Below are 115343 nucleotides of genomic sequence, written 5' to 3'. Positions count from 1 at the left end.
CTGAAAAAGTCGGAGTAAATAAGCTCCAATTTTATAAAGAAATAAGTATCCCCTATTCCGTATCAAAATTTGCGGAGAATATCCTGAGGAGTAAGAACAGTAATCCTAACTATGATCTTGATGATACTATTGATATTTACTCCACTTCGTTCACCACTAATTATGGTGAATACGGTATTGATATTAAATTTTGTAATGGGACACCCTCGTATGTAGAGCCTATTCTTATTGATATTACTCCTACTCGTGCATCAACTCTAAAGCAATCATTAGATGTTCGCGCAACTCTTCTAGGTGAATACCAATTTGAGATCGAAGAAAATGAAATGATCCTGTGTTTTAAAGTTATAATCGTTACGGAAGACCCCGAGTTTAATGAGGTCACTCAATGAATCTCTACTAATTCGTCAGGATGAATTCGTTACCCGGAACTTTGCTCACAGTGTGTCTATTAGCAGGTGACCCTTTTCCGGGTCTTCCTGCCGATATAATAACCTTCCATAAAAGTAGAAAGACAAAACAGATTAGCTATACTGTTCCTGCGTTCATTGTTATGAAATAGAAAACAAACCGATAACCGCTTCATTTTTATTAGAGTTAGATTATTAGAGTATAGATTCTATGAAGATATTTGGATCCATGAGGACGTGAATGAGTTTCCTGCCATGTTTGCATATATTTTCTTATCAGTAAGCTGTTAGATTCATGTTCACCTTTGAGTGACCTTTGGTTCACCTATAGGTGACCTAAAGGTGATCTTTCGGTAAACTTCTTAACTTAGTGGTTATCCTGGATATCGAAAGACTCTGTTGCAGTAAACGCACGATAGAAAGGAGAAGTAATTTGACTTACATCATTATTGGATATGACCCTGGAGGGAATCATGCGAATGGTGTCTCATATTTAAAGGTAACCTCTGATCTTAGAATAGAGGATTTTGATTCTACAATCGTTAGCACTTGTGACGAAGCGTTATCCTGGCTCTTTGATGATCAAATGATTAACCCAGATGAAGTTATTGCAGCGGGAATTGATTCTTTTTTATCTTGGCCGACTATAGGTGTATTCCGGCCAATGGACGATTTCCTTAAAAGGGAGTATCCAGAAGTAAAGTCCAGTATCTTTTCAGTTAATTCTGCTTTTGGGGCTATGGCAATCCAAGGGGTTATCTTTGCACAGATCCTTGCAAGTGTTTCTCCTAACCTGCAACTTTTAAATGAAACTCATCCAAAGGTTGCCTACCATGCTCAGACGGCCCGTAGACATGACTACTTTGCCAAGAGGGATAATGCTGTCGATGATATAAAAAATGAGCAGGTAGATCACTTTAAGTCAGTTAGAAAGGTATATAACGAATTAAATGCTACCCGCATGTGGAAAGAACTTTTGGATTGGATTGGTCTTTCTGCCAGTTCAAAGTATTCAAAGAGTCTAAACATGTCACCACAAGCAATGGATCATGAGTGGGACGCAATATATTCCGCATGGTTCACGTATCAATTTGGTATAATGACACCTGGTCGGAATTTGATGCAACCTAACAGTGATGAATTTCTTTCAGCATACCTCAATGATGAACAAGCAGCTCAGATCAGTTCTCTGCGCAACAGTAAAATTTCTGGTAATGGCGCGATAAAAATTGCTGAGATCTTTAAGGAACGAATTATGATTCCTAAAGGTATCGAGGGAAAGGTCACCTATTATTGGCTTCCTGCTAGCCACCAATAGACAGTCTGTTTCAAAAAAAGTTCTAACACAATATTGCTTCAACGATGACTATTATCGCTCATTGTATGAGTAGACTGCTAACAATCTATATGTTATTGCTTACTCTAATAGGAGTTCTAGTAATGTTACTACTATTATGGGCGAAAATAAGTACATGTATACTATCCTAAAAAGATGAGTGATAAATTATTTCGTTAATTGAAAGACATTGAAATCTTCACCGGACACGAGATACTGCATAAAAATCGAATGCTGTGGATGAATTTGAAGTTTAGTTTAAGTGGTTAGAATATGAGGGGCACACGTTAAACTGCACCTACTGCGGAAACTTTAGTAACGATAACAATCGAATATTCTAGTCTCCTGGTCAACTAGAATATTCGATGTTATTTTTTTATATAGATGAACTCGTATAATATTCAGCATATTACCTCTTACAATGATTTTGATATGTTTAAACGTTTTTATTGATTCGCAAACATATCTTAAGGTTTCTTAAGCTAAAATTCCTCTTTCCCCCTCACCTGAAGGATGAAGCTGAAATCCTTGATAAATCAGGGTTTTTCTTCATAACTGAGTTTTAAGGAGTGATTTTGATAAAACAATTAGAACAGCTAATACAAGTTTAGAACCTATGAATGTAACATGTGTTATTGATGAAAAGAATTCGGATTAAATATGGTATGTATTCGGTTATTCATTCAATCTCAAACGTATCGACTAGTGATATATAACCTTTTTTAACTTCCTCTTTTAGAAGTGAAGGAAGCTAAAACCCTTGATATATCAGGCTTTTTCTGAATTTTGATCTTGAATGACGGTAAATAAGGCGAAGATTTGGGGAGGGGTGCAACACATGCTTAACATTATATGACCTTAATTAGCAGTCATATATTTACACTATTAATGTTCTACGTAATAAAAATTTAAGCGAGAGTGAAATTTCGAAACCTATTTCGGTTAATTCATAAGAAAGCGTGAAGATTTATCTTAATAAAGAGATGACTGATTTTTTGATTTGTTTATGCTGGATCAAGAAGGAGTTCAGCATATATGTTAGAATGCGGTTGTGAAGAACGGCTAGTTCGGACGATGAACTAGCCGTCAAATAATTTTTTGAAATATGATACTCGTAGTGAACAGTGAACATTGTTTCTCTTTAGGTTTAGATTAAAAGCTAGCAATACAAATGTTCTTTTTGAATTTAGTGAATTCTCGCCAGCTTGGTTAGCTATTCTTCTTGACAATTATTAAGCTAAATTCACTTGTTCGATCAATTCATTCAATATTTATTTTGAGTCATCGGAGTGTTCCTATCCTGCCGCGAAGATTTACCTCGTATTTCACCAATAACTCGAACCTCTAGCTCTTTGTATATTCTTTCCTCTCGTTGATTGAAGAGAGATTGATAGGACAAAGCATATTTCTCAGCATATTTTTTTACATACCATAAGAGTATATTCATATTACTGTTCAGTTTTATATTCAATCTTTTAATAAGTTAACTATAAGATCATATATAGTGCAATCGATAAAATTGCTGATCCAAATAAGGTGAATAGTATTTTGAGATTCTTGCCTAAATAATCCTTGGAATCACTTACATCATTATCAAGCAAGTATTCAAAGAAGTTGTTTTTAATCCATTCAGGGTCATAATTCATCGGCTTTTGCTCTAAGGAGCTATATAAAGGTATTAGATCATTTTTCTTAAGTGATACTTCCTTAACACGATAGCCTATATTAACAGTGTAAAGTACGAATAGACTGATGATCCTTTGAAAGCGCAAATAATCATCAAGAAGATATATCCTATAATAGTGAAGGTTTATACCATCCGTAACTACCTTTTCCCCTTGTGCTATCTGTTTGCCAGTTACGTCTACAAAGAGGAGCTGCATTGTCTTGTTTTTTAACAAGCAGTAGACCCTAACAATATCTTTCCCAAGAGTTATGGTGTAGTAATTGTTTGTGGATTCCTTACAGTCTTGATTTATCAAACCTAAAAGATTGGCATGATTGTCGTATATCCCGCAGCACTCAGTTATCTCTTCCTTTGAGATCCATTTATTAGAGAGTATATTCCTGGACTCTTCCAACGAACTAGACTGGGTTTCGTAAATTAACTTTAAATTCGGATAGAATAATTGAGTAGTGAAAGATTCTTTTGAGTAAGACGTGCGTCCAAAATAACTTAAATTCCCATTTGTAAGTATTTCAAAGACCTGCTCCAGATTTGATTTTGTTTGTCTAATTTCAATGATCAAGAGTGATTCCCCCTTCATAGAACTTATCAAAAATAATAATTTCAACTCGATATAGTGGTATCATCGTTTCGAAAATAAATGATTAAACTTACTTGTCTCTAGAAAATCTCTTTAGAGTTTTCCTTCAACAAATCTCCTCCCCTGAAAGCAGAAAGTTTACAAAAAAAAAGCACCACAAAGGAAATTGTTCCTTCGCGGTGCTTCCACGCTATAATATTCACTTACTACTATTGTAACAATATATTTATTGAGAATCTATAGAGGGGAAAATCAAACAAACGCTGTTTACCGAGTGGCTAAAGATGGCATACTCATACTTCGACACAAATTTATATTCATGTTCATATGCAATTAACTATTCAGTTTATTAAACACGATTTATGACAGGTGGATCCTCAGAAAGTTCGGTGAAAAATCTACCAATGTATCTAAATTCTATTGTCGGATTGTATGATTGAATGAATGAAGCCGTATGTTAACCATCATAATGTATATACTCAATGTGCGAACCATCATAATCATCGAGATAGCCAACAGCGAACATAGTCCGGGTAGAAGCTATTTATCAACCTCTTGAATGATCTCCATGTGACTACTTATCTAACTCTGCAATTACGATACCCTAGAGATGCTTGTGTGCTAATTACGATCCACTGGATTACGTTTGTTATATTCCGTCTAAGGACAAAATCTCTTTTCTAATTTATGAAAATGTTCATATAAGTGTTCAGTTTTTTATGCATATTCAAGAATACTTCAATATTTTTGTGAATATAATATGCAATGCTAAATTCCGGATCCACCATGGGTGATTAGATTTGTCGTTGTTCATCACTGCAATTTACTTAATCCTACAACTATCTATCTTTAAATACTGCGGAAAATATTTGTTGAGGCGAATATGAATATATATAACAAGAAATAAACATTTAAATATAAAACTGAATACATTAATAAATAGTAATATGAATATGAATATATGATGTTACATAAGAGTTTTCTGATAAAAGTTTTCATTTCTGTACTGTACAGCATCAAGAATCTGTAATATGATTTTCCATATACCTTGATCTTAACCATAATTAATTATTACTCTCCCGCAGACGCAGGAGAGCATTCTAAGCATCTTTGTGAAACATTGGGGACGTATGTTTTGTCCATCAATGGTTCATTAAAGATGCTTTTTTATTTTTGCAAAACTCAAAAAAGAAGGAGAAATAATCTTGATTACAAAAACTAAACAAAGCACATCAAAAGAAATTAGAGGTAGTCAATGGGAAGTAAAATACGTTACAGATCTCAGCATTCAATTTAATTCTAAAAATGTGGATTATGAGTACTGGTATCGTATATGCACGGATTCCTTTCAAAGTTCCATTCTGGATGGGGAACTGCAGGACATTGAAATGTTCGATAGGATACTTTTAGGACTAGAATCTTGCGAGCATACTTCTCTAAATATGCAGCAATTGCAACGATTACTGATATCACTAGGGACATCCAAACATCAGTATCGAAATGCAGAAAACTTTGAACTATACCGAGCAACGGAAACCTGTGAAAATGAATTGAAAGCCATCATTTACAAAACAATGCTCAATAATAATTGATGGTATTTCCAACGAAGTCCTTTCCTGATAAAATAGCATCATACCTTACTATTTAAACAAAACTTACTTTCCCGCACGCGCGAGAAAGCATTCTCACGAAACAATGCACCTGGCAAAGGTGAACTGAGGCTTAATTACACACTATAAGTGTGTCTTAAACTTTGGACCTTTGCCAGGTGCTATTTGTTTTGCGCCTATATACCAAAGAAATCTTGATGGGATCAAAATAAAAAAAGGGAGGTGCTCTCTTGTAATAACTTCACTCTATTCAGTAGCGGGTCATATCCTGCAATCTTTATTAAACGGAGGCCAAGTATATATGATAGAACATGTAAAATACACACATTGCGATAAATTGTTGCATACAGCTGAGGAAATTGAAAAAAATGAAAGTATCCTTTGCCACCAAACAGGAATCAAAAAGAAGGGAAGTTATGACTGTTTCTATGCACTTGCTTATAAGCTTCGTAATCAATCACAGATCCCTCACAAATACTTCGAAATAGAGTCCTTACTTCTTTACAACGTCTCACTGAGTTCGGATCCCAATAGATATCAGGAATATGCTGTCTATAAAAGAGCAGAAGATGACAGTTACACAAAAGTAGAATCTATAACTGTGAACGGTCCTTCGAGTGTTTCCAATTTGGCGAGGATCTTGATGAGTATCAATAAACAGCCAATATCTAATTTTGTAGATCAAATCAAAGCTTATGATGATATGCTAACAGGACATGAATTCGAGATCTTCAAACAACGTTTTGCAGATTTCGAAGCTGCATACTAAAGAAGAAATTTTGAATGACATTAGAGAAGGAGGCATATCACCACAAAGCAGGGGGTTAGTAAATTGAGCATGATAAATTTTAAATTTAACGAATGGTTTTGTAGAAATTAATATTTGGTGGTTCATTAAAAGGAGTTATGTACTCATTCGATTACCGACCACCAAAGTTCATTTTATTATTTAATAGGGGATGATTACGTTGTCAATGTATCAAAGAAGATTAGACGCAATTATGGAGAATCATGACTGCAATACGTCAGAAGCTATTGAAATAATGAAGTTTGAATTTGCTCACGATGAATTGCCACTTGAAGACGAGATTGATCTAATCATGCGTGGCCCTGAAGAAGATGACTAAACACAATTATTATTTTGTGCGGCAGATCATCGAAGTTAAATGTGTAGTAGCTAACTAACAAAACAGATGGGAATGCATTATATAAGACTAACTTAATAAATTTATCAAACGCAATATCTAATTTAATCAAATAAACACTTCATCATGAAAATTATTAACTTGTAGATTTAGATTCTTAATATACTAAACGATCGGGTAAAATACAAACATATGATAGCCATATGATTTGATACTCAAAATCTCAATAGAATTGGATAAGGATTTTTCATATATGTGAGTTAATGAGAAGAGGCCGAGTCAACGAAAGTGACTCGACCTCCTCTATCCGTTAATGCGCATTTTTCGTCCTACAACCCAATAGGAGAAAAGAAAAGGATAACCCTTAACTAAATTATATAAGGGACAATAATAACCCGCAAATTTTTGAGCAATATATTTTATGCCTGTTCAAACAGCTGTTTAGGGATATCAATAATTTTGGACTATCTTCAAAATAATCACTTGCACCTTGCGAAGATAAAAATAAAGACAAAGATATTCATCCACTACTTTAAGAATTGATTAGTGGTATGGCAAGTGTCTTAGTTCTCATAAAAATATGGAAATATATGATTCTCCTTATTCTCTCTCCAGCAAGTGCATAGGAGAGCGTTCTATTCATTAGAAACACCTGACAAGGTCCTAAAGAAAATCAACACTATCAGTGTGTCTTTCTTTGGAAACTTGTCAGGTGTTTTTGTTTACACCTGAAACACAGATTATAAAAAAGGAGGCGATTTGTGTGATGCCTAATTAAGATCCAATGGAAATTATAATGATATGATTTAAGTAATGTGAAGCAGCTGATAACTGCTGTTACCGTAACCTATAGGTGAGGAGTCAATAAGAGAAAAACTCTACTTTATGGACTGAGACAACAATGAACAAATCGTGTGTTAGATATACGAGCAAGATTAATTAACCGCATATTGGTTAAGAGGGGCACCAGACAATGAATGCTGGCAGTCTCTCTTTTTATTTTCTTTCAACGAGGAGTGGTAAAGTGTTAGGAGCAAAGATTAATTACAAAAAAGCGATATCATATTTAACGAAGGATCTTCATGTTGAGTGGGTTCATAATCCTTTCTTAGATCGAATGTCCTTGACTCACTACACATCGGCAGCAATAAAAAATGAAGGGAAGATTGAAATCTATGGCGAGATGTATACCATAGATGAAATGGAGAAACTTTCAACTGAGACCGAGGGGAGAATATCAGAATTTACTTTTGGACCAGGAGGTAGCGAAGGGTACATTCTATTGTTAAAAATGGAATCCTGCCAAATATTGAAGGCAAAGACATTTGACCGTAACACATTTGAATTGTTCATGAATTGGGTGAATGCGTTGGAATCTTCTAATTACGAGGAAAATTACAGAAAGCTTTACGAAGCGGTTCCGGTAGGAAGTATTTTATATGTTGTGGATCTCAAGGCATCTGAGAAAAGAATATTACCCTACCGTCTAGAAAGATACGATCCACCCACTTCAGATGAATATCCCTTCCGTCTGGTAGATGTGAGTCCCGGAAGTTCTGGCACATACCTCTTATCCAAAGGGTGGGAGTCGTGGTCTAATATCTTTTATCGTATTGAAGATGCAATAGCATTTTTGAATAATAACAATTAGACGTAAATGAAGGCAGCCGTTAGTACGATGTAAAGCTCATAAATCAATTGTAATCGACAGATGAGTAATTAAGACGATGAGTAATTAACATGGATGATTAAAATCCTTTAGATTTGCTTTCAATCACAATACTGAATCACATATCTCCAATTACTAGATGAATTTTCACCCTACATGGTAATATACAGTAATCACCGAAAGGAGATATGATACAAATGTTTAAATTTGAAAATATATCTAGAGTTCTTCAATTAACAGACAACAATCAAGCGACATTAAAGATTGAACATTTAAATGAATTAGTAAAAGAAATAGATCCTGACGGCTTTCCAAATTCTGCGTATGATAAAAGTTGGAGGACTTGGTGGAGCAACAATAAATCGTCCCCCAAAAGACAATGTCACGCCTGGTTAAGTGTTGGATGGCAGACAGACGTATCAAAGAGTAAGCAAGGAGAATATATTACGTTCATAAGAGAATAGACGCTTAACAATAATCTAATTAAACTATATGTTTATAGAAAACCGGAAGGGAAAGCAGTTAGATGATTTATTGGAGTATGCAAACAATAGAAGCCTGGGAAGCAGCTCAATCTATAGGCTATTTAGAAGGTGAACCAGAGCGAGCGATGTTTCCTGATCCTTATGTATGGATGATACAACAAATGCATAAGAGATTGCCCAACTATAAAGGTGAGTATCCCATATGGCTATGGCCGAAGAAGCCCGACATGAGGAGTACTGGTCACTTCATCGGTGGAACGAAATGTGTAAGATTAACTTTGGATATTGATGAGAAAGATGTTCTTATTTCTGACTTCGATGGATGGCATATGGTGTTAAATAATTTTTTTAACTCAGATAATGAAAAAGAAGCTGAAGATTTTGATAATGGAAAACTAAGTACTACATTAGAAGAAAGCTGGGAACGAATTTTTGAGTTTGATAGGAATGTTGATACTAAATGGGCTGGAAATGGTGAATGGAGACAAGGAACAACAGGACGTATTTACTTGGATAAAGTGAAAAAGGTAGAACACTTTGTAACTCGAAAATCTGCAGATGAAAGTCGCATGAAATGAATGTAAGCAGGAGTTGAAAACAGCTGAGGGCAAAAGAGCCGATATCTTGTTAATAGGGGATATATAATCAAGGTCATTCAATCTAAATCAATGTAAATCAGATGAGAGGCGGGCACGCAATTTGCCCGCTTATTTTCACTTTCATCTAAGTTTCTGTCAGATATTTGATTGCCTCAGAAATATTTCGTACACCAATTAGTTCTATGTCACCAATTGAGAAAGCCTTTCGTACTTCTTCTATTTGCGCCTCTTGAAATTTCGGATAAAAGAAAACATCAGCATTCTCATTTACTGCCGTAAGGACTTTTAAATCAAGGTTCCCGATAGGCTTTATATCTCCGCCTCGTGTAATCCCGCCAGTGCCTGCGATTATCCTACCCTTAGACAAGTCAACGCTAGGCTCGAGCTTCTGGATAAGACCGAGTGTAAGAATAAATCCTCCAGATTCTCCTATATAAGTTCGATCAAGTTGTATCACATCATCATCATTCAGACCATCAAATGTGAATTGATGTTTCAAATATACTCCTAATGTTGCACGGCCACTACTGTCCATTTCTTTTATCTCAATAGGGATTCTAATAATATTGCCTTTCCGCTGCACCTTAACGGTTACGGTATCACCGATATGAAATGATTTAAGAAAAAAGTATATATCATCTGTAGATTCGATAGGCTCACCGTTCAATTCTATAATTTCGTCTCCAACTTGTAGCGGAACTCCAGTTTGAAACTTTTCGGGATGATGAATTACGATAGGTCGCGATATTTTTTCTTCCCATTCTATTTTATGATAGACCATAGCAGCCTTAATAATATCGTGTTTCATAAAGGGAACTAACTTCTTTCCAAGAATATTGAGATCGTTTTTAGTAAAATCAGTCACTGTATCTGATGAAGAAAAATGACTATTAGTATTTCTCAATTCATACCCATTGAGATTCAGTGCAAAACGGTTCCATCGTGTTGTTACCTCCACCTCTCTTACGTAGGTCATATGCAAGTTAGTTTTCAAGGAGATATTTTTTACCTTGGAGATCGGCTCTGCATTTATGAAGTCATCAATTTTAACAATATGACCTGGAGCGATCCAAGTCTCTGGTGAGGGGAGTGGTCGTTGAAGATACCACATAAAACCCACGGCAATCAATAGACACACGTTTATTATAGTCATTATTCTCACCATTCGTTTTCTTCGATTATATCGTTCCATCGTTCACCCCGTATTTAAGCGCCTGCTCCGATTATATATATAAACAGTTATGTAACCGATCAAAGAATCTACTAGTGTTGTAATTTTTTATCCAGTTAAATGGTACAATAATTCCACATATTGTGCATTAACCTAATTACCTAGCTCCGACCCCAGGATACGGACAATTCCAAACCCTGCATTTACTCGAAACTATGAATAAAGAAAATGATAGCCCATTATGAAAGGAATAGAAATGGTAATATACCTATCGATGTTTTTCTTGATACTTTGGATATAATGATTGAGTCAGGGGTTGACCTAACAAAAAAGAATAATCATGGTGAGACTTTGATTTCAAAGATTGAATCAATGGTTGATTCAGAGGATATCCTCCACCAGATTGAGGAACACATAGCTAAATACCAATATTAGCGAAATGCTTCGTGTCGCTCTTTCATGAAGATAATTGATATCATGTCTAGTCTTCATTAAGCTAGAAGGAAAGGTTAGTAAACAGCAAGAAGTAGTCTGCCGGTAGGCAGCTGCTTCTTTTTAATTTGGGTCGGGAACTTTGTTTCAACACGATCGTAAGTCACAGTCAAAAGTTCTTGTCCTGAGCCAGGTTACATACAGTTGAGATCGTGTCTTTATGATCTGATAACGGTTCTTGTTTTTTAAATTACGGTTCGTTTAAGATATAATAAATTCCATATCATATCAAATGAGAAAAGAGGCTTTCTTATGACCTCGATTATTGGTGATTATAATAATCGTCAAGAGGAGCTTAAAAAAACGCTCGAATTGATGTTAGAACATTTTGAAATGCTACCAGATGCCCCATACCAAGTTTTCAGGATAGAGGCTGAAATTCGCGATTACGAGTTACGGAAAGAACGCTTAAACCGTAAGTTCTCTTATCTATCTTGTAATCTTTGTAAGCAACCGATTTATGACGAAGACACCCCTGTAACTCTCGGCAGCAATGGTCACTTTCAAATATGTCCGCGTTGCATTAAAACAATTAATCAGGTGAAGGGGACTACAGAACTTGAGGAACAGTTTGGAATTACAAGCCCGGGAACTCTTAAACAAGATTGTAATGGTCCACTCCAACCACTGCAGGAAGTAGGGCTTGTGAGGAAATCAGAGAAATGCTGGCTGGTACATGAGATTGTTGGTGTCATCTTTTACCGTGTTGGACGAAAAAAACATAACGTAATGAATTCGTGGATCGATGAATTAATTAATCAGCTAGAGGTGCTGAGGAAACAGAAAAAGCTGCTGGAAGATCTACGACCATTTCCTGAATCCCATTCTCAGTTGTTTAGTCTCGAAGCACAAATCCAAGATCTACAAACAAAGGTGGATCGAGTTCAAGGGGGGAGACTGCCGTATCGTTGTTCCCAATGTGGAGTGTGGTTAAAAGAACTAGGTAAGCCCACATTCTTTGGTACGTATACGATATGCTCTAAATGTAAGGAAATCGTTACTAATGTAATGACAACCTCTGAGGCTGAGAAGAAGCATGGCCTCCCACTAGGTACAATTCGACGAGATAATGCCAGGGGACTTTTTGACCGTTATAAAGAAAGTGGTTTATTTCGACTATCAGGTAATATTTGGCTACTACATGACGTGGTAGTGCTGGATAAGTACAAAGAACTGAAAAGTGCGGAGTCTAGCCATAGCCCCAAAAATGATATTTCAGCTGATCTATTACAGAGGTCTGCTTCAATATTTAATAGATTGAATAAATGAGATAATTAAGAGAATATCAGTCTTCACTCGTTAGTTATCGCCATTGTCTGGTCTATAATAAGAACGAACTTATTCATCTTATAGAGGGAGTGATGGGGATGAACTACCGCCCGTTATCAATGCAGTCTTGCTGGAGGAGATTGCTGCTCGCTTAGATGATTCTAATCCAAATATGGAGAATCCTATAAGTGACTTACGTTTAGCTTTTAAACCTGGTGAATCTACCGGTGATCAGTTTATTGCACTACTGCATAGAGCGGCCAAACTCGGATTAATTTCAGGGGTTAGCTTTGTGTACCGGTACGATGGGGTTCCAGACGATGCAGTATGGACAGGAGCGAGGCTCCTGCTTGCAGGTGAAAACCTTCTAAGGAGATCAAGTTGAAAACGGTGCCTCTACTCGATATGTAGAGGCACCGTTTTCATTTGATTAATTACAGATACACAGTAAACTGAATACTAAATTGAATATTTGATTAATCATTAATTTGATCATTAAAATGATCATTGAATTGATCATATTTCAACACAATTACTTTCCATGAACTGGCTTTGATGATAGAATAAAAACATACCTTTTCTTATTAATTTTTGTTCTCGCTTGGGCATGAGGACCATTCTAACCAAAATACACTTCAACAAGTGATCAAACATGTTTTTTGCATGCTTCCCCCAGTTGGGTTTGATCATTGGTTGAGGTGTATTTTTTATTGCCTCTATAACCAAAATTCATTGAAGGAGTGGAATTAACTATGGAAGCTATTACTTATGATTTTCAAGGTTTAACCATCATCAAAATCGGAAATTCTTTAGAACATCCTAGATCACAATGTAGTTTGGAAATACCTAAGGAATATTCATTTGCTAAGGAGAGAGGCATGTTCTCAGTTGCTGGTCAGGAAGGAGTTTTCTTTATCAACAATGGTTTTATTTATGATGGGTTTCATATTCAGTCTGACTTGAAACCGAACTCACAAGTTTATCAGATTTTATATAAAGAAGCGTATGATCGAAAATTGAATCAACTGAATTCTCTTCGCTATTCTAATGGTTTCGGGCCTGTACATAATTTGGTAGGCTTTAATGTTCGCAAGGTGTCAGACGAAAAACCTTATATCGGTCATCTTCTAACTCATGTAATCACTGAAGACCTTTTTGAGTTTCATGAATGGTTATGTGATCCTAAACTTGTTACCGGTATATATCAGATTACAAACACTTCAGAGATTTTCTTTATTGGATCCACAAGCATCAATTTCCTTGGAGATGAAAACCAACATCCGCTTCTCGATAGGTTAGAGAAGATGTTTCCGCAAAGAAGAACCTCATTTGATGATTTAGATGAAGGCCCATTTAGTGGAGCTTTCCGAAGTGATGAAGATTACATATCTTACCTCGATGCCAGTCTGTTGAGATGAAAAGAGAAAATAGAATTTACGAAATGAAAGAATTTAATGTAACTAATAGGGCAAGAACAAGGGAAATGCGGTGCCCTAATGATTGTAATATCGATCATTTGATTATTGTGGAGAAACACATCTTTGTATAGAGCAGGATGCACTGAATTTATATGTTCGAATGGATCTAGATGGGACTTATACAAACTTGCATGCAGATGGAGCACCTGGTGTAACTAATTCAGCACATGATCACGCTGATGGCGGATGTTGCAATGAACCATATTGCCCTGAATGCAGCGTTGAATGTAAGGAAATAAATGTAGAGGAGGGCCTCTAACTGGGCTGTCTATGCCACTATATGTGAATGGGGTCATGTTTTTCCGGCATCAGGAATGATCACTTACGTTGATGCCAAAAAAGTTTCTAGTGAAGTGCCGGGATATTGCTTCATTCGAGCTGGATTTAAGAAAAAAGGCATCATTAAGCGTAGAAAACTTCTGTTATTTCAACTACCCATTGCAAAGAATTATCTAGCTAAGAGAAAAGTTGAGACAATCAATTACTGCCAGCAGCAACTTCAAATAGCTTTGGATTCAGGAGAATTTTATGAAGCATTATGGTTCCAACAGCTCGCACAAAAACAATTTGAATGGCTCGAACATTTACAATCTATGATAAAAGTTGGCAGATTAACGGCATGGAAGGACTACTATCAGCATATGGAACTCTGGGAACTGGAAGAAATGATTAGCCACTATGAAGGACTTGGAGAGTTTGTAGAAGACTGGGATTGACTCTGATTAATTACGACCAGAGTCATTGCCCTGACTTTTTTATCAATACTTCTTTCTAGAGTGCTTTCATTTACAGAAAATAATCATCTGATATAATAAAGAAAATTGAATACATGAACGGGGAAGCACCTCGATATTGGCATATGCCAATGTTGGGTGCTTTTTTTGTTTCTACCGTACACATTATTAATTAGAAAGAGATCAGGGAATTTCACTGAATTAGGAATTATAGTAATGGTAAACAGTCGATGCTCCCGACCGTATATTCACTATGACATAGGAGTAAAAAAAGAGCATTATAAATCATAAGATAATTTTTTGGTACCCTACTGACTCAACAGGGTATATATATTTCTTAGAAGAAGGAGGGCGATTCTAATAGTCGTATCTATATCCGATGTGAAATCTCGATTCACATACCTTCGTAGTGGTAGTAATGAAATCGATTTTCTCAAAATCTATCTACAGTTACTTCAAAACGAGCTGAAATATTTGGTTGACTTCTATAATGAGATTAACAAAAACGATTATCTTAAACAGTATCATCATCTTGAGTCGTTAATAGATAAAGTGATTGAACCTGATGAAGTTAAGATGTTCCAACAACAAAGCGACATTCTTTTAAGACGTATATCAAACTGTTCTTCTGACGCGAAAGAAGATATTATAGTTGAAATTCGTTTAATTAAGAGGAGAATTAAAGAGCTCTCCAACAGAGTGACCGATAGTTGATTTTTAGGTCACCTTTGGGTCACCTCTTCTCTTCTGGCCGGAATTAGAAAAAGAATAATCCACTATAGATAGGTGAAATAATGATAAACTAAGAAGACTAGAAGATTTTATTAGGCATAGAAAAGCCGATTAGAATAGCGAATCAGTTTTTTTAATAATTCTTGGAGAGTCCTGCCTAATTAGAATCAAATATACATCGACCTGAAGAAGAAAGAAAATCTATCCTGCATAATTTGAAAAAAGTGATTCTAAGTAACTTTGGAAAATACAAGAAGCACCAAATCACTGCATGCGCAATGATATGGTGCTTCCAGTACATAATTAATGAAGTTATAGTAAGGATTAGTATCGAAGTGTATTAGTTATAGTAAAATGGGTAATTCGAATTCTGAGTATTTTCTTTCGAAGGTAGGGATGGTTAATCCCCAGTATTCTGGTGATTCACCATCATCAAGAATACAAACGATCGCATCCCAGAGAATACAAAACAACTCATTTATAGAAGAAGCCTTATTCACCAGCTTCGTATAGAGTGTGTATCCGCCATAATCCTCAATAATATTCATCATTTGATGTATGCTAAACAATGGATATGAATTGTTTTGGTTTTCAGCAAACTGAATACGGTTCCCGATTACGAATGTCATCACAGGACTCGGTTCGTTTAATGAATTGAGAAAGAAATAAGAATCGCCTTCCTCGGGATGCCAAATTGTTCTCAGAATGAATTTATATTCTTCAGGCAGCTGCATGATAGTTTGAATGGATACCTGCATTAGGCTTCACGCTCCTTTTATGTTGAGAAGTCTGTATGTGATCATTCTATTAGGTTATTCGAAGGTTTTCATCTTTCGAGAGGGTTAAAAGGATAGTCTCAATGAAGAGGCTGGAGCTATAAATGATTACTGTGCAGAGCTATATTATAAAATGCAACTAGACAGTTCCAATAAACTATTGGTAACATATCTTCCTCCGCGGATGCTATGAAAAATTCGAATCTCACTTCGGAGAAATTGTTGCTACATCCAGAACTATTGTTGGTAAGGTTCAGAAAGAGTACTGCATATTCAAAATCTTCATTTTTATTGAAAGTGCAATTATATCTATGAAGTGTGGATGTGTGATATTTCCTCCACCATGTATCTATTCAGAATAATTAAAATAATTAATTTTTATTCTCTCTTTCCTAGAAACTATCTTATACACACTTCAGTAGCTTCAGGGTATATTATCTATGAATAAAAGTCTGAGTGAAGGGGAATATATATATTTTGACATAATAGATTATAGTTTTTAATGTAGAGGGTATAATTATATTTTGACATTTGCTGTCTTTACTAATTTTTGGGGTGGAATGATGATATGTTCGAATACGATACAATCTTAGATCCAGAGATAATTGGTAAGAATATCAGAAGGATTCGAAAAAGCAAAAAAATCACCATTATTCAACTTTCTCAAGTCCTAGGTTATGCAACAGGAAAATTAAGTAACATCGAGAAGGGGAAAAGAGCGAAGTTCCCTTATGAGGAATTAGTGCAGATTGCAAATGCATTAAATGAACCCGTAGAAGTATTCTTAGCTGACGAATCAGATTCTTTTTCTGATGAGCTTGAAAGTTTGAAACAAGCAATAAGTTTTGCAAAACATAAACTAAGTGCAGGACTTCTTCATGGTTTAAATGAAACGCTGGATGAGTTGCAACAACGAGCTGAAAAAATACCTAATAATAAGATGCTTATTCACCTACATTTTGTATGGGCTGAATACTATCGCGACGTTTCTGACCTAGATTTAGCTCAGGATTACTATAGGGAAACGATCTCTGCAGCAGAAAGTTCGGACTGTGACATCGTCGAACTGAAAATGCGATCCTTTAATGGGTTAGCGTCTCTACTAGTAAAAGAACAGAAACTATTTGAGGCCATTGAAGTATTAAGGGAAGCCCTGAATTATGCAGACAAAAATACCGAAGTGTTAAGTCTTGATTATTCAAATGTGCATTTTAATCTAACGATTATCTATTTACACATAGGATACTTAGATCTTGCTCAGTACCACGTGCACTCATGCATGGAGATCACAAAAGGAAAAAACGAGCAGGCTTATTATCATGCATCGTATTTGCTGTCCATTACTTACTGGATTCGAGGTAGATATCAGAAAGCCAAAACACTTTTGCTTGATTCAATGAATTGGTTTCAACGACAAAAAGATCTAAGCAGTCTGTTTAATTCCTTGGAACTCATTTTTATTCTACACAAGGTTCGCCCAGGGATTTTATTCCAATATATGTTTTCAGACCTTAAAGAATTTTTTCAGTTGAATGTACCATCTAATATCATTCCGCAAAAACTAAAATGTTTATATCGTTTGATTGAAATAGAGATTAAGAACGATAATTATGAAGATGCTAGAGAAATGATTGAGACCTGCAAAAAATATATTGATATACATGGTATTCAGAATGGATTTAGAGCCTATGAATTGGACGCACTTCTTATATCAAAAACTACGCAGGACATATTTCAAGAGCAAGTGGCACTTGAGAAGGCGTTAGATTTCTTTAGCATAGAAGATAAATCACCGGAGAAAGCTGTTTTACTTTATAGGCTGGGAAGATTGAATTCTGTGAGAATGAATCCTCTTATTGATGAAGCATTAACCATCTTCGAGGAAACACATTCTGAAAAGAACTACCTTGAATGCTCGCTATTAACTATTTTACCTCAGCCGAGGTACTAAAATGCTTGCATAGTTATCTACTTTAAACCATCATATAAATTTTTGTTAAAATGGTTTAAGTAGATGAGGAAGGCGTGGGGAAAATGAAGTCTGTCATATCTAAATTTGTTAAAACAATTACTATACAAGAATATTTCTGCACTCTAAGTCCATTTCATAATAACGATAATTTTGAATCCATTGAGGGCTATTTCCAAAGTAGATCCATGAAGTCCCTTATCTTATCTAGATTAGACAAAAGGGCATCAGATAATAAACAGATCATTATTACTGATCATGCTTTACAAAGATGGAATGAGCGAGTAAGTAGTAGCCGGATGAATTTTTTTTGCTTGCAAGGAAAACTAAACTTACTTTTTAACCAATTCGGCCGAGTAGAACTTCAACCTAATGGTGTTGGCATTATTGATCGGGAGATCATTTTTACATATGAAAATGATGATGAGAACATTATAATCACAACATTTTACGGTCGGTTATCTCAAATCCATTCATTACATCATTTTGAGGCGTTGCGAAATTATAACGCATATTCATCTGAATTTCTTGATCTGGACCTAAGTCCTGAAAGCCTCAATACATTACCTGTTCCTCCAATTCCGTTTCAACGGATGATTTTTCGAGGTAATACATCGACATATCTTATAGAGAAATATACCGATGGATCAGTGGACTTTTTCGTACTAATTGTATTGGAAGGCGCGGATAGTGGATCGGTAAGAGAGTTTTACTCAAATCAACCCGGAGGGGTGAAACTTGAAAAGAGCGTACGTCGGGCTCTCCTTCTACTTGGGAATGAGGAGTTTGTATATCGATATGTGGAAATCCATCACCCACACGAGCTGCGCAAGCAATTGGATAGGCTAAATAACAGATTTTAAAAGAAAAAACACCTTGAGTTTTTTGGTCAAGACCCCATTTAGTGGACATTGAAAAAACACCTATCCAAACTGACGTCGATATTCTATCGGCGTCAGTTTGTTTAATTTACGCTGCGGCCGTCTTCGATTGTAAAAACGGATATATTTCTCGATTCGGCTTTGTGCCTCTAGCAGATTTCGTATATCATAAGGATAGAGTCCTTCCGTTTTGAGATGCGAGAAGAAACTCTCCATAGAGGCATTGTCTAGACAATTGCCCCGGCGAGACATGCTGATTTGGGCGCCAACCTTCGGCAGCATGTCGTGGTAGGCATGAGACGTGTACTGGAATCCTTGGTCGCTGTGAACGATCAATTCAGTCACGTTTTTTTGCTTGGAGAACGCTTTGGCAAATGTTTGAAGCACCAACTCATTGTCATTCCGCTGACTAAGTTCGTAAGCCACAATTTCGTTGTTGAATAGGTCTTTCACGGCTGAAAGATAGAGCCAGCGCTCGCCAACCCGATATTGAGTCACATCTGTCACCCACTTCTGGTTTGGTTTTTCGGCAGTGAACTTCCGCTGAAGCAGATTCTCAGCTACACGTTCGGCAGCCTTATAAGTCATGTTAAATCGACGTTTCTGGCGAATGCTCGCTCGAAGGCCAAGGTTTTGCATCAGGCGTAGCACCTTCTTGTGGTTCATCCAAACCCCTTCATCTTGCCACAAGAACAGTTGAACCTGTCGATATCCATACTTTCCTTCGTATCGTTGGTACACTTTGCGAATGAGTTGTTTAGCCTCGGCATCTCGATCTTCCCTTTTCCGCTTCAAATAGGCGTAGTAACCACTTTTAGAGACACCAAGAAGCTGACATTGTTCGACTACTTGGCCGATGTCCGCCGTTTGTTCGATGAGCTTGAATCGTTGTTCTTTTCCTCCCGCATCCAGATTTTCAAACACTTTTTTAGCATCGCATTTTCCCGTTTCAATTGTTGAACATATCGCTCCTGATCTATGTATTCCTTCCGCCTTCCACGTTGATCCAACAGACCAAATTCACCCTTTTCACGATATTTACGCATCCACCGCTTCATTCGACCCTCATCTTGAATTCCGAAATGGTCGTTGATTTGTCGATAGGTCCATTTCTCTTCTATGTGCAAACGAATGGCCTCCAACTTGAGTTCCTCAGAATATGTCCTAAACTTTTGACCTTTGATCGCCATACAAAAATGCACCCCCTAGAATTTCATCGGTTAAACCCAGGGGTTTTTCCAATGTCCATTCTAAGGGGTGCAGTTCATTTCCTCAATGGTGTTTTTTCTTTTAGTCGGCACGCCATACTTGTCTATTGCGCCCGCGACTTTGCTTCTTCTGTTTCTCTTCCTTTTTCTTGTAACCCAGGAAAGTGGCTAATTGATTCTTCTCCTGCAGCGTGATTTGAAGATCGTTAAAAAGAAGGCCTTCTAATTCCTCCCAAGCGCTTTGCAACGCTTTTACTTCTTTGTCTTTTTCCTCATTAAGTAATACTAGTTCCTCAATGGTGACTTTATTTTTATTTTTGGGGTTGAATTTAGAATAATCAATCGGATCTCGAGTCGAAACAATTTCTATGAGGTCGCGAAGAAGTTCTAACTTTCTTTTGTTATTTGAGTGCGCCTTTGTCTCAAGTTCATTCATTCTCAAGGAACACCCTCCCTTCTTAATGTCAAACAATGCGTTATTCTTGGAATGATTAATGCCTAGTTTTTATTCTGATTCATTAATCTTAATCTATGTAGCAGCTGACTCCTATACCTGCTTTACTTTATTGTACCTTGATTTTGTTACAACACTCAAATTTAAAACTATAGAACCCCTGCATCTTCACTCAACATTATAATGGGATGACAAATTCTAAATATAACTAGTAGAGACGGTAAACAAAGTGTTATAATTATTGTATACCTTTAACTTTCCTTTTAAATTACTTCCTGCATGCGCGAGGAAGCATTCTATTGTTAAATTCCCGATTAACCGATGAATAGGCTATTTCTATAGCATTACAAAAATTTGACCAAATGCATCTTTCTAGATGAAGAAGACACTTTTTTCGTGTCATATTCTCTGGGAAGGTGCTTTTTTTATTATAGATATTTAATGAGCGAAGGAGGTTTTAATTGATTTAACCAATGCAAAATAATTAATAGCTATGTACCGATATCATACTTAAGAGGTGGTTTATATGTTGAATAAAAGTAAACTTTATTCCCGAAGAAAGATGATTTTTAATGTTACTATTCCAGTACTTTTCTCTTTCGAGATGTTATTATCTTTTAGCGTAGTATTCTTCCTACTAAATACGAGCACAGCAAACCCTTTGTATAATAATTTTGTCTACTCTCTATTTAGTGCTGTTTTATGCCCGATAATATTACATGCTGCATATACTGTTCTATATATAATGTGTGGCAGATATTTTACCCGTAGTGTTAAAGACAATGAATGGAATTACATTAAAAGCAAAAATCTAATACATTATACTAATCATTTGTCTGGAGATGTTGTTAAGGAAAATAAGGTTACAGGAATTATTCAACTTCACGGCAATTCAAGTTTTCGCTCGAACTATTCGATGAAGCGAGGAGAAAGTGGAGATAAGTTTGTTTGGTTTCACCTCTGTGATGAAAGGAACGAAAACGAGCCTTATTTTCCTTCTTTTAAGAATGCACATTTGTTAGAGAATGGGCCTAGAACTTATAAAGTTATCATACCAGCATCCGAACTTCAAAGAGAAAATGTTTATATTCGTCCATGGGATAAAGCAATTGTTGTAAAAGGTAATTATGAAGGACGCGCATCGATTGAAACCTCTTTTAATTGGTTTGATGATCGCAAGTACTACAGGCATTGTATAGTACCGATTAATGCTTTCTTTTTAATGTTTTACGTAAGTTACAGACAGCTCACTGGCGCTGCTAAAGATAAGAAATTAAAATTAAATGCTGCAGTTGATTAAGTTCACAAACAGTAAGGGAATAGATTTTATTCTCTTACTGTTTTTTATTTGTTCCGAAGCAACGATGGTAAGAAGCAGACTACAAGTTATATTATTGGTGGTCTTGCGGGATTATCGTTAATTATCTTTTTAGGATCATTCTCAACCACTGAACATTCCCCAACCGCATCAACAGTACCTAATGTTGAGACTAATACAGTTGAACAAGTGAACAAAAATTCGGATCAAGCAACGACGGAAGTTGTTAGAACTTCTGAGGATGTAAGTGAAGAAGCTAAACCAAAAGAAACAACAGAAGTGAATACAAATGACAATTCTGAACCTATTGGCAGTGGAAGGCTTCCTGCTACTCTTATAGAAGTGATTGATGGAGATACACTTCATGTAGAGGTAGAAGGAAGAGAAGAGAAAGTACGATTGCTGCTTATCGACACACCAGAAACTGTACATCCACAAAAAGAAGTTCAGCCTTTCGGGAAAGACGCATCTAATTTCGTGAAGAAACAAACTAATAAAGGGGACATCGAACTAGAGCTCGATGTATCTGAACGTGATAAATACGGGAGACTACTGGCCTATGTATGGGTAAATGATAAGATGCTAAATGAACAGTTGTTAGAGTATGGTTTAGCACGTGTGGCATACATATATCCACCGAATACAAAGTATGTTGATCAGTTTGAGGAGATCCAAAAAACAGCGCAGAAAGCATCTAAAGGAATATGGAGTATAGAAAATTATGTCCAGGAGGAAGGGTTTGTTGAGCCAGAGCCTGAGATAAAAGCACCTGTCATCGTTAAGGAAGAACCTATAATCGAAGAAGAACCACAAGTAGAGGTTGTCGAAGAAGAGGTAGTTTCAAACGTTTACTATAAGAATTGTTCAGCAGTTAGGGCGGCTGGAGCTGATCCCATTTATGCAGGGGATCCAGGATATAGCACTCACTTAGATCGAGACGGGGACGGCGTCGGATGTGAGAAATAGAGACACATAATTTTGTTAATAGTAGTACAGCTCAGGTTTAGGAGAGCGGAACGACAGAGTAAAATGTAAAGCATAAGCCCAATGTTAATGTACTTATGATTCTGAGAATCTACAGAAACCTGTGCTTGTCTAGCCAACAAACTGTGAAGTATAATTAGTAAAAGTAAACTGAATACTCGAAACTGGAAGCACCAGTTACAGCGCAACAGCTGTATCTGGTGCTTCTTTTTTTGTTTTTAGGAGGGGGATAAATAAGATTTTCATTTATATTCAAGAAATATACAAAAAGGATGGTGACACATGGAAGAAACATCTTTCACCGACTCTAAAACCGCAGAGACCATGCCTCCGAGCTTGCGTTCGTTTACGAGAAAATGGTGGGTAGACAATCGTGAACGACTGGCTGAATGGTACCGTATTTATTTCCACACAATAGCGGTTACTATTCTCATCTTTGTTAACCTTTGGTTAGGATACTCGTCATTCTTAATATTTTTCGCTCAGTGGTTTAATGTTGATTCAGGTCCGATTGGATTCTTTAATCTATTTTTAGAAAATCCTAATGGACCTTATGTTTCCCTGCTAGAATTCTTTTATGTTCCGTTGCATCACAATCTCGCACTTTGGATTATCGTTGTGCTCAATCTTCCATTATTGACTTGGTTGTACTCGACGACTACGCAGCCAATTATGAAGGGCTATGACACATGGATTAGCTGGACATCGAGGCGTGGGCGCAAAGGAGCTGCTATTTTATCGGGGATACCTTTTATACTTACATTTTGTTCTATTTTTGCGTGGTACGTCAGACAATATTTGTTTGATTTCTTTACAACAGTTCAGTCCGATAAGGACTACCTAGTCGTGAGATCAATGGAAAGCTTCGGCTATGTTCTTATGTGTGTACCGGTTTTCATATCATTATTCTCGGTGTATCTAATTGCGAAAGAATTTTATCGTAATGAAGACGTGCAAGACATGTTTTATAAGTGGGAGTTCGGATTACTCGCAAGCCAATCGTTTACTCTTCGTGGTAAAACATGTGACGTCATTGTCGGTTGGGAAAAAGATACGAACAAACCCATTGTTCTAAGTGAAAACTCCCGGTATCTTCACGAATTGATTGTAGGTGCTACAGGCACAGGTAAAACATCCACGTCTATTCTCATTCGTATTACTCAGGATTTGATCAGGATAGCACGCGGAAGACGTATGGGTATTGTCGTATTAGAACCAAAGGGTGATTTGATCAGAGATGTTCAGAAACTCTGTAAGCAGCTTGGAATTCCTGCCCATAAAATCAAAATTGTTGACCCGACAGACCTTGTTCGCTCCATCAAATTTAATCCGTTCGTTGGTCCACTAGAGGCAGCTGCTGAAACATTCCGAGGTGTGCTTGATGCACTTGCCGGAGATCAGGATGAGTTTTTTAAAGGACAACAAAATGAGACAGCAAGCTTATACACTATGCTGGGTAAAATCCGTTATGGAAATTTGTTTTCCATTGTTCAGATGCAGCAGATGTATAGCGACCCTAGATATCTTGCGAATATGACGGAACAGGTTAGAGCAGCAATTGATAAAGAATTAATGACAGCAGATTTAGATCCTGATAAGAAATCTGATCTTGAACGTTATGATCGTATAGTTTCTTATTTTGAGAATGACATATTGGATTACAAGACTTATCGCGAGAAAGACGGTTCAGTTCATCCAGTCGTTTATCAATCTGGGCATAAGTATGAAGGATACCAAGTCGTTGAGAACAAGAAGGATAAGTTCGTAACCGGAGCTAAAAAATACCTAAACGACATTGTCATGAATACAATGCTTTCACAGTTAATGGTAGCCAACGAAGGAGAGCAAGCGCTTGATATCGATAAGTTTCTGGAAGAAGGCGGTGTTCTCCTTGTAAACACAGCTCTAGGCGAATTGGAAGAATTGAGTTTATCGTTCGGTCAATTTTTTATCCGACAATTTCAGTCCAGCGTCTTCCGTCGACCACCAGATGAGAGTGGTATTAAAAGATGTCCTATTTTCTTCAACATTGACGAATTCCCGCTCTATATAAACGAGGCATTTGTCCGCTTACTTACACTTGGACGTTCATTTAAGGTCGGGACACTAATTGCTATCCAGTCTCTGGGCCAGTTGAAGGTAGTTAAGCAAGGTTTTGACAACACAGTCATGAACTCTGCTCGTAATAAAACGGTGTTTGGTGGTGGAGAATTCGAAGATAACGAAAGATTTTCAAAACATTTCGGAGAAGAACCACAGGTAGAAGAGTCTATGAATGAATCGACCACACCGGTAAGTATGCCTAACCAATCCTGGGGCATGCGTTACAATACACAACGTAAACTTGCTGCTCGCTTCTCTCCGACAGATATCAAAGAGCAGGAGTTCAAACATTTCATTGTCGATTTAGTTGATGGAGATGGTAGTGTCCGCTCTCCGATTATGTCTTATGGTAAGTTTATTAATGAAACGAAATTCATAAAAAAGTTTGTTAATATAGGTCAAATCGAATTTGAAACGAAGAATCACAAACCGATTGCCGTAACGGCTCACATGCTTTCACACATGAATTTACTTAGACCTTTATTCAATGATACGAATGCTGGTGAGCAGGGACCAAGGCAAATGGTGCAAGAATCGGCAAGTGAGACAATAGAGAAAACGGATGTTGAAATGCTTCCAACCTCTCCTGCCGAGCAGCAGCAGATTGTAGCTGCGCCTTTAAATCCAGCTCCTGTACCTGTCAGCACTACAACTTCGGCAGGGCTTCAAAATGTCGAAAGGAATGAATCCTTGCCTTTGACTGGAACTGAACATCATAGTGTGTCAAACTATGTGTCTAAGTCTAATTATGAGGAATCTCCCATCGAAGTTGAGCTTCATCCTATTGAGGATGATGAAGAACATTCCAGCACAAAAGTATCACTTACTCCTGAAGAGGAGGCTGAATACAGCTTTTTTACAGATAATACGATGGAAAGAGAGAGAGAATCCTTTGAACAAGATGTCGTGGCAGATGTGAGTAAGGAGGACGGAAGCGAAAGTAATAATTCTGATGGCACCGGATTGCCTGCAGAAATGGAAAAATCCTTAAACACTCTCTTTGATCAACTTGATGTGAATCAGACTGTTACAGAAGAGCATAATTCTCTTCTCCCAGCTGATGAAACATCAACAGATGGATGGACTCTAGAAGATATTGAAATAGATAGCTCTAAACAGGTGGCGGTATTGCTGCCAACTTCCCCTGGTGAAGTAGCCGCTCCTTCTGATCAGATTGAGGAATCTTCTGATGAGCCACAAAAAGTTCCGCCAGTAGATCCTGAGATTTTCGACCTTGTTGCCCCTGATAAAAGAGGAAACCGGCAAACTCAACAGGAAATAGCACTCACAAAATTTGCTCAACTGGCGGATACTGAGGTCGATGATGATTAATAGTTGACAAGTTTCCCCATGAGAACTATCATTAAAGTAATCAAATAGACCGGAACGGGGAAGCACCTCGCACACTAGGCATTTTGCCTGTGTCGAGGTGCTTTTTCTATTTTCCGGCAACCTTTTATATTCTAAAATTTTATAAAGAAAGAGTTGATTAATTAATGCGTACAACAGAACAACGTTTCGAAAACGTAAACGAAGAGCAACTTGCGTGGGCGGATCTTCGAGAGTCCCATCGTGTAAATCAAGTGCTCTACGCTGAAGCAGTTGGATTAGAAACTTTGGTATTTGGTGAAAAGCGTGAAGAAATGCTTAAGCTTTGCTACAAAGGTGTATATGGCTATCTACCTAAGACACGAATTGATAACTACGAATTCAAGGGTCTACACCACTTTTTGGGTAAGGAATTCGAATTCGTTGTCGAGAGTATCGATCGCGAAGATGGTGAGAGCCACTGGTTTCTCGCGAACCGTATTGTCGCCCTGGATGTTTCTGCAAAGCGTTTCTGGCGTGTAGCTAAGGAAGGTTTTGTGGCTGTTGGTTTCATTCGTGGTATGGACGTTTCAAATTTGTACCTACTGGTTGAAGGTGTTCCTGTCGTACTGAACAAGAAAGAAATAAGCTGGTCGTTTATTGAGGACTGCCGGTTGGAATTTGAAATTGGAGACACTATCGATGTAAAAGTTCTAAAGGCTGAGGCTCCTACTGCTGAAAATCCAAACGGACTGCTGGAAGTAAGCGCAAAGGCTCTTCTTCCAGATCCTTGGCACAAGATTGCCCATTTCAAAGAAGGAAGTTCCTACTCCGGAACGATTACTAAAATACACTCTGAACATGGTGTATTTATAGAGCTGGTACCGGGATTGACTGTCCGGACGAACTTTCCACCGAACGCATCACCTGATGTCCTGCAAAAAGGAAAGAAAGTCTCAATCAAGGTGTTAGAAATCAACCATCAGCAAAAGCGAATGAAGGCCATTACAATCATTCCTAATAAAGCAATTAGTGCCGGCAGACGAGGCAGAAGACTCGTCTGATGAAGAATAGCGCATTGGGACTTAGTTTTGAAGGCTCTGAGCATCCTGAGCGTGTGGCGAGAGGGACATCTGCTCCCTCTCATTCACCACACGTACTTACATTAGTTCCTCCGGAGCACAATCCTTATGGCCAGGATTCACCGAATGACATTGGTGAAATGTTGTTACCGGACGGCTCGAAATTCGGTTTGTTCAGTGATCCATATGCCTCTCAGGTATTTGTTAAAGCGAACGAGGGGATTCGTAATGGACAGTACTGGTTAGCAGAGAAGTTGAATGATGGGCATTTTCGTGATAGAGAAATCAAGCTACTCGACCTACTTTCTACCATTCGAGTCGCAACACGGAGCCAAATCCACCGAGTATTAAGAGATGACCCAACAAAAGAAAATGATAATAGCACTTTTGAGTTCATCAAAAAGTGCCGTAAAAGCGGGATTATTTGTGCTTTCTCATGGGTATCTCCTCTGCAGGATGAGCGTAAAAAGCCAACTGTATATGCCTTGACTCGCACAGGTGCTCAAGCAGCAGAAACCTTGTTTCAAAGAAGGTTGCCGGATAAATTTTGGCTTCAGCCTATCGCTTTTCCACCAGGACGATCCCCCTCTATGGATGTGTTCTTTCTGGATTTGATTGCAAACGAGCTCTACAGTGAGCTTGTTAGCATTGATCGCTTGACGGAATGGACTCGTAGACCACCGATAAAAATTCCGGGCACAAACTCAAATCATTATCCTTACGCCTCATTTAAGGTCATTAAGAATAGAAACGATTTTAAAGAGTTCTGGATTGAAGTTTTCAGACCGACTCGAGATTGGGTAAATAAGACGATTGTTAGGTTCGAAAGGACAGAACTCGCTTATAAATCCTTGCCGGAGCATCATAGACCCAACCGTTTAATTTTAATTGCAGACGGAGACAGCCGCATTAAAACTCTTGCAGAGCTGGCTCAAATATATATGCCGAGTGTGGAAGTTCGCTTCAGCACCGACGAACGTATTCTTTCCGGAATTGGTCCCGACACTTTTATATCCTATAATTTCGAAAAAAATGTTCTTGTACGAAAGTCTATTCCGTACTTGCAGCCAAACTACTCAGGGATGACTGCTTCACAGTATTATGAGTCGCTGCAGCCGAATATAGAAGATGATGACATCTAGAATCAAGAAGATTTATTGGGAAGGGGGGAAACCCCTTTCTCAATACGTTCTTGGTCTAAATTATTGACAGTTTCTCACTTTATAACTTAAAGTGGATAGATAATATTAACTTTTGACAATTATGCACCGTTGTGCTGATTAAGTATATTCTTTAGAACGGGGACTGAGAAATTATGAGCACAAGCTCACGCCATGAAAACTTTCCAGTTGATTTAATTATCATTAGTGATCAGCTGGACAATCGGACCAAGTTAAAATATTTGAAGATGTTCTATATTGAAACTCAAGGTTATGTTGTTGCAAGTACTGATGAGTCCTCGTATAACTTATTTAAAGTTGTAGAGATTGAAGAAGGGAATTCGGAGCTTCACGACATCGACAATGACGATGAATGGGACAAAGTCAATGATTATCTGTTAACTCACTACAAAGACGTTCTTAATTAAATCGGCTCTATCCCCTGCTGGCCCATCCGGGCCACTTTTCATTCCAACGCTTATCATTCAAATAGATTTATGGTATTATTTAGTTATACCGTTCTTCATTTTTCTTTTACTGGTCCCGCCACGCGGAAGGACCCATTCTAACTTACATAACAAAACCAACAAGGAATTACTGTGTCAAAATCCATCTATTTATAGATGCCTAATTACAATTGCTCTTTTTTCGAGTTGTAATTTTGGTTTCTGTGAATGGGTGGTTTTTTTGTTTTTAACCTATTTCGATTCGACAGGAGGAAACCAAGAGTGATACTTAAAAAAGTAATGATGACCTGGGATCAAATTCTAGAACTACCTAAACCATTGTTGTTTGGTAAAGGAAGTGTAAGAGCTAATCGCTTCGATCCTACGAGGGTCTATTTGGAATTTTCCAGTGTTGAGGTAGTAAACATGCGAAATCTTTATCGTCAAATCAAAATCTGGCTCAAAAACGCACGTTGTGTATCGATCCAGTTTACTTATGAGGGAGATCTGCCAACGAAAGAACTTAAACGTCTGCGCTTTTCTCGCTCCGCTGACAAGATTTGGCGTTCACCACATGAGAATCTAAGCATAGCTGCAATTCCTGTTGTCAATGCCGGTACTTGGATTTTGTCTGTTGAAAACAGGAAGGATAAGTTGGGTGTCCCCGTTGATGCATCAGATCTCTCATCGTTATTCTCCTTTCAGCTCTCCATTGATGTAGAAGGGGAGGTCATTTCGTCATGACTATAAAAGCAGCTATCCTAGTAGACGAGATCAATGCAATACATCAACTGCATTCCATGAATATTCAAGGAATTCGGCCATGGGTTTCGTTCTATGAGGCAGTTCATTCGGTACTCAAGAGCGATTATGGAGATGTAAATTGCGAGTATCACTTCTATGGAGCCATTCCACCTAAGAAGCTTGATGAGAAGCGTTATTACGATCGAACTCGCTTTTTTGATGCTCTGAAAAAAGATGGTATCCATACCCACAAAGGGATCTGTCAGCCCGATCCAAATGGTAGGTTGCAAGAAAAAGGAGTTGATGTACTCGCTGCACTCGATATAGTTGAATTTGCCCGCGAACAGTACGATATTTTATTTATCTTTTCGGGAGATGCTGACCTTGTACCAGCTGTCGAGAGAGCTCGTAAATACTCAAAAGTGGTTGCAATCATTAAAGAAGATTGGCCAGCAAGGTATATGCGTGAAAGCGTTGATCGCGTAATTCCACTAGATATATTGATCGAAGTGATTGATAAGGCCCATTTGGTCCCCAGAATAATGAAAGGGAGTAAACAGGCTGTTTAGATGATTGAACAGAAAAAACGAATTAATGCGCATGCAGAATGAGCCAGTGTGATCCTCCTATGAGGTTTGCATTGGCTTTTTGATTTTAAACGATATATTTCGGAGGGAACAGATCATGACAACTACAACTAAGCGTATTAGAGCTTCCATTACCAAACCACTCAATCCTATGACCCTGCAGACAGCTATGATGAAGTTGCCGCAAAAAGTAGAACAGATCGAAAAAGCAGAATATGACCGAGCAGGAGTTCAAGTTTCTGTAATTCGAATCCACTTTACTAGTCTTAATGTGCCTGGTTATGTGGTGAGTGATGAGCACGGGGGCGCTTTCTATCATTACTGCGAAGATAGTGCGTCAGGGGCTAGATGCAACCATTTTGCATTTGCTCAAGCTATAGCAGAAAAACTTGGATGTCTAATGCAGAAAACCTATCACGCGAAAGATCCGAGTGACTACGAGCATTTGGTTAAGGACGCCACAACCTATGATGACGTCTCTTTAAACTTCAACGTGGTTCCACCTGTCCCGGTAGGGTCTTCTGCAGCGGCGAGTTCTGCTACTCCAATTTCTTCGTCGAATCCAATGATTTCGACATCAACAGCATCTCCGATCTCGACCAAGCGTAATTGGAGAGATGGCTTCAATGAAGTTCTATCTTACTTGAAGGACGAGAATTTTCCTGCGTCTATGATTATGGATATTAATGAACTGCGCGAGTCCGTATTCGATAAGGTACAGATGACGACGATGGCTACAGAGCCGGTAAAGCCAGAAATGCCTTACATGGGAACATTTATTGCTCGTGCTTTCCGGCACATTCTGAATGGCAAAGATCTAATTCTAATCGGTGAAAAAGGTTCCGGGAAGGATACGTTGATTGCAACCATCGCATGGGTGCTCGGCTTGCCGGTTTATTTACAATCAGGAAATGCAAATGAAAGTAAGGAGAGCATCGTTGGAGACCGTTCCTTTGCTAAGGGGGAAGTCTTTTTCGACCTATCTCCATTTGCTACTTCGGTACAATACGGAGGCATCTCCAACTACTCGGAATTGAATATGATTCCAGGACAGATTACTGCAGTATTCCATCCCGTCCTTGATGAAAATCGACAACTTCCAACCTTAAAGGGCTCGATTCAACGTCATCCGCATCATCTTTTTATTGGTTCGATGAACGTGGGTGAGCAATACGCAGGTGTAAGCTTGACGAATGGCGCTTTGATGGACCGTTTTGCGGTCTTAGAGATGCCATATTCGCTGGAGTTTAGGGAATTGTTGATCAAGAAAACAGGTTTGACGGATAATTATACATTAACCTTCTTGGAAAACGTGAAGAAACAAATAGATGAGCTGATTACAACGGAAGGGACGGGAGAACGTTCTAAGACCATTCGTGGCTACATCGGCGCGGCGCAACACTTCAAGAAGTATGGTACGAACTTAGAGATGAAGATTGAAGCGATTGAGGATTTCATCCTGAATCGCACTGAGGATAAAATCGAAAAGATCAAGATTCGCGACGGGCTTCGTCAAAGTGTTTTTCCTGACCTTCCAAAAACGAAGGAAGAGGAAGATTACGAGAACGGAGCAATCTGATTAATGACCAGAGGGGGATGATTCAGTTCCCCTCCATTTCTATTTAAAAACTCAGATATTGGGGGAATCCACTATGGCATTACCAGTTAACTTACTCCCGTCGAGGGAAGCGATCATTAAAGACAGAGAGCGGGAGCGATTACAACGCTACCTGTTCATCAAATTCGGACGAAAAAAATTCAACATGTATTGGACAGATTTGGAGACCTCCTATACCAATTATTCTGATATATATATTAAGTACAATCTTCAGACCCCATCTCATCAATCCTTTACCATGGATGAACTTCGAATGCTGCGAAAAGGCCACGCTATTCACGAGCGAGGTCATATTGAGTATGACGTAGCTGGCGTTACTTATAATTGGAGAGAGCAAAACGTATCCACTGATAGGAAAGAGTGGGAATCTAATGATAAGTACCCCATGGGATGGTTGAAATACTTCTCTGGGATGATGGTCGATGTACGTATGGAAAACTTCGTAATCACCGATTTGCCTGAGGCAAAGCAATACTTTGACTTTTGTAACTACAAATGGCGCTTCGGTATCCGAGGAGAGCATGCGGGTGAAGACCGCCTTCATGATTTCCGCGAATGTTTGGCAAGCAGAGGTTTCGGCCTGATAGATATACCTGATTGGCATCCCGAGGCCATTGCTTTGACTGATAGCGTTATGGATATGGTCGAAGACGTAAAATTTAGTAAATCTACACAGGAAGGTATGGATAATACGACACGTATTGTAAAGTCTGTGTGGCCAACTTTGTGGGATTGGATGGTCCAAGATGAGCAAGAAGAAGAGAATCCTCAAGTGGATGAATCTGGGCACGACAATTCGAGTTGGGGCGATCCGGATGAGGTTCAGCAAAACTCTGATCGCGTTGTGGTTAAAATGCAGCTGAAAATGCAGAAATGCGTTGACCAGAATGAGTCTGAATTAGAAGTAGGTGATGCAGATGAAGACGGAGCTCTCCAAGAAGAATCCGATCTTGATCAAGAACCAGATTTCAAATCGACACTGAAATCATTGAATGCAGAACTAGCAGCTGATGAAAACGCTGCTGACGAGGAAACCGGACCTTATAAAGCTCAGCAAATCAACGTCACTATTGACGAAAAGAGAAAAGGCAAATTACCTCATTCAGATCATGTGGTGTTAACCCCGTTTTATGAACATAACGTACCTGAGTACAATAGGATTAAAGCCGAAGTGCAGCGCCAAATCCAACCGGTGGCTGCCGCCCTCAAAAAACTGCTGGATCCAACACCTGATCAGCGTTATGCTAATCAACGATCTGGGCGCTTGAATGTATCCAAGGTATGGTCTGCATCAATCATGGATGACCCAAATGTATTCATAAAGAAGGTGAATGGCACTCCTGCTCAAGATGCACGAATTTTAGTTCTTGACGATTGTTCTGGCTCTACCCAAGGGGAGTTCCTTCCTGGGACTAGCAGGATTGAAGCAATGAAGCGAGCGATCGTGTTATTGTCTGAAGCAACGCAGTCTGCCAAAATTCCAACAGCTGCTTACGCCTTTACAGACAGTGACTATGTTCAACATGAGAATGGAGAGGTCCAGTATCCTGTCCCAGACGACCAATCGATTCCTGAAAGAGCGGTTATTAATCATGCATCTATTGTATTTCCTCTAAAGCCGTTTGGGAAGCTCACGGACGTGGAGAAAGGATTCATTGGTGGTTTAGAACCGCAAGTTGGAAACCGTGATACTATTGCACTTCAATGGGCAGTAAATGAATTAAGAAGGTATCGGGAATCCATTCGTCTACTAATTGTTCTTTCTGACGGACAGCCTTGGTTTCAGGAGGGGGAAGACGAGAATACAATGAAATCCATTGTACAACAAGCGCAACAAAATGGTATAGATGTAATCTGTCTTTTCATTGGATCAGGATATGCTTTTGAAACTGTGAAAAAAATGTATCCTGGCGGTGCCATCTTCGTTTCGAAGAATCTTGCAAGGGATCTTTCACAAAATGTCATGCAAATCATCAAACGTCGTAGAAGATAGTTGACGATTTATTAGATTTATTCTAATATTAATGTTAATTAAATAATGAACGCAGGAAGCACCTGCATGGAATCGTTTAACGAGATTTCCATGTAATGGTGCTTCTTTTTTTTTTCGATAATAGATTTATGTCTTCAGTGCGTTTACAATATGAAGGAGAAATGAGGAATGAAGGTGGATAGAGAAATGTCAAAATTCAATGACCTCATCTCCAATGAGATAGACGCCTTGGCCAAAAAGAAACTGGACATGCTGAGCTGCCGCATTGAAAGTGAAAAGATTGATCGAATGATTGAATCCGATCTCCAAAAGGTAGCTAAGGGACTAATGAATAGTAACCTTCACGAGCTAAAACCGGTACTCGAGAAGTTCAAAAATAAAGAGAATGAGCTTCTAAAGAGATTTATAACGATCCAAGGCGCTGGTCAAAAAATAAGTGATGCGGAACATCTTGAACAAATCCGCTACGATCTCATTATAAAAACTATCGAGCTTACGATCCAATTAAAACGTGAGTATCGAAAGCAATACAATTCGCACATTCTTGAAAAGAATCTTATTCAAGGCGGTGTCTTTTTATCAGGCACACCCCATGCTGTAACAATGAACAAATTAACTGGAGGCGACATTCTCGAGTTAGAAAGACGTGGGTTCCGACCTATGATATATAAGAATGACAACGGGGCGCTTCTGAACTCATATGACACGAGGGTATTAGTAGGTTTATTTAAACTTTGGCTGAACCAGGGGAAAAACAAACAGATCCAGTTCGAGTTCAAAGATTTAGCTGAAGCTATGGTTACTAAACCATCCGGAGGAGAGTATCGCCTGATTCACAAGAGCCTGAAAAATATTGCGGCTACCTGGGTTGAATATAAAGAATACTTTGATCCGAATTCTTCAAAGTTCTACTCTGCTACAATTCAGCATCGTCCGATCAAGAGTTTGGCTTGGATTGCACGAACCAAGGAAGAAGAAGGTGGAAAAGAACGGGCTGCGATTGTATCCTTCCACGATGTTCTTCATGAGTCACTCCTTGCAGGTAACTATGTTTTCATAAACATGGTAATCTTTAATGAATTGCCTACTTCCTATGCAAGGATGATCTATTTGAAAATCCTTGATGCTATTGAAGATGGGACTTCCACATTTGACCTAGATGTGTTGATTGATCACATCATCTTAAAGGATGAAGAGGATACGAAATTTAATCGTGCACGGACAATACAGACTATTGAAACTTCGTTTCGCCATCTCTTGGATGCCGATGTTATTACCGCGTTCAATTTGTGTAAAACAGGTAGAAAATATACTCACATCGAGTTTGTAGCGTCAGACTGGCTTCAAGGCCATAAAGCTACGTTAGGAACGGAACCCGAGAAAATGTCGGTCCTGGATAAGCCCCTGCAACTTACAATGCTCGATATAGCCGTTTCAGCTTCAAAATAAGATTTGAGGTCAACTGTAAAATATTCGACTGCAAGGTCTAAGCTCTAATGCAACAACCTTGCAGTTTAAATTATTTACTAACCATACATTCTACTCCCTATTTAACCATACATTCTACTCCGTAATTCTCAGTATCCATACATTTTACTCCGTCAAAATCCATACATTCTACTCCGCTTTTCGCCATAAACCATACATTTTACTCCGTTCAATTTTTATTGATAAAGAAAAAGTCGATTAATGTGGAAAAATATTATCAGAATTTTTAGGGAGTAGAATGTATGGTATAGGAGGGAGTAAAATGTATTTTACACGGAGTAGGATGTATGTTCATGGGAGTAGAATGTATTTTACGCGGAGTAGAATGTATTTTTAAGTGTACAATCGGTCTACTTCATTAAATTACCATACATTCTACTCCGATTGACCGATATTGGGGTAAATGTTAATGTCGAAATAGGTTAAAAGCTGACATTTGATATAAAACAAAAAACTTCCGTGCCACCGGAAGTTTGATGTGAGAGATGTGTACCACCACATGTCTCATAAATAAATGTACTAGACCAATGGCGTGCCAGCCTAAATTGATCTCTGCAGCCTTTAACTTCCAATCGGATGTTAAGGGTCTCCTTTAGTTTTGTCTTCTAAAGGAATGATACCAAAATATCCCGCTTTACGTCTACAATCTGAGCATTTTTTTACATATTCTTATGAGAGGAGGTCCAATTATGACGGATGTAGTTTTTGAGTTCACACAGCCCAAAGAATCAGGGAAGAAGGATATCGCACTAACTGATGGATTTATAGATGCTCTGTTCTCCATCTCGGAAAAGATCCATGCCAGTGAGAAGTTCAGAACACGAAGCAATGGTGTTAGTCGACTTGTTTGGCATGTGACTGAAGCTGATTTAATGCTTATGGTTACACTTCATGTGTGCTTCAATTCCGAAGGCAAGCTCCAAAATGTATCAAGACATCAGATTTACAAAAAACTCCATGAACTTTACGAAGATCCATGCTGTGATGATCAGTTCTACATCGCATTTGAAAAATTCGTTAAATTGGGCCTCATTCAAGAAAAGGTAACTGGGGTAATTAGTGAGTTTTCGCTTAATCACTTTATTAATCCTGAAACCAATAAAATTGGACGTATTGTTGTAGTAAATCCTTTTGTGTTTTCGAAACAGTTCACGGATTTGCCGATCTCTGGGCAAAAGTTTGTATTCGATCTACTTCGGAAGCAGGGCAATCAGAAGGGGAAAGATGTCTTCTATTGGTTAAACAAAGAGAAGGGCATCTTGAAGCAGCTGCACAAGCGCCATGTTTATGAGCTCCGGAAACTCTTAGAGCTTCTTTCTAACACACGTATTTCTGACGAGCCTCTTATTAAGTCATGGAACATTGAGGGTAAGAAGGGTACAACCTCAGCAAAATTAACCTGCTTAATTAATGACTCCTACATAAGCGAATACGTCCCAGGAACCCAATATCGGGATGTCCTTCATGGTAAAAGGACACACCGGAGGATTATTCGTCATCTTCAAAAACTCTTATCCGAGAATCTGATAGGAGAATTCGAGTTAATTAATAACGGAAGCGAATTTTTCCAACTTGTTCGTATGCTGAGAGGTAAGAGCTTTAAGTATATTCGCTATGTAGTCGAAAAAATCCGAGAATTATACGAAAAGAACAGAATTTTTCCAACGAATATTTTAGATTTCATCCAAGATGAATTGCGCCATAAGGGTATGGTAGCTTACCTCGAGATCGCTAAAGCTACCGGAGTATATAAATTTATTAGTCCAAGGAAACTCGAAAAGGGTCGACTTTTTGAATTTGCATCCGCTGTGAGTCATCACAGTCTACGCTCATTCGAAAGAATGTGCAGAAAAAGCATAGCAAAGCTCGAACAAAACTATACTCGTCCAGCAGCTTATGATCACACCGATTACGCTAATTTCTCAGATTTAGATCATTATATCGACACTGTTACACTCCGCAGTTATGCATTCTCATTGGAGAAATGTCCTAATAAGTATCAGGACATTGAAATCCAGGCATTAATAAAAGTGGAGAATGGAACTGATCCTTATGAAGTTCGAAAATGGATGCAGAATCAAATAGAAAAACTTCCTTCATGGACTTTGATTCCTGATGTGCCTCATGACTTTAAGGTTGAGGAATTCATCTTAAAGAATATCCAACTTGCCTAGCCTTCGTTTTGAAATTTAAAACTTGAGGGCTGTTTGTGTTGTATCTTCACAAGTCTTAATTTAGTATCATCGGTACTCGAAGTAATGTTGTGATGCATGCAATTAAATATACAATCTCAAACGGATCCCATGATCCTATTTTTTTTGCATAAAATCAGTTAAATACAGAATTATTGAAAACAACACAGGTATCTATTCAGCTAAATACAGAACCAATATTGTTGATAATAAGAGTAAGTTAATTAAAAAATACAATTTCAGATAAATACAGAATTATAGTTGTTGATTGATCCATTATTATATGAATAACAAAGTGATCCAGTAGCAGCAGGACTTTTCTCACCAAATAGGCTTCGGATCTGAAATATTATTCTGTTTTTATGTCATGAATTTTTTCTTCTTTCTGTAATTTTGTATATCTAAAAGATGATTCTCTGTATTTTTCTGTTGATAAGTAGATTGTGATTTGTAGAATAAGGGTTAGAAGCGTTATAAGTAGTTCATTCTTTTATTTATTAGATCTTTCATTTAATAGTTACTACAGCATGACGGTATATCAGTACTTCATGTCTTTAATAATGAAATGGAATATGCTACAATTACCTCATACCTTTTTTATTTATTTCCAGTCCTAGCATGCGCACAAGGGCCATTCTAACAACATTGCACTCCTCTTTCGAGTGACCAACCATGTCTCTTTTAGACAATAATCCCTTTTTATTAGGATTAGAGATTGGTCATTGGAAAGGGCAAGTGCATTTTTTTGTGCCCTACAACCCAAACATCATTCAATAAGGAGGAACAGAGATGACAAAATCAATTAGCCAGGCAACCATTGATGAAGTGAAAAGTGTCGGTGTCTATGAATTAGCGATTCAGATGGGGCATATTGTCAAAAGTGGTGGATCCAGATCATGGGTTACTTATTGTCCAAATCCTAATCATGGCTACGAGAAAACTCCGGACACTTATATTAATAAGTACAAAGGAAACTTTCAGTGTTTTGGTGGAGGTGGATGTGGCTGCAAAGGAGGAGATGCAATTACATATTACTCCTGGAGCCAATATGGTGAGTGGGATAGTAAAAGGAATTTCTTGGATTGTGTGATCGGGATTGCAGATATTATGGGGATCCCTGTCATTTACAATGATGGCTCTTCGTCTGCTCATGAAGCAAGAAGGGATGTCTCAGTCAGAAGCATAACACCACGTCCTGCTATCGAGGATGTAGAACCCCAACCTGACGACGTTTGTGATCGTGTCTATCGTCGTTTTTTATCTCTCTGTCCACTTTACGAGGAGCATGTGAATGAGTGGCGTTCCAAGAGACAGTATACTGACGAGGAGATTGTCTCCATTGGATTGCGTTCTATCCCAAGAGAATACCCAGAAATAAACAGCATTATTAAGATGCTCCTATCCGAGGGTTATAATTTGGAGAGAATACCGGGTTTTACACAGAAATTGCGTAGAAACGGAAATTTTGAGAACCCTCGAGACTGGTACTGGACCATTGCTGCAATGGGTAAATATTTTATTCCAGTTCGTAATGAACTTGGCCAAATTATGCGTTTGAGAATATCGACTGGTAACGGAAAAAGGAAATATTTATGGTTCTCTTCGGGACCGAATATCGAATTTGAGAGTGATCCGATGAAAATGCGTAAAGGAGGAGCTTCTTCTGGTGCTCCCCTAAACATCGTTCCTCCAAATACAATTTTGAAAATTTGGGATCCAGGTGAAGAAATTACTTCTTACATGGGCCAACCAGATCTTGTGGTAGCGACCGAAGGGGAGCACAAGTCGTACTTTTCTGCTAATCGGATTACAAAGTACAAATCAATCTTGATTGGGTTGCCAGGTGCCGGTCAATACAAAGACGTTATCCCTGCTCTAAAGAGGTGGGGTGCGAAGAAGTTAGCGATTGCGCTTGATATGGATGCTCTTGTTGCAAAAGATAAAGAAGGTGGAAAAAACAAGATTGTCTTTGATAATCTTGTGGAATTCGCGAAATTGGCTATAGAGGAAGAGGGCATTGAGGTTGTTATTTGGTGCTGGGATCCTAATGTAGCTAAGGGACTAGATGATTTACTCATGGCTAATGAGTCCCCTGTAGAGATTGACTTGCGGAACAAATCTAGACGCCCTGTACAAGTCGCATAGACTAAGATCTAAGAGCTAATCTAAATATAATTGTGCTAAGAGAAGGATATTAATACTCTAAAACATAGGCTTCTACGATTCTCTTTTTGAATAATCTGTTATCAGAGATTTAAGGTTTATCCAGGACATACTTGGATAAACCTTTTTTTATTTCACTCTATTCATAAAAAAGGGGCGAAAATATAATGCATATTGCTTTAGTTGATATTGATAATACGATCTGCCAAACAAATGAAAAGATATATACCAAAGTAAACAGAATAGACGTTGATCCGCTATCACTACCTCAAGAATTCTTCATGAACAATCCCGATGTATATCTGGATGCAGAACCAGCACTAGGAGCTGCGGAGAAATTGAAGGAGTTTATAGAACAAGGCAATCATCTTTTTTACGTGACTGAGCGTGAAGCGTGGACAAAAACAATTACAGAGTTTTGGTTTAAAGAACATAACTTCCCTAGACTACCAGTCATATACACTGATGATAAGCGCAGGGCAGCATTACGATTAAAGGCGACCCTGTGTATTGAAGATGACCCTTGCGAATTGCAGACGTTAATGGATTTAATCCCTGCACTTGTACCCGCAAAAAATTATAATAAATCATTCGAACGAAGATTTAAGGATTGGTCATCTCTCAATTTGACGAGAGTTGATTAAACACCTGAGCAGATTAGTTTGATAAGGTACTTCGACTCGTACAAAAGAATTTACACACTACAAGCTATTAAACAACTCGATAAGAGGTATCAAGTCTGTCTTCGGACGACCATCCCGCTGGGGAGTAACCTCCTATCGAGTTTTTGTTCTTATATTTTCCTAAACAAGGAGTGACAAGCATGAATAAGTTTAATATTAGAGCTATTGAATACGAAAGAACTGCAGTAAAAAAGTTGAAGAAGCAGGGTAAACTGTTCACTTGCACTAATAATGAAAATTACATCGATAAAGTGGACAACAAATTTATTTATTTTCGAACGAAAAAAAGCACGAATGCCAATAAGGTCCCAAGGGAGCTGATCCGGAGGGCGATTGCTTACCTATTATATAAACGAAGTGTAACACGCCAGCAGTTGGAGAAATTTAATCATTTTAATTCATTCATTATGGGTTTCATTCGGTTAGCACTTGTAGATATCAAGCAAATTGCACGTCTGCAAGTTCTTGCGACACGGGCACATCGAATTGTAATGAAGGGGATCCGTTTCTTCTTCGCCGGCCTCGATCGTGACCCAGCCATGATGTATATGATCAAAGAATATTCACAGGCACCAGGGAGCTGGTTCTGATGAGTTATTGGCATCTACGTCATGATACTCATGAAAATTGGAAGAAGAATGCCCGGAGATATAAATGTAAGGTGCTATTGGATTCAGGTGAATTTTCGTACTACAAGGCAAGAAGAACACTTAGAATGGAACAACGTATTTTATCAACAATGATTGAAGGGACCCAACAATGGAAACAACAACTCTATGTTGTGGAAGAACAAGCTCGTAAGACGATTCCTATATCCATAAAAGAGTATGCAACATTTGTGAATAAGCATCGAGACATTTTGTTTGGTTGCTTCAATCTTGATGTTGTGGGCGACCCTTGTAAGAGCAAAATCAATGCCAATTATCTTCGTTCTAAAGGCGTAAACCCGATTGAGATATGGCACCCTCAAAGTGGTTTTGATGCGCTAGGCAAACTCGTAGCGGAGGACCATGAACTGTTGGCTATCGGAGGAATGGTGTTTCTAAGCGAAGAGGAAAGAGTCCGTATCTTAGATAAGATTTTCTCCTTGTATCCGGATCAGCCATTTCACATCCTTGGCTGCAGCTCACGTGCATTGTATCGGTATCCAATTCATTCTAGTGATTCGACCGGTCCAATTATGGGGAGAAGATATCTTTCTCTTATAACGGAAAACGGACATGAGAAGGCGGACCAAGATCATGATTGGCATGACTGGACAGAGGATGAAGCGCTTGTCTTCAATATTCATCAACTTTCAAAATTGGAGGAGGCCTACGAAGGTGTGCAAATTGAACTTGTCAGCCCTCCCGCGATGCATACTGGGGTGCAAATGAGTATTTTTTAAGGGGGATGGAAAATGATAGAATTTATTAAGACGTATTATATTGAAATCGCAGCGGTTATCGTAGGATTATACTTATTTCTAAAGGTGAAACGAGTGTTGCGTAAAATTCTGGGTATTATCTTAAGTCTAGCTGTCATCGCAAGATTAATTACACTGTATACCATTTGAGTTTATAAGAAGCCCCGTCCGAGAGGACGAGGCTTCATTTTTCGTCTAACGTATTTATCCACGATTTCTGAAAGCAATAATTTTCCCATTAGAGGTTTGTTCCAGCACTTTGTTTTTTTGATCGATTTGAGATCTCCATTCAGCTTGCTGTGCTTCAAGGGATTGAACCATTTGATCTGTCCATTCCGGAATTTCTTTACTTGGGAAGGGGGGAGGAGCGAGTCCGGTGCTCTTAAACTCCATTTTAACAGGAACAGTTTTCCCGGATAATTCATAAGCAAGTCGTTGCCTCTTCTCGCAATCAGCCCTCCAAGCAAATAAGATTGATTCTCCATATGGGGAATCGGGGAAAAGCTCTCGCCAGGTCACTCTGGGCTCTTCCATTCCGAATTGATGCACGATCAGTTGATAGGTCTTTGATGGGTGAGCGAGCCTAATTGCATTAAGAATTTTGAATGTCCTGGAGAGAAACAGGACTTCGAGTGGTATAAATGCTTTTCCCCAACCACTAAATAATTCATTGACAGATGGATTCAAGTTTAGCATTCCTACTACACCAAAGATTATCATGATGGTATTTACGACCAGCTGAGAGAAAAGCGGCTGACCAAGGATTTTCCTTAGAGAAGGTTTTGCCTCCGGATCAACAGAAGAAAATTTCGCATTGATATATATACGTTCTCTAAAGTCTGCTATGACAGTCTTGTACATATCATCGAAGGCGTTGCTCTTCTTGTCATCTGTCGTTGCCCCAGGAGGGGAAAGTAAGTATAGCAAGTGCAGTGGTGCAATATAAGGCGTGTTCTTCCACCGTAAAAACTCCAATTCGTAATGCCGCTTTCGAATGTGTTCCACCGACTTGAATAATATATCTGATCTCATAAATAGAAAGGAGATAATGATGACAAGGATCCAATCCCAATATTCCATGAATACGGATGCTAGCATCTGGTTGTATGTGCTAAACGGGTTTATCGATCCAGAAAATAATTGAATAATAAAGGTAATGGGGTAGGCAGCAACTGCCAGTATTAAAGTAATTTTAAGCAAGAGCCATACTGGTTTCATTGCTTCACTCATTGTTCTCACCTCATTGTTATATGTGATCCTATTATACAACCTCACGGAGGGTCCAGCACTCTTTTAGGGGATAGACTTTTTCCAAGATCTTGTGATAATATCAAGTCATACCTTAACTTACTACAGTTTATTTCCACTCGGCGTCATGCGACTTAACCGAGCTTTCTAAAATTTTGTTTTTTCTGACTGTGAATCGCGTTTTAATTAAAACGACCAAAGACACTCTATTCTTAGTAGTGTCATTAATCCTGGTTCTTTTAATTTTTACGCGATTTTTTGCGTTATCTGAAACTAAAGGAGTTATAGCAGATGAAGAGTTGCTACGAGTTTGAGCTTCGGAAATTGATTATTACTTATGGCATCGAGTTTGTGTCTTATATGGTTGAAAAACTGTGGAACACCCCTCAAAATGAGCAACCGAGCTTGAAACAGCTTGTTGGCGCCGAGTAAGTGTTCAAGAGGATCTTTAAATGCTTCGTATTTGAATTTGAGTAAGGGACTTATTGCGAATCACAACGCAAAAAGTCCCTTTTTTTATTTCGAACTTTAAATTAAGGAGGAGTTATATGATTGTAAATATTGGCGTATTGTTTTCTCCCGTTGGTACAGTCTCTAGCACATTTACTAGTTTGGCTAGCTTGGTAAAACAGATTCCTTCGTCAGCAGGGAAGGTCACTAATGTGGAATTGGATAATTTTCGGTTCAAGGTTCAGTTAAGTGATGATATTGATGGAGATCAGCAATTCAGCGTCACCCAAATAGGTGAGTTATTCGAGTTATCATTGGCAGGACTTTCTTCTTCAACGCTAAGAGCTGCCTTAAATGATCTGGCTAATAAGCTAAGGTCTGAGCAAATAAGACAGGGAGCAATCCTGGATGTGAAGACATTGAAATTAAAGGATATGAAGCTCTCTGTTGAACTCGACAAATCACCTTTTCAGGTGAAAACATATAGCCAGTCCGTTAAGAAAGCCCAGGTCATGAATGAAAAATCGGTAATTTCAAAGGATATCATGAGATCGAATAACAGATTGCTGTTGGTTGATGCAAGCAACTTAATTAGTGCTTGTTACTTTGCCACCGCTTACGGGAAAGAGGAAAAGGATCTAATGAAATCCTCTACTGGTGTGTACACAAATGCGATTAAAGCTTTAGTAGACCGTTTTATCAGCATTGTACGCATCTATGCGCCAACTCATGTGGCCATTGCTGTTGATGAAAAGAGAGAGCTTCTGCTGAGGCGTGAGATTTATCCAGAATACAAAGCCAACAGAGATGGAAAGGAGAAACCTCAATCCTTGATTGATCAAATCAAATTGTCATATGAATTGTTTGATGCGATGAATCTACCTCAAGTTAAAGTTGATCGAATGGAAGCAGATGATGTTATTGGTCATTTTGCTAAGAGATTCATTGCGGAGGAACGTGGTGACGTTATTGTACTTAGCAATGACAAGGATTTGTTCCAGCTGTTAGATGGTAACGTGACTCAAGTTTTGAGTCAAAACGTAGAAATGACCAGAGATGCCTTTCTTGCCAAGTACGATGGACTCACCCCAGAACAATTTGCTGACTTTAAAGCACTTTGTGGTGAGGACAGCGATAATATTCCTGGGGTTCCGGGGGTTGGAGAAAAGACAGCAACTAAACTTCTAAAAGACTTCGGTACTGTGGAAGAAGTTTTATTAAACACAGATAGTCTGAAAGGAAAATTGAAAGAAAAGCTGGAACAATTTGCTGAGGCAGCTCATATGAGCAAGCAGCTGGCAATGCTCTATACGGATTCGTCAGCACTTCAGGACATCAACTTTGATGAACTTGTAATGAAGATTAACAAAGAAGGTATGCGGAGTGTTCTAGAGGAATTAGAAATAAATATTTCTAAAATATCAGCTGCTTAGTATTTCTTTTTGAGAAATGGGAGTGTTTTTCTCTACAGGGCAGTGCTAATGAAGTATAAATGTAATTGTAAAAGTCTTGATCTGGTGGCGAATGTTAGCTTCAAAAAATTTTATTTTGGAAATGTTTGTTGACATGTACAGGTGGTAATCAGTATATTGGAAATAATTTCATATCGCATCAGATTCAGAACGCTGCGCGGGCCGCAGTATTATGTTCTGTAAGTCTACTTCGAACAGACTTTGATGGCCGGTCTTTTTTATGGGCATAGTCTGTGTTTTTCAGACTGTGCCCTTTCCGTTTTCATTAAATATCATCGAAGGTGCGCCGTGAAAACATCCTAAGGAGGTTTTATGGTGTTAGCAAATTCTTTTGAACTTACTCTAGAACGTATTAAAGAATTGCTTTTTAAGCAAGCAAGTGCACCTGTTATAGCTATCGCTGGGCCATCGGGTAGCACGAAGTCGACAACGTTAGCTGAGATTTTGGTAGATGAATATAAGAAGCTCCTCTCTCAAAACATCGGAAGCAAGCAGACAAGTTTATTTGATACCCTCTTAATGTTGAACTCTGAGATTGGAGACGGTAAAGTCATCCTTCAAATTAAAACAAAATCTACGGATAAGATAACATTTAAACATCAAATCGAACAGGCCTTTGGTGCGTATCTATACGCTAACAGAGATGACTTGGATGATCTGGTATTCGATGAAACAATAATTAAACAAGTGCTAGACCCAACAAACAGAGCCTATCATTTTTATGAACATATAGTTCAGCAAGCAGGAGAAGTTTTATCTGGTGGAAATCCTTGTCCTACAGTGCAACAACTTCAAGAAGTTCTCTTCAAACTGTATAAGCAAATTTCTCCGGATTTCCTAGATCGTGTTCGCCAAAGAGAGAAAGAATCGAAAACTATCACACCAAGACCAAGAAAAGAACTTCTCTACCAGCTTGAAATCAGTAGCCAGCTTGAGCAACATCCTACGCTAATGGAAAATTATTACGATTGGTTTGATCAACTTCACGATTATGTTATGAGTCAAATCAAATCAATTTGTAAAGAGGTCGAATCTGGGACCTATATCTTTGTTGGAGAGGTCACTCAAAATGAAGTGCATGACTTAGTGAAGAAGGCTTATAACAAACAAAGTCCATATTCAATCGCAGTAGAGCAGTTCGCTTTTATGGTAAAGCCTAGCACAGAATTCAGTAAGCTTTATGAGGAAACCTATAGAGAACACCAGTATGAGAATAAAATTCTACGTCTCAATATTTTGGATACACCAGGTCTTACCCAAGTTTCGGAAGACAAATCAGATATTCAAGATGCATTGGAACGCGTACTGAATATGAACTTTAATGCTTTAATGTTTCTTTGCGGGAGTAGCAGATCTACAACGGAATTCATGATTTCTCAAGAGTTACTGATCAGTTCTAAGAAGAGACTTGATAAACGACCATTATCGTTCGTTCGTACTAAAGCGGATACTGTGATTGATTCCGCACTTCGAGAAAAGTCTCGGTCTATTACCGGTTCTGGACAGCTAACTCCAGATTTCATAGCACAAGAAGCTGAAGCTGCTTACCAGGTACTTATTGACGAGGTTGCCATAGACAATGAAATATTTGCAAAAGTAGGGATAACTCCAAGTATCGCTGGTAGGCACGTTGACTTTATATGTATGGAGCTTGACCGATTAGGGATAATTAATGATCATCTGAGTAAAAAAATCACAACCGATAAATTGTATCGCTTATTAATTGACTTATCCTTAACTGTTCATAATATGTATTCACCCGCACCTAAAGACGGCGTCAAATATTGTGTTCAAAGTGAACAAGCGGATCAACCGGCTATGCAGATCAATATGAATGGGTACATGAATAAAATAACAGATCAGTTCGCTCAAAAGATGGTCCAGCTAAATGAGAGGCATAAAAACTCTTACCTCAATTATATAGAGACAAAGTATGCCTTCCATGGCAGATCGGTTAGTACTTATGTATGGAAGCATCGTAACGGTATAGGCCATACAACTAACGCAAATGTTTACGAAAATTTTAGTCTCCATATCTGCAGTATGATCGAGAGGTGGATGAATGAGTTTTTCTCGGGTTGGAAGACAGACTTTGATATTGACTTCTCCAACCTCAATCCAATTCATGGTTCTGGCCAAGCTGTCATTAATGAAGCGCGGAGCGCTCTAACAAAGCAATTTAATCTGCATAGGCACCAAATTGTGCGGTCGATCGCGAAATCATTCAGTTATGATTTACTAAAAGAACCCTTTGAGATGTGCTTTTTGTATACTTCATCGGATAGTGGATTTAGAAAAAGCATGACCCTGTTCAATAAGAAATACAGTGATTTTGAATACTGGAAAAACGGAATTGAAATGTGTTTGAAAATTGAGCTCGAAGCATTACTAGCTAAGATGTATCTTTACGAATGATTAAACAAACAAAAGCGCTTTGCTCCTCATGGACAAACTAGAAAGGCCAGCGTGGGTTACAACCACTGCTGGCTTAATTTGTTCATTTAGTAGCTGGCCCTGTGAGATATAAAAAACTCATTTTAGGATGTTTTCAGACGGATATGTGGGGTATTAACCATTATTGCACTGCGGTTGTCTAAGCTTTAATTTACGGGAGTGATGATTCATGCGGCTCCATCTACTTTTTATAGTCTATACGAGGAAATTTAAAATGTGATATGATGCTTATATACCATACGTTTCTCACATTTTTTTCTCTCTAGCCAGCGCAGAAGAGAGCATTTTAACACTTTCAATGCACTTTTTTAAGTGACCAAGGTTAAATGACACACCACACGTGTGTACTTTTTCTGGTTTCTTGAAGAAGTGCTTTTTTGTGTTTGTTTACTTTTTCAAATGCTGGTAAAAATCGTGCAACGTATTTTATATAAATAAATATATCTTGAAGGAGTGATTACACAATGAATTCGTTAATCGTGTTTTTAATGGTGTATGTGGTTTTGATGGTCCTATTCTTCTTTTTGTATAAGATGGACTACCAAAAGGGGCGAATCTCGACTGGTATGATCATATTCCAAATTAGCATGTTTCACTTGTTCGTGTTAGTAAACATGATAGTTATGGTTAAGCATGAATTTGGCTAGGAGATCCCTTTCATAGTATTTAGATTAAGGAGAAACAGAAAATGACGACTAAGACTTTGGAGTGGCAAATCGATTTGCTATCTAGCTTGTGGATGTTAGCACTAACTATGCGGGGTGGTTCAGAATTGATCAACAGAACTGAAAGGAACTGCATTACTAATCAGAATCTTTGCATTGAATTAATGGCGAATAAGCTCCAGCAAGCAAAAGGGTAAGTAGGAGACTGCTTAGCCCTTTTTTTGTCGAGAAAATAACGACTAGTAATAGTAAAAAAGGAGAGTATTATTAAGCGGATACTCTCTACTTTCAGATATAATATTGATAACAATAAATTTAGGGAAATAAAACTAAAAGAGTTATTTGGTAACTATAAGGCAGGATTGAAAAAGTATTTCTAATGAGAGGGTCATAATCATATGAAAAGTGTAAAGTTCTCCAATAGTCAAATCGAGCTGAAGGCAGTAAATGCAGTAGTTAATGCGGCAGTTCAACCACATTCATATTTAATTCCAAACATTCCAGTTGGAGACAAGGGTGTTTCCTTTGATGGTGATATCCAAGTTTTTTCAGATAGTTCTGAAAGAAAGGAGTCCTTAATAGGTATTGTTCCTGTACAGGTGAAGGGAACTCAAGTAGTCCAATTTCATGGAGGCATTCGTTCATTTTCAATGAATTTGGCACATTATAAAAACTATTTAAATCATGATGGAGTATTGTTGCTAGTGGTTGAAATAAAAGCAAGTGGTGAGACAAAAATATTTTATAAGTCACTATTAAGCCTAGAGCTAAAACAACTAATAGAAGGGCGACCTCAAACTAAAACAAAGTCTATAAGATTACGTCCTTTGGATGAGACAACATTATACAAAGTGTGTCGTAAATTCCTAGTTGAAAAAAAATTTCAACCAAGAGTTCTATTAGAGAGAAAAGCTAACAACTTAGATTTTAAAAATTTCACTTTAACTAGTCTAACTTTTGATTTAAGTGATCCAAAAACGAGCAATATTTTTGATCATGACTTCACTATGTATGGAACTGACAGTACTGATTTACGCCATCCGCTTAGTATTAATAGAATTACTGCTCTAACTAAAAAAGATATAATTAAAATCGACGTTAATAATAATTCTTATGATCTATACTCAGAAATTACTTTTGAAGATGACAGGTTAACTATTCAATTAGAAAAGGATGTAAAGATCATAATTTCAGAAAATGCGAATATTTTTCGGTTAGAGTTTATTGGTTTTACTTCTCTTTCATCACAACTACGAGTAGTGCCGTTTCTAAAAGATTTACTTATCAGCAAAAAAATAGAATTCAATGATAATGTATTCCAATTTAACGACGATTTTAAAGTGGACTTCGATTATGAAGAGTATCAAGTATTTCTTAATCATACTAAGGATGTTTTTGAACTGTTGGGTATCCCAGAAGATACAATTTTTGAAGAGCAGGAAGATGAAGATATTGAGTCTCAACTCCGCTCTTTGATTGAAACAGTGCACAGTAACAAGCTTACCAGAATATCTATAGTTGATCCGCATCTGGTCAGATTTATCAATCTTCGTATAGGAAACCAAACTATCTCGTTATTTTATGAGCCTGATTCCGGTATGATTCTTAAGAACGCATTTTCTCAGACAATGCTAGACCAAGAAGTATTAATACAATATGATCAGCAAAAGGATAGAAATGAGCATAGTGTGTATGCTTTACTTAATGAAAAATTCTTAATGTCAATAAACTTCGATTCCAAAATCGTCAAGCAATCATTTGATATGATAGATCCTTTCACAAATAATGATGTGTTTAACACAACAAATCATTTTTGTTTATCCTGTATTAGAGCGTACGACATTTGCAAAAATGGGGAACTTTTAAGCATAGCGATCCATATTTATGATAAATATATAGCTGCATTGGGTTCTATAGAGGAGTATTCTGGTAATGACTCTGTAGTACTTGTGAATATGTTACAGGTAAAAAAGCGACAACAAAATTTGAACTTTGATGACAAACAAATTTTGTATCGACTCAGACGTCAAGCAGTTCGTTCAGATAACCATGAACTTCTCTTTTGTGTGAATATACTATTAGATTATGTGGATGAAGCACAGTTTGCATATAATCTAATGTCGATAGAGCAACAACAACAATACAAAGATATGCCTATATTTATGTTATTTCACCTGATGACCTAATTTACTGAGGTGATAATGGATAGATTGTCGTTTTTAATTTGAAACGCACGCCCCATATTACAGAAGGAAGTTACTCCGAAATTTGATAATTATGAAAGAAAAAGGCCTGCAGATTACAGATCTCCTGCAGGCCTATGTTTGTAGGATGTTAGTTCCTTTTTTAAATTCTTTGTTCGGTTTAACAAAGTTTAATTCCATGCTATAATTATAGCTATACCATTATATAATTCACTCCTCTCTTCAGCAGGCGCAGAAGAGCATTCTAAGTAAGAAACACCTGACAAGGTGATCAAGGTTGAATTCACACTACACGTGTGTCCATTCCTCTTTGATTCTTGGTCAGGTGTTTTTTATATATGCCTACAACCCAATTATGAGGAAAGGAAGAGATTAAAATTGAACAAAACACAAGGTGAAATCGCCTATGAGGCTGATACGAGGAGACGGTCGACCTATCACGATGGGACACCTCGTAAGAAATGGTCAGAACTTAGCGAAATAGCACGCTGCTCTTGGGAACAACACCTAGGGAAGCCAGATTTAACAGGGAAAATGGATCGTTTACAGAAGACATTATGAGAAGAGGAAAAATAGGCATGAATCAAAAATTGAACTTGTTAGTCACGTTGAGTCTAAACAAGCCCATTAAAGATACTACTGAGGTCGCTAAGAATGTAGCAGAAGGCATTTTGCATCAAGCAATGAATGTTGGAATTACTTTAAGGGACGACGAAGGATTTATCACCGATATCAAGGTTGCAAAATCTGATGGGACACCACAGATGCATGTAAAGGCCGGCCATCACCCAAAATTTTTGAGAATTGAAAATCAAGTATTTATGGATGGTCCAACTGAGAAGCAAAAGACTGCAATGGAATTAGTTGCAAATGGTCTTTTATCAATTGCTCACGATATGGAAAACGACGAAAGGTTTCGGAAATGGATCGAAACAACTTTGTTCTTTAATCATTTTAATCAAAGTATTGATGAAGTAGGTCGACTCATACAGCACATGATTTTGGAGACAGAAGAAAGGTATTAATTTACTGGAGTGGACTTCATTTTTTATGATCCGCTCCTTCTGTTGGATTGAGTCATTAGCTTTAGATGATACGGAGCCCACTCTATTTTAAATGACGCTTAACCAAGCAAATCAATTTCGAATTGTGCAACCATGCATACTTTTGGAGATTGGTGCTTTTGGTTGGGCGTTATTTTTTGCCTAAACAACCCAAATACCACTATCAAGGAGGAGAAGTAAATGGGAGGAGTACAGCTCTCTATTTTTGAACAACCTACGCAGGCATTAAGCCAGATATTGGATCCGTTGGCTGCAAATGAACCAAGTATCACTTCAGAATTCGGACTGGGGGATATAATCTCAAAGTTTGATGAAGTAACGATCGAGAACAATTCACTTATTACGGATGAGGATAAGGCATTTTGTGATGAAACGCAGAAAAACTTCGATTCAGCCGTATCTCTAATCCTAAAGGCAAAAAGGTTCTACCAAAACAACGAGATGTCAAACAATTTTTTAAGCACAGGGAACCTAATTAAGGACCTGGATCTAAAATTGGATGAGAAACTCGATTTGTTCATCAGCAAGATTGCCGGATATTTTAGAAAAAATTATTCTATCACGATTAACACGAGTGAATTTCGCAAGTACGACCATAGCGTGACTTACAAGGAAATTGTAGATGATATTATTCTTCAGATGGATGGCAAGAACTTCTCAGAAAAGGCAAGCGAGGAGATCAAAGAGGCACTTAGAGGTACGATCTACAACATCTCTAAAGTAAAAGTTCAATCAGTTAAAGTGTCAATTGCAGACTATCTGTATTTTGAAGGATGGTTTAATGGTCAATTCAGAAATAATCGATCTGAAAATTTATCTAAATTACTGCATGCTATTGAACATTTTGATTCTGGAGCCAAAGTTATGCGGAGCACACTCGTTCAATTAAGTAACAGCTATGCAAGAAATGATTGGTTCGAGGTATTTAGTTTTACATCTATGAATAAATTCGAATCACTCAGGTGCTTTAAAAACGGAAAAGTGGAATTAAAGTTCATAACCCACGATGATGCGATGGCCTTCGCAAAAGACTACTTGAAGTATATCTAAAGCTCATTATCCACTTATGGAGACACAGTGCAAGAAGTGAACCGCTTCTTTCATCTGTGTCTTTTTTTAATTCATTGACATTGGAGGACACTAATGAAATACCAACATTCCGGAATAATTATCCCATACGAAAAACGAAAAGAAATAAATGAAAAGATCATACACATTATTGAGACGAAGCAAGACTTCGGTATTTCCTCGTCGGATATTTACCAGGCCTATACTGGGGACGGGGGTTTGCATGGTCTATCTCGTTCCGATTACGGCAGCTACCATGCATATGCTGAGGCTAAAAAGGAGATAGAGCAGGGCCAATTCTTTTCCCCGCCGTCTTTATGCGAGTTCCTTGTCGGGGTCATCAAACCGAGCATGCATGATCTAATCGCTGATTTGACCTGCGGAATGGGGACGTTCTTTAACTTTGTGCCAATGGAGGCTAATGTATACGGCAATGAGCTGGACATGAAGGCATTCAAGGTGGCTAAACAACTGTACCCTGAAGCTCAGATTCAATGCTCAGACATTCGGATTTATGAGCCGGGAATCAAGTTTGATATTATCTTCGGTAATCCTCCGTTCAATCTTCGGTGGGAGTATAGAACAGAACGATATCTCAGCCAACTATTTTATTGTATCCGCGCACATGATTTACTCAACCCGGCAGGATTCCTTGCATTAATAGTCCCCAGTAGCTTTTTAAGTGACGATTTTTCGGACGCCAGCATGATCGAGGAGATGAATAAGAGATATTCATTTGTATGTCAGATTGAGTTGCCACGCGATGCGTTCAAGATGTACGGAGTAAATGAATTTGAAACGAAGATCATGATCTTCCAGAAACGAAGTGAACACTTGGAAGCAATTCAGTATTCTTTAGCAAAGACCCCAGCTCCGTCATTCGACGCCAAAGGCGCAGATTATGTCCATAATCAATATATACTACCTCTGAAGAAGAGTAAGGAGAAAGTTCGGCATAAGATCCTTTTTGAGGGTAAGAACGCAAATAGTGAAGATCTTGATTTCACGTTTAAAGTGAAGAAGATGCTTTTTGACATCAAGCGGCATCCGGCATTGGTACAGTACTATGCGAAGTGCGTTGATTACGTGAATCGCTATCACTCTGAAGAAAAGCCAAAGGAAATGACTGTGCAAGAATGGGAAAAGAAGCGGATAACAAAGGGTAAGGTGCTTGCCTATTTGAGAAGAGTACTAAAAAATCAAAACGTTGTTCACCGTGACGAGATTCGGCTGGTTAAGAGAAATTACGGTTTGAAGCTCAAAGCGTATAGCCCGAAGATGCAGGCTAAACTTAACAAAATGAGGGAGGAGAGAGCAGCCTCGTTCAATTCCATGGTCCATGACGATATTTATCCGTTCGAAGACAAAATGTTTTCTAAACTCTGGAAACGAAAAAAAGAGGCTTACGAGGTGCAGAGTCAAGCTCTTGTAGGAATGAGACGCAGCCAGGAAGTCGATCGTTTCTTAGATGCGTTTAGCTTATATGATTCCTCACGTGATGAAGTTATTAAGCTGAACCCTATGCAAAAACATGACCTCGGTCTTGTTATGCAAAAGCGTTATAGCATCCTTAATTGGTCCATGGGGAGCGGTAAAACGATTGGAGCCATTGCTTGGTACAAGAGGCTTCTTGAGCAAAAGGCAGTTCGGAACGTGTTTGTCGTTAGTGCGGCACTTGCGATCCATTTGACTTGGGAAGTGAAGCTCGCAAATTTTGGTGAGAGATTTGTTGTGATCCGTTCGCTTAAGGATATTGAATCCATAAGGTCAGGACAGATCGTGCTGATCTCGCTGAACCGGCTGCAAAAGTATAAGCGGCAGATTCAAAAATTTGTTCGTATTCGGAGTCAAAAGGTGGCTCTTGTAATGGATGAAGCGGATGAACTTACGAACCCAAAGTCCCTGCGAACAAAGGCGGTGCTTTCCTGCTTCCGGAGAGTACGGCACAAGCTGCTTACGACAGGCACGGTAACTAGAAACAATATTAATGAGATCTATCCGCTTTTGGAGCTACTGTATAACAACTCCATCAACATGATGTGCGATTGTAATTTCAAGTATGAGGTCAATAAGGAAGGAGTAATCGAGGAGCTTGCAAACACCGATTACAACCGGCCATATCCAGCCTATGGTGGATTATCACTCTTCAAACAATGCTTTAGCCCTGCTAAGGTTACTGTTTTTGGAGTCAAGAAGCACAATCAGGACATTTTAAACAGTGAAAGTCTTTCGAGACTTATCAAGAAAACGATCATCACAAGAAAATTCGATGAGATTGTGGGTGAGAAAATTTACAGTCACATTCCACACCGCATCGAGCAAAATGCTGCTGAGGTAAGTATCTATGGGAAAATTATTAATGAGTTTCAAAAGATGATGCATTACTTCGTAAAGACAGGTAACTCAAAAAAGGAGAGCATGCTGAAGATCATTCGTCAGATTCAACTTCTGATTAAATCAACCTCGTGCCCTCATTTGATGGATGAGTACGATTCGCTCTTACTGCCGAGTAAATTTTATTACATCATGTCCTTGGTTGAAAAGTTCGATGAAAAGGTGGCCATTGGCACGGTATTCTTGGAGACGGCTGCCGAGTACTATAGGTTGATCCAAGAACGATTTCCGAACCGTCCTGTATTCCTTATTAAAGGCGATGTATCTTTTGAAAGAAGGACGCAGTTAATAGAGGAGTATGAAACTTCCCAAAATGGCATTCTGATCAGTACCCAGCAGAGTCTGAAGTCGAGCGTCAATATCCCTTCATGTAATAAAGTGATAGTGGAGTCGTTACAGTGGAATATACCTAAATTGGAGCAGTTCGGGCGGCAGATGATGTCTGCGTAGCAATGTAGAGAGCCTATCTCACGATAGGAATCTACCGCGATTATGTAGAATCGCGACCTAATCCCTCCCCACAAAACAGGAGCAGAAACCTGTTTCGTCGGGTCAAGCTTGGAGGGTGAAAGTTGGGACGTGAGCCGAAAGGATTGTAGGCAAGAGCGTCACTTCAAGGTGCGAATATCTATGGTTAATAGGTCATTTATGAAGCTGAGATGGGTGGGGAATACTCCGGGCCCTAGAGCGAAAGAATCCTTGTAAAGCTCTATCTATCCAATGTGAGGAACAGGATTGGCCTCACAGAACCGGTAATTCACTGGTAGGACGGAGCACTACATATGTCACCGTCTGGATAGACATGAACGCCGATGGCGTAAAACCATTTGAAAGCAACCTAAGGATATTCAATGCGTGCTACGCAGATAACCTGCAAAGGAATCTGTATGGAGGGTGCTGGCTACCCAATGAGAGACAGGTATCCGAAGGAAGCGTTAGAGTAATCTGGGTCAGGGAAAGCCTGAGTACACTTACGTCGAGGGACGTAGGACACCCACGCGGCGGTGACGCAGTGTCGGGTGCTGGTGAATGACGCTAGGCTAATTTAAGCAATTCCGACCATTGAATAGGAGGTTGATCCTCTATGAACGTCATGGAACGAATTGCTTACCTGTCCAAAGTGGCTAAGGCGGACAAGAAGCGCAGATTCAACAAACTGTACAAAATCGTCCAGAACGAGGAAATGTTATCGTACGCATGGGACTGCATCAGAGGCAATAAAGGTATCAAGACTGCAGGGGTGGATCGGATGAACCGAAGCGGGTTTGAAGAACGAAGGGACGAACATATCGCTTCCCTGTCAACCCAGCTGCGTACCGGAGAATATGTGCCGGCACCGGTCAGAAGAGTTGAAATCCCAAAGGGTAACGGTAAGGGAAAGCGGCCACTAGGGATTCCCGCCATCAAGGACAGACTTGTTCAACAGGCGGTTAAACTTATCTTGGAAGCTCTCTACGATCCATTATTCTCGGATGCATCTCACGGCTTCCGGCCGCGTCGTAGTTGCCAAACGGCGATCAGCGAAATCGTTCCTAGAAAGTTCGACTGGGTTATCGAAGGAGATATCAAGGGATGCTTTGATAACATCAAGCATTCCAAGCTTCTGAACGTCTTGCGTGCCAGGATCGCGGATGAGAGGTTCATTCAACTCATCAACAAATTCCTGAAAAGCGGATATCAGATGGGGTTTGGTACAGATGGGGCCAATCCAGTTTTTGCTACCAAGGATGGAACTCCACAGGGCGGCATTGTTAGCCCCATTCTGGCTAATATCTATCTCCATGAGTTCGACAAGTTTATAGCTCCAAGTCAGCAGAACATGAATCGGGAGAAGCGCAGAGACTCTAAGGAGTATGCGTATTTCCAGAACAAGTTGCGGAAGCTATCAAAAGCGTTGTCGGAGAATAGAACAACCTACAAGGTTGAGCTGAAAGAGAACCCATCATCCAGTGAAAAGGGTACAATCGTGACCCTAAATTCACGAGATGAAATGATCGCGATGGTACGGCAGCTTAGGAAAGAGCGCAGCAGATACACCAGGCAGGACTCCGAACTATATTTCGCAAGCAAGAGTTTGGGATATGTTCGGTATGCGGACGATTTCGTCATCCTCATGGGTAACTACCACAAACGTGAAGCGGAGAGAATGAAAGAGACCATCTCAGAATGGTTCTCTGATAATTTAGGCCTCACGTTGAGTCAGGAGAAGACCAAGATAACGCACGCTACTGAAGGGTTCACGTTTCTGGGTTATGATATTATTCAGAAACCTTCGTCGAAAGGGCATGGGTACCGAAACAACTATGCGCTTGTCTACACTCCACGAGTGCGAATTAAGCGCATTAGGAAGAGGCTGCAGGCGTTAACAGAGCTACACTCAAACAATCCTGCTTTCGACATGATCGTTGCGATTAACAGGGTTGTAAGCGGATGGAGCAACTATCATCTGATAGCGAACAACTGGAGCTCGGTGGCCAACACCTTGGACAAGGAACTCTACTGGATGCTTATGCACTGGCTTGGTCGCAAGCACAAGTGCTCGATCGCTAAAGTGATCGATTCTTACGTGGTCAACAAGATACACGTCTACGGTAAGACGAGACAGCGGATTCGTGCCAAGAGCGGAGATAAACCGGTGTATATGCGCTATTTCAGCGACTATGCCTACCGAACTCCACTGGAAGTCGCGAATAAAATCCGGAATGCGAACGAACAGCACGGATGGCACTCCAAAGACGATGACAAGGCGGAGAAGGGAACCATAGGCCGTCTTGTTCAGGGTAATTCGCTGGGAGATAAACTCGAGGCGCTTGCCTCGAATGAAACTTGTACAGAATGCGGTGGGGATGCAGGAATGCAAATCCACCACAAAAGAATGGTCAAGAGAAATAGGAGGAAGGATGCACTCGCGGTGATCGCTGCGAGCAGGGATCTTCTGAAACAAACTCTGTGCCAAGAATGCCACGCTAAGAAACACCCGAACACTCGGGCAATCAACGGATAGGCTTAAATTAGTCGCGAGCCGTGTGCTGTGAAAGCAGCTCGCACGGTTCTAACGGGGGCTTGAGGGAAACATGCTTAATAGTCGGATCTGGGGACACATGAAAAGAAAGTATGGAACCAGTAAATAAAGTCTGGAACCATGCAAATAAAGTATGGAACCAGTAAATAAAGTCTGGAACCATGCAAATAAAGTGTGGGACCGGTAAATAAAGTCTGGAACCACATGTAAATAAAGTGTGGAACCAGCCGGATTATGTAGTAATGCGCCCTCTCTCTACCCACCTGCTTCCGCTTTATTCGATATAACAGTACAGAAGCTAAGGAGATCCATATGGTGACATACGACCATACGATCGAGCAGAACCTATTAGCATTGTTGATGAGCAAAGAGCGAATCAACGAATACATTAAGACATTAGATTTTAAAGAGCAGGCTGAAATTTTTGATGAGTTTGGCATAGACCTCGACATCCTGAACAGCTTGATTGAAAAAGAAACAGACGAGAAAGGAAATGTTCGTCTAACATGGGGGAACCAAAGAGTTTCCTAAATCAAAATTTGTTGACGCAAAGACCCCGCTCCGGTAAAAGGAGACGGGGTCTTTTACATGCTAAGAACCATAATAGTTCTTGTAGTAATCAATAATAAATCTCGTTCTTACTTCATCAGGAGTGAAGTGGGTAGTTGTGTTGAATAGATTTTCCTTATAACCTTTAAAATGCTGTTCTTTACCGATCTCTATCCCTTGCTGTTGGAGTATTAACAACTCGAAGGGAGAAAGTCCGTCAAATTGATCATAAACTTCGAATTCGGTATACTCTTCTTCGATTCCATCGAAGAACTCGGATACGATCTGCAGCTCATGAGGAACTTCATCATGGAGCTTTCTTACAATTCGATCGGCCACCTCTTTTTTTATTTTTGGATAGGGCCCGTAGATGTATTTTGTGCTGAATTCAAGTTGGAAGAATCTGCGAAGTTGGTCCGGATCTCTGAAGTCAAACAGGGGGATGACTTCAGAAATAAACTCAGCCACGTAGTCTTCATGTGAATGAAACATTCCACTACTTCGAAAAACTTTAGTATTGGCTTTAAAAAATGCATACCCTTCTTCGGAAGTATATAACCAGCGTAGCTCCGATGTTTTTATAACTCCGCGTATGAACTTATAGATAATAACACTTTCTATTGAACTTTGATTTGTTACCGGCCGATCTTCGTTTAATGCGCATCCAGCATCGAACTCTAGAGTTAAAGGAAGCTGGAAAAACCGTTTGATTTTCGAATAATATTTCGTTGGGACGTTTTTTGCTATGGAAAATTTGTCTCCTGTCCTAAGAAAGGATTCCTCGTTCCAAGCGAGATTACGATTGAATTTCTTTAAAAGGTCATAATACAAGTCAATGATGGTCAGGCGCCCTTTAGTATAATCGTTAACCATTTCAAATTGAAGAAGTCCGTACCTCGAATATTTTAAATTGGCTACCCTAACTGGATTAGCCATATATTCACTCAATATCTCGTAATATCCTGGAGCATAATCTAACATTTCAGACATGTTACCATTCTCATATCTCTCGACAATCCAATAATGTTTTTCCAGCTCGTTCAGTAGATAATCGTTATATAAATTTTTTGACTCGTAGAATGCCGGGTTTTCTTCACCGTTAACGGTAGGACTTGAATGTTCACTTATCTCTCTGAGCAGTTCTAGCTCTAATTTTACAAAGAAATCCTCTGTCGCTTTCTCAGCTTCGAAGAACCAGTCTTTTACATAACGTAAAAAACCAGTTACAGACGTAAGTTTGAGATGTTGGAACCAATCGGTTAGGCCGGACTTTTCAATACCAATAAATAGGGCTCTGAGCATATTCAGTTCTGGATTTCGGATATCCCTATTTTCGATAAATGCTTGCCATGGATGATACTCAATGATGTCATGAGGATATTTTTTCACTCCGTGGCGAATTATTTTCTGTTGATCCTCGGGATAGTAAATACGAAGATTTTTAATCATTTCCATCCATTGCCCTTTATTCACTTTCGATATTGCAATTTTTAAGTGGACTAACTGTTGTTTCGACAGAGCAGTTTTCTCTTCTTGAATACTAAGATGAGATTTTTCGCCCAGGTTGTATGTATCATTAGGTGTTGTTAATACTACGGATTCAGCTTTCTCAATCTGCAGAAGAGCTATCCTCCGAGCTTCATTGATCTTGTCGATGAAAAGGTTTATTTTCTGCCGTGTGTTCATATCTTTAATTTTGGCATCTCGAACCCTTTCAATCATGGATTGCATACCCGCCAATTCATGAAGCTGCCAATGAAATTGAAGATTATCAGAAGATAGAATCTTCTGTTCGACATACTGGATGAAATCAATTAAATTCTTGATAAAATCTTCTGCATGATGAATAGGGATTTCAACTTCTTCGGTATCGAGCTCCCATCCGATAGTATTACTGAATGCTACTGGTTCTCCTCTTAATAAACTGTACAAGTTGAACTCGCGGCCTTGAGTGAAATATCTGTAATAAATCTCCTTCCAAACTTCTCTCTTTCTAAGTTTATCCACTGGTGCTGATGTCTTCACCAGAAATTTAAGGGATTGAAGTGGGAGACCCGAGTATTTTGTTGCATTTATTTTTAAAGATTCAGTTTTCATCATGGTTAAAACCTCCTCCAACATTTATCTCCTTAATTCTACCATCGTAAGAAAGGGAGGCTAAATTTTGAGTGGTATAAATTTTGGATATACAGCATGATTTGATTTTAGAGCTTAAATAAATATTATATTCTATCCCGCAGTGCCTTTTAGCAACTATGGAATTGTGATATTATTGACATATACCTTATACACGTCCACTAACTCCCAGCATGCGCACAGGGAGCATTCTAAGCAAACTAACACGCCTTAAATGGTGATTCAAGTTAATTCACACTTTACGTGTGTCTTACTTTTATCATTCTTTGAGGGGTGTTTTTTTACTTTTAAGAAGTTATTAAAAATTAATGGGAGGGGTCATTATGATTCTTCAAAACTCAAAAAAAATTTTAGTCTGGTTAAGTTTTGTATTTGGTCTTACACTTTTGACTTTAGACGTGTATTATTTTGTTCCAATGATTGGGGAATTCTTATCCAGCGATATTTATATGGGGGTCCTATGGGCTGTAGGTATCGCTTATGTAATTTTGGTAGGATCTTTCTTCTTTATTACAGCACCCTTTAATAAGAATTCTAAAGTTCTACATATAATCTTGCTTATACTGATAATGCCAGCTGGTCTAATAGTTGCTGTAGTAAATAAATTTTCTGGTATATGGGCTAAGTTGGTCACCACATTTTTTACTATTATGTTTTCTATTGGTGTCTCATACTTTCTGTATATTGGAATAGCAATGCTATTACCAAAAGCGATGGATTACTACGCGCCTTTTTATTACATATTGGCGATAGTTGGGAGTGTTGCTTTTGTTTCCATTGGACGATGGATTCATGACTTGACACTCTTATTATTCAGCAATTCTACTAAATTGCGAGAAGAGAAGAGAATGACCTTCACTCAAGCCTCATTTTGGGTAGCGGTAGTCTCACTCTCAGCTTATTTCGTTGCCTCTACTGTAGGAGTGACCTATGCCTTTAGCGAAAGTGATAAGCAATTACTGGATGCAGTTAAGGATGCTTCTGGAGTGTTTGCATCTGTAACGGGTTTGATCGCTTTAGGGAGAACGGCTTATGGTAAAAGAGAGCCATCTCTTGAGGAGATAAAGAACACAATTAAGCAGGAACTGCTTGAAGAGCTCCGGACTATTGTGGCTGAGGATAACCTAAAATTCTCTGCTGAACAAGTTGCTGTCGCATGTCAAAATGACAATAACGAACCTCGTAATGTAGGGCCCCAAGGTCAAATGAAAAGGGGGAACCGAAAGCACGGTAAGGGTAAGCGGAAGTCAAGCTAACTCTCATAGTAATCAAGGGTTCATAGTAGCCCTTTATCGAATTAACCAAAAGTACATCTCACAAGATGATTAATGATCTCGCTCTCGAGTATTGAAATTGATTGTCTGGTGAGGTGAATTTTTTATGCCTATATACAACCTAATTTAAATCAAGGAGTGTTCTGAAATGGTAGATAATAAAAAGAATAACATACGTGGTCTAAGCAACGAGGAGTTTCTCCTTTTAAAGGAAATCCTTGAAAATAAACTTTCTTTCAAGGTGGGTTTTAAGCACTATAAAGAGGAGTATCTTGCCGGTGTGGTAACTATAAGACCAACACAGTATTACTGGAACAAGTCTCAGTTCGAAGAGATCCGAACGCTGCTAGATGATTTAGGTGCGATATATAACAATATAGGAGTTCCTGAAAAAATGGTGCATTCAGTGTTTTGTAATGGGTTTACGTATCTGAAATTTACAGCAGACACAAATAACCGCTTATCGTTTCCTGAACTCGTCACCGAACATCTGCATGAAACATCAGCCCTTCGACACATGTATCGCTGCTGAGATATTTAATTCGACTACGAAGAAAAGGAAAGAGTTTTGGTGTAGACATCGAATATATTAACTATATCTTTACACCTTACAAAATGTTTAAGATAATCTGATTTTTATAAATTCTATATAATGGTCTATAGCGAAGAAGAGCGATATCGTTTAATACCGCAACAATAGGAGGAGGTAACTTCTCCTATTTTTTGTCTTTATGATGTGATAAACTAGCCTCATACCTTTATTTTTTAATCTATCTTATCCTCTCCAGCAGGCGCAAAGGAGAGCATTCTATTAAAGAAGCATCTGAAAGATGATTAACCTGTAATTCACACTACACGTGTGTCTATTTGGTTGGTCGCCTCTCAGGTGCTTTTTTGCGTTGCACCTACAACCCAATTTCTCAAGAGAGGACGAATGAAAATGCGCGAACCTAATCCAGAAAACTTACAGAAGGCTATTCAAATGGAGGAGACTACTCTTTCAAATCTCACAACCGCTTCAGCCCAAGAACTTCTTCGAATGAAGCTCATGCAAGAGGTTATCCGCTCGGTGTACCCTTTTTCAATCAATGAAAATACCGCAACGTACAAAGAAGTACTTCGAGGATTGAGTGTATTCGGTGACCGCCGAGTCGATATAATTTTGAAGTATTGTACCTCAGAACAAATCGTAAAACTCGCTGCCATTACCGCCATTGAAATCACGAAGATGATTTTGGATCTTCCGCGAGAGAAGATCTATCAGGCGAAATGGGGGGAGAATCAAAACAAGGTTCTTGAAGCTGTTCAGCAATACTTTCCATGGTTTGAGGAAGTTGAGGAGAAGCTTCAGTTAGAGGTTCTTGCGACGGAACTGTCAGGTAAGGTAAAGAACTCATTGGAGCGTGTCCTTCGCATTGGCGCAGCTTCGATTATGAATGAAAAAGTGGCATTCAATCTTAGAAGTCAGGTAGATAAACGGTTTGAGGACCTCCGAGCAGAGATCGAGGCATCTATTTGCGAAGAGGAAGTCAAAGCGCATCTCATTGGGAAAGAGCTCCCGGAAACAAAGGCTCTTGCTCTTGAACACATCTCCAAGAAGTTTGCTGAGGAACCGATTCGGCTCTTGTATTACAGAAGTGGAACACGTGCAGCCGTAAAACTGGCGTGGAATAAAGACGTATACTCTATCCATAAAGGTAGGGGAAAAGAGGTTCGGTTAAATAGGGGCGAGGACAGAAACCCATACGGATTGATCGTTTCCCTCAACTACATTGAAGAGTTCCTTTACTTTAACGAAGTGAGAGATGATGACGTATGGGTCGAAGAAGATAGTCTCGAATCTATTTATCAGTTTAACAGCAATATATCGGTTAATCTTACGCCTGCTTTCGTTAAAGAATGGTATAACTACGATGCACCGGTACTTCAAAGAATAAGTCCAAACCGTGGTAAACGTGGGGAGACTGCGTTCGGGATGAAACTTTTTCATTTCACAACCAATCTGGTGGAGTCCTCGTTGTCAACAGACTATATCTCGGAGGACATAACTCATGCTGAAGCGTTCTCTCTTATGAAAGGCTATGAGCATACCCGAATTTCTAAGGAAATCCGAAATACGCTTAAAGCTCGTGAGATAGAAGAGGCAGGAAAAACTGAAGAGATCAAACATTGGGTCGAAGCATATGATGCAAGAGTCCAGTCTGTGATCGATGAAAACTCCAAGTCTATCTTGAATGCACTCTCTGCAGCGTTCCATGAACGAGTAGAGTGGACGCCTGGTACTGATGGTGAGATGACTCTGCTACTGGATGATAATTTTGGTTTGGATTGTGGCTATCTCAATATTCAAGTTAATGATTCGGAGTATACCGAAAAGAGGAGCATTCTACGCAATACATCTTCTAATGTCGGACCGTGGATGGATGTGAGAATGCCAGTAGTCAGTCAGAGTACAACGATCATGATGAAACAGTTCGAAATTGCAAAAGAGATTGTAAAATCTAAGCTTGGGATTGAACTATTTGGTCACACAGTACTTGATTAAATTATTCAACTTGGCTGTCGTTGGGGGAATTCTAAGGATTCCCCTTTTTTCTACACTGTGATTAAAATAACAACCAACGAAGGTGGAGGGTAGAGTTGAATGGTAGAATTGATCAGAAATAACAATAAAAATGAAGTGCTCGAAAGACGGAAGGATGATACCGAGTCGAAGTGCTGCGTCAGACACTGCACGATAAACATGCGCGAGATTTTGGGTAGATTTGACGATGGTACTTTCTCAGTGATCATGTGTCCCAATCATCAAATCATGTATGTCATTGGAATACTTAAGAATTCAGAAATGAACTTACTTCCGAGTAACTTAACCGACAAGAAAGTCTGCTCTTTATGTGAGGAGCAGGCGATCATATTCGCGGAAAACGATGCTACCTATGAGCTTTGCAGCTCGCATTTGAAAAAGCTGATCCGTAAGAACTTGCTACCTAATGAGTTCATGGTGTTATACGGTAGATACGGTAGTACCTTTCAACTGCACGAGGATTTTTACGATAATTACGGAGGGACGGTTCAGCCGGTGAAGTTTAAAGAGGAGAGGAACTGATAATATCGGTTCTTCTCTTTTTCTTTATCCTATGGTAAGATTATTTCATACCATTTTACTTCTTTACTCCATCCTCTAGCCAGGGCAGAAGAGGACATTCTGATTTTAATTCTAATTTCTTACCTACCCTTGGTATGCCTATAATTCTAAATAACGCTCGTTTACAGCGTCTAAATCATTAATTCTCTCTTGAGAAATAATCTTTGGGCATTGTAAAGGAGCGTTTTTTCTTGTTCCTACAACCCAAAATTCAATTACCAGGAGGCGGTCTTTTATGACAAGAGAAGCACATATCTTAACATCCAAATTGGCCCGTATGAAAGCACTTAAAAACCTTTACGTACACGGAGCCTTGACATTGAAAGATCCTAAAATTTCTGTAAACAATGCAAAGTGATTTTATATTTCTTCGATTATACGAAGGAAGTACAGACTTGCAACTCACAGTACTAAGATCATTATCTTGGTCAATACTCCATTGTGGTGTTTTTTAAAATCAGGGACTCCGGTTCCGATTCGGGCCTTGCTCAACTTGAGTAAGGTCTTTTTCTTTTAACTAATTTTATTTAATTAAGAAATATTCTTTTTGAGTATGAATTTTATTTGAAAAGATGGTATATAGGTTAGCGTTCTGGAAACAAGTTCAAACAAGTTCAATGCACTCCTCTTACGAGTGACTGATTGCATTTTTTGCAGGATCCCCAGTTATTGGATCTTAGTCATTGGTAAGGGCAGTGCATTTTTTTGTTGCCCTACAACCCTAATTTAATCCGAAAGGAGTGAAAACCGATTGAATCTCGACAAGTTTCACGAGGTGATTGAGAAGTCCGCCATCTCACCAGAAGTGGCGGATAGAAAAGAAGGTGTGATGGTCCCGTTGATGCATGTTTTCCACTGGGGAACATATAGGCATCAGAGGTTTGGAGATGTTGATTTTTCATCCTTCACCTATGACCAAGCTGTAATGGCTATGGAACAAGCTTTGTTTCTACGAACCGGGGATGAATCGGAGGAAAACGAAGCAGAGGAAAATCGCGAGAACCTAGTCGTTCAGGTCGCACGAATTGCGGATTTCAAGGACCGAGTCAAGGGGATACAATCCTCAATAAATCGCAAACGCAAGTTTGTTTAGGAGTGGTGTCATGGGCAGAAGTTGTGTGTACTATTCCGAGAACATCGATACTTATCATGTTGCTATGGATAACCTGGTCGTTGCGAAGCGCTTGTTTGATCTTGGCAAGAAACTGCCGGAGAACTATGTCTTTACAATGGATCGGGTGAGCGACCGTCATGATTCTTTTTTTCTTCAGGGTTTGGAAATCTTGACCGGCAGTGAAGCAGATATTTTGGAGGATTACGGCGATGACTACACCTTTCACATGGATCTTCCAGAAGTGACAAGGTGGATAGAAATCGAACGTATTCATCCTGAGGCAGCGGCCGATCGTGAGTGGATCTGGGAGCCTATTTCCGAAGAGAATTTGGATTGTGAATACACTGATGTTCACGTGGAGATGGAGATGTCCGAAACTGGACTCGCCTTTCATGTGATGGGTGTAGGCAGCTATTATCTGATCTTCGAGAGAATCTGCGATTGCTATTTTCGATTAAAGGAGAAAATCACCGAATGGGGAGCAAGGGAGGAGAACCATGTCCGAGTTAATTCAAAACGGAACAATCATTCAGATGCCCGAGAACGAAAAGGACAACACCAAGTTAGTACATGTCCTGCGGCGGGCTAATGGTTTAACCGTTTCTAATCGTCGTGTATTGATGGATGATTTGCTGAAGGGACTGTATGCAATGATGGAACCGAATGAATTGACGGCGCTTATTCTTGCGGAAGAGAAATTTTCCCTTCATCAAATTTTCGGCCCGATTCTAGAAGGGCAAAACCCAAAGGTCTTTTTTAAGTGTCTGGAGCTGGTCGTAAGTCGATGCAATTCTGAGGAGGACATGAGATACCTCTCGCTCGTGCTCAGAGCTTTGGCGGAGCGGTTTGACCTATCACAAGTGGAAGAGGGCAGCCTAAATAACCTGTTAATGCTACTCATAGGGAAAGTGGAACGCCTTTACGATGAAGATGTACTTCTCCAGCTTTTCAGTACGCTGCTGAAACAGTTGAACATAGCTGAAGGTCGTAAAGAGATCGTTGGCATTTTACTTCGGATGATCGCTGAACGGGCAAGGACCGAAAAGGATATTGATATAAAGCGGTGGTTTCAAGAACAAATCACCTCGTACATGCCGGTAACCAAGACGGTAACGACACCACTTTTGCCACCGGGAACGATCCTGTATCAAGAAGAAATAAGCGGCCGCAAAATTGTCGTACTCGAAGTGGAGAAGAGCAAACGGGACATTTTGTATTACAAGACTCCTTATGAGTCCGTAGGCCATCCTAAGCTCCTTTTTGAATTTGTGATTAGAGGAAAAGAAATCGAACAGTGCCGGATATTCGCTTTGAAGGATGGTCCTGTAAAAGCAAGCTCAAGACTATACCGATATCCATTCGGCAATGTCTTCCCTGATTTTCACGCTTGCTGGCCCCAGTTAAAAGAAATAGAGATAACGCAGCTTAGCCAATTAAGAAGGCTACCGGAATTATTCTTTAAAAGCTCGACTAATGATCATGCGTACAGAGGGAAGAACCTTCGTGAGTTGTATATTAGCTTGCAAGGTCAAGATTTTAACGAGGAAACCTTACTGGACACTCGGTTGACCGTCGCAGATCAGTTCGAGCTTCTTTCTATTGAGGATGAGATTGAGGAGTCTCAATCCACTGAAGAGCAGGAACTTAATAACCAATAACGCATATAAACGGAGGTTAACGAATCATGGGAAATACAAACTTAGGACAAGAAGCGAACGATGAGGTTGTAAATGCGGAAATCGAAGGTATGAGAGCCACTGTAAATGCTGCCATAGAGTTGAAACAAATTCATGGTGTCGAGCAGACATCTGCAGGCGAGAGTGATCAATCCTCTCCAGAATCAGACGATTCTGGTTACCGGATTGTTGACGAAGGGGGACAACTTTCCTTGTTCAGCTTCGACGCAATTACGTCGTCGAGTGATGGGCAGGACAAAAAGGATGCAGCAGGTTCCTGCGGCGCTGATACTGTTAAACAAGCGGATTCGAGGAAGAAGCATGGCCGTGGAGGAGCTAAATCAAAAACGCCTGTACAACAAGCTCCGAAAGAGCCGGAGTTGGAATCCGTAAAGCTCGGTGAATCTTGGAAGATTCACTACGCGGCGACCGTATTTGAAGTCGATGTGCTCTTCCAAGACGAGCTCAATAACGGAGTTGAATCGGTCACGCTCGAGGAGATCCGTTTGAAAATGGTTACAGAAGAGGATGCAGCAGAGCTGACACCATCGGGAACTAAATGGAGATATGACATCGACAATAAGCAACTCTTCCCCGATGCATGGGGGCAAGACAAAGGAGCTTGCTGATTATGCCTGGATTCTTCTGGAGGCTTCGGGAATTCTTCAATGCAGAGAAACGACAACCCAACAATTATATTGCTGGGGATGACGGTCGTATTTACTGCGTCCGTGACAGCAAACTTGGAAGATTGGTATTAAAGGCAAATCGAGTTCCAATGGTCGACACGGTAAAGGAAGGGTTTGAATTTGCCCTCCCCAAAATCCCCAGTGAAATGTTGAAGGTGGCGATCTCCTTCTTCCGAGCATATTGGAACGATGCTCATCAGTACGAAGCAATGGTCCGGATCGTTTACGATACAGTCGAAGAGAAGTATCTATTTGACTGTCCGGAGCAGTATGTGACGTGGGATCATGTGCATGCGCCAACCGTTGGGAAAGACTTTCCTGAGCCGCGCTATCTTGACGTGATGCACATTCATTCACATCATGTTTTGCCGGCCGGATTTTCATTAGTCGATGATGCAAACGAGCGGAAGTATCGCTTGTATGTAGTTGTCGGTAATATGAGGGCTAAGGAGCCGGATGTTAATCTCAGAGTGGGGCATGGAGGGGCGTATTTACAGCTTCCATTAAGTTATATCTTCGAAACCCCTGACCTAACAGCGACGTTGCCGTACCCGACAGAATGGGATCAGCGAGTAAAGCTGGTCAAATAGCACAGCAAGGAGGCTCGGATTCGAGTCTCCTTGTTCATTTGAGGTGATAAATCGATGAATGCAATTAACGTTAAAGAAAAAAATCACGTTCTGTTCCAAATCTGCGTAGTCGGAGCTGGCGGAAACGGGTCACATTTTGTTCGGACGTTGTTACAAACGATTTCAGGTTATCTGGCGGCCAATGAACGACCGCCGATCTCCTTCGATATTACCCTTATCGACGCAGATCGGGTGGAACAGAAGAATTTTCAACGGCAACTATTTGACCAAGATGACCTTGATGAATACAAGGTTGTTTCTCTGGTTGAGCGGTATGCCGATTATTATGGTCTTGAAGTGAAGGCCGTTACGGAATTCGTAACGAGTCTCGAAATGCTCGCGAACTTATTTGGTTCTGGTGATCTTAATATCGGGCCTAATGTACAAGTAGTTCCGATATTAGTCGGCCTTGTCGACAACAACAAGACGCGGCAGCTATTTGACGAGTTTTTTCACTCTGACCTGATTGAAGATTTGATTTGGATTGATGCAGGCATTGAAGGGATTATGCTTTTTGACGATCCGTCGCCGGCAGAACTCCAGATGATCGAATTTAGCGGATTTGGCGGCCAGGTCGTATGCGGTTATAAGTTCCGTGGCGAAACCATTTTGGAACCAGTGACGAGGGTCTATCCCAACATCTTAGGGGATGAGAAGACTGAATTCCCTGGTCAGTCTTGCGGCGATACAATCTTAAACAATCCGCAACGACTTCAGACGAATCAGATGGCTGCCCAGCTCACAATGACCTTATTGAATAACCTGATGGACAAGCAGAATATCTACTTTCATAAGATTAACTTTAATGCTCAGTTTGCCCAATCCAAATCTACCTTTATTCAAAAGGATATCGTAGAGAAGTTCGAGGCGCTGCGCAAATGATTTTTAATATATCCGTTCATGGAAAGGAACTGGTGTCTTTGAGCGAAAATACTTACTTATCATATTTGGAAGCAATGAGAAAAACCATGGATGACAAGCTAATTCCTATGAGAAGGAATTACGTGTATCACCTAGAGCAAATGAACGGATCCAGCTGGTTTTTAGTTGCCATCCTTCGTTCATTGTTTGATTTCAGGGGGTATAAAGAGGTACGTCCGGATGAGATTGGTCTATTTAAGCTTATTAAATCTTCTGCAGTTATAACGTATTTAGGCTTTGCTGCTTACGGTGGAATAGGATATCTCTTTACTTTTGATTATACCAATATCGCAACATGGATTATTCCATTGTTGTGGTTGGCATTAAGGGTTTATTTGAATATAAAAGATATGGCTACTATTGGCCACCCACGATTTGATATTCGAACATACAAGTTTAAAAATAAAGAGGAGTTTGAAATCTTCTCCTCATTCCTGCAGAATAAGGATTTTACATACGATGGTCTTTATTCTTGGATACGCGATGAACTCATTATCAATGCGACGAGACGAGGGAACGAAATTTCTGAAATCCGGCAAGCATTCGAATCAAGTTCAGCTGAACTTATGGTTAAAATTGAAGAATTGTCTACTTATCAAGAAGAAAACGAACTGTTAAACGTAGTTCTTGATAGGCTCGCGAAGTTTAGTCAGCAGACCTTAACGGTATATAAGTTTGCTATAAGCGAGCTTTACAGGTTGTTAAAGGAAGAAGGGTTGTTTAACCCCTTCGACCTCAGAATCTGTTCTGACTTTTCTTTATTTGAATTACGAGGAGATACGTTGTACCGGCTCTATGAGCAAGGAAACTCAACAACCCCAATGCGAATTCCCATTAATGAACCGAAATACAGTACATGGGCAGCAGTAAGAGTTGTAAGAAATCAAACTTTCAGGGAGTACTCCGATCTGGACATCAAAGGCGAAGGAAGATTTGTGGACTCTTATCGTTTTGTGATAAAGGGTAGAGTATTTGTATATAGTTTCCACTTCAATAATGAGTCACGTGATCTTCGAAATATGATCGAATCACGTGAGATGTATCGTTTGGTACAAGGTATCCTGCTGCACTTGGAGGAGCGTGGAATGTTGCTCAACGAGGAGGAGAAGCAGAATGTTATCTGAAGGTGGATTAAGGAAACATGAAGATATAATTCGCGATATCCTTGGCGAATGCACTTGCAGAAATTGCTGCAATGGAGACCACGAAAAAGAAAGTCACAAATTAAGTGATGCTAAGAAAATCCTCACAAACCAAGGGCTCCTTATTAACCGGTTGAAGTCAATTGAGGCGGAAATTAAGGCTCCTCAATCGTAAACATTAAATAGCATTTTCCAAAAGAGCGGAATCAAAACAAACCTTTATACCGCTCTTTTCCTTTTTCTATTCTGTAGTGTATAATGACCTTATTAGATTTGTCTGAAGGGTTGTGATTGCAGTGGGGAAAGGAAAAAACCTAGTCTTTTTAGACACGAAGCGGTTTACTGTATCGGAGCTACCTTCATTGGAGAGTAAATTAATTGATTTGCTTGCTGAGAGAAAACAATTTCAAGATCATTTAAGAACTAAAAGAGAAAGATTAAAAAACCGTTAACCCAGCGACTAAACCTGGAGCTAGCGGTTTTATTCATGTATCCCTTATTTCGGACAAATTTTACTCACTCAGTTGAATTGGTTGAGATTATGCTACTATCCAAGATACCAAAACGGTGGTAATATTTAGCTATACCTTCAATTGTGCTGTTTTCTCTTGTCCCGGCATGCGCTAGGATAATTCTAATTCACTCAATGCGCTTTATCTTAAAGCGACCAATCTGTCTTTTGATGGAATTCTTTTTGGTCTATTAAGATAATGCGCTTTTTGCTTTTGTCTAGTTAAAAATCCAGTAACTAACTTATTGGATCTGGCCATTGAAGGAGGCTGTATAGCTAGCCTGTGTCAGACAAGTGAGGATTTTTCAGCTGCAAATTTGGCCTCGCTTAGGAAGAGAGATATCAAGTTTCTCTAATGATTTGTTGAGATAGACAAAATTTAATTAAAAGGAGAGAAAATAGAAGATGGAAAAACAAACGATTTTTGTTAGTGAAATGCCGGGCTCTAATCTGGTTTTGTTTCATGTAGTAGGGAGTCGGAGTTCAGACGTAATTACTAAAACTGAGGCATTCAACCGTGGGGTTACAGAAATTAGAAAAGGGAATCTGCTATCCGGACCAGCTGCAATCTTAAATGAAATTCGATTAAAAGGACAAACAGAACTTGAATTTGACCTCGGACAAGCTGCATCATCAATCTGATAAAATAAATAAAATTAAGGAATCAAGAAAGACGTTAGCCTAACTCCAGGTTCTTTGTTTTTTATCCGGAGGGGAGATACAGGTTTACAAGCAAGTATTCCCTTCACCAATAGCAGATCACTAAAATGATAGAATATGAGATGATGCCTAATTTACTTTTTCTAAATTTCAAGTCTAGCCATGCGGCAGGACTTGTTCTAAAGCAAAATGCGCTTATTTATTAAGTGACCAAGATGTGTCTTATGACATCAATTCTGGGGTCTTTCTAAATAAGCGCTTTTTTTGTCTTTATAAATTCTTAGAGAAGTGAACATGTTTTACTGCTAAGCAGATTAATGATGTGAGAGTGCCTGGCTCGAACCAAGCGGTGGTCAGTTTTGCGTTTGAGTTGGTTATGCTAGGCCATTGATCATTCCAGTTAAGTTCTGGATTACTCGAATACATCTTCTGATGAATAAGGCGACTACCTATCGGGGTCGTTTGTTTTTAATACAAAAGAATGGGGATTTGAGCCATGGAAGCATGTAGACAGAATGACCTGAAAGTGAAGTTGATTCGCAATATTCGGACCAGTGAAAAAGCAGGGAACACATGGATCTTCCTAGAACCAACCGTGCTGGAGGCAGGGAACTTTAATGTGGGTGACGGGGTCCATATGACGATTGAACGGGACGCTTTAATCTTTACGAAGACGGATGACAAGACTCACATAATCTCGAAGCGAAAACGAGCGGGATGGAAGAGGGAACGTCCGTTAATGGATAAATGCAATCGAGAAATTAGTGCTGTTATCAAAGCAAGGGAACAAATCGATATCTTGGTTTCTGAAGGCATGCTGGTCATTAGGCATTCTCGCAGTTTTGACCTAGCTTATATCCGTACTCCAATGCTGATGGGGTCTGAACAAAAGAAAATTCGAACACTTTCGGTGCCGGGAGGAGCAGGTGTGGGCCTTGCCTGTCTTGTGGATCTAGGAGCATATGGCCCAGTTGGATCGCTTGATGTTTGGGCTGAAGCCATAGACGTATATCGTCACAATTTCAGAAACAGCTTATCTTTGTTCACTGATCTCAGGAACATTCATAGTAGCCTAATCCCGGAGTCCGATCTTGTATTTCTTTCCCCTGAGTGCGTTGAGTTTAGTATGCTTGGTACTCGTAAGGAGGACATCTCGACTGCCTTAAGTCCTCATTACGCTAGGATCGTTTATGCATCTGGAGCAGATTATGTATTGATCGAACAAGTCGTGCCGTATTATAAGTCCCGAGCGTTTGAGCAACTTAATTCTTTGCTGAGCATTAAGTTTCCATATACCACAGGTCCTGTCATGATTGACGCCTACGATATGGGAAGCGTTGCTGGCCGACGTAGAGGGTACTGCGTATACAGCACTCGATCGCTGGATAGTTTTAAGATGCCGACACCACCGAAAATCCCTGAACATCGTCGTCCTACGCTAAAACAGGTACTAAAAGGGTTTAACGTTGAGCAAGGAAATTGGAAACCAATTAAAGGAACTGTGATGGAGGGATTACTAAATAAGAAAGGTAACAATAATTTTCGTGCTGAGTCGAATCATACCCTTGTCACTCTCGATAGTACTAGGTTAGCGGCCTTTGTTACTTCGTACCGTAAGGTACAAGTAACAAGCTCATATTTAACGCACCCTGATAATCCATTGTGGTGGAGAATTTTCGAACCGCATGAAATTTCTAGGATCATGGGTATTCCTGATTGGTTTGAATTTGATGATGAAATTTCCAGTGATGCGACCAAAACAAAACTGCTTGGTCAAAGTTGTGACGGTAATGTCCTCCGCTCGATTGGTACTGAACTGGCTACTTATATAATGGGCAACTGGCTAAGAGATAGGTTAAATAGTGATAGACTAGATAATACATTATTTCACAAACCAAAGTTTGTAGAAGAAAAAGGACAGTTAAGCTTGTTCTAAATATTGATAAATAATGATTTGTAAAGGGAATGACAGATTTTTTGTCACTCCCTTTATTATTTATAAGGAGAGTGGGTTAATTGGAAAATGGACAACTTACGCTATCATTTGAAACAGAGAATGTTGAAATTAAGGTAGAGCGGGAAATCGATATAATACGTGATCGTGACTGCACAATTAACACACCAGTTAATCATGGTAACAAACCACTTCCTATCTACGGAAATAGGATTTCGATAATCCCTACATTACCAGGTCGTACCGATACACCGCACATGCGAAAGCATTACTTAGAAAAAACGGATCCATTGGAAACGTATGATCTATTTTTTGTATTATTTTCGGGAGGGAAAGATTCTGTAGCAGCGGCATTAAATTTACTTGAACTAGGTGTGCCTCCTAAGAAAATTATTCTTCTCCATCACGATATTGATGGAAATTCAAAGAGGAAAATGGACTGGCCGGTAACAAAAAATTACTGCAGAGCATTTGCAGAGGCATTCGGTCTAGAGATTAGATTTTCATTCCGTGAGGGAGGATTCTGGGGGGAGGTTTATCGTTATGGATCTAAACAACCTGTTCAGTTTCAAGACGCTGATGGTTCAATGAGACGGATTGAACCTTCAGCGTGGACCAGGAGTTTGGAACTAAAAAGACTAATGGATCAAGCTGAAGCAGAAGATAATCTGGAGTTATACAAGTTATACGAAGAAGAACTTCGTAGTTATGGATATCGATTCAAATTTCCAGCAAAAGGAGCAAACCTTCAGACAAGGTATTGCAGCGGCATCCTGAAAATTGAAGTAGGTTGTGTAGCCATCACTCACCAAGTTGACACTAAGCGAGATTGCAAGATTATGGTTGTAAGTGGTGAGAGGAGAGGTGAAAGTACTAACCGATCCAAATATAATATGATGGAGCTCCATAGAACCCACGCACCTATTCGTAATAAGCGTGTTGTTCACCACTTCAGAAGTATAATTGATTTTTCCGAGAAAGATGTGTGGGAAGTACTTCGAAGAAATAGAGTAGTCCCACATCCATGCTACACGGTAGGGTGGGGTAGAGCTTCGTGTGCTTGCTGTATATTTAGTTCGCCTTCGCATTTTGCTGGTATCAAGGATATTCTCCCTGATTACTACCAGAATCTACGTCTAGCAGAGCAAGAGCTTCAGTTTACATTAGACAACAACAAGTCGATCGATGAATTCGTTGGTGACGCGGAAAGCTGCGTTGTTCACTCTGAGAAGAAAGCGATCCATCAGCTGCTTACGGGAGAAATTAAAGCCCAAGATATCATTCTCCCTCTTGATGCAGAATGGAATTACCCTGCAGGTGCTTTCCGGCATGGGATCGGTGGTCCTTGCTAATCTAATTTTCAAAGAGGCTCTCTTTAACAAGAGGGCTTCTTCTGTATACTTAACTTTTGAAGGGAAGGATGGTATGATAAGAAACATACCTTGCTATTCTCTATGTTCTACTATGTCCAGTCATGCGACCTATGGACTTATTCTATCTGCGAATGACGCTTAATTACAGCGTATCAATCTTCAATGGGGCAGTCTGCTCAATTAGATTGGTGATCTGTGATTAGGCGTTATTTTTTTGCCTAAACAACCCAATATAATCCAATTAAGGAGAGTGAATTATCTGATGAGACAGTCGGTAAGAACCAATGAGCGATAAATAATCTACTAAGATAATTAATTGAAGAGAATGGTTCTAATTTTGATTAAAGGGAGGAAGACCATGGAGGATAATTACTCCATGGTTGTCTATAATGAAAATTAAGGAAAACATTAAACTTATCCTTCAGAAGGTTTATCAAGTGAGTAAAAAGAAAGAGACGCCCCGCATATGGCTACAGCATCTAGTATGTGAAGCCAGCGGCTTCGTTCCTGGGGAAGAACTTCACATTCGGATGGATGAAGAAGCTAAGGAAATCTTGATTCAAAACCGGGAGTTTGAGGATGCCGATGAACACGATGTACATCAAGTGCACGTTTCTTCACGTGTAAATAAGACCAGTGGGGCACTTCGACCTCTTGTTGATTCAGCGAGAGAATCATATGCATCGATTATCTCCGTGCAAGACAAAGTAGAGATCTGTGTTTATAGTCTTGGAGATTACTCGCGAGTCGTGGTTCGCCCATTGCGTTTTAGACTGTTCAATACTGAGACTTTAGATGTACCAAGTGATGAGCGCATTCGGTTGCTATCTATAGCAGCTGGCTGTGGAATTGGGACAGTTTACTTCCGGGACTCAAATTATTTTTCCCCAGTCATGGAGATAGAGTTAGAGGAAGATTCTGCAGAAAACCTGAAGCTGAACTATCCTAATTCATTCCTTTTTAACGGGGACATTCGTGATTGCAACGTAGTTGCAAAGGCGGATGTGGCATTGGTGAGTTTACCATGCAATCAGCACAGCTCATTAGGAGAAGGAGAACAGGGGGTATTTCAGAATCTAGCTTTGGCTACTAGTAAAATTATTAAGGCTGCAGAACCGAAAATCGTATTTTTTGAGAACGTTCCTGAATATTATAAGACTCGATCTTATACTGATCTGCAGGAACTTATTCTTTCCGATTTTCCATTTTGGGTTGGGCCAGTAAAACTAGAAAGTCATGACTTTGGATCAATCGCCAAACGTGAGAGAAGTTATTCTATTGCATTTCGTCATCAAGACGATATGTTAGAATTCCGTGTTCCGACTCCTCCCAAAAAGGTGAGGAAGAAGAAACTTAAGGAGTTCCTCGACCCGAAAGGGACGGAGCATGAGTGGAAATCGCTCGACAAATGGTTCGCCTCTTTCAATTCGAAAAAAGAGAAGAATAATGCATGGGCAGATAGGTCGACTGAACTTACATTCGTTGATGAAAATAGTACAGTATTGCAATGTATTCCAAAACGTTATCGATCCCATAGCGCGAGCAATTCTTACGTGTTACATCCAGATAAGAATCAATGGAGGTTCTTATCTATCAACGAATTGCGCCGAATTTTCGGTATACCAGAAGATTTTCAATTCTCTGTCCATACTCCTGTTTGGAGGATATACGAACAAATTGGACAGTCCGCTTGCGGAAGAGTCTTTCGGGCCTTCGCTAATGAAATTGCAACTGTGTTCTTTAAATCTATGTTCAAGAAGCCGGCGGATAAGAAGGAGGCAGTTGATACTAGTATGCCCTTATCCATGGATTCTGACGGCCAATTACACTTGCTTATGATGTAAAAAGTCAAATCGCTAGATATATTATAGGGGGACCTGCAGATCGCACGGCCCCCCTTTTTGTTTTCAATATTGTTAGCAAGTGTTATAATATCAACATATCTTTGTTTTCTTATTTGCTGCATACATACCCCTATCTTGGGAATAAGGGGAATTTTAATTATCGGAATGCGCTTATTCAGCGATCAATACTTATCAGGGGAGATCTATGCCCTTTAATAAGATCGATTGCTCGATGGCGCTTTTTTTGTTCTTAAAGTGCGTTTATCAGAAGCAACTAAAGGATGGTTACTCATTACCTTAGTTATTTGTGATAGACGCATTTTTGCGTCTTACAACCCAAATTGTTACGAGAGGAGATATGAACATTGATATGAGAAAACCTTATATTATTGACCAGATTTAATGGTGAGTTCTGATATCGTAATGTAATTATGAAGGCGGCAGACGCTTGTAAAAGAGAATAACTCATGGAGGTATACAAGATGATACAAATCGCTATTTCAGAGAATGGAAAATATTTTGTTGATGAATTGATTCATTTGGAAAATGATGAATCCCTTCCGGAAACTGTAAACAACTCGGTAGCAGGCATAGAAATTGATCCTGCATATCAACTTACATTTGATTTCTAATAACGCGGTGCGGTAAAGGTCTGGAGAAAAACAACCCTCCAGGCCTTTTTTATTAACGACTACTAGAGAGGAGAAATTTGATATGAACAAAGTAGCTATTTTGTTTCATGATCCAAATTTAGGTATTTCGGTTGAAGAGGCTTTGGAGGCAGTCAACATTAGTTATTCGATAGAGAAGACACCGGTTGAATTATTTGAAATTGACCCGTTTTATTGTAAAACACACATCTTGGCCGAAATTTCGATTGAGCACTTGGACCAATTAAGAGTAGCCAATCGACTAATCATTGCGGGAACTTATATTGTCTCTTCGAACGGCAGATACGAAGTTGTTTTGAAAGAGGTGATATAAATGGCACAGCTAACTCTTTTTTCAGAATGGGAAGCTAAAGACAACATTCCTGATCTTCCAAAGGATTCGATTGTCCGGCCTTCGTTTAAAGAAGTCGGGGATGAGGTACGAGTTGTAATCGAGCGAATTAAAGTTGCATATTTGGATATCACAAACACTCGGCCATGGGTAATTGCATCCTCAATGGGAAAAGATTCAACCTTCCTGTGCTTGTGCATCTGGATCGCTCTCTCAGAGATCCCTTCGGAACAAAGGTTGAGGCAAGTTCATATCATTAGCAGCGATACAGGACTCGAAAACCCTGGTCTTAAATCTTTTGTACATGAATCTATTGAGAAAATGAAGACAAGCGCTGCTGCTCAGGGGTTGGATTGTCTGCAAGCTCACATCGTAATGCCGGATCAGAAAAATCGGTTTGCAGCAAAGGTCATTGGTAACGGCTTACCGCTTTCCACGCCTGCTAGCCCATTTCGCTGGTGTACTGATGCGTTTAAGATCAGTCCAACCGAGGTTTTTTATCAAAGGTCTGCTTGCGGAACATGGTGAAGTTGTGATCTTTACCGGAGTGCGGATAGATGAATCTGCCAAAAGGGCATCATCTATCAGGAAAAACGGTGCAGATGAGTTCATCTTCCAAAAATACCGCACTAAGAAAGATAAGGAGAAAAATGAAGAGAGAAAGCCGATGAAGGGGCGGTTTGAATGTCACCCAATTAAGGACATCTCGGACGAGGTATTATGGGATACTCTTATGAGTTGTAGCCCTCGTTTTCCCTGGGGTACCCGTTTTCTTCAGCTCTATTCACTGTACAAAGACAGTGGGGAATGCCCAATGCAGATCGGTGAAATTAAGCAGAGCTGCGGTACTTCAAGAAATGGTTGCATAATTTGTCTCTTTGTCAAAGATGATAAAATGTTGAAATATTTCCTCGACCGTGGAGAAAAGTGGGCAGAACCAATCCTTAAACTCCGTACAATCATGAGACATATGCTTTATGATGCGAATTTCCGTGAGCCGATCCGCAAGTCAAGGTTAAAAATTCTCGATACTGTTAATCCATTTTTGGATAATGATGAAGAGAATGGTCAACTTATGATCTTTGATCTTGAGTCTAAAGATTTGAACGACGAGGAAGCAGCTCCATATGAACCTCTCTGTACTGGAGGAATACCGGCTAATCCTGACCTTGCTTTAGCTAGTTTCTCACTCCAAGGGAGGATATTTCTCTTAAAAAATGTCCTTCACTATCAGAAGGAAGCAGATCTTGAGATAGTAAGTAAAGAGGATATTGAATACATTAAAAGTGTGTGGAAACTAGAAATGGGATGGGAAGAGAACGAACTTGACCTCACACCAGAACCTATTCCTTATTATGGTGCATTGGTTTTGAATAAGGAATACCAGTTAAATGAAAATGAAACGACCATTCCGAATTTAGTTGTTGATCCTCGCTATTACGCTATTGAGGAGGCAATTTTGAACCAGTCAAGGGAATGTTCAAAACTGGAACTCGATGCCACCAAGCTTGTCAATCTACGTGTGCTTAATCAGCAAGGGGAATTAGTGAAGGAGAAACTCAATTTTATTTACTACATCACAACCGACTTTGGTGGTGGTGAAAGAGAGATTTATGAGGTGCTAAATCGTGCCAAGAAGGTTACAGGCGAGAATATACCGTATTTTTGGAATCCCATCAAGTCTAATGAGTTTGGTAGGAATGTCTTCTGGAATAATGTAACCTTTGTAGTATCACGAGGAGAGATTAGATCCTTAGAAGCGGCAAGAGCTTTTGTAAACGATTATATCGACGCCGGTACTATTAAGACACCTGTAGAAGCTTACAGTTTGGAAAGACATTATTGGCAGATCATTAGTGGGAAAACGCCATTTGAAGCCAAGAGAGTGTTGCTTAAAGCTGGGTTTCATTCCAATCAAGTGCCGCAAAGTATAAAGGAATATACCGGTGTCTTGGAATCTGAATTGGAAGTAGCTAATGCCATTAAAGCCTCAATAGGTGATGGATTCTCTTATATGACACCAGAGAGAGCTCGAGAAGTATGCCTTTCTACTCCATGCTGGGATGAAGTGTTCTGGACCTTACTTTATGATCTTCGCACCCCTGCAGCAGTGAAAAACTTCTTGATAGAGAAGGGATATGTACCCGAGGTCATTCCGGAGTCAATAAAATTCTATTCAGATATTTCTGATCATGAGCTATACTTCGGCAATAAAGTGCGGATCCACGGATTGAATGAAGTGGTAGCATCATTACTTTTTATTCCAGATCAACATCACAAGTTGCCTGAATTCATAAAAAAAGCGATGGATAAACTACTACTTAGCGATCTCTGTGAGCAGCCGCAGTATTAGGCAAATGAATAAAAAAGGTGCAGCCCCTTAGGGATGCACCTTTTTACTGTTTTAGGGCAAAAAGTATACTCTCGTTCCTTGGCAGTGTGCAAAAGAGGCGAACTCGAGAAGTTTTCCGGTATTCTCTTGAATAAACTTTTCAGTTTTAAATGGATTGTAATACCCTATGTCGTAATAGTCTTTTTTATCATCTTCCGCAGATATAAACTCTCCTTCAACGTAGGCATGAACAGTTCTAATACCTGTTTTAATGACTCTGGCATGGCCGGGTGCAGATACGACGAACCGAGCGTTTGTTAATGTGACACTCATGCAATACCCAACTACGAGTCTGGTCTTCTTGTCACGTATAGAAAAACAGTCTCTATTAAGGTTTCGGTAAACCTGAACAACTTGTCCTTTAAAGAGCTCTCTATCATTAACAGGTGTCATCAAGCAATCACCTTTCTTGTAGTAGTTTTACTTCATAATATGTGCTAATTAAATATAGGAGAAATTTGGAGAGGCATTACTTGCTTATATCCTTCTTTTTATTTACAATGAATGCATACCCTATTCTTACCTAATTCATTACCTCTGAGCATGCGCTGAAAGAGGAATTCTATCAGGCTTCACTAATGGTAATGTTAAACAGGGATAATATGTCTAAATTCGCCCCGTGGGTGACAAAGTGCTATTTAATAGCTAATTTGTCGCTTACGGGTTTTTTGCGTTCCATAAAACGGAGGTGAAAAATATTCGGAGCGCTTTTTATAACAACAATCCAATTATCCGTGAGGAGGAAAGTAACTATGTTTAAGATCAAAAGTGAAGTACTAAAAGGTTTAGTTGGCCAGCTCGTTAAATCAGCTCGAAAAGCAGGTATTGGAGAAAAAACGATTTACATTCGGACGCTTGAAGACGGATTAGTGTCGTTTTATTATCATGGACAAGACATTTCTGTCGAGAAGAAGATTCCATGCAAAATTGAAGGGAATCTAGAAGTGGCTACAGGGATAGGTGAACTCGAAGTCAAAGTCGCGGCATTGCCGGACGAGGTCGAGGTATTGGTTCAGAAGAACAATGGTGATAAAAACAATGGTGATGGACTCCAGTTCCTCTGGGGTAATGGAGGCAAGAGAAAATCGGGGCTTCGTGTTGATATTTTGCCAGAAACTTCTCCAATGGTTGAAGTTCCTCCATTTGAGGCTTCATTGAAATGGAGACCGGGAGTATTGCACAATATTGTACGTTACGTTCCATCGTTCTGCTTGCATAATAATAGCAGCAAAGCTGCTCAGATGACGAGCGCACTTGGACCCAATTTTTCTAAAGATGATGCGGGTCGCGTTCTGGTTCGAGCTACAGATGGCATAAAAGGTGTAACTATATATCCGAAGCATATGGAGTGGTTTGAGGATCCCATGAGCCTTCATGTTTCTACTCTTCAAGGAGTGGCTGATGTGATTCCGAGCGATGCTGAGATTGAGTTAGGCCTCAGCGGAGGGACGATCGTTATTTTTAAGGCCGGTTATACCACCGCTGTGTGCCGTACACTCGTTGGAAAGTTTCCGCCCATTGATAATTATTTCAATGATAAAACAAAAGGGAAGCTGAACATCGACCGTCTCGAACTCATTGAGGTGTGCAAGCGCGTTAAACTTCTTGCACCAACGGCTGCTTTGCTTCAACTTCAACTAACGGATGATAAGGTTTACGCCGTTATCCCTGATGTTTTAGAACAGGCACTACCAGCATCCGTTGAGGGCGATATGCCGAGTTTTGCTGTCGGTGCTATTCATTTGGAGATGGCTGCAATGCTATTTGCAATGTCAAAAACATCTGATGAACTGACAATGTATGTAGACGGCTACGACCAACCAGTTTCGGTGGGTCTCGAAGGGAATGAGAGTATCCGTTTATGGGTTATGCCGCATGTGTCCTCTTTTGTTCGGGAGGCAAATAGTTCGAAGAAAAAATCGATGCCAACAACGGTATAAATTCAATATGATAGGAGGGATTCCCCACATGATATCTATTATGTGGGGTATTTTTATGGCAAAAATAGAATACACAAGACAGGGTCTTGAATTTAAATCTAGCTCTCTGCAGGAAGCAATGAATTTGAGCGAATGCTTAATTGGTGAGTCTGTAAATAAGGAGATCTTTACATGGCATTCCCTTGTGACACGGAGTGACGGCCCGATCAATGAGATGCATCCCGTAACAACCATGGATTCCTGGGACATTCAGCTTGATGATAAGACTATCAAGGATGTTCAGAATGTACTTGACAGTAAACGGAGAGCTTATCGGCGTTCAAGCCGGTCGCTTGACGAGTGGAGAGATACACCTGAGTTTAAAACTGCACGAGAAAGAGTTGTCGAACTGTTTGGAAAGCCGTTCAAAGATGGAAGTGTATTATTTCCGTATCAAATTGATATCGCAGCATATATCGTGAGTGTCAAAACTCTGATGAATGCATGCGATATGGGAATGGGGAAGACTCGGACTACCATTGTCGGACTAGCTTCTGACTCAACAAATCAATTAAACTTGATTATTACCATGAAGCGCAACATAAACGACTGGCAAAGAGAGCTTGAACTCCTTAATTTCGTCGAAGGAACAGACTACATCGTTCTCAATTCGCCAAGGGATCTTAAGAAAACGAAAGGTGTTCGGTTTCACCTTGTCTCGTATGAAAAGTGGAGTAATGAACGAGTTGTATTCCGAAAAAAAGTTCATCACGAGTGCCCCCATTGCGAAGCAGGACCAGGTAATTTCAATGCTAATTTTCAGTACTGTATGAAATGTAATAGGAAGGCTGCGTCAATAATAGATCCGGAAACCAACTCTATTGCTCGATGGTCTCAAAAAGATCTCCCTAAACTCTGCCCAGACTGTGGCAGCGAGTGGAAAAAGGGTAACACCACTTGTAATCAAGAGCGGCTATTTAAGCATAACGGGGTAGAGGAAATCGTTAAATGCAACTACACCGTTATTGAAAAGAAGATTCCATCTCTTTCTCATTACTTTCATAAAGGTTACGACTCGGTCACCGTAGACGAAGCACACTACATTAGTAATATCGACACTAAACGTGCTCGTTCTGTTCTCCGAACCAAAGCAAAAACACGTGTACTTCTTACAGGGACACCTGCTGAGAATGAAGTTACAGATTTATACTGGTTGCTTGGCTGGCTTACTGGCTTCTCATCACGTTTTGAAGATCCTCTAGAGGCAGCGTCAGGTAGACCGAAACCTTTCGCAGGTTATGGTAAAGTTGGTGCTGAACACTTCCGGGCGTATTATGGTGGAGGTGCAAAGCGGAGAGTTCTGGATGTGGACTCCGTTGAAGCTCGTGTGGGTCACCACGAACAACTATGGAAAATACTAGATACTGTAATGGTCCGGAAGAAGAAGACCGACGAGGACGTTAAGGATTATATTGCTGTACCGGAACCAAAGCATATTCGCTACCACCTTGATCTAATGCCTGCTGAAAGAGAGCTTTATGATAGCATGGTTGAAGAATTCCGCTTGTGGTATGAAGAAGAGTTAGAGAAGAAATCCAAAGCGGAAATACGCGGTGAGACATACCGTATCAGTACGATAAAAATATGCACCTGGATGGATAAGCTGCGGAAGGCTTCGAGCTGTCCTTGGGTATTTCCTAACTATAATGTCCTTAATGGTAGAACGACAGCAAAACTTCAGTACATTGAGAATAAAGTCAAGGACTATGTCCGTCGAGGGAAGAAAGTCCTTCTTTTTTCAGGTCATAAGGAAACGATCGAGCACTTAAAGCTGACTCTAGATGAAATCATTCCTGGTCGCTACGCGGAATACATACATGGAGAAGTGGCTATGGAACACCGCTGGGATGTCATGAAAAAATTCCAAGATTCTTCTGATCCGTTATCAATCCTCGTAATGTCGCATCGGACCGGCGCGGAGAGCTACACCTTAACGGAAGCGAAGGCCGTCTTTATCGTAGACTTGGATTTTAACGGAAAAAAAATCGAACAATGCTATTCCCGAGCTGTACGTCTCGGTCAGAAAGATGAAGTGGAAGTACATTGGCTTCTTGGTACAAACACGATAGATGTTAACATTCACGGGGTCGTTCTCTCTAAAATTAGTGGTGTTAACCTAGCTGTTGACCGCCAAGGTTTGGATATGTCAGACCTTGCTCATGAATTCGAAGGGGACTCAAAAACTGCCTCCCAGGCAGTCGACATGGAGAAGTTTGCAAAAGATATGCTGAAAGGCGGAACGAAGCGGAAAGAGATAACTTCTGCCGCTGTATAAGAGAGGGGTATACCGATCAATGTATCCTATATATGATATTTCTACAGGGCTTTTTGTGATTGAGTGGTATGAGAGGAAGGGAAAGAAGGTCACCCCTGTGCGCCATTATTTCGAGCAGAAACCCCTTAAATTGCAAATCCATCCTGCTGATCCGGAACTATTTATCAGAATCCACTTATCCGGTAAAATGCCAGGTTGGATAAAGGATTATTGCAACGTAAAAGATCATGTTTTCCAGTATGAGGAGATAACTTTTGGTTCAGAACAGGGTTGGTTACTTACAAACTGGAGAGGCCATAAACTTGGATTTACGCCTTTAGCGGCTCCTAATCTTAATGAGGCACTTCGAAAGTTAGCTGATAAAATACCCTCAGTGTGTCCTGAACTTAAGCAACAATTGATTGATCATTCGGATATTGCTGTTAAAAACTTGATCAATTACCATGAGATTTTTAATAATATTGGTGTGTATTATAGACCGGAAGAAATTACTGGATTGGAGGGGTGTCTTGCCATAGATAATACGTTTTTTCCCGTTAAGAGTAGTGGGGTTTCGGATGAAGATTTTCGTGCTCACTTGGATAATGATGGCAGGCTGCATACAATGGTAAGAGAGTTAATAAACCCTTTGCCAGATCCAGAAGTCAACTCTACGGATGGGCTTGCGTTTACAAGCACAAGCGTCGAGGAGGAAGAAGAGTTGCTGGGTAATCCAGAAGAGGAAGAGGAGCTGCTGGGTGATCTAGAAGAGGAAGAAGAGCTGCTGGGTGATCTAGAAGAGGAAGAAGAGCTGCTAGGTGATCTAGAAGAGGAAGAAGAGCTGCTAGGTGATCTAGAAGAGGAAGAAGAGCTAGTAGGTGATCTTGAAAATGAAGATGACTCACTTGGTGAGATTCGACTCAAAAATGACGACTCGGAAGAAAATGATGCCGTCCATTCATTTGGAAAAGGACAACAACCTGAACTTTCTCCGGATGCTGAAGTTCAACTAACTTCAGAAAAAACTCAGTCTCATCAATTTGTCGTGCTTGAATATAACGACAAACGGACCGGTATAGTAGGAGGGCAAATGTCGATCTTCTAATGATTACAAATTTTCTGAAAGCCTAGACCGTCGAGTAATATATACATTCGACGGTCTTTCTATTTTTTGTTGTCGTTTAATTAGGAATTTGGTATGATATGAACATATCATCCTTGATCCTTTATTCCTAGCCTGCGTCATGCGACATACAGGTCATTCTAAGTTTTAACTATTATTTTAGGTATTTCTATGTCAAAAATTCGCCTCTATGGGTGCCGAAGTGTCTTTTGTTGATGCTTTGAGTACCAATAGGGGTTTTTATATATATATTGTAACCCTATTTATAACGCCTTTAGGTGGATTATCTGTTTCTTACGATAACTCACCGAAAGGCGTTTTTGATTATACAGTTATTGGTGATTGCTTGACTTATAAGAACGCATGTTCCTATAATCTAGTATACACCTAGATGATTAGTTAAATAATTCGGAGGTGTCGGAAGATGAAAAAAGCTATACACAGTAAACAACCAATCGGAACTTTAGGCGAGTATAAGAGTATTTGGATGGGCGTCGATGATCCTCTTGAGAGTGAATTGATTGCCAGAGAACTTAGAAAGAATCATCGCCGTCCTATGAAACAAATTCGCCGTATTGTTGCTGTAAAGTATTGGTTTCAGATCGTTCGGTGGACATTAGAAGATATGAGAGTTTATGCACCCCTTTTCGGTGCAGTTGTATTAGGAATTCTGTTGCTGCTCATCGCAGTGTCATGAGGTGATAGACGTGAGTCTCGAGACAGTTTTATGGGTACTTTTTATTTCTCCATTTGCTATTGGGATGCTGTCGGCATTCTTTGGCGGAGGAAATGCGATTACACCGGTTATTGTGGACTACCGGTCTTCTCAATCTGTGCAACCAGTTATTGAAAAAGAAGCTACGCACGAGAGTGAGTTTTTAATTGAACCTAAATTAGTACTGCCAGTTAATGAGCATTCTGCAATTCAAGCTCAGAAACTAGAGGAGTCGCCTCATGCAATGGATATTCTGCAAGATATTCCAGCAAATAACGAGGAAATGGTTACTAAGCCCATTCAATATGAAGTCTCAAATATCCCACAAGAATTGAATAATTCCATCGATGAGTTATTCAATGCTCTACATGGAAATCCGAATGAAGATGTTCTTGCTCACATACCTGCAGAGGAAAACCATCAAATATTTAATCAGGACTTTCCTAGTGAATTTGAACTTCCTGTAACTGACTACGAGGACTTCGAAATTTACACACAGTCCATTGATGAGAGGCTCGATCAAATGGATTCGAATAGTCAGAATACATCTGGCGTTGTCTATAATTTTCCCTATGGTGAATCATTGCCCATACCATCACGTGAATATTTCGCACTGCAACAAAAGTATGGCTCAGAAATTGTTAGCAGGGTAACAACTACACCAGCTATTGGGGGAACTGGTGACCACGACTGCATGATTGGAAGGGTTATGCAGAAGCATAACCAAACAGTTTTGCAGTATGGGGATCACTATATTCCTTTGAAAGGAATATATGAGGCAGAGGGAGTATTTCTTGTCGAAGGAATGTTTGTAAAACCGGACCTATTCTTTGTGAGTGAACACACTGAGTTGGAGGGACAAACGAATTCGATCGGCAAGGCAGCGGAGAACTAGCACTCTCCGCTTTCTCAAAGGATTTAAGGGTATTTAGAACTAGTTCTTTATACTCTATAAATCCTTTGGGAAAGCGGTGAATTAGTCCGCTTTTGATACTCAATACACTAAAATTTGCTAAATTCAGCATCGACAATTTTCTAGTAGAGGTGTAAAATGGTGTCATAATATGAAATTTCATCGACTTAGTGATGTGAAAATATGAAATTTTACCTGTAATACATAAATATTTACCAGATTCATCAGTTTTTTTTCATACTTTAGGACGATCGTCTTAGATTTCTCACTTTTATATCGATAGGGGCGTTGATTTATGTCATCGAACAAGCATTTTACTAAAGGGAACAGTGATACAAAAGGGAACATTGGGATTAGCGAGATAGTAAGTAAGCCAGTAAACAATAATGAGCTTGCTGAACAGCTTAAAGCCGCAATTTTAGGAGAATGTTTCCCAGCAGATATGTCCAAGAACATGGGAGGTTGCCTTAAGTTTTCCGTTCGGGGAGGACAATTGGCGATTAATCATATACTTCTTGAACGTGAGCTAAGTCCGAAGGTACTTGAGCTCAAAGCTACAGATTCGGAAACAAAGACCGTAGTGGGGATGAAACGAAGCGGACTGAAAACACTGTTGATGATCCTCGATGCAGTTATAAAAGAGGAGGATCCTATTGATCATGCAACGGTTTTTGTTTACTACTCCGTAGCTGACAACGGGGAATTCGCCAGCGGAAAGCTTGTTGTTGAGAGAGGTATTCACCATCCCCGCTATTAAAACAAGTCTTGACATTTAGGTACCCAAACAGGATAATCTAGATATGATTCATTAATTGAATAATTCACGAGCGGAAGCACCGCCTACCATGGGAATATCCCACGGTTTGGCGGTGCTTTTTTTTGTTCTAAAAAAGGGGGAATGCCGTTGCAGATAGATAAGCATTGCAACAAGCTTTGATTCATTCAGATTGGTATTACTTATCTCATATTGTGGAAGGGGAATTAACTTGTTTAAGAAGTTGTTTCTTATGATGGCTCTCGCATTTTGCATGACAATAGTTATAGCTCCGGTGGGCGCCTCCGCTCAAGATGTCATTGATTCCGAACTTCAGGACAAGAATCAAACCTATAACCCGAACGACGCAAACGTAAAAAAAGTTAATGCACCACTAAAGACAATAGTACAGATCTTTGGTGGCGTCGGGGGAACTTGTTTTGTCCTTGCAGTTATGTACTATGCCATTATGATTATCTTTGGTTCTTTGAACCCGCAAAAGGCAGCCACCTACTGGAAAGCACTTATCGGTTGTGCTGCCGGTGCATTCATCTTCTTTGGTGCAGCAACTTTTGCCAATGTTATTGCATCACTTGCATCATAATTATCGATCAGGGTATTGCCATGGCCACCCTGCCTATCTGATTTTGGACGCGATCTGTCTGAGATCGCACTGGCAGGGTGGCCGATTTTATTCTTAAGAAAGTTAGGAGGATTGTTCAGTGAATAACGAGATTGTTGTACCGATCGACATTACTCAAGAAGAAAAATCGATTCTAGCAGTTCTATCAATGAGACAATTCTTCTTCTTGTTTCCGACGCTAGTTTTCTGTGGCGTAATTCTTATCTACGGAAACCTACCGTTCCTTGATGGCGGGGCTGAATGGATTGGAAAACTGATCATCATCGTAATCTTAGGTGGAATTTCATCTTTCTTGGCCTTTTTTAAATTCGAAAAATACGAGCAGTATGCAAGCGAGTTTATTGCCTGGAAAATTAAATTCCATCGTTCACAGAAAACTTATTCCCATATCTAAGATGGAAAGGGGCTCACACGGTTGCAAGTTTTTATAGTCTGCATGATGGTTTTTCTAGTCCTCATACTTACATTTTTGTTTATTGCGAAGAGAAGGATGGATCGAAATGAACCTATTATTGGATGGCAGCGCAAGCAGCATCTTGGAGAAGTAAATGGCACAGCAGCCAACACCCAAAATATTAATAAGGCCGATGAAAAGGAACAGAAAAATGACAAACAGGACATAAAGGATCTCATTGGGATAGAGGATATTCATCACGGGATATTCGTTAAAAAGAACAATGAATTTTGTGTAACTGTAGCCACCGAATCCATTAACTACGACCTTCTAAGTTCACAGGCACGACAAGCGACTATTTTGGGGTATAGCAGTTTATTTCGGGTCATACGCTTTCCGGTTCAAATTCTTGGACAAGCTGTCCGGCAGGATTTGAGAAAAGAAGAGAATCGTTGGAATTCGAATCTCGCAAAGTGCAACGATCAAACGAGAGATTACAATGCCAATGTAATTAAACATATCAAGGACAAATCGGAAAAAGAGTTTCGAATATCACGTAAGGTCTATTACGTCATAAGCTATGTTCCCTTACCGAGCAAGATGGGGGCTTTGAAACCAGATCAGCGTGAAGAAATGATTCGGAACGAGCTCTACCAAAGAGCAGCTACGGTTGTGGGCATGCTTCGTCAATGCGAGATCCACGCTACACTGCTTGATAGCTTGTCTGCAATGGAAGTTATGAAAAGAGCTTTGAACCGTGACCGCATGGTAATTAATCCAATTGATGATTTGATTACTCACGGAAAAGAAAAACTCTCGGCTTACATTACTGCAGATGTCATGTCGATGCCTGGTTTTGATGATCTTGTGTATGACGTTGAGGAGGTGCGGAAAATTGTTCAAACGTATGAAGAAGAAGAGGGAAGAGAACATAAACGAGCTGCAGGTGAGTGATGCACGTAAAGGAGAAAGGGATCATGAAGTACTAGGATTCCCGAGCATTGTTGATAACATGCTTAATGATGGAGCACATTTCGAAGATGACTACTTCATGTTAAAAACGGGTCTTGGTTCGACTAAGTACGGCCGATCGTTTTTCGTTAAACCCAGTGGCTATCCCCGAACTGTACGAATTGGTTGGTTGGAGGCCCTTTTTACTGGTGATGACCTGGACTGCTCAGTTCATATTGAACCTATTGATCGGAATGCAGCGATTAAGAAATTGCAAGATAAAATCGACGAGTTCGATACTGTTATTTACTCTGCAGCAAATCGCGGGGATCAAGCTAAAATTGATGATTCGGTACAAAAACGCGAGGATACTAAATTTCTTCAGCGTCAGATTAAGAGCAATCAAAATGGATTGTATTACGTTTCAGTTCAGGCCACCGTGTATGCTAACTCACTTGATGAACTAAATGCGAAGTGCGTTGAGGTGGAAAATGAGGTCGCTGGCGAATCCATTGAGATCTTGAGTGCATTCAACAGACAAAAAGAAGCTTTCCTTTCGTGTTTACCCCTAGGGAAGAATTATTTACCTAAATCGGATCGTAATCTTGATCAGTTGAGTCTTACTGCAATATTCCCTCATGCCAGCTCGAAGTTAAACCATCAAGGTGGATTTCCGATTGGTCGTTTTGGAAGGGATTACGTCTACTATAACAATTTCGACCCAAGTCTGAACAATTATTCGCTTGGTATCTTTGGAGTATCTGGTTCGGGTAAATCTGTGCTCGTAAAACAAATCATTGGACGAGGCTACATGGATGGCATCATGAAAAACGTAATCATCGATGTGGAACCTGAGTATCGTGAATTGACCTATGCACTTGGAGGGGTTGTTGTTCCAATTTATCCATCGAAGGATGATGATGTCAGTCGGATTAATCCGCTGGATATCTTTCCTGAGAAGGAAGTTAAGAATAAGGGCACAGATGATGAATTTATTGATGAGAAGATTAACTTAAACGAGAAAATTAAGGAAGCCCTTGAATTCTTTAAAGTTATGAAGGAGTCCCTTACTCCTGATAACCGAGGACTAAGTGCAGTAGAAATCGGGGTTCTTAATGATATTCTAGAAAATCTGTATATCAGTCGAGGGATAACCGAAGATCCGGATTCAATCTATGAACAAATTGAACATTTCGATGATTTTGGTTCTTTCACTTATCGTAAACAGCTCATTCAAATGCCAACGATAACTGATGTGTACGAGGCGCTGTGCGAAGAAGCCCAGAATGATTATGGCGATGAACTTCGTGAGCTGTGTAATGTCGTTAAGTTGTTCACGAGAAATAAAGCTTTCGGTATGTTTGATGGTCAGACAAAAATTATTTCCGAAAACAATGTCTCTTTGGATGAAGCACCTGTCGTAACGTTTGACATCAGTAAGCTATCAAGTAATGGTATCGAACGTCCTCTTGCTCAACATGTGCTTATGACTTGGGTTTGGAACAGGTTTATTGTCTCAAATCCTAAAGTAAAGAAACGGGTTATCTGTGATGAAGCATGGATGATGATTAAATACTCTTCCATGATGGAATGGCTTAAAATTCTTAGCGCACGCGGACGGAAGTGGAACGTTTCTCTGACGCTTGTTTCACAACGTTACGAAATGTTTGATCGGACTGAATCTGCAAGAGATGTGGTTGCGCAGTTTGACACGGTTTGTTTCCTTAGACAGAGTGATCAAGACATCAACCCAATCCTGAGTACTTTTAGATTAAGCGAAGATGTAGGTAACTTGATCCGCACAGCTTCGACTGGTCAGGTTCTTATGAAAGCCGGAAAACAAATTGTTACATTCCAATCTGAACCGACGCCTGAAGAGTGGGTTTACCTTAATACCAACCAGAATGTCGAACTTGCTCCAAAGAAGAAATCGAGAGAAGAAATGATAGATTGGCTAAACGATAAGTCTCACCTTCAGGAAGGTGATGTCGCTTGATAAGAAGCAGTAGGCTTTTCTTATCCGTACTCCTTTTGCTAATTCTTGCCGGTTATGGTGAGGTATCTGCCTCGGGTTCTATTGGTTCAACGCTTACATCCACTATTGGCGGGGATAGCCTCTTTAATGAGGATCAATTATCTAATGGTGGAGATACAAGTGGTGCTCTTGTTGGTGACGAGACGGTAGATATGTTGAAAGAAGCGGAAGATGAAGCCAATCTGATGAATGGATTCATTATAGGTCAAGTAAATAACTTGATGACGATTCCGGGTATAAACAGCTTGCAAAATCTAGTCTTCGGAAATCCCTATGAAACTTGGGGGTTTGGTAATGATCCGAGCGATAAGTTGGTCGACGGTATCTTCTTTCAGTCCGAATTAGAGAATGTGATTCATCCACTTATAGCCACATTCTCGGGTGTGTATGCCACCGTTTTAATGCTCGCAATTATGATGTCATCCATGAAGCTTGGGATGAAAGCCCATAGTCCACAATCAAAAGAAGACTTTTGGAAGGATGTCCATATGTATGTCGCGTCTGCATTCTTCATGGGTCTTTTTTGGATGTTGTTCCACATCCTTATGGCTACAAACTGGGGCATTGTACAGGGTGTAGCATCAACGTTACAGAGTCTTAATAAACCTTTAGATGGTATATCTATCATCGCAACAGCAACGAATGATGATTCTTATTCATTTAAAATGGGAGACTTATTTGTATTTTTGGCAGAATGGGGATTGGCAGCCTATCTCAACTTCATATATATCGCACGCAAAATCATCATTATACTTCTTTGCGTGATGTCACCATTTGCAGCGTACAGTCTATTGTTTGCAAAGACCCGTTCTTTTTTTGGAACTTACATGAAGGAACTACTAGGGAACATTTTCCTGCCTTCAATTCATGCAATTATCCTTTTCATCTTTGTACAAATGGCTGGGAATCTTGGTCAGGGAATGGGGCCAATGATCTTTAAGTTAGGCATGATTATCATGTTTGTACCCGTAACGGGAATGGTTTCTAAGTGGTTGAATCTAGGTGATGCTAGCACGAGTATGGGACGGACTGCAACAGCACTCGGGCTTGGATCCATTGGCGGAGCAATGATGTTATCGAGGAATGTTATGAGCATGACTGGTAAAGGTAAAGCTGGCTTCGGTAACTCGAGTTCTTCCGGAAGTGGAGGAGCTGGAGCGGAGACACCAGGGGGGACGGATGTCCCCATGGGCAATGACGCAGGTAGATCTGCGATTACTCGTGCAGCTGAAGGTGGATCTACTTGGAATAAGATTAAAAAAGTTGGAAGTGTTGGCGGTGCGGTAGCAGGAGGAACGTTTGGTTTACCATTCGGTGCTGGTGGGGTAGCTGCTGGAGCAGCAATCGGTTCTAAAGCAGTCGCTGGTGTTCTACAAACGACAAGGAATGCAACAACCGGCGCACGCGATTTAGGTAGAACCGCACTAAACTCCTTTAGGGGGACAGATGCAAACGGGAACCCTTCAGGGAAAATAAGTTTAGGTAATTTCAAAGAAAAATGGAGCGACCTAGCTGAAAGACGTCAGATGGTCGGTAATCTTGGAGAAGCTGCCGGTAAAATGACTGGTGCTGCCGGAGCCACTATTGGTGGAGTAGTAGCTGGACCGGTTGGAGCTGCAATCGGAGGGGCATTCGGGAACAAGATAGGTACAGCAGGACGTGCAATGGGCCAGATGCTTTCTGGAGTAAGCCGCCAACGTGCCTTTGAGCACGGAGCCGGTATTCGTATGGATGGATCCTTAAGTCCTCGTGGGATGACCATGGATCAAATTGCTTCTGATCCGAGATTTAGCGGAAGTGAAGCTCGATGGAACCAAACGAATGATCGTTCTTGGTACGAGGCAAAGGATGCAGTTACCGGTAATTGGGAGAGGGTCGGTGGATATGGTGCCGGCGATTCTTCTCTTAAGACAGGACAGCTTCGGATGATTGACTATGACATTCGTAAGGGATCCGGGCCGAATGGTGGCGAGACTTGGACTCGTGGAGAAAACGGATCGTATACCCGAACGATAAATCAGCCACTTCAATCTGATGACAAAGGTAACATCCTCCAGAAGCCACGCACTGAGCGAGAGCTGGTAGGAATGAGCGGCTCTTCAGCAAGCTTTGGTCGGAAAAGTGAAGCCTACATCGCAGACACATCTAGGAAGAAGCTCTATTCTGACAATAGCTTCGACCATCGTCGCCTGAACACCGAGGATTACTTCAATCATACTAACAATGGCCGAAAATCGGATGTAAACGGAAAGGTTGTATCCGATATGCGATCTGGGAGTGACAAAGTTGCTGATTTCGTAGGTTTGACTGCTCCTAAAATGACACGATCAGCTACTAAAAACTTCATGGAAGGCGCGAAACGGGTCGGCTGGGCACAAGCAGGTGCTTACAATAATACCGATCGCAAGCGAGACATTATTTAAAGGTGATCTAGATTCTAAGAGGCGATCAGAGGATTTCCTCTTAGAATTGGAGGTGATAGTTTTTGAGCGCACATGACGTAGGTCGAGAAGCAACAGAACAAGGTGGTGGAGCATTAAAAAAAGTAGGTTCGAGAGCTGCTGGAAGAGCAGTTGGCAAGGCTGGTAAATATATAAAGAAACTACTCGTGAGATTCTTGAAGCAACTCATTCTCTCAATCGGTAAGATTATTGCATCTTTGGTTGGTCCTTGGGCAGTTATAATAATTATTGGACTTTTATTGATTTTAGGAGTGCTGTCAGCAATCCCGTTCTCTGACTGGTTTTTGGGTGGGAACGCACGGAGTGATGCTCAAAAGAATGCCGACTTAAAATATGAGCAGCAATTCAAGTCTGCAGCAGAAGCAACTGTTGCAGAATTATGGGATATCGAAGCGGATAGTTCTTGGAAAACCCAAGTTGTTAAAACTGTGAAACCAAGTTGGGGGATTCCTGCAGGTTTGGTACGATATGAGATTCTAGTGAATCAGAATGAAAAAATAGAGCTGGACGACTATGATCCTGACGATTTGATTAAAAGTTTTACTCCTTCGTTTTCTTACACTAAAATAAGCGACGATACTAACCGTTATAAACATGTAGTAGCTTGTACTTATAATGAAACAGATAAAGAAACCGGGGAAACAAAGAGTTGGACGGATACAGAGACAACTTATACCGAAAGTAAACGCGCATCTCACGATGTACTAACTAACATCAGTCTTGACTATGGCAATATGGAAATAAAACCTCTAAAGCGATATTACCCTGGGGGAACTCTACAACCTACAGATAACTGGGAACAAGAGAGCACGTCGTCTAGCGAAAATTGTACGACGACAACGTACAAGCAGTACGATCATACAACAGTAGATGATCGTTATGCCCCCAGTCTCTCAGTCGATGGACAAGCCTTTCAAAAAATTCTTATAGACCTTGGGGTAAGCGAAGACGACATGAAACTATTTTATGAGTTCGTAACCACTGCAGATCCAGACTGGAATCCTGCTTTGTACGGTGGGGACGCCTCGAACTTCCCAGGAGAATGGCTCCCTGGCTCTGCCTCGGTTCCAGACGTCGTATTGCGTTATGAGCCTATTGTTAGAAAATACCTTGAGCTAAAAGGCATGGCAGAACATACCCAACTCATTCTTGCTGTAATCATGCAAGAAACCGGTGGCCGATATCTCGACATCATGCAATCTTCCGAATCACTGGGACTTCCACCAAATACGATTACAGATCCAGAAGTATCTATACAAGCAGGCATTAATCATTTTGCGTCTGTCTATCAATCGGCTGGTGGTGATATTGAATTAACCCTTCAGGCTTATAACTTTGGGGGAGGATACATATCGTACGCAAAAGAACACGGAGGTCACTCAAAAGAGGTCGCATTAGCTTTCAGTCAAATGATGGCTGAGAAAAATGGATGGAAGAGATATGGTGATCCATTATATGTTGACCACGTTATGAGATACTATAATGCGACCAACGTTGCTATTAACATCCCCCCAGGAGAGCAGATATTTGATGTTCAAAACGTTTTGAATATTATGAGCGAGTATCTTGGACAGCCGTATGTTTGGGGCGGTAAGGGACCTAGTGAAGGATTTGACTGCTCCGGATTGATCTCTTACGCTTTCGGCCTAATTGGAATTGATTTGTCCGGTAATGCGCATACCCAGTATAACAAGACAGTTCCTATTGACGAGAGTGAAGCAAAGCCCGGAGATTTAGTATTCTGGGAAACTTATAAGAAAGCTCCTTCTCACGTAGGGATGTATCTGGGTGATGGGAAATTTATCAACTCTGGTAGTTCACTAGGAGTAAGCATTGATAAATTGTCTCGCTGGAAAAATTATAAATTCCTCGGATTTCGTCGGGTTATTAAATAAATTGTATTGTGAGGTGAGTGAAGGTGAGTAACAGAAAGTTCTATGCGTTGTTGGGAGTTGTTTTAATTCTTGGAATCGTTGGAAGCCTAGTCTTTTCCTCCAATTCGGGCCTTAAAAAAGAGATAGAAATGGAACAGGCCGGTATCGAACTCAACACTCAATTTGTAGATAAGTTTTTTAATTATGCTTCTACGAAGCAGCGATACGATAACGTGAAGTCTTTGATGACTGAGCGAGGCTATAGATCAACTTATCCATCCGGAATGGAACTGCCGGCCGACAGCTCTGTAAAATCTCAGGTATCAAACTTGAAGATTTATGTACAAAAAGCTCCATCTGTTAAAGAGAACCAAATGGAGATATTAAATCAATTCGTAGCCACTACCGAATTTAATGAAATTCAAAGCTCTAAGGAAGTAATCATGAAGACATTCCTCGTTTATGAGGAATCGGTTGGTTGGATGATCAACGACATCGAGATGATTATACAGAATGCAGAAGAATAAAACCAAAGGGGGTGCTCCCAGATGTACGAAAACGTAACAGAAGCCGTTTATCAACTTGTTAGACTTGTTCAAATAGTTGGTATACCAATATTCGGCTGCCTATTCGGAATAGGATTTATTCTTCTTCTAACTGCAGGGAAGAATCCCATTCGAAAGAGAAGAGGTTTGCTGTTCGTGATCTTTTTTGGAATAGGTACATTTTTAGTTGCCTATGTTCCTGCTATCGTGCACACTTTCGCTGGAGATGCACCAGGCCAAGCCTCAAGTGCTAAGACTGTTGAAGAGATTGTTGATTCCACAACACCGCTTGGCAGCATCATCTTTAATGCTCTGAAATATATCGCGATTCCTGTTACAGCAACTATGTTTTACATTGGTATATTTGTACGTTTGCTGGCAGGGAAAGATCCGGCCAGAAAACGGCTCGGCATTGGTTTAGCCATGTTTTCGCCTCTTACAATGGCTATCGTCTTGGCAATTCCTTTACTTTTACCTAAACTTTGATCTGAACAATTTGGAACTGGAGTGATAGATGGGTGATTAATCCTAAGCTTGATTCAAGGTTTGAAGAAATGCGTTCAATTTTAGAGCAGACTGCCTTAAAGTATGGATTAAATCACCCAGAGGTTCTGCATCTTAGCCAAGAATTGGACAAAATTCATAACGAATTACTACAAGAAAGATAGGAGCAGGGGTAAGCACCCTGCTCCTTTTCTATATATAGTCGTAAATCATGAACAATGTCTACATTTTTTTGTATAAATTATACAATTCAACATTGTGTTTTTTTGATACATGTAATAATATTGGAAAATGGGATGATAATAATACGTTTGTGTATCTATAATAATATTCTTGAGAAAACATTTAAAAGAAATAAGTGATCTCGTTATTATCTACATCTACCAGTAAGGAATGATTAAAATGTTTGATAATCTGTCAAAAGAAGAATATGAGAAGTTATATGATGAGATCATATTTAAGTTAACTGCTCCATTTCCTGAAGGCACAGTAGAGTTTAAAAACAATAACAAGGCCAGTGCTTATATACCGTCACATCCAATTCAATATAGGATTCGTACTGCAGCTGGGCCCTACTGGTCTTGGCGAGTAACCACTGAAAAACCTATTTATCACGAAGAGACGGATGAAATAGAGGTGCGGGGTGTCCTAACTATCTTGAATGCGAGTGCGGAAGGACAAGGATTTGCAACTTTGGATCGGAAGAAAGATACGAGAAAGATCATGTTCTACAAAGAGTCTATACGAGCGGCAGCAAGTGATGCATTACGTGACGCGGCAGATGCCTTTGGGGTAGGCCATTATAATCTTGCTCCATATAGAGAATGGGCTAAGAATCCAGGGGCAGGCTTGATTGATATTGCTCAAGTGCCCGTAAGAAAAAGTGAGTTACCAACAGAAACGACCAATAAGATCGAAGTATTTTATTGCAAGAACTGTAATGTTGTCCTAAGCCAAGAGGACCTAGATTACCTGAAACTTGTAAAATGGACAATAAAAGTGTGTAAGGAACATGTGCCTGAATATCAGAAGAGGAAGTTTGACCCGAATTATAAACCAAAAGAGGGATAGCAATGGCAAAAAGCTTTATACTTACTTGTTCGTTGTGTGAGAACTTCGACTCTATGAAGAAAAAATGTAAAGTAAACGGAGTCGATCGTTACGCACACGACGCTACATATGCATCTGAATGTAATTCTAATGGGAATTTCGTTCGCTATATGAATGTAATTCCGGACGTATATAATTACTACTCTGAAAACGAGGATACACCGGTGGACTGGGCCCCGGACTTAAAAAGGATTCCAACAGATAAGAATGATCTTCCGCTGATTGTGAAGACGAAACGAGGGTTAGAAAGAGCAATTCCTGCAGATCATTCAGTTGAGCTGAAAGTGGATACATTAATTGAAGGTAAAGTTCCGGCGATCTTAACTTATCAAGGACAAAGAGAGTTGATATATGAGCTTGGCATCTCCATCAGTCAAAGTCTCGCGGATAAAGCAGGAGTTCCATTAAAGGTCCTCCCTGAAGAGGTGGGATGGGAAGGAATTCCGGAGTTAGTAGGTGTATACCTGGGAGCAACAAAATCATACGATCGGGGTGGAAAGGCATGGTTAACAAACAAACCTGTCAAATGGAAATCTTAGATGACTCTGTAAACGATATTCGCTCTAATATTGTTCACTGGCTATCGGAACTTTATAAAAAAATTAGTAGTTTAGGTAAAGCTGAACAAGAGCATAAATTTGAGAATTATAAGCTTGTTTTCCGAGGTGGAGTCATGAGCATAGAAGGATCCAGTGATGTAATTGAAGTTAGCGGAGATCGCTACTCTGATGTTCGTTTGGGAAAAAAGATACGTTCCTATTCACATATTCCGGTTGAGTGGATCACTAACTTCTGCTTATGACGCCTCGTATACCGCTAACTGTTGAGATCTACCACCATCTATTAGATGTTGTAAAGGAAAAATTACTTCAGTCGCTTGAACACGAATATGAGAGTGTTACTGAGATAGTAAACCTAGCATCTATTAAATTCATTAAAGATACAAATGCACCATTGCCTTATAACCCAGCCAGGATAAGTCAGTCAAAGATGAAGCAAATCTTGTGTGATGATCTCTTTCCTCGTAGAAAGACTTTAGTTTCCGTCGATAAAGCTCTGTTTGATTCATTTAAACGCATGATACTCGAGCGATCATTTCAACTTTATGAGGTTGATAAAAATGAGGTTGTCATCTCAAATAGGTATGCAGTTGAGACTGCATTGTGGTTAACAGTTCGAGCGAACGAATTGATTAGGAATGATCCCTACTTTGATGATGAACTATTGCTGCAGCAGTTAGACATTCAGCAAATAATCATTGGGTCATTAAATAATGTCGCTTCTATTGTGGGTCATTCTCCAACTGCAAGGCAGTATGAGAAACATCGAAAGGCAGCAGGAGGTCCATCCCTTAGTTTCATAAAAAATGAATTCGGTACATTCAATGAAGCAAAGAGGTTTGCAGGGCTTGAGGAACGACCTAGGGGGAAGAATCAAAAGTATATTTAAACAAGGCTTTATCGTATTCACCTCTGATATTTTTTCTGATATAATTGCAATAAATTAAACCGAATACAAACACAGCCGGAAGCACCGCTGATTAGGGGAAACCTTGATACGCGGTGCTTCTATTTTTTTAATAATGATGATGTGGAGGGTTTATGATGTTAATGAATACACGTATTCCAAGCCGTTTCGTTGGTATGACACCAGGTGAGTTCGTAGTAGTTGGACTTTCCTTTAGACCGATGAGAGAGGAGGGATTTCGTTCTGATTTTGGTGGAATTCTAGATTTCCATTTTAAAATTGGTGATGTGGAAAAGCCGTTGGATATCGTATCGGCACTAATAATAACAGAGCAAAAAGTTATTAATTAAGCTATATCATAATTGAGAGTGACTTTTAGGGAGGCTGACATGAATCATCTTACATATTTAGGGTTGGACATATCTACGAATTTTACGGACGGTCAAGATTATCTAGAATTAAGAGGGCAAGTGCGTATCATGGATGATCAAACCGGTCAAGAAAAGACTGTAGGGAAGATTACTGCTACTGTACTTTCTGAACAATGGAGTGAAGTGAAGTTGGTCTCTATTGCTGCAGGAATAGATGAAAGGCTTCATAGCTGTCTAAAGTGTCTTGAAGAGTATGACCTTTTCGTTGGTAAGGTTGCGGTCATACTGAAGAGTGAATTTATTGGAGAATTCAAGAGATATGAAGAGCAGGCGTTTCGTGACCTTACATATTTTTTAGATAGGGCGTTACAAGTGGACCATACGATAACATCCTTTCCATTCGAAAGACAACTAAAAAAAGAATTAGGCTACCAAAGGACATGGGGACCGGATAAACGATCATATTCCATCAGAACAACCCGCGAATTCGAGCCGTGCATTCCCGATGTTTCTATTGTTCCATTTGATTATCAGACAAAGCAGGTTGGTCCAATATATAATCGTTTGAGAACAAATTTCGAACCGAGCTCAGTTCTTAGTTTATCTGATGAAGCAAGAAAAGTAATATCAATATTAGAAACTAACAGAGGAAGGGCACTAAACAAAGCGGATATACTCAAAGAGTGTCCTTTCTCGGAAGATGAATTAAGTTTAGCTATGCTGGAACTTATAGAGATTGACTTAATAATAGAGGAGAGTGCGGAACAACAACTCTCCTGCGACCCGAAATCAAGTGAAGAATGTACAGCTGCTATCACAGAGCTAAGTATACTAGGAGATGTCAAAACAGGGAATGTCGCAAGGGTAGCTGAATTGATTGAATCTGGTGCTGATATTAATGAACTTACAGCAGAAGGTTGGAATGCACTTTTTATTGCAATAGACAATAAAGATAATGAAATGGCGAAATTATTACTACTAAAAGGAATTAATGCAAATTATGAATCTATAGACGGTACAACGGCACTTAAATTCTCTTGGCGCACTCAAAACCGGATAATCGAGCATATTCTAACCCAGTACGGAGTAACAATGAGGTTTGAATAAAGAAAAGCAGACGGACGAAATTATTAAAACTCATCGTCCTTCTGCTTTTCTTTGTATATTTTATATATTTTCAAGGGGAGTACGAATGCAACTAAAGTTAATGATGCTGCAAGTAGGAGTTGATTTAATGAGTTCGGCTCAATCGCTGATGAAATAGTGAACAGCATCCAGAGTAAGGCTATAAGATAAAAAGCCATTACTCCAGCGAACATGTTATACCTTACCATAAAATGCATGAATCCATGAGTATCGATCGACCGTTTCTTGGCCATTATCAAGCCAAATGCCTGAAGGCAAGCTAAGATGACTATAATCCAAAGGATAACGTTCAAGTGGTTTACTCCTCTCTCAAGGGACTTCTGAACACACTTACCTTAATGTAACTGCTATATCGTCGGGATTTGCAAGTTACTATTTCTCCGTTTCATTCTGTATTGTAAATTCAAGCGCACTGACTTAACTTCTTCTTAAACAATTTGTCACTGAAGGAAACTTATAAACGCGTGGCTTCAAGTTCATGTTGCTTGATTGACTGTTGGTTTCAACGAGAATCCGACATAGTTAAAGCTGTTATCTGTCTCTTAAATGGTTAGCCCACTGAATTTTGTATATTTATACTTATTGTACAGCAACGGTTGCATAGGTGCATTCTCATTTCTTGTTGTTTCTATAATTAGGTGAACAACCTGGTACTTTTCCTACTATATATACTGATAATTTAGAATCTGTTATAATCGAATCATAATCTTTATTTTTCCTATCACTCTAAGTGGAGGCATGCGCCAAGCCACTCATTCTAATCTTGTTTTTAATTTTGATTTTATTTGCAAAAATGCGCCCATATGGGTTTTATGACGTACTCGAAATAACGCTTGACCATAGCGGCTAATGTTAATGCATTGGACGTTTTGGTCAGGCGTTTTTTATTGCCTGAATACCAAAAATAAACTATGAGGAGATTATTATTATGGACGAAATGTAAGAGGGCAGATAAGAAAACTGAAGCAGGAGGATGAATCGTGAAGAGAAGAATTGCTTTAATCATTGAGTCACAAACGCGAAAGGCTGATCCCATGCCTGCGCATCTTTTTTACAAGAGTCCAAAGAGTCGGTGGATTAACGCTGTAATTGATTTTATGGAAGTTAGAGATTTTCCCCGGGAAGATATCTTTTTCCTAAGTCTGGTAAATCGTTGCATGTATAGGTATGACGAAACAGTCAGACCTTATCCAAAGCGTGAATATCATCCCCGTAGGAAGGAATGCGCTAGCTTTGCAAAGGAAGTTCTGGATTTTCTTCAAAGTTTTCAGGAACCGCTGTTTGTGGAATTACATATGAGTCTGACATTAGCCAACGAACTTAGATGGCTTTTCCATGAACATGGAATTGAGCATAAGTTTTATGGCGAAGGGCAGTCATTGGCTGGTAAGCCGGTTTACTATCAGCGACTCATCGAAGAAGAGAAAACTCTTCGAAAGGTTCAAGATATAAAGCGGGAAAAGTGGGAGTTAGCAGCTGGAATTATGACTCGCTCCCCTGCGGAGGCTCAGTGGATTTTAGATGAATTTGGACATAAGAGTTATATGTTTCCACCTCAGGTTGAGACTATCTTGGAAGATCTGAAGCATGTCATGAAGAAGCATCATGTGCGCCGAAAGGACGAACAAAAAGCATTTGATGACTTCATTGAAGCTATAGACCAAGAAGATCGTGCTATTGAATTCCAAGAGTTCTGTCAAGATATAAACCTTCTTCATAAATTGTGTGCTAAAAGAGAAGAGTATGAGGCACTTAAGAGGGAGTTTGGCAGAACTATGTCTAGGTTTGAGCGGTACTTGATAAAACGAGAGTATGCGTTAGAGTTCGAAAATAAGATTAGCGCGACCTTACTGAAACTCCAAATCAATTTGTTATAGATAAATGGTGATGCGAATGAATTTTGCTTATAGTATACCGATTGTTACTCTCTGATCCAAGGCGCGATGAAGGAACATAGGAGCAGCTGGTAAAGGAGAACCAGACTGTACACACTCCTTGTTTAGAGTCCATTGTGGCCACCTTCGGCTCATATCCCTAACGGGAAAAGTAGCGGCTGCGCAGCTCCTAGCTGTATGCGCGGTAGGAAAAGTGCTAGATTCCTGCCTTCTCCGACTTAAAAAAAGCTCGGAAAAGGAGAGTAACAATCATGAACAAGTTATCTAATGTTAAATCTACTATGCGCTATTATGGCGGGAAAAGTTGGCTTGCGAAGCACCTAATTTCCCTTTTTCCAGAGGACTATACTTACACAACCTTTGTGGACGTCTTTGGAGGAGGAGCGCACGTAGTTACTCAAAAGGCTAAAACCACACGTATTGAAGTGTTTAACGACAAGGACGCGGACCTAGCAAATTTCATGCTAATAATGGCAGGCGATCAGAGGGAAGAGTTAAAATGTCGTCTCCGTGCATTGCCAACAAGTCGGTACTTATTCGAAAAATGGCAGGATGAATGGTTTTCTGGCGAACGCCCCTCATCGGACATTGAGCGAGCGGTCAGGTACTATTATATCCAGAGAATGAAGATTGTACCTCACCCAAATGAAAAAAGTGGTTTTCGTTCGAGCAAGGTCAAGTGTCCTGCTCGAGACTATCAGAATTCTATCAACAACATTGATAGATTTGCTGATCGATTCAAAGAGATAATAATTGAAAAGAAGGATTTCCGAGACATCATTGATATGTATGATAGTCCATCGACTTTCTTTTTCGCTGATCCACCTTATCTAAATAATGAACATCTCTACAGTGGAGCGTTTCAACGACAAGACCACATTGATCTCTCGAAACGTCTAACTGACATTCAAGGGAAGGCGATGGTTACTTATTATGCTCATCCTTTGATACTCGATCTTTACAAGGATTGGCGTTTAGAAACCATTGATGCAGCTGTGGGTGGTGTTACGAAAAGGGCTTTGGGTCAGGTTCGTAATCGAAAGACGGAACACATCTTTATGAATTACCAGGAGGAGCGTCAATTAACCCTTTGGGATGCATAATAATATTATGGACAGAAGTGGGTAACCCTAACCCACTTCTTTCTTCTTATTTGAAAGTGAGGATTTTAGATGAAAGTTTCATTTATTATAGAATCGTCCAATCGAATTCAGAATGGACCGGCACACGAGTTTTACCGTGGAAAGGGCAGCCGATGGATAACTGCAGTCATAGATTATCTCAAAGAGTGTAAATTCCCGAAGGAGCATATTTACTTCTTGAGTTTTTACAATCAACGAATCATCGGGTTTGATGAAGTAGTTGAGGATTATCCGCTTAATCCTGCACCAAAAAGAACAGAGCAGAAAGCATTCTCAAATAAAATCTACCAGTTTATATCAGAAAAATATGCAGAAGCCGAGATAGATCTTCACGTCAGTAAGAGCATTTCAGCTCACCTGGTACCAATGTTAGAAGCTTCTGGACGAAAATACACCTTGTTTGCTGAAGGCGTGCAACTTGGTATGAAACCAAATTTTTATAAGGATCTAATTCTCCAAGAACGGGCAATGCGAAAGATGAAGGAGCTTCAAAATGAAAGGAATAAGATGATTGCAGTGCCTCAGAATTTTACTCCTCATGAAGCAGAGCAATTGATCGAGCAATATGGACATCTGGGGAAGCAATTTGGCATCGATCAATTGTTTTCAGAGATAAAAAAACTCTTAAAAACGTATCGGCAGCAAAGCCGACAATCATTGTGGACAAGTAACGAGTTTTATGACTCGATTCCAGCTAATGAAGTTGAGCGGCTTCAGTCATTCTTTGGGCAGATTCACAGCATCTCAGATCTGATCGGAAGAGGGCATACGTTGGAGGAAATAAAGCAAAGACACGGAAGACTTGTTGCGAAATTTACTAACTGCTTGATTAAGCAACAAGTCTTACGAAATACAGAAAACAGAATAAGCGAGGTCCTTCTTCGTGTACAGATTGTCTTGTTAAAAGGGTGATGCGAATGAAATCGTTTGTGCAACATTTATGGGGATTTCTCCACTAAAGGTGCAAGAAGGTAACCGACTTTAGGTTGGTTTGCAAGTCCAAAGTGGCTCGCCTTCGTGCTGATAACCCGTTCGGGAGGAGTAGCATCTGCAGGTAACGCTGCAGAAGAGGCAACAACAGAGTCTCGCCTGATCCAAATCTGATTTAATGATTTGGAAGGGGAACTCCCCATGAATACCATCGAACATATTGATTGTCTGAAGGGCATGCAACAACTGCAGGAAGAAAGTGTGGATTTGATCATTACCTCTCCTCCGTATAACATCGGAAAGTCTTATGAATCTAAAGAGGAGCTTTCCGTTTATTTGGAGTGGCAACGAGATGTTATCCACTCCTGCGCTCGCGTGCTTAGAAATGGAGGAAGTATTGCGTACCAAGTTGGCAATTACGTAGATAAAGGTAGAGTGTACCCACTAGACTGTCTTTTATTTAGTTATTTTTTAGAGGTAGGATTGGTACCTAGGAACCGAATAGTATGGCATTTTGAGCATGGATTACACTGTAAGAAGCGACTATCCGGAAGGTATGAAACGGTACTCTGGTTTACCAAAGGGAACAACTATACCTTTAACTTGGATTTTATCCGTGTGCCGCAGAAGTACCCCAATAAGAAACATTTTAAAGGTCCTAAGAAGGGACAACTGTCTGGAAATCCCCTTGGCAAGAATCCTGGTGATGTATGGTCTATTACTAATGTAAAAAACAATCATCCGGAAAAAACTGATCATGAATGTCAGTTTCCACTAGATCTCATTCGCCCATTGATAAAGGCTTTAAGTAATCCAGGAGATCTGATACTCGACCCATTCATGGGATCCGGTACTGTGGCCGTAGGAGCTTCAGAGCTCTTACGAAACTATATTGGATTCGAGTTATTGGAGAAAAACGTGGTAATCGCAAAAGAAAGGTTAATCAACCTAAACTTATAGGTTGTCACTGTAAGGACCCTTTTCTAAGGGTCCTTTTTAATTTCTGTGATATTAATTCTTCTTGTTTCGTGTTATTATATCCATATATCTTAATTCAACCTCACTGAACTCTCCAGCATGCGCAAAGAGAGCATTCTAATGTAAGAAACACCTCACAAGGTGATTAAAGGATTAATGCACACTGTTCGTGTGACCATTTCTTTAGTCGACTCGTGAGGTGTTTTTTATTTTACACCTACAACCCAAAAATTTGATTTACGGAGGAGATTTTATTGAAAACGGCACAAGTAGGACATTTAGATGATTTGGGAATCCAAAACCAGACAGGTAATTCAAGGGTGAATGGAAAGGTATATGATGATGAGCAGTTTACTCAACAATTAGATCAAATAATAAAAGTGTTTAACACAACAAATGGAACTAGATTTAGTTTCCCTAAAAATTTGTTATTAACATTCCTCGATTTATTGTCATCCGAAGGAATAACTGCACCTTTTGTACTTGTATGGCCTTTAGACAAGAAAGAAGGTCATCCGGAATTAGTATCAGTATGTGAACCCGGAGAATGGTCTATTAGAAACGCAGCCACAGCGCACACCCAAACGCACCCTGCTTTTGACGTTTGGAGAAAGCTCACACTTTCGTTAGTGGAAGTCATCCAAGGAAAACGGGATATCGAAACTGCATTTAATGTTATCTCGATTCGTGATTGTCTTCCCCAACACACCTTATTGGCCACAACCTGGCACATCGATGACATTCGAAAACAATTTCCATTTGGTACCTCGGATGAAGAGTTATATCAAAAGCTTCTCGGTTTAGAGAGTTCGCTTCAGAATGTGGCCGTGAGCAGTGGTAATGATGTCATCGAAAATCTTGCGTATGTCAACGATGTGGAAGTGGACAATGGAATTGTTATCCTTAATGCTTGGGCAATAAAGAATGCTGCGGATGGATATGGTGATACATTTATAGATGAGAAGACTGCCAGCGACGCCATGGAGAAATACGGTGAGGAAAACATCCGTAAAGGATTCGTAATTATCGGTGGAAGTTCTATTTCGCCATATATTGAGGAAAACTTCCTGGGTTTTTACGAGCATATGCTGGAGCTTATGAAAGACATCCTGAAGCATCCGGGTATGGAAAACTATCTAACTTCAGATAAGGAATCTTCAGGCTTAGGAGTTGAAGTTGGTATAGGAACAATTGTATTCGAGGGAACCGCGTACTCGATGAGACGCTGCTCCGTTTGCCACTGTGATTTTGTTTTGGAAAGCAGTGATGATCCTAGTAAAGATGGACCACGTCAGCTTGAATTTGACGATATTTGTGACAATTGCATAAGTCAGGGGCTTATAAACTAACCCCTGTCAATAAGAACGGAGAAGTGGAGATAGTTTTCCACTTCTCCTTTGTTTGCAACTCAATTCAAGGAGTGATTCCTTGTAGATGGTTTAGAATTAGTAGGAGAATCAGAATCGACGGAGCACCTAAAAGTTCTGTTCCTAAATGAACTGAAATTAATCAAGCTGAATCACTATAGAGATTTAAGTTTTTCGTATTTAACTCATATTAATTAAAGGAGCGGTATTAAATAATATGGAAATTGTTAAAATGTTAGTCCTATCAACCGTACATATCTCGGAATCAACAGCCAACCGCATGTTTATTGAAGGTAGTATGGATGAAGAGGCACGCTACTTTCAGAAGGTAGCAGGAAATGGTTTAAGCGTCATTTTGTATACAAAAGGGGAGCACGGTTGGCTAGTTCCAATCAATACAGATGATATTCATGAAGGCGAACAATTTAATAATGAAGACGAAACCCCTAAAGACCTTGCTACCGTCATTCGTTTTGCTTTGGAGCACGACTGCAGCTGGGTGATGTTCGATAAAGATGCAGAGTTTGTTGAGTCTCTTCCAAAGTTTGATTGGTGATTATACATTTCGGACATTTAAAAATGTGAGACTAGCTGAGTCCTTTATCAAATTGACCCGTAATATCAGTATTTCATTGATTTAATTCCATTTTTTTCTTATAATATGGACAATCGAATATCTGCCTACGAGGAAGCACCCGGGGCCACTGGAATTTAATCCAGTGGTCCTTTTTGCGTCTTTTAAGTTTAGGAAATCCATTATGAGGAGAAGTGGAGCTAGTGAAAAGTAAAATGTGGTCAAGATTTATTAGTTGTATGCTGATTTTCATATTGATGGTGACAGCAGCACCAATTTCAGTTTTTGCTAATAGCGAAGGAGATAGTCGTCTGGCAAGGGTTGATTTTTCAACTGATGTTTCTTTATCATCATCGTTTAGTCCAGATAATTACTCTTATACTGGAAGAGTGAGTTCGACAATATCCTCGCTAACCTTGACGCCATATGCAATGGATAGCGCGGTATCCATTCAAGTAAATGGTAATGGTGTTATCAATGGAGCGACCTCAAGTTTCATCAACCTTAATACCGGTTGGAATTACATTGAAGTTAGGGTTACTTCCCTGCGAGATAACACTGTCAGAAGCTATTCGTTCCAAATTAACCGAGAAGAAGATATCAACAATGCTGATCTGACTTCGCTTGTAATTGAAAATGCAGAGATAGACCAGAATTTCAAAGCAGACGTGCTGAGGTATACAGGAAAAGTGTTACCGTCTCAAACGTATGTTATTGTGAAACCCAAAGCACACAGTAACACTACTGTTAAGGTTAACGGTACGTACGTTGGAACAACTGGATATCACTTGGTGGACTTAAACGGTGGGATCAATACGATTACTGTTGTGGTAACTGCTAGCGGCGGTGCTACGAATCAATACGAGATAATACTAATTAAACCATCCCCTAGTAGTGATGCCGGTATTAAAAGTATTTCCGTAAACTCAAAGAGTTACAGCACTAACGGGGAAGCATTCGTCACATATATCCCTGAGGGCACCAGTAGCGTAGATATCCAGATAAATACTGAAGACTCATTTAGTACAATTATGCTCAACGGCCAGAAGGTTATCTCCGGGAAGATCGTTAACACCTACCTTAAAGAAGGAGCGAGTGTTGAATTGCCTATAGAAGTTATAGCGTCTAACGGTACCACAACTAAGAGCTACAAGCTCTATGTGATTAGACAGGCAAATACGACAGCAAGTATAAATGGTAGTTCACCTGAGTCAACTTCATCAGGAAGTGGATCAACACTATCGTCCAGTGCAGTTACCGTCAGTTCAAGCGGAGAAATCAATGTATTTGATGCCAAAGGAGCAAACGCAATTGTAGAACGAAGTGGTTCAGTTCGGACCTATAATGTCACTTTGAACACAGAGTCTATTTCTAAAGCAATTAATGATAGCCCCCGCTCAAACAAGCTGGTGGTCGACTATTCAGAAATGATAACATTGAATGACAAACTGAATTTAACCATTGATAGTAACTTGAGTAGTCTTCTTAGAACAAAGAACATTCCAGTAAAACTCATGGGCTCTATTGGTAACGTAACTGTTGATTTAAACAAAATGGTTGGATGGAATACTGGTGGTAGCATTTCGCTTGGAAAAGTAGAACTTGGCGCTAACTTTGATAAGGAGTACATTCCCGAAACGAATTTCATTCAATTTACCCATACAGGCAGCCCAGTAATTGGGGCGAATCCGTTTGATATTGAAATTAAAGTCTTCACCGAGGGAGACTTAAAGTTTGCCAATGTTTATGGCTATGACGGTGCTATATTTGATGTAGTAATGAGCACCTCGGGCGTGAATTCCAAAAAAGCTTCAAATGTTAAAGCGGGTAATTATATTGTAATGAGCTTCAAGAAATCGTTTACTGATATCAAGAATCATTGGTCCTATACGCTTATAGACTTTATGGCAAAGAAACAGTTAATTTCCGGTTATCCAGACGATTCTTTTCAACCAGATCGATACGTTTCACGTTCCGAATTCACTTCTATGCTGGTAAAGGCCCTAGGGGATAAGATGAAAACCCTAAATAACTCCGATGAACCATTTAAAGATGTAGAGGAAAATGACTGGTACTACGAGACAGTTAATTCAGCTTGGAAATATGGGATAGTTACTGGATTATCATCATTGGAATTTGTCCCTGATACCAACATTACGAGGGAACAAATGGCATCAATTGCTGTGAGGGCGCTGAAGCAAATTAAAAGCGCTTCTTCAATTTCTGATCTCCAGGCTAATAATATACTCAGTACCTATGTGGATGCAAAAGCAGTTAGCTCGTGGGCAAGAGTGGAAATGGCGACTGCAATTAATTCAAAGCTTATAGAGGGCGTTGGTCAAAACACTCTAGCGAGTCAAGCTTTGGCGACACGTGCGCAGGCAGCTGCAGTCGTATATAAAATTCTTGATCAAATTGACGCTTTCTAAGCGGACGGGGCACGCTCAGTGTGCCCCGTATGTTAAAATATTTAGTCATCGCTCACGTCTCTTTTAAACAGTTGTTACCTTGATGCCCCCTATATATGAACGTTACATTGTTAGCAATAATCGACTTTACAGTATATAGTACTGAGGGTATAATCTTATTTAATTGAATATCATAGATCGAGGAAGTACCTCGCAGCATGGACTATCGTCCATGACGCGAGGTTTTTTTGCGTTTCAGACCGAGATTGCTCTAACTATTTTTAATTTCAAATGGAGGTGATAGAAGAGGCTATCTATGGTTAGATCTTCAAAACTTGAATAGGAAAGTATAGTAATGATCTAACATACATGTGGAACTTTTAAAGTTCTAACACTCTAAAGATCTCGATCTATAGCAAATTGTTAATGATTAAAAGGAGAGGCGACCCTAATTGGAAAAGAACCTTAAGAGATCCTTATCTATACTCTTATCTGCATCACTTTTATCTACAATACTGCCTTTTCGTGAAGCTGTAGCAGCAAGTAATGCACCTAGCTTTACGGGTGTATATCAGAAAGATGACCATGTGAAATTGGAATGGGCTGTAGATATGAATCCTTCTGACATATTATCAAATACATCATATGAAAGCGGTCAGGAACAGCCGAATTTACTATGGGGTTGGACTGGAGCAAAAACAGGGAATCAATCAATTGTTAAAGGGAGTAATGGAACGAATGTTGTAAAACTAACAGATACCTACACAAATCGAGCTGGAAACTGGTTTAATTATCCAAATACAGATGCCGATTCTAGTATCCATTTATATAAAGGGAAATCTGTACCTGCGGGCTCGACATTGAGTTTGAGTTTCAAGGCAAAGATGACTGGCGGCACGACAGGAATGCTTTATTCCTTTATTACAACAGGCTGGTTCAAAAAAGGATATGAACGACGCGATGATAATGGAAGGATTATCCGTTTTGCTGAGGATGTAGATTTTAATAATCCACCTGAAGAATTCTCTGCTTACGTGGATGGCGGTACTTTGACAATGCAAGATACAAGTTTAGTTGTTGTATCCTCACATGGGACTAACTACGATTACGGTGTAATTTACTATGATTGGAATAACTCAAAAAAGAAATTTGTGAAAGGTACATCAGGAACCGGGGTATGGAATAACCCTTCACCGACTGGTCAGCCCATGACGATGAGGAAAGATGTTTTTAGAGTTGGTGAGCCATTACTTGTTTATAGAGAGCAACCCTCACATTTTCCAACCAGGTGGATGAATGAAACACAAAATAATCAGTGGGTTACTTATAGTTCCAATGTCTATATTTCAGAAAATACTGATTATGATTTTGTAAATCGTGGGGTACTTCCTTATATTGTATGGGCAACAGATGGAACCTTGGAATTAGATGACTTCAAATTAGGATATGCGACCGAGGTAGAAGTTTTTAGAGATAGTGAGTCTATTTATCGAGGCTATTTAGCTGATTATGAAGATTACGCTGCAACAGATAAAGCAAAACCAAATGTGCCAAGTAATGTGAAAGTAACTATGGGTTCTGATAGGAAGGCCCGAGTGACTTGGGATGCTGCCACTGACAGGGGTACTACATACAATTATACGATTAAAGGATATCCCAAAAATGCTAGTGAAACGTTAGTTTCGATTAAAAAACCTGTCACAGTTACTGCCGAAATCAAAGGTTATAGTCTAGTGATCGATCAAAATCCATCTACAATTCCAACAGCTAATATCACGACAACCAGCACCGGTTATACTATGCCAACTGTAGTAAATGGAAACTTTTATGTTCACATCGCAGCGGTAGATAACAAAAATAATATTTCAAGTGTAGTACATATACCCTATGTGGACACGACAAATCCAACAATAAATATTTCACCTAGTAATGAATCATGGACATCCGAGTCGATTGAATTGACTGCGGTAGCAAGTGACGGTGAAACCGGAGTCAAGCGGATTAAGCTTCCGGACGGCACTTGGGCAAATCATGCGACGGCGAGTTATTCCGTGACACAAAATGGAACGTACACCTTTGTGGCAGAAGACAACGCAGGAAATCAGACAGAGTATACCTACACGGTTAGTAACATCGATAAAACTGCTCCGACTATTCAGATTACACCGCAGAGCAGATCTTGGTCGGAAGAGGATATTCAGATTAAGATCCAGTATGCTGATGCTCAATCTGGAATTAATCCGAATAAACGGCAGTACAAGGTCACGACTTCTCCTGAAATGCCCACAGATTGGGACATTGCAGCAGAAGACGAACAGTTTCTCACGATCCATAATGAAGGCACCTGGTATATTCATGCGAAGACTACCGATCGAGTAGGCTATGAAACAACGATAACGACCGAACGACTTCAGCTGCAGGAACAACCCGCAGCTCCTGACCTGCAGGCTTATGGCATTGGTGAAAACAGTGCCACATTGGAATGGGCTGTACCTGCCGCATCAACGTATACAGACGGGTATCGATATACGGTTCAGAACTTATCGACAGGCCAAAGTTGGGAAGTCGAGCATCCAGCCAACTCCTTCGTCGATTCGTCCTTAAGTGGCGGGAACACCTATCAATACCAAGTAGTTGTAACGAACCATGTCGGTCAAAGCGTAAGTAATCCTATTGAAATCACAACCTTGCCAGAAAAACCATCGAGTGTGCAGGTAAGCAAGGATGGACGAGCTGCAGATCGGGCCTTGGTGAATATATCTCCTGTCGATTCAGCATCCAGCTACCGGATTGTCGCCACAGAAACAGCGACACAGCAGGAAGCATTCAACCAGACCGTTACCGACACAGTATATCAGCCTATCAATAACTTGAGACCAGGAAGCACTTATGATATCGCCGTTTCCGCGATTAATGCGACGGGCGAAGGCGAAGCCACACATGTCGGATTCCTCACACTTCCCGATACGCCAGCGGGATTTAGCGGATTGGAGATTACAGAGCATACGATCTCCCTGCTATGGAATAGTGTGAACACCGCGACCTATTATGCTCTTGAAAGAGATGAGCAGCTGATCTATGGAGGGACAGAGCCATCTTACCTCGATACAGGTCTAGAGTCAGGTACATCTTACGATTACCGAGTCGCTGCGGAGAATGAAACCGGCTATGGGGAGTACGCCACAATAGACGATGTCATCACCTTGCCGGCAAGGGTAGAAGGCATCCGCAGCCTTGCTTCTACCACCTCAGACATTTCTTTCGAATGGGATGCAGTTCGAGGAGCAGACGGGTATCTCCTTACCATCAATGGAGGAGAGGAGATCCAATTACCTGCAGAGACCCAGCAGTTTACAGCTTCCGGTCTGGAATCTGGCAGCACCTATGAAATCCAAGTGACAGCGAGTAACCGAAGCGGATCCGGACAATCCAACTCTATTGTTCTCTCCACGCTGCCTGACGCGCCAGCAGAAGTGCTTGTCCAAGAAATAGGAGAACAAGAAGCGACAGTGTGGATACCAGAAGTGCAGGGAGCCACGAAGTATCTCCTGTCTGTCAACGGAAGAACCTATGAAACGTCAAGCGGCGAGATGGTCATCACGGGGCTTAGCGGCGGACAGAATTATCCCTTTACGGTAGCAGCCGGGAATATGGCCGGTTATGGGGCCGCAACAAGCGGAGAGTTCCTAACGCTGCCTTACATGCCGAATAACGTACAGGCTGAGTCTACCGATCATTCAATCGAGATGTCTTGGGATGCAGTGCCATCGGCTACATCATATGTAGTTTATGACAGCC

At 39.9% G+C, this 115343-nt stretch carries 99 protein-coding genes (1 of these 99 running past the window's edge); 89 read left to right on the top strand and 10 right to left on the bottom strand.

What is annotated here, in order from left to right:
* Together ACFQ3J_RS24780 and ACFQ3J_RS24775 are read left to right on the top strand one after the other, a co-directional pair.
* Nucleotides 1–392: the 3' portion of a hypothetical protein gene (locus ACFQ3J_RS24780; RefSeq protein WP_090727519.1), read on the top strand. It extends 94 nt beyond the left edge of the window; 392 of the gene's 486 nt are visible here — the last part of the coding sequence; the start codon falls outside the window, past its left edge; the stop codon is at nt 390–392.
* Nucleotides 393–843: 451 nt separating this feature from the next.
* Complete coding sequence (locus tag ACFQ3J_RS24775) at nt 844–1728, top strand: DUF429 domain-containing protein (protein WP_090727521.1); 885 nt, start codon at nt 844–846, stop codon at nt 1726–1728.
* Between the two features lie 1505 nt (nt 1729–3233).
* On the opposite strand, the gene ACFQ3J_RS24770 is transcribed toward ACFQ3J_RS24775, so the two are convergent.
* The gene (locus tag ACFQ3J_RS24770) at nt 3234–3995 is read right to left on the bottom strand and encodes a hypothetical protein (protein ID WP_090727523.1); all 762 of its coding nucleotides are present in this window, start codon (nt 3993–3995) and stop codon (nt 3234–3236) included.
* Between the two features lie 1223 nt (nt 3996–5218).
* Here ACFQ3J_RS24770 and ACFQ3J_RS24765 point away from each other — a divergent pair.
* The 6 genes from ACFQ3J_RS24765 (at nt 5219) to ACFQ3J_RS24740 (ending at nt 9500) form a co-directional block, all read left to right on the top strand.
* Nucleotides 5219–5605 carry a hypothetical protein gene (locus ACFQ3J_RS24765; RefSeq protein WP_090727524.1) on the top strand — a complete coding sequence of 129 codons (387 nt, stop codon included), beginning with the start codon at nt 5219–5221 and terminating at the stop codon, nt 5603–5605.
* 319 nt (nt 5606–5924) lie between these two features.
* A complete protein-coding gene (locus tag ACFQ3J_RS24760; RefSeq protein WP_090727526.1) occupies nt 5925–6392 on the top strand; it encodes a hypothetical protein in 468 nt (155 codons plus the stop codon).
* A gap of 199 nt (nt 6393–6591) precedes the next feature.
* Nucleotides 6592–6750 carry a hypothetical protein gene (locus ACFQ3J_RS24755; protein WP_170862567.1) on the top strand — a complete coding sequence of 53 codons (159 nt, stop codon included), beginning with the start codon at nt 6592–6594 and terminating at the stop codon, nt 6748–6750.
* A 991-nt stretch (nt 6751–7741) separates the two neighbouring features.
* The gene (locus ACFQ3J_RS24750; protein ID WP_090727527.1) at nt 7742–8419 is read left to right on the top strand and encodes a hypothetical protein; all 678 of its coding nucleotides are present in this window, start codon (nt 7742–7744) and stop codon (nt 8417–8419) included.
* 215 nt (nt 8420–8634) lie between these two features.
* A complete protein-coding gene (locus tag ACFQ3J_RS24745) occupies nt 8635–8901 on the top strand; it encodes a DUF7662 domain-containing protein (RefSeq protein ID WP_090727528.1) in 267 nt (88 codons plus the stop codon).
* A gap of 62 nt (nt 8902–8963) precedes the next feature.
* Nucleotides 8964–9500, top strand: coding sequence for a DUF3841 domain-containing protein (locus ACFQ3J_RS24740; RefSeq protein WP_090727529.1), 537 nt, complete (start codon nt 8964–8966; stop codon nt 9498–9500).
* Nucleotides 9501–9645: 145 nt separating this feature from the next.
* Here the strand turns inward: ACFQ3J_RS24740 and ACFQ3J_RS24735 are convergent, their stop codons facing one another.
* Nucleotides 9646–10713, bottom strand: coding sequence for a PDZ domain-containing protein (locus ACFQ3J_RS24735; RefSeq protein WP_090727530.1), 1068 nt, complete (start codon nt 10711–10713; stop codon nt 9646–9648).
* Nucleotides 10714–11436: 723 nt separating this feature from the next.
* Between ACFQ3J_RS24735 and ACFQ3J_RS24730 the strand changes: the two genes are divergently transcribed.
* The 3 genes from ACFQ3J_RS24730 to ACFQ3J_RS24720 all read left to right on the top strand — a co-directional run bounded on the left by ACFQ3J_RS24730 (nt 11437) and on the right by ACFQ3J_RS24720 (nt 14647).
* Nucleotides 11437–12453: a hypothetical protein gene (locus tag ACFQ3J_RS24730; RefSeq protein ID WP_090727534.1), complete on the top strand. Its 1017-nt coding sequence runs from the start codon at nt 11437–11439 to the stop codon at nt 12451–12453.
* Between the two features lie 752 nt (nt 12454–13205).
* Nucleotides 13206–13871 carry a hypothetical protein gene (locus tag ACFQ3J_RS24725; RefSeq protein WP_090727537.1) on the top strand — a complete coding sequence of 222 codons (666 nt, stop codon included), beginning with the start codon at nt 13206–13208 and terminating at the stop codon, nt 13869–13871.
* A 374-nt stretch (nt 13872–14245) separates the two neighbouring features.
* Nucleotides 14246–14647 (top strand): hypothetical protein, encoded by a 402-nt coding sequence (locus ACFQ3J_RS24720; protein ID WP_090727539.1) that lies wholly within the window; start codon nt 14246–14248, stop codon nt 14645–14647.
* A gap of 1094 nt (nt 14648–15741) precedes the next feature.
* On the opposite strand, the gene ACFQ3J_RS24715 is transcribed toward ACFQ3J_RS24720, so the two are convergent.
* Nucleotides 15742–16155, bottom strand: a complete 414-nt coding sequence (locus tag ACFQ3J_RS24715) for a hypothetical protein (protein WP_090727542.1) — start codon at nt 16153–16155, stop codon at nt 15742–15744.
* 586 nt (nt 16156–16741) lie between these two features.
* On the opposite strand from ACFQ3J_RS24715, the gene ACFQ3J_RS24710 reads away from it, so the two are divergent.
* Together ACFQ3J_RS24710 and ACFQ3J_RS24705 are read left to right on the top strand one after the other, a co-directional pair.
* Nucleotides 16742–18124: a helix-turn-helix domain-containing protein gene (locus tag ACFQ3J_RS24710; RefSeq protein ID WP_090727543.1), complete on the top strand. Its 1383-nt coding sequence runs from the start codon at nt 16742–16744 to the stop codon at nt 18122–18124.
* 74 nt (nt 18125–18198) lie between these two features.
* Entirely contained in the window at nt 18199–19005 is an 807-nt protein-coding gene (locus ACFQ3J_RS24705) for a hypothetical protein (RefSeq protein ID WP_143042159.1), read from the top strand.
* A gap of 60 nt (nt 19006–19065) precedes the next feature.
* Here ACFQ3J_RS24705 and ACFQ3J_RS24700 read toward each other — a convergent pair whose 3' ends face one another.
* From ACFQ3J_RS24700 to ACFQ3J_RS24690, 3 genes are all read right to left on the bottom strand, one after another.
* On the bottom strand, nt 19066–19947 hold the full coding sequence (locus ACFQ3J_RS24700; protein ID WP_090727547.1) for an IS3 family transposase: 882 nt from the start codon (nt 19945–19947) through the stop codon (nt 19066–19068).
* Nucleotides 19869–20213, bottom strand: coding sequence for a helix-turn-helix domain-containing protein (locus ACFQ3J_RS24695; RefSeq protein ID WP_090727549.1), 345 nt, complete (start codon nt 20211–20213; stop codon nt 19869–19871). Before ACFQ3J_RS24695 ends, ACFQ3J_RS24700 begins: the two co-directional genes overlap by 79 nt.
* A 100-nt stretch (nt 20214–20313) precedes the next feature.
* Nucleotides 20314–20667 (bottom strand): hypothetical protein, encoded by a 354-nt coding sequence (locus ACFQ3J_RS24690; RefSeq protein ID WP_090727551.1) that lies wholly within the window; start codon nt 20665–20667, stop codon nt 20314–20316.
* A gap of 544 nt (nt 20668–21211) precedes the next feature.
* Here ACFQ3J_RS24690 and ACFQ3J_RS24685 point away from each other — a divergent pair.
* From ACFQ3J_RS24685 to ACFQ3J_RS24605, 17 genes are all read left to right on the top strand, one after another.
* Nucleotides 21212–21985, top strand: a complete 774-nt coding sequence (locus tag ACFQ3J_RS24685) for a hypothetical protein (protein WP_090727552.1) — start codon at nt 21212–21214, stop codon at nt 21983–21985.
* 207 nt (nt 21986–22192) lie between these two features.
* Complete coding sequence (locus ACFQ3J_RS24680) at nt 22193–22969, top strand: thermonuclease family protein (protein ID WP_251584332.1); 777 nt, start codon at nt 22193–22195, stop codon at nt 22967–22969.
* Between the two features lie 300 nt (nt 22970–23269).
* Nucleotides 23270–26422 carry a TraM recognition domain-containing protein gene (locus ACFQ3J_RS24675; protein WP_090727554.1) on the top strand — a complete coding sequence of 1051 codons (3153 nt, stop codon included), beginning with the start codon at nt 23270–23272 and terminating at the stop codon, nt 26420–26422.
* Between the two features lie 164 nt (nt 26423–26586).
* Nucleotides 26587–27462 carry a hypothetical protein gene (locus tag ACFQ3J_RS24670; protein ID WP_090727556.1) on the top strand — a complete coding sequence of 292 codons (876 nt, stop codon included), beginning with the start codon at nt 26587–26589 and terminating at the stop codon, nt 27460–27462.
* Nucleotides 27462–28622, top strand: a complete 1161-nt coding sequence (locus tag ACFQ3J_RS24665; RefSeq protein WP_090727558.1) for a replication-relaxation family protein — start codon at nt 27462–27464, stop codon at nt 28620–28622. Before ACFQ3J_RS24670 ends, ACFQ3J_RS24665 begins: the two co-directional genes overlap by 1 nt.
* Nucleotides 28623–28795: 173 nt before the next feature.
* On the top strand, nt 28796–29068 hold the full coding sequence (locus ACFQ3J_RS24660) for a DUF1292 domain-containing protein (RefSeq protein WP_090727560.1): 273 nt from the start codon (nt 28796–28798) through the stop codon (nt 29066–29068).
* 300 nt (nt 29069–29368) lie between these two features.
* Complete coding sequence (locus tag ACFQ3J_RS24655; protein ID WP_090727562.1) at nt 29369–29830, top strand: hypothetical protein; 462 nt, start codon at nt 29369–29371, stop codon at nt 29828–29830.
* Complete coding sequence (locus ACFQ3J_RS24650; RefSeq protein ID WP_090727563.1) at nt 29827–30399, top strand: NYN domain-containing protein; 573 nt, start codon at nt 29827–29829, stop codon at nt 30397–30399. Before ACFQ3J_RS24655 ends, ACFQ3J_RS24650 begins: the two co-directional genes overlap by 4 nt.
* Before the next feature lie 115 nt (nt 30400–30514).
* Nucleotides 30515–31996 carry an AAA family ATPase gene (locus tag ACFQ3J_RS24645; protein ID WP_090727565.1) on the top strand — a complete coding sequence of 494 codons (1482 nt, stop codon included), beginning with the start codon at nt 30515–30517 and terminating at the stop codon, nt 31994–31996.
* 73 nt (nt 31997–32069) lie between these two features.
* The gene (locus tag ACFQ3J_RS24640) at nt 32070–34028 is read left to right on the top strand and encodes a hypothetical protein (RefSeq protein WP_090727566.1); all 1959 of its coding nucleotides are present in this window, start codon (nt 32070–32072) and stop codon (nt 34026–34028) included.
* A 186-nt stretch (nt 34029–34214) separates the two neighbouring features.
* Nucleotides 34215–35477: a hypothetical protein gene (locus ACFQ3J_RS24635; RefSeq protein ID WP_251584334.1), complete on the top strand. Its 1263-nt coding sequence runs from the start codon at nt 34215–34217 to the stop codon at nt 35475–35477.
* 728 nt (nt 35478–36205) lie between these two features.
* Nucleotides 36206–37690: a hypothetical protein gene (locus ACFQ3J_RS24630; RefSeq protein WP_090727569.1), complete on the top strand. Its 1485-nt coding sequence runs from the start codon at nt 36206–36208 to the stop codon at nt 37688–37690.
* Nucleotides 37691–38497: 807 nt separating this feature from the next.
* Nucleotides 38498–39853, top strand: a complete 1356-nt coding sequence (locus tag ACFQ3J_RS24625) for a hypothetical protein (RefSeq protein ID WP_090727570.1) — start codon at nt 38498–38500, stop codon at nt 39851–39853.
* Nucleotides 39854–40038: 185 nt separating this feature from the next.
* A complete protein-coding gene (locus ACFQ3J_RS24620) occupies nt 40039–40515 on the top strand; it encodes an LNS2 domain-containing protein (RefSeq protein ID WP_090727571.1) in 477 nt (158 codons plus the stop codon).
* Between the two features lie 179 nt (nt 40516–40694).
* The gene (locus ACFQ3J_RS24615; RefSeq protein ID WP_090727573.1) at nt 40695–41144 is read left to right on the top strand and encodes a hypothetical protein; all 450 of its coding nucleotides are present in this window, start codon (nt 40695–40697) and stop codon (nt 41142–41144) included.
* A 125-nt stretch (nt 41145–41269) separates the two neighbouring features.
* Nucleotides 41270–41941 carry a hypothetical protein gene (locus ACFQ3J_RS24610; RefSeq protein WP_139237032.1) on the top strand — a complete coding sequence of 224 codons (672 nt, stop codon included), beginning with the start codon at nt 41270–41272 and terminating at the stop codon, nt 41939–41941.
* Between the two features lie 12 nt (nt 41942–41953).
* Entirely contained in the window at nt 41954–42109 is a 156-nt protein-coding gene (locus ACFQ3J_RS24605) for a hypothetical protein (protein WP_170862568.1), read from the top strand.
* A gap of 54 nt (nt 42110–42163) precedes the next feature.
* On the opposite strand, the gene ACFQ3J_RS24600 is transcribed toward ACFQ3J_RS24605, so the two are convergent.
* Nucleotides 42164–43189, bottom strand: coding sequence for a hypothetical protein (locus ACFQ3J_RS24600; RefSeq protein ID WP_090727575.1), 1026 nt, complete (start codon nt 43187–43189; stop codon nt 42164–42166).
* A gap of 309 nt (nt 43190–43498) precedes the next feature.
* On the opposite strand from ACFQ3J_RS24600, the gene ACFQ3J_RS24595 reads away from it, so the two are divergent.
* From ACFQ3J_RS24595 to ACFQ3J_RS24555, 9 genes are all read left to right on the top strand, one after another.
* Entirely contained in the window at nt 43499–43639 is a 141-nt protein-coding gene (locus ACFQ3J_RS24595; RefSeq protein WP_170862569.1) for a hypothetical protein, read from the top strand.
* A 116-nt stretch (nt 43640–43755) separates the two neighbouring features.
* Entirely contained in the window at nt 43756–45090 is a 1335-nt protein-coding gene (locus tag ACFQ3J_RS24590; RefSeq protein ID WP_090727577.1) for a 5'-3' exonuclease, read from the top strand.
* Nucleotides 45091–45441: 351 nt separating this feature from the next.
* Nucleotides 45442–47544: a GTPase domain-containing protein gene (locus ACFQ3J_RS24585; protein ID WP_090727578.1), complete on the top strand. Its 2103-nt coding sequence runs from the start codon at nt 45442–45444 to the stop codon at nt 47542–47544.
* A 1102-nt stretch (nt 47545–48646) separates the two neighbouring features.
* Nucleotides 48647–50434 carry a DUF4365 domain-containing protein gene (locus ACFQ3J_RS24580; RefSeq protein ID WP_090727581.1) on the top strand — a complete coding sequence of 596 codons (1788 nt, stop codon included), beginning with the start codon at nt 48647–48649 and terminating at the stop codon, nt 50432–50434.
* Nucleotides 50435–51030: 596 nt separating this feature from the next.
* Nucleotides 51031–51477: a hypothetical protein gene (locus tag ACFQ3J_RS24575; RefSeq protein WP_090727583.1), complete on the top strand. Its 447-nt coding sequence runs from the start codon at nt 51031–51033 to the stop codon at nt 51475–51477.
* A gap of 219 nt (nt 51478–51696) precedes the next feature.
* The gene (locus ACFQ3J_RS24570) at nt 51697–52566 is read left to right on the top strand and encodes a hypothetical protein (protein ID WP_090727585.1); all 870 of its coding nucleotides are present in this window, start codon (nt 51697–51699) and stop codon (nt 52564–52566) included.
* Between the two features lie 93 nt (nt 52567–52659).
* Nucleotides 52660–55428, top strand: coding sequence for an SNF2-related protein (locus tag ACFQ3J_RS24565; RefSeq protein ID WP_090727587.1), 2769 nt, complete (start codon nt 52660–52662; stop codon nt 55426–55428).
* Between the two features lie 634 nt (nt 55429–56062).
* Nucleotides 56063–57982 (top strand): group II intron reverse transcriptase/maturase, encoded by a 1920-nt coding sequence (gene ltrA, locus ACFQ3J_RS24560; protein WP_090727589.1) that lies wholly within the window; start codon nt 56063–56065, stop codon nt 57980–57982.
* 330 nt (nt 57983–58312) lie between these two features.
* Nucleotides 58313–58531 (top strand): hypothetical protein, encoded by a 219-nt coding sequence (locus ACFQ3J_RS24555; protein WP_090727590.1) that lies wholly within the window; start codon nt 58313–58315, stop codon nt 58529–58531.
* A gap of 60 nt (nt 58532–58591) precedes the next feature.
* On the opposite strand, the gene ACFQ3J_RS24550 is transcribed toward ACFQ3J_RS24555, so the two are convergent.
* Nucleotides 58592–60649: a hypothetical protein gene (locus ACFQ3J_RS24550; protein WP_090727592.1), complete on the bottom strand. Its 2058-nt coding sequence runs from the start codon at nt 60647–60649 to the stop codon at nt 58592–58594.
* Nucleotides 60650–61008: 359 nt separating this feature from the next.
* Here ACFQ3J_RS24550 and ACFQ3J_RS24545 point away from each other — a divergent pair, with 359 nt between their 5' ends.
* The 21 genes from ACFQ3J_RS24545 to ACFQ3J_RS24445 all read left to right on the top strand — a co-directional run bounded on the left by ACFQ3J_RS24545 (nt 61009) and on the right by ACFQ3J_RS24445 (nt 80972).
* Nucleotides 61009–61941: a hypothetical protein gene (locus ACFQ3J_RS24545; RefSeq protein WP_090727593.1), complete on the top strand. Its 933-nt coding sequence runs from the start codon at nt 61009–61011 to the stop codon at nt 61939–61941.
* A gap of 166 nt (nt 61942–62107) precedes the next feature.
* Entirely contained in the window at nt 62108–62491 is a 384-nt protein-coding gene (locus tag ACFQ3J_RS24540; RefSeq protein WP_090727595.1) for a hypothetical protein, read from the top strand.
* A gap of 450 nt (nt 62492–62941) precedes the next feature.
* Nucleotides 62942–64504 (top strand): hypothetical protein, encoded by a 1563-nt coding sequence (locus ACFQ3J_RS24535; RefSeq protein WP_139237033.1) that lies wholly within the window; start codon nt 62942–62944, stop codon nt 64502–64504.
* 99 nt (nt 64505–64603) lie between these two features.
* Complete coding sequence (locus tag ACFQ3J_RS24530) at nt 64604–65065, top strand: hypothetical protein (protein ID WP_090727598.1); 462 nt, start codon at nt 64604–64606, stop codon at nt 65063–65065.
* A 274-nt stretch (nt 65066–65339) separates the two neighbouring features.
* Nucleotides 65340–65462 carry a hypothetical protein gene (locus ACFQ3J_RS24525; protein ID WP_256209940.1) on the top strand — a complete coding sequence of 41 codons (123 nt, stop codon included), beginning with the start codon at nt 65340–65342 and terminating at the stop codon, nt 65460–65462.
* A 393-nt stretch (nt 65463–65855) separates the two neighbouring features.
* Nucleotides 65856–66197 carry a hypothetical protein gene (locus tag ACFQ3J_RS24520; RefSeq protein ID WP_090727600.1) on the top strand — a complete coding sequence of 114 codons (342 nt, stop codon included), beginning with the start codon at nt 65856–65858 and terminating at the stop codon, nt 66195–66197.
* Nucleotides 66198–66207: 10 nt separating this feature from the next.
* A complete protein-coding gene (locus ACFQ3J_RS24515) occupies nt 66208–66807 on the top strand; it encodes a hypothetical protein (protein WP_090727602.1) in 600 nt (199 codons plus the stop codon).
* Complete coding sequence (locus tag ACFQ3J_RS24510) at nt 66716–67876, top strand: hypothetical protein (protein WP_139237034.1); 1161 nt, start codon at nt 66716–66718, stop codon at nt 67874–67876. The genes ACFQ3J_RS24515 and ACFQ3J_RS24510 overlap by 92 nt, the downstream gene beginning before the upstream one ends.
* Before the next feature lie 26 nt (nt 67877–67902).
* Nucleotides 67903–68523, top strand: coding sequence for a hypothetical protein (locus ACFQ3J_RS24505; protein WP_090727605.1), 621 nt, complete (start codon nt 67903–67905; stop codon nt 68521–68523).
* Between the two features lie 2 nt (nt 68524–68525).
* Nucleotides 68526–69173 (top strand): hypothetical protein, encoded by a 648-nt coding sequence (locus tag ACFQ3J_RS24500; RefSeq protein ID WP_090727607.1) that lies wholly within the window; start codon nt 68526–68528, stop codon nt 69171–69173.
* Nucleotides 69174–69227: 54 nt separating this feature from the next.
* On the top strand, nt 69228–70094 hold the full coding sequence (locus ACFQ3J_RS24495) for a ThiF family adenylyltransferase (RefSeq protein WP_090727608.1): 867 nt from the start codon (nt 69228–69230) through the stop codon (nt 70092–70094).
* Between the two features lie 38 nt (nt 70095–70132).
* Nucleotides 70133–71257 (top strand): hypothetical protein, encoded by a 1125-nt coding sequence (locus ACFQ3J_RS24490; protein ID WP_139237035.1) that lies wholly within the window; start codon nt 70133–70135, stop codon nt 71255–71257.
* Complete coding sequence (locus tag ACFQ3J_RS24485; protein WP_090727611.1) at nt 71247–71450, top strand: hypothetical protein; 204 nt, start codon at nt 71247–71249, stop codon at nt 71448–71450. The genes ACFQ3J_RS24490 and ACFQ3J_RS24485 overlap by 11 nt, the downstream gene beginning before the upstream one ends.
* 741 nt (nt 71451–72191) lie before the next feature.
* Nucleotides 72192–72428, top strand: coding sequence for a hypothetical protein (locus ACFQ3J_RS24480; protein WP_090727613.1), 237 nt, complete (start codon nt 72192–72194; stop codon nt 72426–72428).
* A gap of 514 nt (nt 72429–72942) precedes the next feature.
* On the top strand, nt 72943–74382 hold the full coding sequence (locus tag ACFQ3J_RS24475) for a DNA cytosine methyltransferase (protein ID WP_090727614.1): 1440 nt from the start codon (nt 72943–72945) through the stop codon (nt 74380–74382).
* 80 nt (nt 74383–74462) lie between these two features.
* Nucleotides 74463–75752, top strand: a complete 1290-nt coding sequence (locus ACFQ3J_RS24470) for a phosphoadenosine phosphosulfate reductase domain-containing protein (protein ID WP_211753680.1) — start codon at nt 74463–74465, stop codon at nt 75750–75752.
* 458 nt (nt 75753–76210) lie between these two features.
* On the top strand, nt 76211–77617 hold the full coding sequence (locus ACFQ3J_RS24465; RefSeq protein ID WP_251584336.1) for a DNA cytosine methyltransferase: 1407 nt from the start codon (nt 76211–76213) through the stop codon (nt 77615–77617).
* A gap of 482 nt (nt 77618–78099) precedes the next feature.
* Complete coding sequence (locus ACFQ3J_RS24460; RefSeq protein WP_170862570.1) at nt 78100–78249, top strand: hypothetical protein; 150 nt, start codon at nt 78100–78102, stop codon at nt 78247–78249.
* An 82-nt stretch (nt 78250–78331) separates the two neighbouring features.
* Entirely contained in the window at nt 78332–78601 is a 270-nt protein-coding gene (locus ACFQ3J_RS24455; RefSeq protein WP_090727617.1) for a hypothetical protein, read from the top strand.
* Entirely contained in the window at nt 78602–79147 is a 546-nt protein-coding gene (locus ACFQ3J_RS24450) for a hypothetical protein (protein ID WP_090727619.1), read from the top strand.
* Entirely contained in the window at nt 79086–80972 is a 1887-nt protein-coding gene (locus ACFQ3J_RS24445; RefSeq protein WP_139237036.1) for a hypothetical protein, read from the top strand. Before ACFQ3J_RS24450 ends, ACFQ3J_RS24445 begins: the two co-directional genes overlap by 62 nt.
* 51 nt (nt 80973–81023) lie before the next feature.
* On the opposite strand, the gene ACFQ3J_RS24440 is transcribed toward ACFQ3J_RS24445, so the two are convergent.
* Complete coding sequence (locus tag ACFQ3J_RS24440; RefSeq protein ID WP_090727621.1) at nt 81024–81404, bottom strand: hypothetical protein; 381 nt, start codon at nt 81402–81404, stop codon at nt 81024–81026.
* Between the two features lie 359 nt (nt 81405–81763).
* Here ACFQ3J_RS24440 and ACFQ3J_RS24435 point away from each other — a divergent pair, with 359 nt between their 5' ends.
* The 21 genes from ACFQ3J_RS24435 (at nt 81764) to ACFQ3J_RS24335 (ending at nt 102212) form a co-directional block, all read left to right on the top strand.
* A complete protein-coding gene (locus ACFQ3J_RS24435; RefSeq protein WP_090727624.1) occupies nt 81764–82951 on the top strand; it encodes a hypothetical protein in 1188 nt (395 codons plus the stop codon).
* 28 nt (nt 82952–82979) lie between these two features.
* Complete coding sequence (locus tag ACFQ3J_RS24430; protein WP_244533611.1) at nt 82980–85265, top strand: SNF2-related protein; 2286 nt, start codon at nt 82980–82982, stop codon at nt 85263–85265.
* A 19-nt stretch (nt 85266–85284) separates the two neighbouring features.
* Nucleotides 85285–86349, top strand: coding sequence for a hypothetical protein (locus tag ACFQ3J_RS24425; protein ID WP_170862571.1), 1065 nt, complete (start codon nt 85285–85287; stop codon nt 86347–86349).
* A 442-nt stretch (nt 86350–86791) separates the two neighbouring features.
* Nucleotides 86792–87064: a hypothetical protein gene (locus ACFQ3J_RS24420; RefSeq protein ID WP_090727626.1), complete on the top strand. Its 273-nt coding sequence runs from the start codon at nt 86792–86794 to the stop codon at nt 87062–87064.
* 10 nt (nt 87065–87074) lie between these two features.
* Nucleotides 87075–87977 (top strand): hypothetical protein, encoded by a 903-nt coding sequence (locus tag ACFQ3J_RS24415; protein WP_090727628.1) that lies wholly within the window; start codon nt 87075–87077, stop codon nt 87975–87977.
* Nucleotides 87978–88290: 313 nt separating this feature from the next.
* Nucleotides 88291–88752 carry a hypothetical protein gene (locus tag ACFQ3J_RS24410; RefSeq protein WP_090727630.1) on the top strand — a complete coding sequence of 154 codons (462 nt, stop codon included), beginning with the start codon at nt 88291–88293 and terminating at the stop codon, nt 88750–88752.
* 229 nt (nt 88753–88981) lie between these two features.
* Nucleotides 88982–89353, top strand: coding sequence for a TrbC/VirB2 family protein (locus ACFQ3J_RS24405; RefSeq protein WP_244533612.1), 372 nt, complete (start codon nt 88982–88984; stop codon nt 89351–89353).
* A gap of 118 nt (nt 89354–89471) precedes the next feature.
* The gene (locus tag ACFQ3J_RS24400; protein ID WP_090727632.1) at nt 89472–89786 is read left to right on the top strand and encodes a PrgI family mobile element protein; all 315 of its coding nucleotides are present in this window, start codon (nt 89472–89474) and stop codon (nt 89784–89786) included.
* A 96-nt stretch (nt 89787–89882) separates the two neighbouring features.
* Nucleotides 89883–90740, top strand: a complete 858-nt coding sequence (locus tag ACFQ3J_RS24395; protein ID WP_244533613.1) for a hypothetical protein — start codon at nt 89883–89885, stop codon at nt 90738–90740.
* Nucleotides 90682–92733 (top strand): VirB4 family type IV secretion system protein, encoded by a 2052-nt coding sequence (locus ACFQ3J_RS24390; protein ID WP_244533614.1) that lies wholly within the window; start codon nt 90682–90684, stop codon nt 92731–92733. Before ACFQ3J_RS24395 ends, ACFQ3J_RS24390 begins: the two co-directional genes overlap by 59 nt.
* Nucleotides 92730–95195, top strand: a complete 2466-nt coding sequence (locus ACFQ3J_RS24385) for a hypothetical protein (RefSeq protein WP_090727636.1) — start codon at nt 92730–92732, stop codon at nt 95193–95195. The genes ACFQ3J_RS24390 and ACFQ3J_RS24385 overlap by 4 nt, the downstream gene beginning before the upstream one ends.
* Nucleotides 95196–95257: 62 nt before the next feature.
* Nucleotides 95258–97129, top strand: a complete 1872-nt coding sequence (locus tag ACFQ3J_RS24380) for a bifunctional lytic transglycosylase/C40 family peptidase (RefSeq protein ID WP_090727638.1) — start codon at nt 95258–95260, stop codon at nt 97127–97129.
* 23 nt (nt 97130–97152) lie between these two features.
* Nucleotides 97153–97635: a hypothetical protein gene (locus tag ACFQ3J_RS24375; protein WP_090727639.1), complete on the top strand. Its 483-nt coding sequence runs from the start codon at nt 97153–97155 to the stop codon at nt 97633–97635.
* A 21-nt stretch (nt 97636–97656) separates the two neighbouring features.
* Nucleotides 97657–98139: a hypothetical protein gene (locus tag ACFQ3J_RS24370; RefSeq protein ID WP_090727641.1), complete on the top strand. Its 483-nt coding sequence runs from the start codon at nt 97657–97659 to the stop codon at nt 98137–98139.
* Nucleotides 98140–98171: 32 nt separating this feature from the next.
* Entirely contained in the window at nt 98172–98321 is a 150-nt protein-coding gene (locus tag ACFQ3J_RS24365) for an aspartyl-phosphate phosphatase Spo0E family protein (protein ID WP_090727642.1), read from the top strand.
* A 238-nt stretch (nt 98322–98559) separates the two neighbouring features.
* Nucleotides 98560–99228, top strand: coding sequence for a hypothetical protein (locus ACFQ3J_RS24360; protein WP_090727644.1), 669 nt, complete (start codon nt 98560–98562; stop codon nt 99226–99228).
* 2 nt (nt 99229–99230) lie between these two features.
* The gene (locus tag ACFQ3J_RS24355) at nt 99231–99806 is read left to right on the top strand and encodes a hypothetical protein (RefSeq protein ID WP_090727645.1); all 576 of its coding nucleotides are present in this window, start codon (nt 99231–99233) and stop codon (nt 99804–99806) included.
* Nucleotides 99770–100069 (top strand): hypothetical protein, encoded by a 300-nt coding sequence (locus tag ACFQ3J_RS24350; protein WP_139237037.1) that lies wholly within the window; start codon nt 99770–99772, stop codon nt 100067–100069. The genes ACFQ3J_RS24355 and ACFQ3J_RS24350 overlap by 37 nt, the downstream gene beginning before the upstream one ends.
* Nucleotides 100066–100716, top strand: coding sequence for a homing endonuclease associated repeat-containing protein (locus ACFQ3J_RS24345; protein WP_090727649.1), 651 nt, complete (start codon nt 100066–100068; stop codon nt 100714–100716). Before ACFQ3J_RS24350 ends, ACFQ3J_RS24345 begins: the two co-directional genes overlap by 4 nt.
* Before the next feature lie 161 nt (nt 100717–100877).
* Nucleotides 100878–101084 (top strand): hypothetical protein, encoded by a 207-nt coding sequence (locus ACFQ3J_RS24340; protein ID WP_139237038.1) that lies wholly within the window; start codon nt 100878–100880, stop codon nt 101082–101084.
* A 39-nt stretch (nt 101085–101123) separates the two neighbouring features.
* Complete coding sequence (locus ACFQ3J_RS24335) at nt 101124–102212, top strand: ankyrin repeat domain-containing protein (protein WP_090727653.1); 1089 nt, start codon at nt 101124–101126, stop codon at nt 102210–102212.
* A gap of 23 nt (nt 102213–102235) precedes the next feature.
* On the opposite strand, the gene ACFQ3J_RS24330 is transcribed toward ACFQ3J_RS24335, so the two are convergent.
* A complete protein-coding gene (locus tag ACFQ3J_RS24330) occupies nt 102236–102544 on the bottom strand; it encodes a hypothetical protein (RefSeq protein ID WP_090727655.1) in 309 nt (102 codons plus the stop codon).
* A gap of 687 nt (nt 102545–103231) precedes the next feature.
* On the opposite strand from ACFQ3J_RS24330, the gene ACFQ3J_RS24325 reads away from it, so the two are divergent.
* From ACFQ3J_RS24325 to ACFQ3J_RS24290, 8 genes are all read left to right on the top strand, one after another.
* A complete protein-coding gene (locus ACFQ3J_RS24325; RefSeq protein ID WP_090727656.1) occupies nt 103232–104128 on the top strand; it encodes a hypothetical protein in 897 nt (298 codons plus the stop codon).
* A gap of 269 nt (nt 104129–104397) precedes the next feature.
* The gene (locus ACFQ3J_RS24320; protein ID WP_090727658.1) at nt 104398–105249 is read left to right on the top strand and encodes a DNA adenine methylase; all 852 of its coding nucleotides are present in this window, start codon (nt 104398–104400) and stop codon (nt 105247–105249) included.
* Between the two features lie 69 nt (nt 105250–105318).
* Nucleotides 105319–106200 carry a hypothetical protein gene (locus tag ACFQ3J_RS24315; RefSeq protein ID WP_090727660.1) on the top strand — a complete coding sequence of 294 codons (882 nt, stop codon included), beginning with the start codon at nt 105319–105321 and terminating at the stop codon, nt 106198–106200.
* A gap of 219 nt (nt 106201–106419) precedes the next feature.
* Entirely contained in the window at nt 106420–107178 is a 759-nt protein-coding gene (locus tag ACFQ3J_RS24310; RefSeq protein ID WP_090727661.1) for a DNA-methyltransferase, read from the top strand.
* 272 nt (nt 107179–107450) lie between these two features.
* Nucleotides 107451–108545, top strand: a complete 1095-nt coding sequence (locus ACFQ3J_RS24305) for a hypothetical protein (RefSeq protein ID WP_090727663.1) — start codon at nt 107451–107453, stop codon at nt 108543–108545.
* A 235-nt stretch (nt 108546–108780) separates the two neighbouring features.
* Nucleotides 108781–109119 (top strand): DUF5983 family protein, encoded by a 339-nt coding sequence (locus ACFQ3J_RS24300; RefSeq protein WP_090727665.1) that lies wholly within the window; start codon nt 108781–108783, stop codon nt 109117–109119.
* Between the two features lie 221 nt (nt 109120–109340).
* A complete protein-coding gene (locus tag ACFQ3J_RS24295; protein ID WP_090727667.1) occupies nt 109341–111566 on the top strand; it encodes a cadherin-like beta sandwich domain-containing protein in 2226 nt (741 codons plus the stop codon).
* A gap of 431 nt (nt 111567–111997) precedes the next feature.
* The coding region (locus tag ACFQ3J_RS24290) for a fibronectin type III domain-containing protein (protein ID WP_379294206.1) at nt 111998–115343 on the top strand (3346 nt) is incomplete at its 3' end.

The organism is Paenibacillus provencensis (genome assembly GCF_042678545.1).
Taxonomy (GTDB): domain Bacteria; phylum Bacillota; class Bacilli; order Paenibacillales; family Paenibacillaceae; genus Paenibacillus; species Paenibacillus provencensis.
This window is presented reverse-complemented; position numbering and strand designations above follow the sequence as displayed.

Excerpts from the sequence above, each read along its gene's own strand:
- ACFQ3J_RS24760 (WP_090727526.1), top strand. The coding sequence starts at position 5,925 with ATGATAGAACATGTAAAATACACACATTGCGATAAATTGTTGCATACA.
- ACFQ3J_RS24750 (WP_090727527.1), top strand. The coding sequence starts at position 7,742 with ATGAATGCTGGCAGTCTCTCTTTTTATTTTCTTTCAACGAGGAGTGGT.
- ACFQ3J_RS24745 (WP_090727528.1), top strand. The coding sequence starts at position 8,635 with ATGTTTAAATTTGAAAATATATCTAGAGTTCTTCAATTAACAGACAAC.
- ACFQ3J_RS24740 (WP_090727529.1), top strand. The coding sequence starts at position 8,964 with ATGATTTATTGGAGTATGCAAACAATAGAAGCCTGGGAAGCAGCTCAA.
- ACFQ3J_RS24735 (WP_090727530.1), bottom strand. The coding sequence starts at position 10,713 with ATGGAACGATATAATCGAAGAAAACGAATGGTGAGAATAATGACTATA.
- ACFQ3J_RS24730 (WP_090727534.1), top strand. The coding sequence starts at position 11,437 with ATGACCTCGATTATTGGTGATTATAATAATCGTCAAGAGGAGCTTAAA.
- ACFQ3J_RS24725 (WP_090727537.1), top strand. The coding sequence starts at position 13,206 with ATGGAAGCTATTACTTATGATTTTCAAGGTTTAACCATCATCAAAATC.
- ACFQ3J_RS24720 (WP_090727539.1), top strand. The coding sequence starts at position 14,246 with ATGATCACTTACGTTGATGCCAAAAAAGTTTCTAGTGAAGTGCCGGGA.
- ACFQ3J_RS24715 (WP_090727542.1), bottom strand. The coding sequence starts at position 16,155 with ATGCAGGTATCCATTCAAACTATCATGCAGCTGCCTGAAGAATATAAA.
- ACFQ3J_RS24710 (WP_090727543.1), top strand. The coding sequence starts at position 16,742 with ATGTTCGAATACGATACAATCTTAGATCCAGAGATAATTGGTAAGAAT.
- ACFQ3J_RS24695 (WP_090727549.1), bottom strand. The coding sequence starts at position 20,213 with ATGGCGATCAAAGGTCAAAAGTTTAGGACATATTCTGAGGAACTCAAG.
- ACFQ3J_RS24690 (WP_090727551.1), bottom strand. The coding sequence starts at position 20,667 with ATGAATGAACTTGAGACAAAGGCGCACTCAAATAACAAAAGAAAGTTA.
- ACFQ3J_RS24685 (WP_090727552.1), top strand. The coding sequence starts at position 21,212 with ATGTTGAATAAAAGTAAACTTTATTCCCGAAGAAAGATGATTTTTAAT.
- ACFQ3J_RS24675 (WP_090727554.1), top strand. The coding sequence starts at position 23,270 with ATGGAAGAAACATCTTTCACCGACTCTAAAACCGCAGAGACCATGCCT.
- ACFQ3J_RS24670 (WP_090727556.1), top strand. The coding sequence starts at position 26,587 with ATGCGTACAACAGAACAACGTTTCGAAAACGTAAACGAAGAGCAACTT.
- ACFQ3J_RS24665 (WP_090727558.1), top strand. The coding sequence starts at position 27,462 with ATGAAGAATAGCGCATTGGGACTTAGTTTTGAAGGCTCTGAGCATCCT.
- ACFQ3J_RS24660 (WP_090727560.1), top strand. The coding sequence starts at position 28,796 with ATGAGCACAAGCTCACGCCATGAAAACTTTCCAGTTGATTTAATTATC.
- ACFQ3J_RS24650 (WP_090727563.1), top strand. The coding sequence starts at position 29,827 with ATGACTATAAAAGCAGCTATCCTAGTAGACGAGATCAATGCAATACAT.
- ACFQ3J_RS24645 (WP_090727565.1), top strand. The coding sequence starts at position 30,515 with ATGACAACTACAACTAAGCGTATTAGAGCTTCCATTACCAAACCACTC.
- ACFQ3J_RS24640 (WP_090727566.1), top strand. The coding sequence starts at position 32,070 with ATGGCATTACCAGTTAACTTACTCCCGTCGAGGGAAGCGATCATTAAA.
- ACFQ3J_RS24635 (WP_251584334.1), top strand. The coding sequence starts at position 34,215 with ATGTCAAAATTCAATGACCTCATCTCCAATGAGATAGACGCCTTGGCC.
- ACFQ3J_RS24630 (WP_090727569.1), top strand. The coding sequence starts at position 36,206 with ATGACGGATGTAGTTTTTGAGTTCACACAGCCCAAAGAATCAGGGAAG.
- ACFQ3J_RS24625 (WP_090727570.1), top strand. The coding sequence starts at position 38,498 with ATGACAAAATCAATTAGCCAGGCAACCATTGATGAAGTGAAAAGTGTC.
- ACFQ3J_RS24620 (WP_090727571.1), top strand. The coding sequence starts at position 40,039 with ATGCATATTGCTTTAGTTGATATTGATAATACGATCTGCCAAACAAAT.
- ACFQ3J_RS24615 (WP_090727573.1), top strand. The coding sequence starts at position 40,695 with ATGAATAAGTTTAATATTAGAGCTATTGAATACGAAAGAACTGCAGTA.
- ACFQ3J_RS24610 (WP_139237032.1), top strand. The coding sequence starts at position 41,270 with ATGGAACAACGTATTTTATCAACAATGATTGAAGGGACCCAACAATGG.
- ACFQ3J_RS24605 (WP_170862568.1), top strand. The coding sequence starts at position 41,954 with ATGATAGAATTTATTAAGACGTATTATATTGAAATCGCAGCGGTTATC.
- ACFQ3J_RS24600 (WP_090727575.1), bottom strand. The coding sequence starts at position 43,189 with ATGAGTGAAGCAATGAAACCAGTATGGCTCTTGCTTAAAATTACTTTA.
- ACFQ3J_RS24595 (WP_170862569.1), top strand. The coding sequence starts at position 43,499 with ATGAAGAGTTGCTACGAGTTTGAGCTTCGGAAATTGATTATTACTTAT.
- ACFQ3J_RS24590 (WP_090727577.1), top strand. The coding sequence starts at position 43,756 with ATGATTGTAAATATTGGCGTATTGTTTTCTCCCGTTGGTACAGTCTCT.
- ACFQ3J_RS24585 (WP_090727578.1), top strand. The coding sequence starts at position 45,442 with ATGGTGTTAGCAAATTCTTTTGAACTTACTCTAGAACGTATTAAAGAA.
- ACFQ3J_RS24580 (WP_090727581.1), top strand. The coding sequence starts at position 48,647 with ATGAAAAGTGTAAAGTTCTCCAATAGTCAAATCGAGCTGAAGGCAGTA.
- ACFQ3J_RS24575 (WP_090727583.1), top strand. The coding sequence starts at position 51,031 with ATGAATCAAAAATTGAACTTGTTAGTCACGTTGAGTCTAAACAAGCCC.
- ACFQ3J_RS24570 (WP_090727585.1), top strand. The coding sequence starts at position 51,697 with ATGGGAGGAGTACAGCTCTCTATTTTTGAACAACCTACGCAGGCATTA.
- ACFQ3J_RS24565 (WP_090727587.1), top strand. The coding sequence starts at position 52,660 with ATGAAATACCAACATTCCGGAATAATTATCCCATACGAAAAACGAAAA.
- ltrA (WP_090727589.1), top strand. The coding sequence starts at position 56,063 with ATGAACGTCATGGAACGAATTGCTTACCTGTCCAAAGTGGCTAAGGCG.
- ACFQ3J_RS24555 (WP_090727590.1), top strand. The coding sequence starts at position 58,313 with ATGGTGACATACGACCATACGATCGAGCAGAACCTATTAGCATTGTTG.
- ACFQ3J_RS24550 (WP_090727592.1), bottom strand. The coding sequence starts at position 60,649 with ATGATGAAAACTGAATCTTTAAAAATAAATGCAACAAAATACTCGGGT.
- ACFQ3J_RS24545 (WP_090727593.1), top strand. The coding sequence starts at position 61,009 with ATGATTCTTCAAAACTCAAAAAAAATTTTAGTCTGGTTAAGTTTTGTA.
- ACFQ3J_RS24540 (WP_090727595.1), top strand. The coding sequence starts at position 62,108 with ATGGTAGATAATAAAAAGAATAACATACGTGGTCTAAGCAACGAGGAG.
- ACFQ3J_RS24535 (WP_139237033.1), top strand. The coding sequence starts at position 62,942 with ATGGAGGAGACTACTCTTTCAAATCTCACAACCGCTTCAGCCCAAGAA.
- ACFQ3J_RS24530 (WP_090727598.1), top strand. The coding sequence starts at position 64,604 with ATGGTAGAATTGATCAGAAATAACAATAAAAATGAAGTGCTCGAAAGA.
- ACFQ3J_RS24525 (WP_256209940.1), top strand. The coding sequence starts at position 65,340 with ATGACAAGAGAAGCACATATCTTAACATCCAAATTGGCCCGTATGAAA.
- ACFQ3J_RS24515 (WP_090727602.1), top strand. The coding sequence starts at position 66,208 with ATGGGCAGAAGTTGTGTGTACTATTCCGAGAACATCGATACTTATCAT.
- ACFQ3J_RS24510 (WP_139237034.1), top strand. The coding sequence starts at position 66,716 with ATGTCCGAGTTAATTCAAAACGGAACAATCATTCAGATGCCCGAGAAC.
- ACFQ3J_RS24505 (WP_090727605.1), top strand. The coding sequence starts at position 67,903 with ATGGGAAATACAAACTTAGGACAAGAAGCGAACGATGAGGTTGTAAAT.
- ACFQ3J_RS24500 (WP_090727607.1), top strand. The coding sequence starts at position 68,526 with ATGCCTGGATTCTTCTGGAGGCTTCGGGAATTCTTCAATGCAGAGAAA.
- ACFQ3J_RS24495 (WP_090727608.1), top strand. The coding sequence starts at position 69,228 with ATGAATGCAATTAACGTTAAAGAAAAAAATCACGTTCTGTTCCAAATC.
- ACFQ3J_RS24485 (WP_090727611.1), top strand. The coding sequence starts at position 71,247 with ATGTTATCTGAAGGTGGATTAAGGAAACATGAAGATATAATTCGCGAT.
- ACFQ3J_RS24480 (WP_090727613.1), top strand. The coding sequence starts at position 72,192 with ATGGAAAAACAAACGATTTTTGTTAGTGAAATGCCGGGCTCTAATCTG.
- ACFQ3J_RS24475 (WP_090727614.1), top strand. The coding sequence starts at position 72,943 with ATGGAAGCATGTAGACAGAATGACCTGAAAGTGAAGTTGATTCGCAAT.
- ACFQ3J_RS24460 (WP_170862570.1), top strand. The coding sequence starts at position 78,100 with ATGATACAAATCGCTATTTCAGAGAATGGAAAATATTTTGTTGATGAA.
- ACFQ3J_RS24455 (WP_090727617.1), top strand. The coding sequence starts at position 78,332 with ATGAACAAAGTAGCTATTTTGTTTCATGATCCAAATTTAGGTATTTCG.
- ACFQ3J_RS24450 (WP_090727619.1), top strand. The coding sequence starts at position 78,602 with ATGGCACAGCTAACTCTTTTTTCAGAATGGGAAGCTAAAGACAACATT.
- ACFQ3J_RS24445 (WP_139237036.1), top strand. The coding sequence starts at position 79,086 with ATGCGTTTAAGATCAGTCCAACCGAGGTTTTTTATCAAAGGTCTGCTT.
- ACFQ3J_RS24440 (WP_090727621.1), bottom strand. The coding sequence starts at position 81,404 with ATGACACCTGTTAATGATAGAGAGCTCTTTAAAGGACAAGTTGTTCAG.
- ACFQ3J_RS24435 (WP_090727624.1), top strand. The coding sequence starts at position 81,764 with ATGTTTAAGATCAAAAGTGAAGTACTAAAAGGTTTAGTTGGCCAGCTC.
- ACFQ3J_RS24430 (WP_244533611.1), top strand. The coding sequence starts at position 82,980 with ATGATATCTATTATGTGGGGTATTTTTATGGCAAAAATAGAATACACA.
- ACFQ3J_RS24425 (WP_170862571.1), top strand. The coding sequence starts at position 85,285 with ATGTATCCTATATATGATATTTCTACAGGGCTTTTTGTGATTGAGTGG.
- ACFQ3J_RS24420 (WP_090727626.1), top strand. The coding sequence starts at position 86,792 with ATGAAAAAAGCTATACACAGTAAACAACCAATCGGAACTTTAGGCGAG.
- ACFQ3J_RS24410 (WP_090727630.1), top strand. The coding sequence starts at position 88,291 with ATGTCATCGAACAAGCATTTTACTAAAGGGAACAGTGATACAAAAGGG.
- ACFQ3J_RS24395 (WP_244533613.1), top strand. The coding sequence starts at position 89,883 with ATGGATCGAAATGAACCTATTATTGGATGGCAGCGCAAGCAGCATCTT.
- ACFQ3J_RS24370 (WP_090727641.1), top strand. The coding sequence starts at position 97,657 with ATGTACGAAAACGTAACAGAAGCCGTTTATCAACTTGTTAGACTTGTT.
- ACFQ3J_RS24360 (WP_090727644.1), top strand. The coding sequence starts at position 98,560 with ATGTTTGATAATCTGTCAAAAGAAGAATATGAGAAGTTATATGATGAG.
- ACFQ3J_RS24355 (WP_090727645.1), top strand. The coding sequence starts at position 99,231 with ATGGCAAAAAGCTTTATACTTACTTGTTCGTTGTGTGAGAACTTCGAC.
- ACFQ3J_RS24350 (WP_139237037.1), top strand. The coding sequence starts at position 99,770 with ATGGTTAACAAACAAACCTGTCAAATGGAAATCTTAGATGACTCTGTA.
- ACFQ3J_RS24345 (WP_090727649.1), top strand. The coding sequence starts at position 100,066 with ATGACGCCTCGTATACCGCTAACTGTTGAGATCTACCACCATCTATTA.
- ACFQ3J_RS24340 (WP_139237038.1), top strand. The coding sequence starts at position 100,878 with ATGAATACACGTATTCCAAGCCGTTTCGTTGGTATGACACCAGGTGAG.
- ACFQ3J_RS24335 (WP_090727653.1), top strand. The coding sequence starts at position 101,124 with ATGAATCATCTTACATATTTAGGGTTGGACATATCTACGAATTTTACG.
- ACFQ3J_RS24320 (WP_090727658.1), top strand. The coding sequence starts at position 104,398 with ATGAACAAGTTATCTAATGTTAAATCTACTATGCGCTATTATGGCGGG.
- ACFQ3J_RS24315 (WP_090727660.1), top strand. The coding sequence starts at position 105,319 with ATGAAAGTTTCATTTATTATAGAATCGTCCAATCGAATTCAGAATGGA.
- ACFQ3J_RS24310 (WP_090727661.1), top strand. The coding sequence starts at position 106,420 with ATGAATACCATCGAACATATTGATTGTCTGAAGGGCATGCAACAACTG.
- ACFQ3J_RS24300 (WP_090727665.1), top strand. The coding sequence starts at position 108,781 with ATGGAAATTGTTAAAATGTTAGTCCTATCAACCGTACATATCTCGGAA.